The following is a 113818-nucleotide window of genomic DNA, read 5'->3' on the forward strand; positions in this document are numbered from 1 at the left end:
GTCGAGGCTGGCCTTTTGGGCCGGCTCGACGCCGAGCGCGAGGCCGGCGTTGTTGACGAGGACGTCGAGTGCCGCGAATTCGGCGGGAAGGGCGGCCGGCACGGCCTCGACGGCCGCGCGATCGCGTACGTCGAGCTCGAGCGGCAGCAGGGAATCGCCGAGTTCGGCGGCGAGCGCATCGAGGCGATCCTTGCGGCGCGCGGTCGCGACGACGCGGTGGCCTCCCTTGACGAAGGCACGGGCGATGGCGGCGCCGAAGCCGGCGGACGCGCCTGTGACGAACACGATCATTGCTGCTCCTGGTCGATGACAAAATAGCGGGTGGACTCCCGCAAGCCTACTGAGATTGCCGCACCGCGGCAAGGCGGCAAAGCGTTCCGGCACGGGCGCGTAGAGTCTGGCCCCAATTGCTTCCGGCGCACCGCCGTGCGGTTGCCTATTCATGACGCATCCAATACACTAACGCGCTCATCACCCCCGCGTGACTGGCGATAGAACCCTTCGGGTTCAAGGTGGAGCATCCCACCGTGAAGCGCGGGGCGCCGTTTTTGCCGTTCGCCTGGGCAGCCGTTGTGCGCCGTCGCGTGCATCGCCGGTGGCTGTCCTGCCTCGCGTCATACGGATTCTTCCGCCACGTCGAGCTGGTCCCGCCAGCAGCACACCGTACTCGGCCGCTCCGGTCCACCTGTACACACTTAACGGAAACCGTATGTTTGACAGAGCCCAAAGCACCATCGCGAACGTCGATCCCGAAATCTTTGCCGCGATCGAGCAGGAAAACCGTCGCCAGGAAGATCACATCGAGCTGATCGCGTCGGAAAACTACACGAGCCCGGCCGTGATGGCTGCGCAGGGCTCGCAACTCACGAACAAGTACGCGGAAGGTTATCCGGGCAAGCGCTACTACGGCGGCTGCGAATACGTCGACGTCGTCGAGCAACTGGCGATCGACCGCGTGAAGCAGCTGTTCGGCGCGGAAGCGGCGAACGTGCAGCCGAACTCGGGTTCGCAGGCGAACCAGGGCGTGTTCTTCGCGATGCTCAAGCCGGGCGACACGATCATGGGCATGAGCCTCGCGCACGGTGGCCACCTGACGCACGGTTCGCCCGTGAACATGTCGGGCAAGTGGTTCAACGTGGTGAGCTACGGCCTGAACGAAAACGAAGACATCGACTACGAAGCAGCCGAGAAGCTCGCGCAGGAACACAAGCCGAAGCTGATCGTCGCGGGCGCATCGGCGTTCTCGCTGAAGATCGATTTCGAGCGTCTGGCGAAGATCGCGAAGTCGGTCGGCGCATACCTGATGGTCGACATGGCCCACTATGCGGGCCTGATCGCAGCAGGCGTGTACCCGAACCCGGTGCCGCACGCGGACTTCGTGACGACGACGACGCACAAGAGCCTGCGCGGCCCGCGCGGCGGCGTGATCCTGATGAAGGCCGAGTACGAGAAGCCGATCAACTCGGCAATCTTCCCGGGCATCCAGGGCGGCCCGCTGATGCACGTGATCGCGGGCAAGGCGGTGGCGTTCAAGGAAGCGCTGTCGCCGGAGTTCAAGGCGTACCAGGAGAAGGTGGTCGAGAACGCACGCGTGCTGGCTGAAACGCTGGTGAAGCGTGGCCTGCGGATCGTGTCGGGCCGCACGGAAAGCCATGTGATGCTGGTGGACCTGCGCGCGAAGAACATCACCGGCAAGGCGGCGGAAGCAGCGCTGGGCGCGGCGCACATCACGGTGAACAAGAACGCGATCCCGAACGATCCGGAAAAGCCGTTCGTGACGAGCGGCGTGCGCCTGGGTTCGCCGGCGATGACGACGCGCGGCTTTGGTCCGGCGGAAGCGGAACAGGTAGGTAACCTGATCGCGGACGTGCTGGACAACCCGGAAGATGCAGCGACGATCGAGCGCGTGCGCGCGCAGGTCGCCGAGCTGACCAAGCGTTTCCCGGTCTATCGCTGATCGACGATGCGCTGCCCGTTCTGCCGGCATGACGACACGCAGGTCGTGGATTCCCGCGTGTCCGAAGATGGCGCCGCGATCCGGCGGCGCCGTCGCTGCTCGGCTTGCGACAAGCGCTTCACGACGTACGAGCGGGTCGAGCTGTCCCTGCCGTTCGTCGTGAAGAAGGACGGCAGCCGCACGGAATTCGACCGTCGCAAGATCGTCGCCAGCATGCAACTCGCGCTGCGCAAGCGGCCGGTTGCTGCCGACGCGATCGACGCGGCGGTTGCCCGCATCGAATATCAACTGCTCGCGACAGGCGAGCGCGAAGTGCGTAGCGAGAAGCTCGGCGAACTCGTGATGAACGAGTTGCGCGGCCTCGATACGATCGCTTATGTCCGCTTCGCATCGGTGTATCGCCGGTTCGAGGACGTTTCCGAATTTGCCGACGTGATCGAAGAGTTCCGTCGCGCCTCTCCCACCAAGACTCCGCGTAAGCGCTGACGCGCTGCGTCCGTTCATCGTCTTCTCCGTTGGGTCAGTTCGCACCGATTGTGTCGGTCGCGATCGCATGCAACCAGTCGGCCATTCGGCAAATGGTGCGCGTCCGCACACGTCGCTACAGTCGTCGCATCACCTTGGCAAAGGACGACTGCGATGGCACTGCACGCTCAACCCCTGAAATATGTGATGCGACGCTCGGGCGGGTTCACGCTCGTCGAGCTGATGGTCGCCATCTCGCTGGCGGCCGGGCTCGCGCTCTATGCGGCGCCCGCATTCGACCAGTGGCGCATGCGCGAACGCGTGGATGCACGCTCGCGCGCGTTGCTCGGCGCGCTGTCGTTTGCGCGCACCGAGGCGACGCGTCTCGGCGTGCGCGTCACGCTGTGCCGGGCCGCGAGCGGCGGCACCTGCCTGCGTGCCGGTGAGCGGTGCGCTCCGGCGGAATGGTCGTGCGACTGGATCGTCAGCGGGCAGGTCGACGGGCAGTCGCGCGTGCTGCGGCGCTATCCGCACGATGCCGAAGTGGCCGTCGCGGGTGCCGCGCACGATCTCGCGTTCGCACCGCCGGTCGGTCAGGCAATCGGTGGCATCCGGCGTTTCGAATTGCGTCCGCGACGCGACGAGCCGGGGGCGGGCGACGCGCGTGTATCGCGTTGCGTGCGGATCGCGGCAGGCGGTCGGGCCCGGGTTGTCGCCGGCCGCTGCGACGCGGCGTGAGCACCATGCGCAACGCCATGCGCGGCACATCGCTGATCGAAGCGATACTGGCCATCGCGCTGCTCGCGACCGTGATGCTGGCTGTAGCGGGCAGCCAGCTTGCGATGGCGCGTGCGCAGCGCGCGACGATCTGGCGCGAACGCGCGCTGTGGCTGGCCGATGCGCGTATCGAGCGCTTGCACGTCGCCGCCGGGGCCGACGATGGCCTCGCGGCGCGGGCTGCGGCGTCGCTGCCCGGCGGCGCGATGACGCGCGGTGACGGGCCGGATGGTGTCCGCTACGCGGTTGTCGGCTGGCGCGGCGGCAATGCGGCTACCGGGTCGCGATGCGAAGCGGCGGGCAGGTCGGTGCAGCCGCCGTCATGCGTCCGGATTCCGTATCGGGAGACCGACGCCGATGAACGCTGATCGCCGCATGCGCGCGCATACGCTGCTCGAAGTGTTGATTGCGATGACCGTCGGTCTGCTCGTGCTCGTGGCGGCCGGCGCGTTGTACCACGCGCAGCGCGTCGCACAGCGCCGCGCGGACGACGGGTTCCGGATGCGCGATGCAGCCGCCACGGCACTGATGCTGATCGGCCAGCAGATCCAGATGGCCGGTTTCCGGCCGCTCGATGCGAAAAGGGTGTCGTCGTTGCCGCCCGTGTTCGGCTGTTCGATGGCGCGCGTGAGGGGCGATGGCGCACAGGTACGGTGCGAGCCGGTGCGCGCTGCGTCGGACGCGCTGCTGATCCGGTATGTCGGCGATGCCGTGTCGACGTGGTCCACCGTAAGCGGCCAGGTGTCGGATTGCCTCGGGCAGGGTGTCGGCGTGTCCGGCGAACGTGCGCCGGTGGAGAACCGCTTCGACGTCCATGTCAGTCCGTCGACGGGCGAGCCCGAACTGTATTGCGAAGGAAACGGTCGTCCGGGTACGCCGCAGCCGGTTGTGTCGGGAATCGATCAGTTGCGGGTGCGTTATCTACGTCGCGGCGGCACGCAGTTCGTCGATGCCGGTGCAATGCGGGGCGACGATTGGCCCGATGTCGTGGCCGTGCACGTCTGCGTGCGTGCGCGTGGCGAACCGGCGGGCGAGCCGGCGCGACACGTCGATTGCGACGGCCGCACTGTCGTTGCGCAAGACGGCCGTGCGCGTCTGACGCTCGATCGCATCGTCGCGTTGAGGAATGCAGAATACGCATTCGGCGAAACGTTGCGCAATGCAACGCATGAACGCGAGGTGCCGGGATGAACGGAGCGGGACAGTACGCGGCGAAGAGATCGCGATGCGTCGCGGCAGGCGACCCGCATGAGTCTGTCGCGACGCATGGCGACGAGCCGCTGCGGGCTGCAGTTGCGGAAGCCCCGACAACGAGCCGGCGAGCGCCGCACCTACGCTTGCGGTCAGCCCGCCAGGATTGGCATCGCGACGCGGGCCTTGCCTTGCCCGCGGTGATCGCGGTTGGCGCGGCGGTCGCGGCGCTGACAGGCACGTGGTTCGAAGCCGCACTGACGGAATCGCGCCGCACGCGTGCGTTGTCCGATCGGCTGATTGCATTCCACGCGGCCGATGCCGCGCTTGCTGCGTGCACCGCACGATTGCGCCGGGGCTCGGCGCCCTACGTGAGCGAACGCGAGTCGCACGCGGAACCGGACGCGTGGCGGCGCATGCCGGCGCTGGCGGCCGCCGAAGCGTTTGCGCCGTTCGCCGGCTGGCCGATGGCTGCGCAACCGCCGCGATGCCTGATCGAAGCATGGCGCGGGGTAGGGCCGGCAGGCGGCCGCGCTTATGTCGTCACCGCGCGTGGCGTCGGTGCGCACGCATCGAGCGCCGTCTGGCTGCAGCGCCAGGTCGCGATACGCGACGGACACATCGTCGCCTTGCACTGGCGGCGCGTCGCGACGGTGCTTCGATGAACGGCCGCACGTCCGCGTACCGTTCGGCGGGATTCACGCTGATCGAGTTGATGATCGTGCTTGCGATCGTCGCGGTGCTGGCCGGATGGGGCATCCCGGCGTATCGCGAGCATGTCGTGCGCGTTCATCGCGCGTCGGCGGTCGCCGCGTTGTACCGGGCGGCCCAATATCTCGAAACTCGGGACGGTGCGCCGCCTTCGGCATTGCCGGACACGCTCGCGCAGGCGCCGCCGGACGGGCGCGCGGTCTATCGATTGGCGCTCAGGCGGCCGGACCGCGACGATTCGCCGGTGAGCTATGAGCTGGAAGCCATCCCGCTCGACGCGGGCCCGATGCACGACGACGTGTGCGGTGCATTCACGCTGCGCTCGGACGGGACGAAAGGCAATGTGCGAAGTGATACCGCCGATGGGCAGATCGCGGCGTGCTGGGGTGTGCGTTGAGTCCGGAGGGAAGGCGCGCCACGGCGTATGGCCGTGCGCGCAGGATGCCGATAGTCAGTCGTCGCGCGTGTCGAGCCCGCGCTCGTTGCGGGACTGCTTCCAGATCCGGTAGACCTCCCATGCAGCGAAACCGAGGGTGCCCCACTTCAGCGCGGGCCCCGCGCTCGCGCGCAGCAGCGAGCGAACGGGTTTTGCGAGCACGAGCGATGCGAGCGAACTCAGCATCGGATACTGGTTGACGAGCTGGCCGAGGCTCGCGTTCAGGTTCTTGGCGGACTGGCTGAACTTGTTGCTGGACAGGCCGGGGATGAACACCTTGAGCCAGCTGAAGCGCGTGACGGCCTGGCGCATTTCGCCGGCGGCTTCCGCGAGTTCGAGCCGCTCGACTTCGGATCGCAGGATCAGCAGTTCCTTGCGGAGCGCGCGATGCTGCGACGCACTCCAGTTCGATCGCGACGAATGGGAGCGGGGTGAATTGCCCGTGACGTTCTGGCTCATGGCGCGTCGGCGAAGTAGGTGGAAGGGGTGAGCGCGATTGCGTTCACGGCTTGCCGCGGAACAGTTCGCGGTCTTTCTCGATCTCGGCGAGCGTCGCCTCGAATACGGTCGGCGCATCGCGCAGGCCCGAGCGGGCTTTCAGTGCGCAGACGATGCCGCCTGCGGCATACAGCGCGGTGATCGCCGCGAGCGACTGCCAGCGGTAGGTATCCCAGAACGCGATCGCGACAAGCACGGTGAGGCTGATCAATGCCATCGTCGCGAGCATCATCGCGGCGAGCCCGAGGAACAGCACGCCCAGCAGGCGCTCCTTTTCCTCGGCAAGCTCGATGCTCACCAGTTCGAGGCGCGTTTGCAGAAGTCCGATCGCGGAGCCGACGAGGCGGCGCAGCGGTCCTTGGCCGGACGGCTGCGAGGTGGTGTCTGTCGTCATGGGTGAGGTGCGTGCGCGTGCAGTGTGCAGCTAGGACAAAGCCGGCCGGCGGAAACCGCCGGCTGGCTTCGACGCCCGCAGGCCGCGCGACGCGGCCAACGGGACGAAACGGCGCAGAGCGCGTTACTTGCGGTTGATCAGCAGGCCGATCAGTACGCCGACGCCTGCGGCGACGCCGATCGACGTCCACGGATGCTCGTGCACGTAATCGTCGGTCGCGCGTGCGGCCTTCTTGCCTTTCTCGACCACCACGACCTGAACGTCGGCTGCCTTTTCCTTGGCCTGCTTCAGGCGCGACATGGCTTTCTCGCGCAGCTCGGCCGCACGGTCGCCCGTGCTGCTCGCAGCTTGCTTGAGCAGGTCTTCGGCGTCCGAGAGAACGGTTTTGATATCCGACATCAGTTTCTCCTTGTTGATTTCCGACATTGCAACTCCCATCGTGCTGTCATGCTGCAGGTTCACATCGTAGCGAAACGCCTGCCTGCTGGCGAGCCGGGAAGACACACGACGGCCGTGCAAGACCGCATGGTAAACGACTTGTAATCATTCACAGAGCGCCAAACGGGGTGAAAAGTTTCCCGCGTGGCCGCCTGTCCTGCGTCGGCACCAGGCAAAAATGACAAAAAAGTATGAATATCAAACGGAATAATCGTTCGCACGACCCATTGCTTCCCGTAAGCTGACAGACTTTCCCGCGCCGACCCGGGCGCGGTTTCAACCAGCATCGTTCGAGGAGGGAACATCATGAGTCTGCGTCTTGGCGACATCGCACCGGATTTCGAGCAGGAATCGAGCCTGGGCACGATCAAGTTTCACGAGTGGCTGGGTGACAGCTGGGGTGTCCTGTTCTCGCATCCGGCCGATTACACGCCGGTGTGCACGACCGAACTCGGGCTGACCTCGAAGCTGAAGGGCGAATTCGAGAAGCGCAATGTGAAGGTGATCGCGCTGTCGGTCGACGGTGTCGAATCGCACAAGGGCTGGATCAACGACATCAACGACACGCAGTCGACGGTCGTCGGTTTCCCGATCATCGCCGATGCGGATCGCAAGGTTTCGCAGCTGTACGACATGATCCACCCGAACGCGAACGAAACGCTGACGGTGCGTTCGCTGTTCGTGATCGACCCGAACAAGAAGGTGCGGCTCACCATCACGTACCCGGCCAGCACGGGGCGCAACTTCGACGAAGTGCTGCGCGTGATCGACTCGCTGCAGCTGACCGACAACTACAAGGTCGCGACGCCCGGCAACTGGAAGGATGGCGACGACGTCGTGATCGTGCCGTCGCTGCAGGATCCGGAAGAGCTGAAGAAGCGCTTCCCGAAGGGCTTCAACGCAGTGCGTCCGTATCTGCGCCTCACGCCGCAGCCGAACAAGTAAGCATCGGCTGAGCATGAACGCGGTACCGGGCCAGCGGCCCGGTGCGCGGATCAGATGAAAAACGGCCCGCCCGGCAGTCATGCCGGGCGGGCCGTGTCATTTTGCGTGTGCTCGTGCGCAGCATGGCTGCCGCGCACGCCGCATCTGGACGATCAGAAGAACGCCTGGATGCCTGTTTGCGCGCGGCCGAGGATCAGCGCGTGGATGTCGTGCGTGCCTTCGTACGTGTTGACCACTTCGAGGTTCACGAGGTGGCGTGCGACGCCGAATTCGTCGGAGATGCCGTTGCCGCCGAGCATGTCGCGCGCGAGCCGGGCGATGTCGAGCGACTTGCCGCACGAATTGCGCTTCATGATCGACGTGATCTCGACGGCCGCAGTGCCTTCGTCCTTCATCCGGCCAAGGCGCAACACGCCTTGCAGGCCGAGCGTGATTTCAGTCTGCATGTCCGCCAGCTTCTTCTGGATCAGCTGGTTCGCGGCGAGCGGCCGGCCGAACTGATGACGGTCGAGCACATACTGGCGCGCGGTGTGCCAGCAGGACTCGGCGGCGCCGAGCGCGCCCCATGCGATCCCGTAGCGGGCCGAGTTCAGGCATGTGAACGGGCCGCGCAGGCCGCTCACGTTCGGCATCAGGTTCTCTTCCGGCACGAACACCTCGTCGAGGACGATCTCGCCGGTGATCGATGCGCGCAACCCGACCTTGCCGTGGATCGCGGGTGCCGACAGGCCTTTCCAGCCTTTCTCGAGGATGAAGCCGCGGATTGCGTCCTTGCCGTTCTCTTCCAGCTTCGCCCACACGACGAACACGTCGGCGATCGGCGAGTTCGTGATCCACATCTTCGCGCCGGACAGCGAGTAGCCGCCGGGCACTTTCTTGGCGCGGGTGACCATGCTGCCCGGATCGGAGCCGTGGTTCGGCTCGGTCAGCCCGAAGCAGCCGATCCATTCGCCGGTCGCGAGCTTCGGCAGGTATTTCTGCTTCTGCGCGTCGGAGCCGAATTCGTGAATCGGCACCATCACGAGCGACGACTGCACGGACATCATCGACCGGTAGCCGGAATCGACGCGTTCGACTTCGCGGGCGATCAGCCCGTAGCTCACGTAATTGAGGCCGGGGCCGCCGTATTCCTCGGGAATCGTCGGGCCGAGCAGGCCGACTTCGCCCATCTCGCGGAAGATTTCGGCGTCGGTACGCTCGTGGCGGAACGCTTCGGTGACGCGCGGCGCGAGCTTGTCCTGCGCGTACGCCTGCGCGGCATCGCGCACCATCCGCTCTTCGTCGGTCAGTTGCTGGTTGAGCAGCAGCGGATCGTCCCAATGAAAAGTTGCAGCACTCATCGTCTCATCTCCTGTCGACCCGAGTTAGCGCTTTAGCGCTTACTCGGGTCCCATGCTTTGCGGTCGACCCGAGTTAGCGCTTTAGCGCTTACTCGGGTCCCATGCTTTGCGGTCGGCCCGAGTTGGCGCTTCAGCGCTTGCTCGGGTCCCATGCTTTGCGGTCGGTCCAAGCTGGCGTTTCAGCGCTTGCTCGGGCCCCATGCTTTGCAGTCGGCCCAAGCTGGCGTTTCAGTGCTCACTCGAGCCCTTGCTTTGCGGTCGGTCCCTGATTCAGCCGGGTTCCATGCCTGAGAGTTTGCTTGACGGAAGTTCCGCTGTGCGGAACAATGTTTTGCAAATCGAACCCAGTGTAGCACCAGATGACACTTTCAACCATCGACGAAACCACGATCGACGAACGCAAGTTCGTCGTCGCGCTCGCGCGCGGGCTCGACCTGCTGCGCGCATTCCGGCCGGGCGAGACGATGCTCGGCAACCGCGACTTCGCGGAGCGCACGGGGCTCCCAAAGGCGACCGTGAACCGGCTCGCTTACACGCTGACCGTGCTCGGCTACCTGCGCTACGACGAGACGCTCGGAAAGTATGCGCTCGACGCCGGCGTGCTGTCGCTCGGCTACGCGCTGCTGTCGGGTTCGGGGACGATCGACCTCGCGCGGCCGCACATGCAGGCGCTTGCGCGCGACATCGGCGCGGCCGTGTCGCTCGGCTGCCGCGACGGGCTCGACATGATCTATCTGGAGACGATCCGCAGCGAGACCGCGCTGACACTCGGGCTCGCGCCTGGTTCGCGGCTGTCGATGCTGACGAGCTCGATGGGGCGCGCATACCTGGCCGTGCAGACGGAGGACGTGCGCCGCGCGCTCTATGCGGAGCTGCACCGCGCGGCGGGCGGCGCGGCCGACGCCGATGCGCTCGTCGCGGCCGCGCAGCAGGCAGTGGCCGAGTTCTCGGCGGGCGGCTGTTGCTATTCGTTCCGGGCGTGGCACATGGACGTCAACGCGGCGGCCGTACCGTTTCGCGAGCCGCGCGAGGGGCGCTGGCTGATCCTGAGCTGCAGCGGCCCCGCGTCGTCGATGGGCGAGGACGTGTTCCGGACGCAGATCGGGCCGAAGCTGAGGGCACTTGCGCAACGGCTCGGGCAGACGGCCTGAGCACGGCGGCGCGCGGTACGGGTGCCGTCGTCGGTCCAGGCGGTCACGGGCGAGGGCGGCATCACCGCCGGCGGTTGTGCCGCAGGCGAACCGCGCGCATGATCGTTCGCCAGCTCACCGACGAAGAGGTTGTGGCCATGTCTCACGCAGAACCGATGGAAGGCGGATGCGCATGTGGCGCGATCCGGTACCGGATCGCCCATGTTCCGGCCGACGCCGGTTTCTGCCACTGCCGGCTCTGCCAGCGCACGACCGGCGCGGCGGTCGTCGCGTCGGCATCGGTGCCGATCGACGCGTTCGCTTACCTGCAAGGTGAGCCGACGGTCTACGCGTCGAGCGCGTGGGGCGAGCGACGCTTCTGCGGCCGCTGCGGCGCGCAGCTCGAATACCGGGTCAGCGATGCGCCCAAAACGGTCGAGATCAATTGCGCGACGCTCGACGAGCCGTCGCGGCTGCGCCCGGCCTGGCATGTCTGGTATGGGGATCGCTTTCCGGGCATCGAGATCGACGACGATCTGCCCAAGTATGACGATGGCGGAAGGGCGTAAGCGGTAACCGCCGGCACCGACTGTGCCGGAAACGAAGGGCGCTTGCGAAGCCGGTTTTTCCGCGAGGCCGGCAACAACCCCGCCGGACATCGGGCGACGGGGCAAGCCAGGCGGCCTGATCCCCCGTCACATCACCTGTATTCCACCTTCGACACGCGACGCCCCGCGTGTGCGGATCACCTTGTCCACTCAGGCTCAGGCCGTCACGACCTTCGCAAACACGGGCCCCTGCATGAACCGCACGTCGTGCTGGCGCAGCAGCTCGCACTGCGTTTCGTCGACCACGCCGTCGAAGATCAGCGGAATCCGCACGCGCTGCGCATACGCGACGAGCGCCTTGACCATCCCGTCGCGCAACGCGATGCCCGCATCCATCTTGATGTAGTCGGGGCGCGCCATCTCCGATTCGACCGCGAGGATGCGGCCCGGGTCGGGCAGCTTGTCCGCGACCTTGAAGCCGTGATGCTGGTAGCTGCGCGTCAGGTAGCCGAGGAAGGTCTTGTGCGCGACCGCGACCGCCGGCAACTCGATCACGATCCGCTCGGTCGGCAGCCCGAAGCGCTGCAGCACCGACGAGAAATGCTTGCCGTGGTCGTACTTCACGCTCTTCAGCAGCCGTTCGTGCACGCGCAGGAACAGCAGCCCGTGGCGTTGTGCACCGAAGAAGTTGATCGCGTGCAGCGAGCGCGACAGGCGGTCGATCGCGACGAGCGTCTGGTCGTCGACGGCCGAGTCGACCGGATCGTGCGGCGTACCCGTCACCAGCGTGACGGCCTGGAAGCCGAGCTCGTCGCCATAGCGCTCAATCGTGTCGGCGAACGACGTCGATTGCGGCGCACCGGGCATCGTCACGTCGTAGATCGGTTCGTAGGCGCTGCCGAGCGTGCGCTCGGGCAGGTTCGCGCTTGCGGTGCCGCCATCGGCGAGCGCGAGGTGATCCCGCAGATACGGCAGTTGCCCGGCACGGGCGACCAGCTCGGGAATGGTGGGCGGAATCATCGGCGTAAGAAGGAAAAACGGCGGCCGAACGGGCCGCCTCGTAGCTTGATATTAGCAGCGCCGGCCAAGCTCGGCTTGGCGTTTCGTTCATATGGTTATCCCGTCCTTGACGCTTCGCCTAGGGTTTACGTTGATTTTACTATTCGTAATTGGTTTTACTATTCGTAAATCCAAGATTTGTCGCCGATCAAGAAATGCGGCATGCGGGCGCCGCGAAACGGCGCCGTTCACGAATCAACAGGAAGCAAGGAGCGAGACGTGGCGGTTGACAGGAATTGCACGCGGGACGGCGGCGCGGCGCGCCGGCAGGCGACAGGCGGGATGACGGGCGTGCCGGCGCGCGCCCGGCAGGGTTGAGGAGCGGATGGCGACCATGAGCATCGATTACCAGACGCTGAAGTTCGAATACCGCGCGCGTGCGCAGGACACCGCCGTTCACCCGGTGATCGTCGTCGGCGCGGGCCCGGTGGGGCTCGCGGCCGCGATCGACCTCGCGCAGCAGGGCGTACCCGTCGTGCTGCTCGACGACGACGATACGCTGTCGACCGGCTCGCGCGCGATCTGCTTCGCGAAGCGCACGCTCGAGATCTTCGACCGGCTCGGTTGCGGCGAACGTTTCGTCGACAAGGGCGTGAGCTGGCACGTCGGCAAGGTGTTCCTGCAGGACGAGCAGCTCTACGCGTTCGACCTGCTGCCCGAGGAAGGGCATGCGCGCCCCGCGTTCATCAACCTGCAGCAGTACTACGTCGAAGGCTACCTGGCCGACCGCGCGTTCGAGTTGCCGAACATCGACATTCGCTGGAAACACAAGGTGACGGGCGTCGAGCAATCGGCCGAGCACGCGGTGGTGACGATCGAGACGCCGGAAGGCATCGCGACGCTGCGCGCGCAGTACGTGATCGCGGCCGACGGCTCGCGCAGCCCGATGCGCACGATGATGGGCCTCGAAAGCCACGGCCGCACGTTCAAGGACCGCTTCCTGATCGCCGACGTGAAGATGAAGGCGGAGTTTCCGACCGAGCGCTGGTTCTGGTTCGATCCGCCGTTCCACCCCAATCAGTCGGTGCTGCTGCATCGCCAGCCCGACAACGTGTGGCGTATCGACTTCCAGCTCGGCTGGGATGCCGACCCCGTCGCGGAGAAGCAGCCGGAACGCGTGATCCCGCGCGTACGCGCGCTGCTCGGGCCGGACGTCGAGTTCGAACTCGAATGGGTGAGCGTCTATACGTTCCGCTGCCAGCGGATGGAGTCGTTCCGGCATGGCCGCGTGCTGTTCGCGGGCGATTCCGCGCACGGCGTGTCGCCGTTCGGCGCGCGCGGCGCGAACAGCGGCGTGCAGGATGCCGACAACCTCGCCTGGAAGCTGAAGCTCGTGCTCGATGGCCGTTCGGCCGACAGCCTGCTCGATACCTATGCGAGCGAGCGCGAGTTCGCGGCCGACGAGAACATCCGCAACTCGACGCGCTCGACCGACTTCATCACGCCGAAGAGCCCGGTGTCGCGCGTGTTCCGCGACGCGACGCTGAAGCTCGCGCGCGACTGCGAATTCGCGCGCAAGCTCGTGAACAGTGGCCGCCTGTCGGTGCCGGCGGTGCTGGCCGATTCGCCGCTGAACACGCCGGACCGCAACGGCGACGCATTTGCTTGCGCGATGCGCCCGGGCGCGGCGGCGGCCGATGCCCCGGTGCGTGTGCAGGGCGCGTCGGGCTGGCTGCTGCAGCATCTGGGCAGCGGCTTCACCGGCGTGCTGTTCGGCTTGCCGGGCGATGCGGCCGCGCTTGCGCAGGCGCTCGATGGCCTCGCGCTGCCGGTGCGCCCGGTGCTCGTCGTGCCGGCCGGGCACGCGCAGCCGGTCGCGGGTGTCGACGTCGTGGAGGACGTCGACGGCTTCGCCGCGCAACGCTACGACGCGCAGCCCGGCACGTTCTACCTGTTGCGCCCCGACCAGCATGTCTGCGCCCGCACGCGCGCGCTCGACCGTCAGGCGCTTGCCGACGCACTGGCGCGCGCGACCTGCGCACGCTGAATACGATAAAGACACCGGAGACACCGTCATGCCCTCACTCGACACCCGCCCGCGCCTGGCTGACCCGGACGCGTTCTACGAAGCGCTGATCGACATGCATCGCGACCTGTCCGACGCCGACAGCCAGCTCGTCAACGCGAAGCTGATCCTGCTGCTCGCGAACCAGATCGGCGACGCCGACGTGCTGCGCGAAGCGATGACGCTCGCGCGCCAGGGCGTGACGCCGCCCGTGCATCCGGCCGCCGAGGTCGCGCAATGAGTGCGGCGCCGGCCGACCCGCGCGTGCTCGAAGTCGAGTACGTGATCGACGAGACCCATCGCCCGGGCTTTCACTGGATGTTGCTCGTGTTGTGCGGGCTGTGCCTCGTGATCGACGGTTTCGATGCGCAGGCGATGGGCTACGTCGCGCCGAGCGTGATCGCCGAATGGGGCGTGCCGAAGCAGGCGCTCGGGCCCGTGTTCAGTGCGAGCCTGTTCGGGATGCTGCTCGGCGCGCTCGGGCTGTCGGTGCTGGCCGACCGGATCGGGCGGCGCCCGGTGCTGATCGGCTCGACGCTGTTCTTCGCGGTGACGATGCTCGCGACGCCGTTCGCGGGCTCGATCCCGGTGCTGATGGCGCTGCGCTTCGTCACGGGCCTCGGCCTCGGCTGCATCATGCCGAATGCGATGGCGCTGGTCGGCGAGTTCAGCCCGGCTGCGCATCGCGTGAAGCGGATGATGATCGTGTCGTGCGGTTTCACGCTCGGCGCGGCGCTCGGCGGCTTCATCAGCGCCGCGCTGATTCCGGCGCTCGGCTGGCGGTCGGTGTTCTTCGTCGGCGGCGCGGTGCCGCTCGTGCTGACGATCGCGATGGCCGCGCGGCTGCCCGAGTCGCTGCAGTTCCTGGTGCTGAAAGGGCGTGTCTCGCAGGCGCGCGACTGGCTCGCGCGTTTCGCGCCGCAGGCCGGCATCGATGCGAATACGCGGCTCGTCGTGCGCGAGCGCGCCGCGACTGGCGCGCCGGTCGCCGAGCTGTTCAGCCACGGCCGCCTGCCGGTCACGCTGCTGCTGTGGGCGATCAGCTTCATGAACCTGATCGATCTGTATTTCCTGTCGAACTGGCTGCCGACCGTGATGCGCGATGCGGGCTATTCGCCCGGCACGGCGGTAATCGTCGGCACGGTGCTGCAGACGGGCGGCGTGATCGGCACGCTGTCGCTCGGCTGGTTCATCGAACGCCACGGCTTCGTGCGCGTGCTGTTCGCATGCTTCGCGTGCGCGGCCGTGTCGGTGGGGTTGATCGGCTCGGTCGCGCATGCGCTGCCGTGGCTGCTGGTGGTGGTGTTCGCGGGCGGGTTCTGCGTGGTCGGCGGGCAGCCGGCCGTCAACGCGCTCGCGGGCCAGTATTACCCGACGTCGCTGCGCTCGACGGGCATCGGCTGGAGTCTCGGCATCGGCCGGATCGGCTCGGTGCTCGGGCCGCTCGTCGGCGGACAACTGATTGCGCTCAACTGGTCGAACGGTGCGCTGTTCCACGCGGCCGCGGTGCCCGTGCTGTGCTCGGCGCTGTTCGTCCTCGGGCTTGCCGGTGTGACGCGGCGCAACGGCGCGCAGGCGCCGAACGCCGCGATGAATTGAGGGAGAAAGGAAACGATGACGCTTGACCTGTCGAAACCGGCGACCGCCGGCTACCTGAGCGGTTTCGCGAACGAATTCGCGACCGAGGCACTGCCCGGCGCGTTGCCGCACGGCCGCAACTCGCCGCAGCGCGCGCCGTACGGGCTGTACGCGGAGCAGCTGTCGGGCACCGCGTTTACCGCACCGCGCGGCCACAACCGCCGCTCGTGGCTGTACCGCATCCGCCCGGCGGCCGTGCACCGGCCGTTCGAGCCGTACGCGGGCCCGCAGCGGCTCGTGTCGGAATTCGGCGATTCGGTCGACGTGCCGCCGACGTCGCCGAACCAGCTGCGCTGGGATCCGCTGCCGATGCCGGTCGATCCGACCGATTTCGTCGACGGGCTGGTGACGATGGCCGGTAACGGCTCGGCCGCCGCGATGAACGGCTGCGCGATTCACCTGTATGCCGCGAACCGCTCGATGCAGGACCGCTTCTTCTACAGCGCGGACGGCGAACTGCTGATCGTGCCGCAGCAGGGGCGACTCTTCATCGCGACCGAATTCGGCCGGCTCGACGTCGAGCCGTTCGAGATCGCGGTGATCCCGCGCGGCGTGCGTTTTTCCGTCGCGCTGCCCGACGGCGACGCGCGCGGCTACATCTGCGAAAACTTCGGTGCGCAACTGCGTCTGCCGGATCTCGGCCCGATCGGCTCGAACGGTCTCGCGAACCCGCGCGACTTCCTGACGCCGCAAGCCGCGTACGAAGACCGCGAAGGTGCGTTCGAGCTGATCGCGAAGCTGAACGGCCGCCTGTGGCGTGCGGACATCGGCCATTCGCCGCTCGACGTCGTCGCGTGGCACGGCAACTACGCGCCTTGCAAGTACGACCTGCGCCTGTTCAACACGATCGGCTCGATCAGCTATGACCATCCCGATCCGTCGATCTTCCTGGTGCTGCAGTCGCAGAGCGATACGCCGGGTGTCGACACGATCGACTTCGTGATCTTCCCGCCGCGCTGGCTCGCGGCCGAGGATACGTTCCGCCCGCCCTGGTTCCACCGCAACGTCGCGAGCGAATTCATGGGGCTCGTGCACGGCGCATACGACGCGAAGGCCGAAGGCTTCGTGCCGGGCGGCGCGAGCCTGCACAACTGCATGTCGGGCCACGGGCCCGACGCGGACACGTTCGAGAAGGCGTCCGCGAGCGACACGACGAAGCCGCACAAGGTCGACGCGACGATGGCGTTCATGTTCGAAACCCGCACGCTGATCCGGCCGACGCGCTATGCGCTCGACACCGCGCAGCTGCAGGCCGACTACTTCGAATGCTGGCAAGGCATCAAGAAACATTTCAATCCGGAGCAACGATGAGCGATACCCAAGACTGGCGCGCGACGCTCGACCCGGCCCGCAAGAGCTGGGTCGAGACGGCGAACGATCCCGCCTGCGATTTCCCGATCCAGAACCTGCCGTTCGGGATCTTCAGCGATGCGAAGCAAGCGTCGCGCCGTGCGGGCGTGGCGCTCGGCGACCAGATCGTCGATCTCGCGGCGCTCGCGCGCGCGGGCCTCGTGACGCTGCCGGCCGGCACCGATGCGTTCGCCGCGCCGACGCTCAACGCGTTCATCGCGCTGGGCCGCGACGCATGGCGCAGCGTGCGCGTGCAGCTGTCTGATTTGTTATCGCGCGACAACGCGCGGTTGCGCGACGATACGGCGCTGCGCGCACAGGTGCTCGTCGCGCAGCGCGACGCGACGCTGCATCTGCCGGTCGACATTCCCGGCTATACCGATTTCTATTCGTCGAAGGAGCACGCGACCAACGTCGGCTCGATGTTCCGTGATCCGAAGAATGCACTGCTGCCGAACTGGTCGGAGATGCCGATCGGCTACAACGGCCGCGCATCGTCGGTGGTCGTGAGCGGCACGCCGGTGCGGCGCCCGAACGGGCAACTGAAGCTGCCCGACCAGGAGCGCCCGGTGTTCGGCGCATGCCGCAAGCTCGATATCGAACTGGAGACGGGCTTCGTCGTCGGTCAGGGCAACGCGCTCGGCGAACCGATCGCGTGCGAGGACGCGGAAGCGCATATCTTCGGGATGGTGCTGCTGAACGACTGGAGCGCGCGCGACATCCAGCAGTGGGAATACGTGCCGCTCGGCCCGTTCAACGCGAAGACGTTCGCGACGACGATCTCGCCGTGGATCGTCACGCTCGACGCGCTCGAACCGTTCCGCGTCGCGCAGCCCGAACAGTCGCCGCAGCCGCTCGCGTATCTGCAGCACGCAGGCAAGCATGCGTTCGACATCGCGCTGGAAGTGACACTGCGCGAGGAAGGGGCGGCCGAAGCAACGTCGATCAGCCGCACGAACTTCAAGCACATGTACTGGACGATGGCGCAGCAGCTCGCGCATCACACGGTCGCCGGCTGCAACACGCGGGTGGGCGACCTGATGGGTTCGGGCACGATCAGCGGGCCGACGAAGGATTCGTTCGGCAGCCTGCTCGAACTGACGTGGAACGGCAAGGAGCCGGTTGCGCTGAATGGTGGCGGCAGCCGCGCGTTCATCGAGGATGGCGACGAGCTCACGCTCGCCGGCTGGTGCCAGGGCGACGGCTATCGCGTCGGCTTCGGCGCGTGTGTCGGGAAGATCCTGCCGGCGTTGAAGGCGTAACGCGCAACGTAGTGCGACCATGAATACGACGGCCCGCATTGTGCGGGCCGTCGTCGCTTATGCTGTGTGATCGGCGTATCCGTGGCCGGGCAGCGCGTGTTCGCGCCGTCGTCATTGGGGTGGCGCGCTGCGGTGTGCTCGCGCGCCGGCATCAGACCGCGCGCTGCAACGCGGCGCGGCGCTCCCACAGCGCGGCCGCGACGAATGCCGCGACGCAGACGACCAGCACGCCGACCAGCGCGTTGCTGCCCAGTTGTTCCATCAGTGCGCCTGCGACCAGCGGGCCGCCGAAGCTCGCGGCGCTCCACGACGCCGACACGAGCGAGCTCGCGGTGACGAGCGCCGCACCGCGGAAGCGTTGGCCGCACGCGACGAGCGACAGCGTGTAGATGCTGCCGGCCGCCGCGCCGAGCACGAACAGCAGCGGCCAGCACAGCCACGGATTCGCGATGACGAACGGCAGCAGCGGCAGGCCGGCGAGCACGATCCAGCCCGCGCCGAGGTGCACGCGCTCGCGGCCGAGCTTGTCCGCGAGCCAGCCGATGGGGAACTGCATCGCGGTATCGCCGAACAGCATGATCGACGCGAGCAGCACGGCCGTCGCACTCGCGACGCCGTGATCCATCGCGTAGAGCGGCAGCAGCGACAGCGCAAGCGTGTCGAACAGCGCGAAGAAGCCGGTGCCGATGATCAGCGCGGGCATGCGCGGCAGCACGGCGAGCCAGTGATCGTGCTGCGCGTGATGCGCGTCGTCGCCGGCGAGCGGCGCGCGCCGGATCGTCGCGAGCGTCGGCAGCGCGAGCAGGAACAGCGCGCCGCACAGCGCGAAGCGGATGCTCGTCGCGCCCGCGATCTGGCTCACGAGCACGGGGCCTGCCATCTGGAACAGCGTGAAGTTGGTCGCGTAGATCGCGACGACGCGGCCGCGCGTCGAATCGTCGGCGAGCTGGTTGACCCACGCTTCACCGATCGTAAACAGCAGCATCAGCGCGGCGCCGCACAGCACGCGCAGCACGCCCCACAGGATCAGATTCGACGTGAACTGCATCAATGCGGTAGCCGCCGCGAGCAGCACGACCGACACGACGATCGCGCGGCGCGAGCCGATATGCCGCGCGAGCGCGGTGACGAACGGGACGATCGCGAGGCCGCCGAGCGCCTGCGCGGCCGTCAGCATGCCGACGACGTTGGTGCCGTGTCCGGCTTCGGTCAGCGCGAGCGCGGTGAGCGGCAGCGTGGCGCCGGTGCCGAGACCGACGACCGCGACGCTCAGAATGAGTGCGAGGAAATCGCGATTAAGAATGGCTTTCATCGGGCGCGATGCTACACCTCGGACCTTGAAAGGTCCATGAAGGCCATCAGCTTCGAGTGGAGTTGTGCACGCAACGATCTCAACCGGGTTGCGTTACACGTATTCGGTCGGCACGGTCACCGGGCGGCGTTCGAGCGATGCCGACCACAGCGTGAGCGCGAGTGCGGCGACAGCCATCGCGACGCCGACCCACGGCAGGTTCACGAGCGACACGCCGGAGCCGATCGCCATCCCGCCGAGCCACGCGCCGGTCGCGTTGCCGAGGTTGAACGCGCCCTGGTTCAGCGTCGACGCGAGGTTCGGCGCGTCGCTGGCGCGGTCGACGATCAGGATCTGCAGCGGCGGCACGATCGCGAACGCGAGGATGCCCCACACGAAGATCGTCGCGAGCGCGGCGAACGGCAGGTGCATCGTGCCCGCGAACACCGCGAGGATCACGCCGATCAATGCGAGCGTCGCGATCAGCGACGGCATCCGGCGCCAGTCGGCGAGCTTGCCGCCGAGCGTGCCGCCGACCGTCAGCCCGAGGCCGAACAGCAGCAGCACGTAGGTGACCTGGCGTGGCGAGAAGCCCGTCACGTCCTCGAGGATCGGCGTGATGTACGTAAACACGCTGAACAGGCTGGCCGATGCAAGCACGCTGATGCCGAGCACCATCAGCACCTGCGGATGTTTCAGCACGCTGAATTCGCGCGTGATGCTGGTGTCGGGCATCGCGAGGTTCTTCGGCAGGCAGACGGCGAGCGCGGCGGCCGCGGCGATGCCGATGCCGGTGACGGCCCAGAACGTCGCGCGCCAGCCGTATGCCTGGCCGAGCGCGGTGCCGAGCGGCACGCCGAGCACGTTCGCGAGCGTGAGGCCGGTGAACATCAGCGCGATCGCCTGCGCGCGACGGTTCGGCGCGACGAGGTTGCTCGCGACCACCGAGCCGATCCCGAAGAACGCGCCGTGGCAGAACGCGGTGACGACCCGCGCGGCCATCAGCACCGCATAGCCCGGCGCGATCGCGCAGAACAGGTTGCCCGCGATGAACAGCCCGATCAGGCCCATCAGCGCACGCTTGCGCGGCATCTTCGCGGTGACGATCGCGAGGATCGGCGCACCGATCGTCACGCCGAGCGCATAGCCGGACACGAGCATGCCGGCGGCCGGGATCGACACGCCGAGGTCGCGCGCGACATTGGGCAGCAGCCCCATGATCACGAACTCGGTGGTACCGATTCCAAATGCGGCGACGGCGAGGGCGAAAAGAGGTAAGGGCATCGCGGTAGGCTCGGGAAAAGCCGCCGCTCGGGCGGGCGCAGGATGCGCGGGACGGGCGGACGGTAAGGCGAACGACAGCCGCGATTCTACTTCAGTGAAAACCCCTATGCTTGGGGCCAAAATGGTTGTTGCCGGCGTGCGACGGGGCGGTGCGCGTGAAGCTCACAGTGTGGGATTCGACGAGTTTTGCGGCGGCGAATGTGCCGCGGGCGGAGCGATGGCGGCGGCAGCGGCAGGGTGCTCGTCAGGCGATGTGTTCGGGGGAGCCGTCGGCAAGGGTGGGCAATGCGCTTGCCGCGTCGATGCCGGTGTCTGTTGCCGAGTCCGCGTCCACGGACGACGACGGCGAGCCGGCGGCATCGATCGCGGCCGGATCGTCCCAGCCATTTTCGAACAGGCACGCTTCGATCGGCATCCGCGCAGCCCAACGCTCCTGCTCGAGCATCGGCTTCGCATAGAACGCGTCGACGTGCCCGACGCACAGCACGGCGATCGGCTTCGCACCGTCGGGCATCCGCAGCAGCGTGCGCAGCGCGTCGACGTCGAACAGCGATACCCAGCCCATCCCGAGCCCTTCGGCGCGGGCCGCGAGCCACATGTTCTGGATCGCGCACGCGGCGGACGCGAGATCCATCTCCGGCAGCGTGCGGCGGCCGAACACGTGGCGTTCGCGGCCGTCGGCGAGCGCGACGACCAGCAGCTCACCGCATTCGCGCACGCCTTCGACCTTCAGCCGCATGAATTCGTCCTGGCGCTCGCCGAGCGCGTCGGCGGTCGCGCGGCGCTCGGCCTCGACCAGCGCGTGGATCGCGGTGCGCAGCGCGGGATCGGTGATGCGGATGAAACGCCACGGCTGCATGAAGCCGACGCTCGGCGCGTGATGCGCCGCGCGCAGCAACCGTGCGAGCACGGCCGGATCGACGGGCGCCGGCGTGAAGTGACGCATGTCGCGCCGTTCGAAAATGGCGCGGTAGACGGCGGCGATGTCGGAGTCGTCGAAACGCATGGGCGGCACAAGCAGGGGATGACGTCGGCGCAACGATAGCAGACCGCGCGCGAGCCGCGTTACATCATTCGAAACAAAGTGCGGAATTGTTGATGTAAAAGGTCGCATTTTCAGCGACGAACAAAAGCAAACGATTGCGAAGTCGCCGCTAGCCGTGAAATGGGCCGGTTTCGTCGATTTGTCAGCGATTCGCCGTCACGACGTTCTGCGGTGTGCCCGCATGCCACGCCTCGATGTTCAGCAGTGTGGTGTGCGCGATCTCGGCGAGCGCCTCGCGCGTGAAGAACGCCTGGTGCGACGTGACGATCACGTTCGGGAACGTCAGCAGGCGCGCGAGCACGTCGTCCTGCAGCGGCAGGTCGGAGTGATCCTCGAAGAAGAGTCCGCTTTCCTCTTCGTACACGTCGAGCCCGAGATGGCCGAGCTGGCCGCTCTTGAGCGCATCGACCAGCGCCTGCGCATCGACGAGGCCGCCGCGCCCGGTGTTGATCAGCATCGCGCCGTGCTTCATCCGTGCGAGCGTCCGCTCGTTGATCAGATGGTGCGTCGACGGCAGCAGCGGGCAGTGCAGGCTGACGATGTCGGCGTGGTGCAGCAGCTCGTCGAGCTCCACATAATGCGCGCCGTACGCGATCAGCTCGTCGTTGTAAGGCGGCACCGAGTGCGCGAGCACATGCATCCCGAAGCCCATCATGATCTTCGCGAACACGCTGCCGATGATGCCGGTGCCGATCACGCCGACGGTCTTGCCATGCAGGTCGAAGCCGAGCAGGCCGTTCAGCGAGAAGTCGCCTTCGCGGGTGCGCGCGACGGCGCGCGGCAGGCGGCGGTTGAGTGCGAGGATCAGCGCGACCGCGTGCTCGGCCACCGCGTGCGGCGAGTATGCGGGCACGCGCACGACCGTGATGCCGAGCCGCTCGGCGGCGGCCAGGTCGACATGGTTGAAGCCCGCCGAGCGCAGCGCGATCAGGCGCGTGCCGCCGTCCGCCAGCCGTTCGAGCACCGCCGCGTCGACGGTGTCGTTGACGAACGGACAGACGACGTCATAGCCGTGCGCAAGGATCGCGGTTTCCGCGTCGAGGTGCGACGGCTGGAAGTGCAGCCGATAGCCGAACCGCCGGTTGGCGGCAGCAAACGAATCGTCGTCGTACTGCCGGCTGCTGAACAGGATCACGCGCACGCTGCACCTCCGAAAGCTGACGCGCGCAGTTTACTGCAGCCCCGTGACGATGTCGGAGCGGTCGGGCCCGCGCGACGGCCGCAGGAAGCCGTAGTCGGTGCGTTCGCGGGCCGGTTGCGCACTGAAGTGATCGAGCGCGTGCTCGACGAAGCTGCGCGTGCGGGCCGGTACGTACTGGCGGTTCGGGTAGACGAGCGACAGCTGCGTGTCGGGATCGTCGATCCGGTAGCCGGCCATCAGCCGCACGAGCGTGCCGCTGGCGAGCGCGTTGGCGACGCACGGCTCGGGCAGCACCGCGATGCCGGCACCGGCCACGGCCGCCGCGTGGACGAGCGCGAGCTGGTTGACCGTGCAGGCAGGGCGCACCGTGACGGAATGCGCGACGCCGTCGTGGCCGACCAGTTGCCACGCGGGCGCATGCTGGTGCGGCGCGAGCGTGACCCAGTCGTGGCCCGGCAGGTCGTCGGGCAGGCGCGGCTCGCCGCGTCGCTCGAGATAGGCCGGCGCCGCGACCGCGACGAACGGGTTCGGGGCGAGTGCATGGCCGATCAGCGTCGGGTTGCCGTCGAGCCGGTTGCCCGTGACGATGCCGACGTCGTAACCCGAATCGAGCACGTCGAGCGGCCCTTCGGCGACGGTCAGCTGCACGCGCAACTCGGGGTAGCGGTGCCGGAAGCTGCTGACGAGCGGCGTCAGCGCAAGCGGCGACAGCAGGCCCGACGCGACGACGCGCAGCGTGCCGGCCGGTTCGCGCACGGCATGCGCGACGGACGATTCGAGGTGGTCGAATTCCTCGAGCAGCGCGCGGCACCCGTCGAGGTAGCGCACGCCGGCCTCGGTGAGCGACAGGTTGCGCGTGGTGCGGTGGATCAGCCGTGTGTTCAGGTGGCCCTCGAGCATCGCGATCGAACGCGTGACGAGTGCATTGGACACGCCGAGATGGTGCGCCGCGCGCCGGAAGCTCTGCTGCTCGGCGACGCAGACGAATACACGCATGGTCTGAATCTGGTTCATGGCTTGCGTATTTCTGGCCCGGTTGATTGATTATGGTTGTGGTTTTTCGTCGCGCAACCCAGAAAGCGCATCGCGCGACACCCAGTTCTCCCTCGTATCGAAAAATCGCTTTTTTCGATTCCGCAGACGATTGTTCAATACGGAAGCGATATCCGTCAACCTGAGAAAAGGGGCGGGTTGCGGAAAATCGAAATCGGGGGTAACGCGTTAAACCCGGCGCTGTCTCGCATGCCTGCCGTTCAAAGACGGCAGGGTATTCGAATAAGCATGGGGTCTGCGAATATTTCCCATGTTAATCAATAGGTTGCAATAAATTCTGGTGGGCTTGTTCCGGTATTGACGGGAAGCAGGCCCCAATACATGCCAGAATAATAGATGTTTTTCGTCCGTGCCCGGATTTTTCGTATCGGATTCCGTGCCACGATTTTTAGCATGGATTCGGTCTATTTCGCTCGATACAAAGTTGCGCTGAACCGGCGGTCTCGGCGAATCGCGGTGTTATTGACGAAGTAAATCGTGTGCTTGCCGCACGAATGGAACCGTTTCACAACCTGGCCGGCAATCCTTTTTCAATCCGGATGGCTGGCCGTGCGATCCGCGCACGGCCGGCTGGCCCGGTTCGGCGACCGGGCCAGCGTCGTGCTGTCCGGTCGCGCGTGCCTCTTGCGCGAGGCGGCGGAACGCGGAATGATCGATCAGTTCGCCATGTCGTGCGGCGGGCGCCCGTGCACTTCCTTTCCTCACTTTTTACCAGCCATGTCCATCGATTACTCGCCGATTCCCTGTCCCGTCGTCGTGCCGCTCGACGCGATCCTGCCCGAAGAACCGCTGCTGATGATGGGGGCCGGCCCGGTTCCGATCCCGGCCGCTGTCGCGAAGGCGAACACGATCGTGATCAACCACCTCGGCGCGACGATGGCGAAGATCATCGAGCAAGTGAAGGAGATGGCGCGCTACGTGTTCCAGACCCGCACGAAGTGGGTGCTCGGCGTCGCGGGCCCCGGTTCGGCCGCCATGGAAATGGCGATCTCGAACCTCGCTTGGCGCGGGACGCGCGTGCTGTCGATCCGCAACGGCTTCTTCAGCGCGCGGATGGCCGAGATGGCCACGCGCGTCGGCGCCGACGTTTCGACGCTCGAAGTGGCCGACCGCGCGGTCGCGAGTCTCGACGAGATCGCCGACGCAATCGCCCGCGAGCGGCCCGAGATCGTCACGATCGTGCAGGGCGAGACGTCGAACACAGTGTGGAACCGCGACCTGCGCGACATCGCGGCGCTCGCGAAGGCGGCCGGTGCGCTGGTGGTCGTCGATGCGGTGTGCACGCTGTCGACGATGCCGCTCGAAATGGACGCGTGGGGCATCGACGCGGTGATCACCGGCGGGCAGAAGGGGCTGTCGTCGATCCCGGGCGTGTCGCTGATCGCGTTCTCCGACGCCGCCTGGAACCGGATGAAGCAGCGCCCCGAGCCGAATGCGCACTGGTGCCTCGACATGGCGCTCGCGGAAAACTTCTGGCACAACGCGGGCTATCACTACACGGCGCCGGTGTCGGGCGTGCTCGCGCTGCACGAGGCGCTGCGGCTCGTCTGCGCGGAAACGCTCGAAAGCCGCTTCGCGCGCCACCTGCGCTGCTCGCTCGCGCTGCAGGCGGGTGTCGAGGCGATGGGGCTCAAGCTTTACGCGCCGAAAGACTGCCGGCTCAATTCGGTGGTCGGGATCGAGACGCCTGAGGGGCTTACGCCCGGGATGGTCTGCGGCCATATCTCGAAGCAGTACCAGGTCGAGATTTCGGGCTCGTTCGGGTTGCCGATCGTGCGGATCGGCCAGATGGGCGAGCAGTGCCGCGAACACAACCTGTTCCGCACGCTGCACGCGTTCGGCCGCACGATGGTCGACCTGAAGGTGCCGGTCGATCTGCCGGCCGGTGTCGCGGCGCTCGAACAGGAACTGTCGCGGCGCGGCGCGTAAGCCGCGAAACGACGAGAGGGGCCGCGCTCAGCGGCCCTGCATCGCGCGCCGGTACGTATTCGGCGTCGTGCCGTGCGCGTCGCGAAAGCGATGGCTGAAGTGGCCGGCGTTCGCATAGCCGCAGTCGGCGGCGATCTGCGCGAGCGGCAGCGCCGTCATGCGCAGCAACTCGCGCGCTCGCGCCAGGCGTTGCTCGGCCACCCACGCGTGCGGCGCGCGGCCGAACGACAGCCGGAACATCCGCGAGAAGTGGTATTCGGACAGCGCGGCGACGTCGGCGAGTTCGCCGAGCGTCAGCGGCTGCGTCAGGTAGGTGTCGATGTAGTCGCGCACGCGGCGGCGCACGGCCGGCGCGAGCCCGCCGCGGAACGACGTGTCGGTGCGCGTCGTGCTCTGTCCGCGCAGCAGCAGGCTCAGCACCTCGTGCGCGGTCTCGTTCACGCGCAGCCGTTCGTCGGCATCGTCCCAGCCGTCGAGTGCCAGCGAACGCAGCAGCGTGGCGACGCGCGCATCCTCGAAGTAAGTGCGGTCGGCGAGCTTCAGCTCGCGCGGCTCGCGGTCGAGTTCGCGGATCGCGCGCTGCGTGAAGTGTTCGGGCAGGAAATACAGGTGGATGAAGTGCATCTCGCCGCGCACCCACCAGCGCGATTCATGGTCGCCCGGCAGCGCGCACAGCAGGCTCGGCGCGCCGTAGCGCGGCACGCGCTGGCGTTCCGTCCGGTAGCCGCCGTCGAGGTAGCACGACAGCGTATGGTGGCCGGGCTGTTCGTAGACCGTCTCGCTTTCGTCGGTGATCCGCGTCCATTCGGCGATCGCGAGATGGTCGCCGAGCCACGCGAAGCGCTCGAGCGTCGCGTTCGCGTCGGCGAGCGTGCGGCAGACCGACTGCAGGCCGAACGGCACATCGCCGCCAGCCAGGGCGGCGGGGTGATCGACGGGCGGGGCGGAAAGGGAGAGGCTCATGATGGGCCGAGTATAAGCGGGTGCGCGGCGCCACGTGCGGCCGTCCGAAAAAGACAGCAATTCCGGACAATCGGCGCGCGCTGCGTGGCGGCATAGTCGGGATCCGTTTCACCTGTTTTTTGGATCGTTGCCGCCATGAACCTGTCGCTTTATTTCGTCACCGTGCTGATCTGGGGCACCACCTGGATCGCGATCAAGTGGCAACTCGGCTCCGTGCCGCCGCCCGTGTCGATCGCATGGCGCTTCTGGCTGGCAGCCGCCGTGCTGTTCGCGCTGCTGCGCGTGATGCGCCGGCCGGTGCGCCCGCCGCGCGAAGCGTGGCGCTTTCTCCTGGCGCAGGGCTTCGCGCTGTTCTGCCTGAACTTCCTGTGCTTCTACTACTCGGAGCAGGTCGTGCCGAGCGGCCTCGTCGCGGTGATTTTCTCGACCGCGCCGCTGTTGAACTCGATCAACGGCCGGCTGTTCATGGGCCGTCCGCTGCGGCCGTCGGCGATCGCCGGTGCGCTGCTCGGGCTCGCCGGCATCGCGTGCCTGTTCTGGCAGCAGATGGCCGGCCATCTCGACGACCACGCGACCTGGACCGGGCTTGCGATCGCGTTCGCGGGCACGATGTGCTTCTCGGCCGGCAACCTGCTGTCGAGCCGGATGCAGTCGATGGGGCTGCACCCGCTCGTGACCAACGGCTGGGCGATGCTGATCGGCGCAACGATCCTGACCGTCGGCAGCGCGGTGGCCGGGTTGCCGTTCACGCTCGACACGAGCCCGCGCTATCTCGGCGCGCTCGTCTACCTGGCCGTGCCGGGCTCGGTGATCGGCTTTACCGCGTACCTGACCCTCGTCGGCCGGATCGGGCCGGAGCGTGCCGCGTACTGCACGGTGCTGTTCCCGATCGTCGCGCTGGGCGTGTCGACCGTGTTCGAGGGCTATCAGTGGTCGCCGCTCGCGGTGGTCGGGCTACTGCTGGTGGTGGCCGGCAATCTGGTCGCATTCGACCTGACGCGGCGGTTGTTTCTGCGCACGGCCTGACCGGGAGGCGGCTGTCTGCAGTGTCCCGATGCATCGGTCATCCGCCCGATGCGGGCAACCTTGGGTACGCCGAAAAGTTGACGCGGTTGACTTGGTTGCGAGGCTGACCTATCCTTCATCCTGATCGTGAATGGAGGCGATGATGGGTCGGCATGTGCAAGCGCTCGAGGGCGCCGATGTCATCCTCGATGTGGATACCGAAGTGGCGCTGCGCTGCGCCGTCGGCGCAGCGACCATGCTCGGGCCGGACAAGGCACGAGCATTGCTCGAGCTGTCCGACGCGCAACTGGGTCATCTGTTCAAGGTCGGCATCGCTCAGGTCATCGATCTTGCCGGTGTCGTCACTTTCGGGATCGCCGCCGCGGCGACCCGCGACAGGAAAGCGCCCGGCCGCGCGAAGCCGAATCCGAAGCCGGCCGCGTACGAGGGCGCCGTGCTTTCCGAGGTCGAGCGGATTGCGTTGTCCGAGCGGCAGGCGCTGGTTGCCGCCGGCAGATTGTTGCCGGCCGCCGAACTCTGGGCGGGGCTGGGCATTACCCGGCAGGCGCTCAACAAGGCGCTCGTATCGGGGCGCATCTTCACGGTGGACGTCGGGGCCGCGCAATACTATCCGGCCTTCTATCTGGCAGGCGACATCGATCGCAAGACGCTGGGCAAGGTGACGCAGCAACTGGGCAGTCTGCCGGGCTGGAGCAAATGGCAGTTCTTTACGACCCCGAAGGCATCGCTCGGTAACGTCACGCCACTGAAAGCCCTGTCGCAAGGGCAGGTCGAGCGGGTGGAGCGCGCGGCGGCAGCCTTCGCGGAACGCTAGGAGCGTACGGTTGACGCTGGGGGCGCCGGGCAGGCATTTCGCGCATGCAACGCTGACGACGAAAGAAGTCGCGCCTGCCACGCTGCTCCGTATTTCACGCTACGACACCGGCGAGCCCTACTTCGGCAGGTCGGGCGGCAACCGGTTCGACGATCCGCGCAAGCGGGGCAGGTTCGGTACCTGTTATTTCGGCTTCGACCTGCATTGCGCGTTTGCCGAGACGGTGCTGCACGACGAAGTTGCGGATCTCGAACTCGGCGGATTCCCGCTCGTGACGGCGGAACTGGAGCGCTACGTGCTGTCCTTTACGGGTTCGCCACTGAACGTGGCCGTCCTGCACGGTCTGCCGCTGAAGAATCTGGGCGGCGACGGGGCGCTGTCGACGGTCGTGCCCTACGACATCCCGCAACAATGGTCCGCCGCCGTGCACCGGCACGACCAGCGGGTCGACGGTTTCCTGTACATGTCGAGGCACCTCAACACGTCGGAAGCGCTCGTCCTGTTCGATCGCGCCGCGTCCAGGCTTGAACGCGCGGCTGCAGTGCCGTTCCGCCATCATCCGGAAGCCGCCCGCGTGCTGCGGGAATTCAACATTCTGCCGCGCTAGTCTGCGCCGCACCGCCGGCGGATGGACGATGTACCCGCCCGTTCCGTCCGGCGTCCGCCTGACCTTGCTGCGTTATGCCGCCGCGCCGCTCCCCTCGACCCGCGCCTGACGCTGGTACAGCACCATCGACAGTGCGACACCCGCCGCGGCGGCGGCTGCCGCGAACAGGAACACCTGCGGATAGCCGAACGCGCCCGCGACATAGCCGGCGAGCGGGCCCGTGATGCCGAGCGACAGGTCGAGGAACACCGAGTACGCGGACAGCGCTGCGCCGCGGCTCGCGGGCGGCACGAGCGCGACGGCCTCGACGCCAAGCGCGGGGAAGATCAGCGCGAAGCCGAAGCCCGTCAGCGCGGCGCCGACGAGCGCGACGTGCGGCACGGGCGCGAGCCACAGCAGCACGAGGCCCGAGCATTCGAACGCGAACGACACGATCGCGACGCGGAAGCCGCCGTAGGTCTTGATCGTGTTCGCGAACAGCAGGCGCGCACCGATGAACAGCGTACCGAACACGGTCAGCGACAGCGCGGCGTTCGGCCAGTGGCGCGCTGCGTAGTACAGCGTGACGAAGGTCGCGATCGAGCCGAAGCCGGCCGAGCCGAGCGCGAGGCCGAGGCCGTGCGGCAGCACGCGCGTGAACACGCTCGCGTACGACATCCGCTCGCCGTGCACGAGCGGCACGGAAGCGATCAGGCGTGCGAGGTAGAAGCCGGTCGCGGCCAGTGCGATCACGATCACGCCGATCAGCGCCGGATTCAGCGTATGCGCGATCGCGACGCCGACCGGTGCGCCGAGCGCGAGCGCGCCGTAGGTCGCGATGCCGTTCCACGAGATCACCTTCGCGTTGTGCGTGACGCCGACCCGGCCGATGCCCCACAGGATCGCGCCGGTGCCACACAGGCTCTCACCGACGCCGAGCACGAGCCGGCTCGCGACCAGCAGCACGAGGCTCGCGACCGGCCAGTGCGCGAGCAGCAGCGCGACGAGCAGCAGCACACCCGACACGCCGCAACCGACCAGCCCGCGCAGCACCGTCTGCTTCGGGCCGAGCGTATCGGCCAGGCGCCCGGCGAGCGGCCGCGACGCGAGCGTCGCGAAATACTGGACGCTGATCGCGCCGCCCGCGACGATCGCGGAAAAGCCGAGGTCGTCATGGACAAAGCCCGGCAGCACCGCGAGCGGCAGGCCGATGGTCAGGTAGCAGATGAACGTGAAGCAGACGACGGACACGATTTGCAGCGTGACCGCGAACCCGCTGCGCGGCGGTGTGGCGGAATCGGTTGACATGGGGTCGGAACGAATGAACGAAACGGACGGGGGACGGCGAAAAAGGGAATCGGGATTTTCCCATGGAACCGGTTTTCACGCAGGTACCATTTAGTTAATTGCGACCCGATTTCGTCGCCCGCGGATCGGCGGGGGCATTGCGAAATGGTGGGCGGAGCACCGTGCGGAAAGGGCGCCAGGCCGCGCCGACGCTCATATCGCGGCAGTTATATGGGCCCCATGCGTGATGGGCTATGGGTTGCGGAATTTGATGGTGATAGCGTGCAAACTGTCAGAAAAACGTCGGTCGAGCGCACTGCGCAGGCCGCCTTGCCCCCCATTTGAAGAACCATCGAGACATGAGTGAGCCGATCCGCTTCTACCATCGTCACGCGATCCGCGAAGTCAGCGGCGCGGACGTTACCCGCACCGTGCTGCAATACCTGCGCGAGGACGCGCATTGCACCGGCACCAAGGAAGGCTGCGCGGAAGGCGACTGCGGCGCGTGCACGGTCGTCGTCGGCGAGCTGACCGACGCCGGCGCGGTCGAGTTCAAGGCTGTCAACGCATGCATCCAGTTCCTGCCGACGCTCGACGGCAAGGCGCTGCTGACGGTCGAGGACCTGCGCCAGCCGGACGGCGCGCTGCATCCGGTGCAGCAGGCGATGGTCGACTGTCATGGTTCGCAATGCGGGTTCTGCACCCCCGGTTTCGTGATGTCGATGTGGGCGCTGTACGAGAAGCATGGCCACGAAGGCTGCGGTAGGGCCGGCACGTGCGCGAAGGCGAAGGACGTGCCGACGCGTACCGAGATCGCCGATGCGCTGACCGGCAACCTGTGCCGCTGCACCGGCTATCGCCCGATCGTCGATGCGGCCGTGCAGATGTTCGACGCTCCGTCGCCGTCGGCGCCGGTCGACACGGCCGCGCTGGCCCGCACGCTCGCGTCGCTCAAGCGCGACGACACGTTCGATTACACGACGATCAACGGCGCGCGCTTCGCGGCGCCGCGCACGCTCGACGCGCTGGCCGCGCTGAAGGTCGAGCGGCCCGACGCGCGCATTCTCGCGGGCAGCACCGACATCGGCCTGTGGGTGACCAAGCAGATGCGCCGGCTCGACGACCTGATCTACGTCGGCCAGATCGCCGAACTGCAGCGCCTCGTGGAGCGCGACGACTGGATCGAGATCGGCGCGGGCGTGACGGTCGAGAACGCGTATGCGGCGCTGGCCGGCCAGTATCCGGAACTGACCGAGATGTGGAAGCGCTTCGCGTCGCTGCCGATCCGCAACGCGGGCACGATGGGCGGCAACGTCGCGAACGGCTCGCCGATCGGCGATTCGATGCCGGGCCTGATCGCGCTCGGCGCGCGCGTCGTGCTGCGCGGTGGCGACACGGTGCGCGAACTGCCGCTCGAGGCGCTCTATACGGGCTACCAGCAGAAGGACATGGCGCCGCACGAATTCGTCGTCGGCCTGAAGGTGCCGACCCGCACCGGCGCGCGCGAGAAGCTGCAGTTCCGCACGTACAAGCTGTCGAAGCGGTTCGACTCCGACATCTCGGCCGTGTGCGCCGCGTTCGCGTTCATCGCGGACGGCGACATGATCCGCGAGCCGCGCATCGCGTTCGGCGGGATGGCCGCGACGCCGAAGCGTGCGACTCACACGGAAGCCGTGCTCGACGGCGCGCAGTGGCACGAAGCCACCGCGCAGGCCGCGATGCAGGCGCTCGAGCGCGACTACCAGCCGCTGTCCGACATGCGCGCGACGAACACGTATCGCCTCGATACCGCGAAAAACCTGATGTATCGATTCTGGCTGGAGACGCGCCCGCACGACCCGCTGCCGCCGCAAGCCCTGAATGTGCGTGAAGTGGCCGCCGAACTCGGCACCGACGCGGCGCGCGTCTGAAGACGGAGAACACCGAACATGAACCAGCAAGCAGAACCGTTCCTGAGCACCCTCGACCCGCAAGCCGACGCCGCGCAGGTGCACGTATCGCGCGCGCACGAATCCGCGCACCTGCACGTCAGCGGACGTGCCACCTACACCGACGACATACCGGTCGTCGCGGGCACGCTGCACGCGGCGCTCGGCCTGTCGGCGAAGCCGCACGCGCGGATCGTGTCGATGAACTTCGATGCGGTGCGCGCAACGCCGGGCGTGGTCGCCGTGTTCACGGCCGACGACATCCCGGGTGTCAACGATTGCGGCCCGATCATCCACGACGATCCGGTGCTCGCGAAGGGCATCGTGCAGTTCGTCGGCCAGCCGATGTTCATCGTCGTCGCGACGTCGCACGAAATCGCGCGGCTCGCCGCGCGCCGTGCAAAGGTCGACTATGAGGAGCTGCCCGCGATCCTCACCGCGCAGGAAGCGCGCGCGGCCGAAACCTACGTGATCCCGCCGCTGAAGCTTGCGCGCGGCGATGCGGCTGCGCGGCTTGCCGTCGCGCCGCACCGCGAGTCGGGCGAAATGCTGCTCGGCGGCCAGGAGCAGTTCTACCTCGAAGGGCAGATCGCGTACGCAGTGCCGAAGGACGACGACGGGATGCACGTGTACTGCTCGACGCAGCACCCGAGCGAGATGCAGCACCTCGTCGCGCACGTGCTCGGCGTCGCGTCGCACAACGTGCTCGTCGAATGCCGCCGGATGGGCGGCGGGTTCGGCGGCAAGGAATCGCAGTCGGGGCTGTTCGCGTGCTGCGCGGCGCTCGCCGCGTGGAAGCTGCTGTGCCCGGTGAAACTGCGTCCGGACCGCGACGACGACATGATGATCACCGGCAAGCGGCACGACTTCCATTACCGCTTCGACGTCGGCTACGACGACGACGGCCGCATCGACGGCGTGGCGCTCGACATGACGTCGCGCTGCGGTTTCTCGGCCGACCTGTCGGGCCCGGTGATGACGCGCGCGGTGTGCCACTTCGACAACGCGTACTGGCTGGGCGACGTGAACATCGCCGGCTACTGCGGCAAGACCAACACGCAGTCGAACACCGCGTTCCGCGGGTTCGGCGGCCCGCAGGGCGCGTTCGCGATCGAGTACATCCTCGACGATGTCGCGCGTTCGCTCGATCGCGATCCGCTCGACGTCCGCTATGCGAACCTGTACGGCAAGACCGAACGCAACGTCACGCCGTACGGGCAGACGGTCGAGGACAACGTGCTGCAGGAACTGCTCGGCGAACTCGAAGCGACGAGCGACTACCGCGCGCGGCGCGCGGGCGTGCGCGCATTCAATGCGCGCAACACGGTGCTGAAGAAGGGCATCGCGATTACGCCGGTGAAGTTCGGCATTGCGTTCAACGTCACGCACTTCAACCAGGCCGGCGCGCTGGTGCACATCTACACCGACGGCTCGGTGCTCGTGAACCACGGCGGCACGGAGATGGGGCAGGGGCTCAACACGAAGGTCGCGCAGGTCGTCGCGCACGAGCTCGGCATCCGCTTCGGCCGGATCCGCGTGACGGCGACCGACACCAGCAAGGTCGCGAACACGTCCGCGACGGCCGCGTCGACGGGCTCGGACCTGAACGGCAAGGCCGCGCAGGATGCGGCGCGCCAGTTGCGGGAGCGGCTCGCGGTGTTCGCGGCGAAGCAGTTCGGCGACGGCAAGGTCGATGCGGCCGACGTGAAGTTCGGCAACGACTTCGTGTGGGTGGGCGGCAACGGCGTGCCGTTCGGCGAAGTGGTCGCGAAGGCGTACCTCGCGCGCGTGCAGCTGTGGTCCGACGGTTTCTACGCGACGCCGAAGCTGTACTGGGATCAGTCGAAGCTGCAGGGCCGGCCGTTCTACTACTACTCGTACGGCGCGGCCGTGTCGGAAGTGGTGATCGACACGCTGACGGGCGAGATGCGCACGCTGCGCGTCGATGCGCTGCACGACGTGGGCGCATCGCTGAACCCGGCGCTCGACATCGGCCAGGTCGAAGGCGCGTTCATCCAGGGGATGGGCTGGCTCACGACCGAGGAGCTGTGGTGGAACAAGGGCGGCAAGCTGATGACGCATGCGCCGTCCACGTACAAGATCCCGACGGTGAACGACACGCCGCCCGAATTCAACGTGCAGCTGTTCAAGAATCGCAACGTCGAGGACAGCATCCACCGTTCGAAGGCTGTCGGCGAGCCGCCGCTGCTGCTGCCGTTCTCGGTGTTCTTCGCGGTGCGCGATGCGGTGGCCGCGGTCGGCGACTACAAGGTGAACCCGCCGCTCGACGCGCCGGCTACCGGCGAGTCGATCCTGCGTGCGGTCAGTGCGGTGCGTGCGGCAAGCGCCGGTCAGGCAGGCTGAGATGAAACGACCCGCACGCTCTGTTCGTTCGCTGTCGACCGGAGTTGACGCTTCAGCGCTTACTCCGGTCCCATGCACGGCTCCCCCCGTGGGGGCGGTCAGCCCCCTTGGGGCGGCCCGGCGGAGACTGACATGAACGGCCCCGCACGCTCGCTCCGCACCGCGTCGACCCCGGCGTTCGCGCCTGGCACCGGCCAGCGCAACCGTGCGACCGGCACGCCGGCGCCGATGCACATCGTGCTGTTTGGCGCCGGGCACGTCGGTCACGCGCTCGTCACGCTGCTCGGTGCGTTGCCGTGCGTCGTGCAGTGGGTCGACACGCGCGACGAGCTGTTCCCGGACGAATGTCCGCCGAACGTGCAGCCGGAGCCGACCGACACGCCGGAGGCCGTCGTCGACGCGGCGCCGCCCGGCGCGTACTTCCTCGTGATGACGCACAACCACGCGCTCGACTTTTCGCTCGCCGCGCAGATCATGCGGCGGCGCGACTACGCGTACTTCGGGATGATCGGCTCGCGCACCAAGCGCGTGAAGTTCGAGCGCCGGCTTGCCGCGCGCGGCGTCGATCCGGCGCGGCTCGTGGAGATGGTGTGCCCGATCGGCGTCGCGGGCATCGTCGACAAGGCGCCAGGCGCGATCGCGGTGGCCGTGTGCGCGGAGCTGCTGCAGGCGCGCTCGGGCATGCCGGTGGCCGACGCGAAGGCAGCTGCATCGGGGCGTGCGCGCGACGACGTGTCCTGCGCACGGTAGCGCCGCGCGGCCAGCGCATGGCCGCGCGTTTTTGCATACACTGCACGACGACGCGCGGCATCGGGCCGCGCCTAACCGTGTACGTACCATGTCCGATCATCAGGTTTATCTCGACACGCTCGATGCGAGCCTCTTTGCCATCGAGCGCTGGCTGTCCGGCGTCGATACCGCGCCCGAGGCATTCGATGCGCTGCTCGCGCCGTTCTCCGCCAATTTCACGATGATCCTGACCGACGGACGCGAGGTCGATCGCGACGGTACGCGCGCGCTGTTCGCGAAGCTCGGCGGCGCGAAGCCGGGGCTGCGCATCACGCTGTCGGAAACCCGCGTGCTCGCGGCCGACGCGTCACATGTGACCGTCACCTATCTCGAAGCGCAGCACGCGGCTTCGGGCGAGCTGCCCGCGCGCCGCGCGACTGCCGTGTTCGAACGCGACGCGGCGGGCGTCGTGCGCTGGACCCATCTGCAGGAAACCTTCTGCACAGCCTGAGCGGCCGCGCCCCGTTTCGTGCCGCGGCTCAGCGCTTGCGGCTACGGGGAACCGTCAGCTCGTCGGACACGCTCTGCATCAGCGCGCACAGCCACGCGATGTCGGTCGGGCGGTCGGGCTGCGGATGCGTGAGCAGGTAGCTCTTGATGCGCGGGAACGGCACGGGCGGCGTGACGACGACGAGCGGCAGCAACTGCGCATAGTGCGTCGCGAAGCGGCGCGTCGTCGTGAAGATCAGGTCCGACTGCAGCAGCACCTGCGGCACGATCCCGAAGTAGGGCAGCGTCGTCACGATGCGCCGCGTGAGGCGCGCGCGTGCAAGGCCGATCTCGATCGCATTGCGCTTGTCGCCGGTGTATGGCGTCGGCGCGACGTGCGCGGCCGACGCGTACGCTTCGCGCGTGAGCGGCACGCGTGCGAGCGGGTGCGCATCGCGCATCAGGCACACGATCGTGTCGGAGAACAGGTCCTGGCGCGCGAACTGCGGGTCGGGCTTCGGCCAGTTGCCGATCACGAGATCGAGCGCACCCGATTCGAGTGCCCCCGCATGATCGAGCGCGGGATTCAGCGAATCGATTTCCAGGTGTGCATGCGGCGCCGCGTCGCGAAAGCGCTCGATCAGCGTCGGCATGAAGAAATCGTTCAGGTAGTCGGGTGCGGCGACGCGGAACGTGCGCCGTGCGGACGACGGATCGAAGTCGCCGTGCGGCGTCGCGATGAAGTCGACCTCGCGCAGCGCGCGCTGCGCGGCCTCGAGCAGCGACGCACCGTATTCGGTCGGCACCATCCCGGATTTGCCGCGCACGAGGATCGGGTCGTTCAGCGTCTCGCGCAGCTTGCGCAGCGCGGTGCTGATCGCGGGCTGGGTCTGGTTCAGCCGCAGCGCGGCCTGCGTGACGCTGCGCTCGAGCAGCAGCGTACGCAACACGCGCACGAGCCAGATATCGAGCGAGGCGGTACGGTCGTCGTCTTCCATCGATTGGGGGTGATTCGGGTGAAGCGTAACCTTACCGCAGCCGCGCGTTGGCGTGCGTGATACCGGCCATCACGCACGGCCCTTCGGCAGCGTGCTGATCCGCTTGACCTCGCGCGATTCGAGCCAGTTCGGTGTGCGCGCGCAGTACAGCACCATCGGCAGCGCGTCTTCGCCCCAGAACAACTGCTGGTTCATCCAGAACGTCGGCACGCCGAACACACCGAGCGCGATCGCGTCGGCGTTGTTGCGGGCCAGTTGCGCGGTGGTCTCCTCGAATTCGATCAATTCATCGCCGTGGCCGACGCCGACACGCTCGCACAGTGCCGCGAAGCCTTCCGGCGTCGACGGATCGTTGCCGTCGCGCCAGATGAAGCGGAACATCTCCAGCACGGTCGCGATATCGGCGCGCAGCGCGATCGCGAGGCGCAGCACCTTGTCCGACTCGAACGGGTGCGCGGGCGGCATCTTGAAGCGGATGCCGAGCTGCTCCGCGCGAAACAGCGCGTGACGATACGTGAACACGCGCTTGGCCGGCACGTCGGCGCCGGGGCGCTGCCCCCAGTGACGCTGCAGGTCGAGCAGCGACACGGCGACGGGTTCGAACGGCACGTCGGGCCACTTGTCATGCTGTTCGAGCAGCAGGTAGGAGAACGGCGACACGAAGTCGAAGAACCAGGCGGGCTGGGCGGTATCGAGGCCGGTTGTCATGTCGATCTCCAGTGGGTGGGGCGTGCGGCGCCTGGTGGCGGCCTCCATGTTACGCGGCGGCGCGCGCATGCGGCAATGATCGCGGATCGCCCGCTTACGCGGAACCGGGAGTCGCCCGGGGGGGATCGCCAGCCTGCGGCGGCGCGGTGTCGGCACGTGCGTGCGGCTGTCCACCGGCACCGGGCGGGCTGGCCGTCGGGTCCTGGTCGTGCGCGGTGAGCCGTTCGCGCACGAAGCCGATGTGCTCGCGCAGCACGTAGAACTGCCCGGCATAGGCGAGCGGCATCTTCATCCGGTTCACGGCTTCCTCGATATCGTCGAGTTCGTCGAGCAACTGCACGCGCTCCTCGGCCGTGTGCTCGCCGAGCGCGCTGCGCTCGAGCGCGATCAGCGCGCCGTACCAGCGGTAGATGCGCGAGCGCACGCGCCAGCCGTACAGCGACGGCACGAGCCGCAGCCCCGGGATCAGCACGACGATCAGAGGCACGACCACGACGAGCAGCCGGTCGACGAGGCTCGCGACCCAGAACGGCAGCCGCCGGTACAGGAAGGTCTTGCCTGATTTGTAGTAGCGCGCGGCGTCGTCGGAGAGCTGGAAGCCGCGCGTGACGGGCGACGGGAATTCACCCGCGTGCTGCAGGATCGTCGCGTGGCCGTGCACCTCGCGCGCGGCCTCGATCAGCAGGTCGGACAGCGCGGGGTGCAGCGAGTCGCGCGCGACGAGCTCGATGGTTGGCGCGACCGTGTGGATGTCGGCGGGCGGCAGGTTCTGGCCGAGATCGTAGACACCCATCGGCAGCGTGATCGCGGTCAGGTACGGAAAGCGCCGCGCGTACGCCTCGGCCTGCGTGAACGAATACACGTGCACGCCCGGCGCGCGGAACAGCTTCGCCATCACCGGGATCTGCGTCGAGTCGCCGGACAGGAACGCCGCGTCGATCTTGCCGTCGAGCAGCGCGGTGGCCGCGTCCTCGCCGGCGGTCGGCAGCAGCTCGGTCGAGCCGCCCGGCACGATGCCGTTCATCTTCAGCAACGCGAGGCTCAGCTCGCGCGCGCCGCTGCCTTCCGCGCCGAGCGCGAGCCGCTTGCCCTTGAAGTCGGACAGGCGCGCGACGACCGGGCCGCGGTACATGATCGCGAGCGGCACATAGCCGATGCTGCCGAGCGACACGAGGTGTTCGTCGCGCTCCTTCGGGCCGATGCCGCTCTGCACGAAGCCGACGTCGACCGGCGCGTTCGGGTTCGACAGCCGCGCGAGGTTCTGGGCAGACCCTTCGGATGACTGGACGTCGAGCGTGACGCCGTTCTTCGCGAGGATCGTCTTGTATTTCTGCGCGGCGTTCCAGTACGTGCTGCCGGGCGGCCCGGACGAGATCACGAGCGTGGACGGCGGTGCCGGCTGGATCAGCTTGACCGCGAGCCACACGGCCGCGACGGCGAGCAGCACGGTGGGGCCGATCGACAGCGCGAGGTCGCGCCACGACACCGCGACGAAGCGGGCGAGGATGCGGCGAGGCGGACGAGGGCGGGCTGGCTTCATGGGGGCGGCGGATGACGCTGGCGTGACGGATCGGTGACGGTCGGACGGTTGTCATGAACGATGCCGATTCTCGCGGCGATGGTAACCGGTTTCACGGTGCGTGCGCGAGTGGGGCGGCCTGGCGCGGCACCGCGGCGACAGTGGCGGGCGGCCCCGCGTCAAAAGCTTTGCGCTTCCGCGGGCGCTGGATTACATTGTGCGACGCAGCCGCGCCCGATTCGCGCGCGACCCGGCACGCAATCAGACCGGGCGCGTCCGGCCGGCGGCTGTCCGGCCCGGCCGGCCCGCTTTCGCGTGCGCCGACCGCCAGCCCGTCTCGCCTCTCTCGTATCGCCGTGGAAAACACCGGCTGTCCCGCCCGTTCGCGCGTGGGCCGGCTGTTTTTGGGGGTATCCGGCCGTACTGTGCACGGCCGTTCCGGAGTGATAAGGAGATAGCATGAAGTCGATCGTGTTGAGAGCGTTGGGCGTCGCCGCCGTGGCGGCCTGTCTGTCGGGCAGCGTGTATGCGCAGTCGAGCGATGCAGCGGCAACGGAAGCGCCCGCGGCCGCGACCAGCGCGCCGAAGGCCGCCGCGAAAACCGCGAAGAAGGCGAACCGCAAGCTCGGCTACGCGGTGCGCAAGGCGATTTCGAAGGAATCCGGCGTGAACGTGTCGAACCTCGTCGTGCGTTCGAAGGGTGGCGCGATCACGCTGGAAGGCACGATGCCGGCCCAGGACCAGATCGACAAGGCCGAAGCTGCAGCCAAGGGCGTGAAGGGCGTGACGTCGGTCGCGAACAAGCTGACGGTTCAGCAGCAGTGATGCCGGGCGGCGGCGCGCAAGCGCCGCGTGAGCCCGTTTTCAGGCGGGCCCCGGCGTGCCGGGGCCCGTTTGCGCTTGAGAGGCCGCAAGCCGCATGAAGCGGCGGCGGACCGATAACGATATCGAGAGGGCGGCGATGACGAGACTCGGGTGGGGCAGGCGGATGGTTTTCGGCGCGGCGCTGGCCGCGGTCACGATACTCGGCGCCTGCAACGGCGACGAGTCGGCCGAGCGCAACCGGTTGCCCGGTTTCGTGTCGGGCAGCGTGCGCACGACAGCCTATGACGGCGCGAGCGACGACCTGCTGACGGCCGGCCTCGGCAAGACCGGCCTCGGCTCGGCGAGCGCCCCCGCGTTCGCGAATGCCGCCCGGCCGACGAGCGCCGAGCTGCGCCGCCTCGCGATCTGGTCGAACTACCGCGCACTCGTCGACATGAGCGCGAACGGCGGCTACGGCCGCTTCTGGGGGCCGAACGTCGACCTCGACGGCAATGACACGCTCGGCCAAGGCAAGATTCCCGGCACCGAATATCTCGCGTACTCCGACGACGGCAGCGGCAGCAAGAACGTCACGCTGCTGGTGCAGGTGCCCGCCAGCTTCAATCCCGCGCAGCCGTGCATCGTCACCGCGACGTCGTCGGGCTCGCGCGGCGTGTACGGCGCGATTTCCGCGGCCGGCGAATGGGCGCTCAAGCGCGGCTGCGCGGTTGCCTACAACGACAAGGGCGGCGGCAACGGCGCGCACGAGCTGATGTCGGATACCGTCACGCTGATCGACGGTACGCTCGCCAACGCGGTGCTGGCCGGCACCGCGAGCCTGTTCACCGCGAACGTCACCAGCGGCGATCTCGCCACGTTCAATTCCCGTTTCCCGAACCGCTATGCGTTCAAGCACGCGCATTCGCAGCAGAACCCCGAGCAGGACTGGGGGCGCGTGACGCTGCAGTCGGTCGAGTTCGCGTACTGGGCGCTCAACGAGCAGTTCGGACCGCTGATCGACGACTCGCATCACGGCGTGCGCTATCGCGCGGGCGACATCACGACGATCGCCGCGTCGGTCAGCAACGGCGGCGGCGCATCGCTCGCGGCGGCCGAGCAGGACAACCGCGGCTGGATTACCGCGGTCGTGGTCGGCGAGCCGCAGATCAACGTGCGGATGGCGCCGAATGCGGTGGTGCGCTCGGGCGGCCAGCCCGTGCCGTCGTTCGGCCGGCCGCTGGCCGATTACGCGACGCTCGCGAACCTGCTGGAGCCGTGCGCGGCCGCATCGGCGTCGCTCGCCGGCGCGCCGTACCTGAGCGCGCTGCCGGCGGCGACCACGCAGTCGATCCGCACGCAGCGCTGCGCGACGCTCGCCGCGGCCGGGCTCGTGTCGGGCGCCGATACGCCAAGCCAGGCCGCCGACGCGCTCGCGCAGCTCCACGCGGCCGGCTACCTCGCCGATTCCGACCTGCTCCAAGCGCCGATGTGGGATTCGCAGGCGATTCCGGCGATCGCGGTCACCTATGCGAACGCGTACACGCGCTCGCGCGTCACCGACAACCTGTGCAATTTCAGCTTCGCGACGACGAACCCGGCGACGGGCGCGGTTGCCGCGCCAGCCACGTCGCCGATGCCGGCCGTGTTCGGCGTCGGCAACGGCGTGCCGCCGACGGCCGGCATCGACCTCGTGTTCAACACGGGCGCGGGCGTCGACCACCGGCTCGCGACGCCCGATGCGAGCTTCGCGGGCGCGCTGTGCCTGCGCCAGCTGTGGACGAACGGGATGCTCGGGATGCCCGCGAACGTCGATGCGGTGCGCGTGAACGCGAACCTGCAGGGCAAGCCGGCGATCATCGTGCAGGGTCGCAGCGACGCGCTCGTGCCCGTGAACCACGCATCGCGCGCGTACGTCGCGCAGAACGGCATCAGCGAAGGCGGGCGCAGCCAGCTCGTGTTCTACGAGGTGACGAACGGCCAGCATTTCGACGCGTTCCTGCCGGTGCCGGGCTTCGACACGCGCTTCGTGCCGGTTCACTACTACAACCTGCAGGCGCTGAACCTGATGTGGCGGCACCTGAAGAACGGCGCGCCGCTGCCACCGTCGCAGGTGATCCGCACGGTGCCGCGCGGCGGCACGCCGGGCGCCGCGCCCGCGCTGACGAGCGCGAACCTGCCGCCGATCTCGGCGGCGCCGGGTGCGAATGCGATCACGGTCGGCGCCGGCGCGATCGACGTGCCGCTCTGACGGCGTCCGTCGCGCCGCCCTCACGAAGCCGGACAGTCGTCCGGCTTTTTCTTTTGGATTGTCTGGAATCGGTCCCGAACTGCCTTTTATCGGAATGGCGAGCGCCGTAACAAATTATTACTTTACGGCGGTAAATCGGGACCCTAATATGCGCCGGTATTTTCACTTAATTTAATAAATTCCAGATACGAGATATTCCTTTCTATTTAGTTAATCGATCCTTTCGATTTTATTAAATCGGCTCGAGCCGCGATTGGTCGCTGCTTTGCGATTAATCGGCATCTCGCCGAGGGGGATTGTTCGTCTGTTCGAAGCGCGGCGCCCTTGTTGGGCGGGCCTTGCGGGGCATGTTTTTGCTGTCGATTTTGTGCATGTGCAAAATCGTTGAATGAATTTGCATTGCTGCGGATTATTGAATTGTCGTTTGCAGTGGAGTCGATTCCATTGTGCGGTTGCAAAAAATATGGGTGGGGTAAATCGTGCCGATCGGTATTTTCCGATCCGGTAAAAAACTCGGAGTGCGTCGCATAACGAATGCATTCCTGGTGCGGAGCGCCGGCGCAAATGATCCTTTGCGACCGGCGGTATTTATCGTTCTGTTCGAGAGGCAATAATGACGACACGGAAGTCCTTGAAAGACGGTTTCGCGCTATTCGGAACGACACTGAGCGTGCCGCTCGCTGCAGCCGCGGCCGCAGCGCTGCTCGTCACGGGGTGCGGCGGCGACGACGGGGCGAGCCCGGCCGCGGCCGCCAACGCGGCGGCGACGACGTCCAACGGCAGCACGTCGGCCAGCACCAACGCAACGAATGCCACGCCGGCCGACCAGCCGTACGTCGACAACGACGTGTACGGCACCGGGCCGAACGACGCGGTCACGGATTCCACGGAAGGGGCGGCCGTCGTGCACCGCACGGTCACGGTCGGCGGCAAGACGATCAACTACACGGCCACCACCGGCCACCTGACGACGATCGATCCGACCACGTCGGCGCCGAACGCGAAGATGTTCTACGTCGCGTACACGCAGGACAATCCGGACCCGTCGAAGCCGCGCCCGGTTACGTTCTTCTACAACGGCGGCCCCGGCTCGTCGTCGGTCTACCTGCTGCTCGGCTCGTACGGGCCGAAGCGCCTGCAGTCGTCGTTCCCGAACTTCACGCCGCCCGCGCCGTACAAGCTGCTCGACAACCCGGACAGCCTGCTCGACCGCACCGACGTCGTGTTCATCAACCCGGTCGGCACCGGCTATTCGACGGCGATCGCGCCGGCGAAGAACAAGGACTTCTGGGGCACCGACCAGGACGCGCGCTCGATCGACCGCTTCATCCAGCGCTACCTGACCAAGTACTCGCGTTGGAACTCGCCGAAGTTCCTGTACGGCGAGTCGTACGGCACCGCGCGCAGCGCGGTCGTGTCGTGGGTGCTGCATGAGGACGGCATCGACCTGAACGGGATCACGCTGCAATCGTCGATCCTCGACTACGCGAACGCGATCTCCGCGCCGGGCACGTTCCCGACGCTCGCGGCCGATGCGTTCTACTGGAAGAAGACGACGCTCAACCCGACGCCGACCGATCTCGACGCGTACATGGTCCAGGCCCGCAACTACGCGGACAACACGCTTGCGCCGCTCGCGCAGAAGCCGAACCCGCAGGACGGCGGCTTCGTGAACGTGCGCCTGAACCTGAACCTGCAGACCGCGCAGCAGATGGGTTCGTACATCGGCACGGATCCGACCTCGCTGATCCAGACGTTCGGCAACCCGGCCGCGCTCGGCAACGTGCCGTCGTCGGACGACAACCCGCCGTACACGTTCTTCCTGACGCTCGTGCCGGGTACGCAGATCGGCCAGTACGACGGTCGCGCGAACTTCACCGGCAAGGGCATCGCGCCGTACATCCTGCCGAACTCGGGCAGCAACGATCCGTCGATCACGAACGTCGGCGGCGCGTACACGGTGCTGTGGAACAGCTACATCAACACCGACCTCAAGTACACGTCGACGTCGTCGTTCGTGGACCTGAACGACCAGGTCTTCAACAACTGGGACTTCAGCCACACCGACCCGACCGGCGCGAACAAGGGCGGCGGCAATACGCTGTACACGGCGGGCGACCTCGCGTCGACGATGAGCGTGAACCCGGACCTGAAGGTGCTGTCGGCAAACGGCTATTTCGATGCGGTCACGCCGTTCCACCAGACGGAGCTGACGCTTGCGCAGATGCCGCTCGACCCGACGCTCAAGGCGCAGAACCTGACGATCAAGAACTACCCGTCGGGCCACATGATCTACCTGAACGACGCGTCGCGGACCGCGCTGAAGGGCGATCTCGCCAACTTCTACGATGGCATCCTGGCCAACCGCACCGCGCTGCAGCGTGTGCTGAAGCTGCAGATGCGCACGCAGCAGCTCAAGCAGCAGAAGCTGCAGCAACAGGGGCAGTAAGCGCGGCGGGCGGCTTGCGCCGCCTGATCTGACGTAAAGGTGCCGCCTGGTCACGTACGCCCGCTCTTCGCGTGACGTGTGTCGATGGCGGTGCGGTCGTCCTCAACGGTGCCCCGGGAGTCATGGACTTCCGGGGCATTGTCTTGTGCGGAGCTAGACGAGTCGCCCCGGAAACCGCCCATGACGGTGTTGCCGAATCCTCAAAAGAGGGATGAGTGACCCTCGTTTGAGGATTTGCCGGAACATCCCCATAAAGCGACGGCGGGGTGACGTGACGGGGTCTTTCTTCCGAAGATTCCGGCGAGAGAAAGGATGTCGACGCGCGACGTTGCAACCGCCCCGCTTACGCGAGCACGAGCCGGATGCCGACCGCGACGAGCGTCGCGGCGAGCAGGTTGCGCAGCAGCCGCTCGGGCGCGCGCGCCGACAGCAGGCTGCCGAGCACGATGCCGGGCAGCGAACCGAGCAGCAGCGACAGCAGCATCGACCAGTCGACCGAGCCGAGCAGCCAGTGGCCCATGCCCGCGACGAGCGTGAGCGGCACCGCGTGCGCGATGTCGGAGCCGACGATGCGGGTCGTCGCGAGCGCCGGATACAACAGCAGGAGCACGGTCACGCCGATCGCGCCGGCGCCGACCGACGTCATCGACACGAGCACGCCGAGCACGGCGCCCGTCAGCACGGTCGACCACAGCGTGCGCGCGGGGCTCGGCGCGAGCGGGTTGCGCGCGGCGAACGCGGTGAGCTGCGGCCGGAAGATCAGCGCGAGCGACGTGAGCAGCAGCGCGACGCCGAGCACGAGCTGGATCATCCGCGCGGTGCCCGGTGCGTTCATCCCGTGCGTATGCAGCCACCACAGCGTGATGGCCGCGGCCGGGACGCTGCCCGCCGCGAGCCGGCCCGTGATGCGCCAGTCGATCGACCCCTTCAGCCCGTGGACGAGCGTGCCGGTGCCCTTGGTCGCGGCCGCGTACAGCAGGTCGGTACCGACCGCCGTCGCGGGGTGGACGCCGAACAGCAGCACGAGGATCGGCGTCATCAACGAACCACCGCCGACGCCCGTCAGGCCGACGAGGATGCCGACGAACAGGCCGGACAGCGAGTACAGCAGATCGATATGGGGAAGCGACATCGGAAGCAGGCGGTTATGCGGCGTTCGGCGGCGGCGCGTGGGTCAAAGTCCGCCATTGTCGCAAAAGTGGCGCGTCGATGTACGACTACGTTAAAAATCGGCCGGGAAAGCCCGTGGGGCGGGCATCCGGACCGGGGTGAAACAGGCGTTTGAACAGGGGCGGGGCGTGGTGGCCGGCGCCATCGCGCCGATCGGCCCGAAAGACCTGGCGACGCGGGGGGCGGGTGCCAGAGCCCGGCACGCGTAAAAAAGGGCGCGACGGTGCGCGCCCGGGTTCGGTGGCGGCGCTGGACGCCCCAGGCCACCGGTCAGTGCATCGCGGGGCCGACGCCTTCGACCGCGCCCTGCCGCCGGATGCGCAGCGTGAGGCCGATCAGCGCGGCGGCGGCAGCGAACGCCGCGCCGAATGCGAAGGCCGCATGGTAGCCGCCGTTCAGCGCGACGAGCGGCGCGTGCGTTGCCGCAAGCACGTCGGTGCGGGCGGCCGCGAGGCTCGCGAGCACGGCGAGGCCGAGCGCGCCGCCCATCATGAACGCGGTGTTGACGATCCCCGACGCGAGCCCGGAATCGGCCGGATCGACGTCGTTCATCGCGGCGAGCAGCATCGGGTTGAACGCGACGCCCGCGCCGATGCCGAGCAGCGTCATGCCGGGCAGCACGTGCCAGACGAAGCCGCCGTCGACCGGCGCGCGCGAGAACAGTGCGAGGCCGCAGGCCGCGATCAGCAGGCCGGCCGCGATCGGGCCACGGATGCCGAAGCGCATCACGATCCGCGCGGACAGCCCGAGCGAGAACGCGGCCATGATCAGGTTCGCCGGCAGGAACGCGAGCCCGACCTGCAGCGGCCCGTAGCCGAGCACACGCTGCATGTACAGCGCGGACAGGAAGAACCACGCGAACATCGCGGCCGCCCACAGCACGCCGATCACGTTCGCCAGCGCGACGTTGCGCGCGGCGAACAGCGTGAGCGGCATCAGCGGATGCGCGGCGCGCGCCTCGATCGCGATGAACAGCGCGAGCAGCGCGACGGCCGCGCCGATCAGTGCGACGGTCTGCATCGACAGCCAGCCGGCTTCGTTGCCGCCGACGATCCCGTAAACGGCCAGCATCAGCGACGCAGTCACGGTGATCGCGCCCGCGACGTCGAGCCGAGCGGTACCAGCCGGCGCGCGCAGGCGCGGCAGCAGCGCGACGCACATCGCATAGACCGCGATGCCGATCGGCAGGTTGACGAGGAAGATCCAGTGCCACGACAGCGAGCTCGTCAGCAGCCCGCCGAGCAGCACGCCGATGCTGCCGCCGCCCGCGCAGACGAAGCCGTACACGCCCATCGCGCGGGCGCGTTCGCCGGGCTCGGTGAAGAGGTTCATGATCAGCGACAGCGCGACGGCCGATACGACCGCGCCGCCGAGCCCCTGCACCGCGCGCGCGGCGATCAGCATCGTCTGCGATTGCGCGAGGCCGCACGCGAGCGACGCAAGCGTGAACACGACGAGGCCGGCGAGGAACATGCGCCGCTGGCCGTACAGGTCGCCGAGCCGGCCGCCGAGCAGCAGGCAGCCGCCGAACGTCAGCAGGTACGCGTTGACGACCCACACGAGGGCCGTCTCGGTGAAATGGAGGTCGGTGCTGATCGACGGCAGCGCAACGTTCACGATCGTGCTGTCGAGCACGATCATCAGCACGCCGAGGCAGAGGACGATCAGCGCATACCAGCGCTTCTCGCCGTGAATCCCGTGGGTCATGGGCTTGCAGCCTTCTGATAGTTATTTGAAAGGATGCATTCTAGACCCCATCGGCGCGGGCTTCCTGCCGGTTTGTGGCAGCAGCGATGCGTAGTCGCGCGTCCGGGCGGGACGCGCGCGATGTTGGATGCGGCGGGCGTTACGGGCGCGCGGGCAGTTCGCAGCCGTCGGGGCCGCAGGCGGCCGCGTCGCTGGCGTCGAGTTCGACGATGCCGTCGCGCCATGCCTGGTCGAGCGCCTGCGCGAACGCGTCGGCCGGCTGCGCGCCCGACACCGCGTAGCGGCCGCCGAACACGAACAGCGGCACGCCGCGTCCGCCGATCTGCGCGGCGCGCGCGACGTCGGCTTCGACTTCGTCGCGGTATGCGTCGCTGCGCAGCACGTCTTCGACGGCCGAGCGCTCGAGTCCTGCTTCGATGGCGAATTCGGTCAACTCGGCGTGATCGAACAGCGAGCCGTGCTCGCAGAAATACGCGCGGTACAGCCGCTCGGTCAGCGCGTGCGCGCGGCCCGTCGCTTCCGCGAGCTTCACGAGCCGGTGGCCGTCGAGCGTGTCGCCGACGAGCGTGCCGGGCAGGTCGCAGCGCAGCCCGACGCTCGCGGCCGCGTCGGTCACCTGGCGCAGCATCTGGTCGACCTGCGTCGGCGACATCCGGTACTTGCCGGCGAGCATCGCCTCGACCGGCTCGACGGGCTGGCCGGGCATCAGCCGGTACGCGCGCAGCGCGACGTCCACGCGGTCGGCGTGCGCGAACGCGGCGAGCGCCTCGTCGAAGCGGCGCTTGCCGATCCAGCACCACGGGCAGATCAGGTCGGACCAGATTTCGACGGTCAGGGTCGGGCGGGCAGTCGGGGCGGGAGTGGTCGTCATGGGCGGTTCCGGGCAGCAAAAAAGTGTAACCGGGACTATATCACTTTGTGCTTCGACGCTTTGGCTTGGCCGGGCGGCCGTGTGAAACGGGCGCCCGGCGTATCACGAAGCATAGACACGGAAGCGGCGTCCCGATAGCGATTGCCGATACCGGCCGCCGCGGGGCCCGGCATCCCGGCGTCCCGGCGTCCCGGCGTCCCGGCGAAACGGCGAAACGGCGAAACGGCGAAACGGCGAAACGGCGAAACGGCGAAACGGCGAAACGGCGAAACGGCGAAACGGCGAACCGGCCCTTGGCGCGTTTCGCTTACGCGTCGCCTAGCGTTTCCTTCAGGTGCTTGAGGTGCTTGTAGACCGTCGCGCGGCCCATCCCGAGCACGTTCGCGACGTAGTTCGCCGCGCTCTTGCCGCGAAACGCGCCCTCCGCGTAAAGCGCTTCGACGAGTTCGCGCCGGTGCTCGCGCGTAAGCCCGTTCAGTCCGACCTGCCGCTCGCGCAGCCAGCCGTGCAGGAACGTGTTGATGCGCTCCTGCCAGTCGTCGCGGAACAGCTCGTCCGGCTGCGCGACGACGCCCGCGCCCTTGATGAACAGGTCGAGCGTCGCGCGCACCTCGTCGAACACCGCGATGTTGAAGTTGATGCACATCATCCCGGCCGGGTGGCCTTCGTCGTCGAACAGCACGTTGCTCACGCAGCGCATCCGCCGGCCGTCCCAGTTCAGCTTCTCGTACGGGCCGATCACGCGCTCGCGCGCGGAATGATCGATTTCGTCGAGCGCGGAATCGTCGCCGACCTCGCGCTTCGACAGGTTGTTCGCGAGATACAGCACGGTCTGGTCGTGCAGGTCGTGGATCACGACTTCCGCGTACGGGAAGAACAGCGCGGCGATACCGTCGGCGATCGGCGCATAGCGGGTGAGCAGCAGGTCTTTGACGGGGGATTTCTTCTTGCGCATCGGGTTCGCCATCTCGGGTGGGCGGGGGCCGGGCAGCGCATCGGGCCGGCGTGCCGGCGCACCGTTGGCCGGCATGCCCGTGCGCCCGCGCGCGGCCGCCGCGGCGGTTGCGCCATTGTATCGGCCCCGAGTGCGCGTGCCGCTCATGCGCGCGTCAGGTGCGTGTACAGCGCGTGGGCGATCGCGATGTCCTCGAGTCCGAGGCCGATCGAGCGGAAGAAGGCATGACGGGCGTACGACGGTGTCGGGCAGGTGCCGGCGACGAGCGCGGGCAGGTCGCCGACGATCCGCGTGGCGTCCCAGGCGTGCTCGGCCGCCGCGATCTGCATCTCGCCGGCGCTCGCGGGCGTCGTGTGCCGGTAGTCGCAGTACACGTCCATGTCGGGCAGCCACGCGGGCGGGATCTCGTGGGCGCGCGCGACGTTCGTGCTGATCGACGTGACGAGCGCGGGGCGCGTGAGCATCCCGTCGCCGAGCACGGGCGTGCCCGACGACGTGCAAAGCATCACGACGTCCGCGTCGCGCACGCAGGCTTCGACGCTCGCGGCGGCGCGGGCGCGCGGATCGAGCTGTGCGAGCGTCGCCTGCTGCGCGGCGTCGCCGGCGAGCGCGGGCGAGTACACGCGGATCGTTTCCCAGTCGCGCAATCCCGCCGTGTGCCGCAGGTGCGCGAGGCCGACCGCGCCCGCGCCGATGATCGCGAGATGGCGTGCGTTGCGCGGCGCGAGGCAGTCGACCGCGAGCGCGGTCGTGCCGGCCGTGCGCTCGACGGTCAGCAGGCCCGCGTCGCACCACATCAGCGGCTGGCCCGTGCGCATCGACATCAGCGCGGTCCACGCAGTGACGATGGGTTTGCCGCCCGTCACGACATACGGCGACAGCTTCGCGCCGAACACCTGCGCGTCGGCGAGCGCGCCGAGATACGTGATGAAGTCGCCGGCCTGGTCGGGAAACAGCGTGAGCGTTTGCGGCGGCTGCACCGCGCGCGCCGCGGCGAGCGACGCGAACATGCTGCGCAGCGTGCCGAGCACGTCGAGCGACGGCAGGGCCGCGCGCACCGCGGCTTCGTCGACGGTCAGCGGCAGGGTCGGGGCGGTTTGCGTCATGGGGACATCTCCGGTCGGGGCCGGACAGGACGGTCTCGATCGACGGTGTCCGGCAGTGTTCGTGATGGACGAAAAGTCTAATATAGACAAACGAAGTCGGGAGAATTTTTCTTTTCGAGACGGCATTTCGCCGCGTGTCGCTGAAAAAACATATAAAAATCAAATGCTTTCCGGCTGGCTTGCGACATTTCGAGGCCACCTATCGGGGCACGATTCTCGTATCCCCTATAGTCTATAGTAGACTTTGAGTCTATATTTCGCGGGCAGGATACGACGCGCCACCGCGTGGTGGCCGCCTGCTTCGAATGCCGATCCGGCGCCCGGCCGAGGCCGTCGTGCGACCGATCCTCATCGCCTCAATCCAGAACGGAAGGACCGTCATGAACTGGAAGCTCTCCCTCTGCGCCGCTGCGGCGCTCGCCTGCGCGGCCGTCACGGCCCACGCGGATCAGTCCACGTTGCGCTTCGGGATCGAAGCCGCCTATCCGCCGTTCGAGAGCAAGACGCCGGCCGGTCAGCTGCAGGGTTTCGACGTCGACATCGGCAACGCGGTGTGCGCGAAGCTGAACATGAAATGCGTATGGGTCGAGAATTCGTTCGATGGCCTGATCCCGGCACTGCAGGCGCGCAAGTTCGACGCGATCAACTCGGCGATGAACATCACGTCGAAGCGCCGGCAGAGCATCGACTTCACGCCGGCGATCTACGTGGTGCCGATCGTGATGATCGCCAAGCACGGCTCGCCGCTGCGGCCTGACGTCGCGAGCCTGCGCGGCAAGCACGTCGGCGTGCTGCAGGGCTCGTCGCAGGAGGATTTCCTGAAGGCGCACTGGGCCAATGCAGGGGTGGCCGTCGTGTCGTACCAGGATCAGGACCAGATCTATGCCGATCTCGTCGCGGGTCGTCTCGACGCGGCCGTGCAGGAAGCCCAGACAGCGCAGGACGGTTTCCTCGACAAGCCGGCCGGCCGCGACTACCAGATCGTCGGCGAGCCGCTGAAGGATCCGGCGACGCTCGGCGAAGGCACGGGCTTCGGGATGCGCAAGAACGACAAGGCGCTGCAGGCGAAGATCGTCGGCGCGCTCGACGCGCTGAAGAAGGACGGCACGCTCAGCGCGCTGTCGCAGAAGTACTTCAAGCGCGACATCGTCGCGAAGTAACCACCGCCGCGCGCCGGCCGCCGCGCCGGCGCGCATCGCTTCGAATCTCGACGCAGTACGGGGAACCATGGATTTCGACGTCATCGTTCTGGGGGCCGGCATCGTCGGCGTGTCGTCGGCGCTGCATCTGCAGGATCGCGGGCTGCGCGTCGCGCTCGTCGACCGGCGCGCGCCCGGCGAGGAAACGAGCCACGGCAATGCGGGGCTGATCGAGCGCTCGTCGGTCGTGCCGTACGCGTTTCCGCGCCGGCTCGGCACGCTGTTGCGCTATGCGCGCAACCGCTCGGTCGATCTCTACTGGGACTACCGTGCGCTGCCCGCCTATGCGGGCTGGCTCGCGCGCTTCTGGCGCGAATCGTCGCCGCAACGGCTTGCCGCCGCCGCGCGCGACCTGCTGCCGCTCGTCGCGGCAAGCGTCGTCGAGCACGACGCGCTGCTCGCGCGCACCGACGCGCAGCCGCTCGTGCACGACGGCGGGTGGATCGAGGCGTTCCGTTCGCCCGCGCTGTTCGATGCGGAAACGCGCGCGCAGCAGCGCGTGGCCGACGCGCACGGGCTGCGGATGACCGTGCTCGATGCACGTGCGCTGCGTGCGAGCGAGCCCGGTATCAGCGACGCGTTCTGCGGCGCATTCCACTGGCAGGACCCGAAGACCGTGTCGAGCCCGGGCGGGTTGACCAAGGCCTACGCGCGGCTGTTCGAGCGCGATGGCGGCACGTTCGCGCGCGGCGATGCAAAGACGCTTGCGCAGGTGAATGACGGCTGGCAGGTCGGTACCGAACACGGGCCGATTTCGGCGCGCTCGGCGGTAGTCGCGCTCGGGCCGTGGTCCGATCACGTCTTTGAGCCGCTCGGCTACCGGATTCCGCTGCGCGCGAAGCGCGGCTACCACATGCACTACCGGCCGACGCGCGCGCCGTTGAACGTGCCCGTGTGCGATACCGAGGAAGGTTTCGTCGTCGCGCCGATGGAAGGCGGCCGCCTGCGGCTCACGACCGGCGTCGAGATCGCGCTGCGCGGCGCGCCGCCGACCGGTGTGCAGCTCGCGCGCGCCGAGCCGCTGGCGCGCGACGCGTTCGGTATCGGCGAGCGGCTCGATCCCGAACCGTGGCTCGGGATGCGGCCGTGCACGCCCGACATGCGCCCGGTGATCGGGCCCGCCCCGCGCCATCGCCACCTGTGGTTCGCGTTCGGCCATTGTCACCACGGGCTCACGCTCGGCCCCGCGACCGGGCGCCTGCTCGCCGAAATGATGACCGGCGCGCCGACCTATATCGATCCCCGTCCATACCGGCCCGCGCGCTTCGGCTGAACCCGCGAGGCGCGGCGATGCCGTTCCGGCCATCGCCGCGCGCCGCATCGCGCTCCGGTTGCGATACGGCTGTCACAGTTTTTCATTCTGCCATCCGGATTATCGATGGCGACGCAATCGGAAATAATCTGCGTAATCGTCAAGAAAGAAATCGCGAGATAAATAAAATCAGCTAATTCGCGATTAGGCAATGCATTTTCATTTAACTGAAATACGCGATGGGCAGCCGGCCTGACGAGGTGCGGCACCGTCGGTAACAGCCGTTCCCGTGTCGTGCGGAATGTACCGGAACACGTTACTACGGGGCTCGCAAACGTTACGTTACATCCGCGTTCCGTCGACCTTTTTCGTCCGATGATTCGGGCTCCGCGCCCCATGTTTTTCGTCGGAAATCCATTAAAAAAACGTTATTGCCACGCAATAGGCAGACGAATGAATCCATTTTTCTGAATTGGCACGCTTCGTGCAATCCGTCCCCATGCTTTATCAACGTAGTGCCAACCGAGATGGGGAAAATAAAGATGGGACACAATCTGAAATTGACGGGTGTGGCGCTGTCGGTCGCGACGGTGTTCGGGGTACTGGCTTCGGGTTCCGCGATGGCGGGGACGCTCGATTCGATGCCGATTCCACAAGTGATCGTCACCCCGCCGACGAACGGCATGTCGGTCGGGCTGGTCGCGACGGGTACGTCGCCGCTGGGCTCGGTCACCGTGGCGGCAGGTGGGGCGGGCGCGATCCAGACGTCGTTTGGCGATCCCGGCCAGGCACTCTCGGGCGCCGTGGGGGCGGTGACGGGGGCGCTCGGCGGTGGCGGCGGCACGGTGCAGCCGCTGGCGCCGGTTCAGGGTGTGGTGAATCAGGTGACGGGTGCGCTCGGTGGCGGCAACCCGGCAGGCGCGTTGACGGGGGCACTGGGCACGGTGACCGGTGCGCTGGGTAATGTCGGCGGCGGTTCGAACCCGCTGGCGCCGGTGCAAGGCGTCGTCAATCAAGTAACGGGCGCGCTTGGTGGCGGCAATCCGGCTGGTGCGTTGACGGGTGCACTCGGCACGGTGACCGGTGCGCTGGGTAATGTTGGCGGTGGTGCGAACCCGCTGGCGCCGGTTCAGGGTGTGGTGAATCAGGTAACGGGCGCACTCGGTGGCGGCAATCCGGCTGGTGCGTTGACGGGGGCACTGGGCACGGTGACCGGTGCGCTGGGTAATGTTGGCGGCGGTTCGAACCCGCTGGCGCCGGTTCAAGGTGTCGTCAATCAAGTGACGGGCGCACTCGGTGGCGGCAACCCGGCGGGCGCGTTGACGGGTGCACTCGGCACGGTGACCGGTGCGCTGGGTAATGTCGGTGGCGGTTCGAACCCGCTGGCGCCGGTGCAAGGTGTCGTCAATCAAGTAACGGGCGCACTCGGTGGCGGCAATCCGGCTGGTGCGTTGACGGGTGCACTGGGCACGGTGACCGGCGCGCTGGGTAATGTTGGCGGCGGTGCGAACCCGCTGGCGCCGGTGCAAGGTGTCGTCAATCAAGTAACGGGCGCACTCGGTGGCGGCAACCCGGCTGGTGCGTTGACGGGTGCACTCGGCACGGTGACCGGTGCGCTGGGTAATGTCGGTGGCAGTTCGTATCCGCTGGGGGCGGTTCAAGGCGTCGTCAACCAAGTAACGACGGCGCTCAATAGCGGCAACCCGGCTAGCGCGTTGACGGGTGCACTCGGTGCGGTGGCGGGTGAGCTCGGTGCCGGCAATCCGGCAGGCACGGTGACCGGTGCGATCGGTAACGTGACGGGAGCACTGGGCGCATTGGGCGCTATCGGCGGCGGCGCGGATCCGCTGGCGCCGGTCCAGGGTGTCGTCAACCAGGTGACGGGCGCCCTGAGCGGCGGCAACCCCGCGGGTGCGCTGACGGGTGCACTGAACACGGCGACCGGGACGTTGAGCAACGCACTCGGTAACGCAACCGGCGCACTGGGCGGCATCGGCGGCGGCTCGAACCCGCTAGCGCCGGTACAAGGCGTGGTGAACCAGGTCACGGGCGCGCTCGGCAGCGGCAACCCGGCAGGCGCACTGACCGGCGCACTTGGCACGGTGACGGGCGCACTGGGCGGCATCGGCGGCGGCTCGAACCCGCTGGCGCCGGTACAAGGCGTGGTGAACCAGGTGACGGGCGCGCTCGGCAGCGGCAACCCGGCAGGCGCACTGACCGGTGCACTCGGCACGGTGACGGGCGCACTGGGCGGCATCGGCGGCGGCTCGAGCCCGCTGGCGCCGATCCAGAGCGTCGTCGACCAGGTCACGGGTACGCTCGGCAGTGGCAACCCGGCCGGCTCGCTGAGCAACGCGGTCAACACGATCACGGGCACGCTCGGCAACGTCGGCGGCGCGGGGAGCCCGCTGGCGCCGGTGCAGGGCGTCGTCACGCAACTCGCGGGCACGCTCGGCGGGTCGAGCCCGCTGGCGCCGGTGCAAGGCGTCGTCAACCAGGTCGTCGGCACGCTGTCCGGCGCTGGCGGCGGCAGCCCGATCACGCCGATCACGAACCTCGTCAACGGCCTGCAGAACGCGCTGCCGACGGGCGGCAACCCGGCCGGTGCGCTGACCGGCGCACTCGGCTCGGTGACGGGCGCGCTCGGCAACCTCGGCGGGTCGAACCCGCTGGCGCCGGTGCAGGGCGTCGTGAACCAGGTCGTCGGCACGCTCGGCAACAGCAATGCGGTCGGCACGGCCACGAATGCACTGGGTAACGCGGTCGGCTCCGTCGTGGGCGCGCTCGGCAACGTCGGCGGGTCGAATCCGCTGGCGCCGGTGCAGGGCGTCGTCAACCAGGTCGTCGGCACGCTCGGCAACCTCGGCGGCACGAACCCGCTGGCGCCGGTGCAGGGTGTCGTCAACCAGGTTGTCGGCACGCTCGGCAACCTCGGCGGATCGAACCCGCTGGCGCCGGTACAAGGCGTCGTGAACCAGGTCGTCGGCACGCTGTCGGGCGCGGCGGGCAACAACCCGATCGCACCGATCACGAACCTCGTGAACGGCCTGACGGGCGGCAGCAACCCGGCCGGCGCACTGACCGGCGCGCTCGGTTCGGTGACGGGCGCACTCGCGAACGGTCCGGTGGCCCTCGGGCAGGCGGCAGGCGCGCTGTCGGGCGCGGCCGGTTCGACGGCAGCGGCAGGCGGCAGCCTGCTCGGCTCGGGCGCGAACGCGGCTGGCGGCACGGCGGGCGCGGCCGGCTCGCTGCTGTCGACGGGCGCCAACGCGACCGCGACGGTCGCCAACGCAGTCGGCACGACGGTGGGCACGGCGCTCGGCTCCGCGCCGGGCCTGTCGGTCACGCCGCATTCGGGCAGCAGCGCGCCGGGCAACCCGCTCGCACCGGTGTCGTCGCTGCTCCAGTCGCTGACGGGCGCACTGCCGAAGTAACCGGCCGGACACGCACGGCGGTGCCGGATCGGCCGCCGTGTGCAACGGGTCGCGCCACGCGGCATGACAGCGATGTCATGCCGCGTTGTCTTTGGGTGTCCTGCTTTCTTTCGTCGCATGAATGGCCGCAGTCGATGCTCGCCGGCCGGCGTGGAATAACCGGTCGCCTCCATCCGTTTACATACCGAATCCCGGCAGCGCCGGCCGGCAGGATAATGGTCGTGACGAAGCCGGTCGTCCCGGCCGGTGCCGCCGTGTCGCGAAGCCGTGCCAAGGAGAACGGGCATGAAACGGATACTCGCCGCCGCCGCGCTGATGGCGGCAATCGTGCAGCCGGCCGCCGCGGAACCACCGCGGGCCGGCGACGGGAAACTGGTCGACGAAGATCACATGACGCTGTACGTGTTCGATCGCGATGCGCCCGGCAAGAGCGCATGCGACCGCGCGTGCGCGGCCAACTGGCCGCCCGCGCTTGCCGACGCGTACGACAAGGCAACAGGCGTGCTGAGTCTCGTCGCGCGCGACGACGGCAAGAAGCAATGGGCGTACCGCGGGCGCCCGCTGTATCGCTGGAAGCAGGATCGCAAGCCCGGCGACGCGGGGGGTGACGGGATCGGCGGCATGTGGCACGTCGCACGTCCGTGACTGCGCGGCAGTGCGCGAGGCATCCTGATGAGCTACGAATCGGACCTGCTGGTGTGGTTGCCGCATCTCACGCGCTATGCGCGCGCGCTGACGGGCGACCGGGCCTGGGCGGACGATCTCGTGCAGGACACGCTCGAGCGCGCGCTGAACCGCCCGCCGCGTGATGGCGGCAACCTGCGCGCGTGGCTGCTGACGCTGCTGCGGCACCGTTTCATCGACCAGTTGCGCGCGCGGCACGAGATCGCCGTCGACGACGCGACGGCACCGTGGCAGACGATGGCCGCGCCGGCCGGAGAAATCGGCGGGCTGGTGCTGCGCGACGTGCAGCGCGCGCTGTACCGGCTGCCGGTCGAGCAGCGCGAGGTGCTGCTGCTGGTCGCCCTTGAGGAATTGAGCTATCGCGATGCCGCGGAGGTGCTCGGCGTACCGGTGGGAACGGTGATGTCGCGGCTCGCACGGGCGCGCGGGCAGATGCGCGCGTTGCTGTCGGACGAGCCGTCGGCGCACGGCACGGCCGCGTTACGGGTGATCGGGAAGACATGATGGACGAACCGCGCAAACCTTCGAACGAGCGGGACGACGATGCGTCGGCGCAACTGCTGTCCGCGTTGCTGGACGGCGAGCTGTCCGGGCACGAGCGGCGCGAGGTGCTCGAGCGCGTGCTGGCCGATCCGGAGGAAGCCGAACGATTCGCGCATTACCGTGCGCAACGCGACGCGCTGCAGGCGCTGTTCCCGCTGCCGGGCACTGCGCCCGCGCTGTTCGTGCAGCGCCGCGCGCCGCGCCGGCGCGGGATCGCCTACGCGTTCGCGGGGCTTGCGGCCGGGCTGCTGATCGGCGTCACGCTGCATGCGGGCTGGATGGCGTTCGGCAGCGACCCGGCGTTCGCCGCGCACGCGGATGTCGCGTACGCGACGTACGTGGCCGACCGCGAACATCCGGTCGAGGTGGGTGCAGGCGACCCCAAACGTCTCGTCGCGTGGCTGTCCACGCGTCTCGGGCGGCCGGTGCGTGCGCCGTCACTCGACGAATACGGCTACGAGCTGCTCGGCGGCCGGTTGTTGCCCGGCGAAGCGGGGCCGGCCGCGCAACTCATGTACCAGCGCGCGGATGGCGAGCGTGTAACGCTGTACATGACGGCCTACGACGCACGGCGCCTCGCGCCACGGGCGATGTCGGCAGGCGACCGCTACACGTATTTCTGGTCGGATCGCGGGATGGGCTACGCGTTGTCCGGCCAGGGCGACGAACGACGCCTGCGCGAACTCGCGATCGACGCGTGCGGCGAACTCGGCGGCCCGACCGACGCGTGGAAGGGGTGATGCGCGCGGCGCCGGTACGGAGCAGGCGATGAAGACGACGATGACGAAGGGGCTCGTGCTGATGCTGGTGCCGGCGGTGCTTGCCGCGGGCGCCGCGCTTGCGCGGGCGGACGGCGACGCGCCGGTGCGCGTGCCTGTCGACGCCGACGGTGTGCAGCGGGTGGCGATCGTCGGCGGCAGCTATTTCTTCCGACCGAACCACGTGATCGTGCGGGCGCACCTGCCGGTCGAGCTGACCGTGTCGATCGAACCCGGCCTGGTGCCGCACAGCTTCGAAATCGACGCGCCGCAGGCCGGTATCGCAGTGCACACCGAGCTCGGCACGACGCCGAAGACGTTTCGCTTCACGCCCACGCAGCCGGGCCGGTTCGCCTACTATTGCACGCATCGGCTGCTGTTTTTCAGGAGCCATCGCGAGCGCGGGATGGAAGGCGTGCTCGATGTCGAGGCGGCGCCGTGATCGCCGCGTTGCTGGCCGCGAGCCTGATAGGAGCGAGCATGACCGCCGATCCCGTGACCGTCGCGCAGGCGCATTTCGACCACGTCCACTCGTACCGCGCGACGATCCGCTCGTCGGCGCGCAGCGGCGAACGGACGGAATTCCGCTACGCGTACCTGAAGCCGGGCTTCGTCCGGATGGATTTCGTGTCGCCGCATCACGGCGCGGTGCTCGCGTACGATCCCGGCGACGGCAAGGTGCGGCTGCGCCCGTTCGGCGCGCATGCGCCGCCCGCGTTGACGCTGTCGCCGTCCAATCCGCTCGTGCGCGACCGCAGCGGCCACCGGGTCGACCGGTCGGACGTCGGCGAACTGCTGCGCAACGTCCATGCGCTGCAGGAAGGCGGCGCGACGGTGACCGAAGGCGAGGAGGCCGTCGGCGGCCGGACCGCACTGCGCGTGTCGGTCACGGGCGCGCCCGCGCACGCGGTCGATGGCGTGCATCGCTACCGGCTGTGGCTGGACACCGAGGACGGCTTTCCGCTGAAGGTCGTCAGCTTCTCGGACGATGACGACGTGCCGCTCGAAACCGTGACGCTCGACGACGTCGAGATCGACGTCGCGTTTCCCGAACGCTTCTTCGCGCCCTGAGCGGTGCGCTGACTCACGCCCCTGACGGGCAGGCCGGAGGCTGCATGGCGGAATACCGGTTCTCGACGACCTGGCGCGTGGACGCGCCGCTCGCGGTGGTGTGGGACGCGATCTACCAGGTCGACCGCTGGCCCGGCTGGTGGAAGGGCGCCGTGAGCACCGTCGAGATCGAGCCGGGCGACGCGCGCGGTGTCGGCGCGCTGCACCGGTACACGTGGAAGGGGGCGCTGCCGTACCGGCTGGCCTTCGACATGCGCGTGCGACGCGTCGAGCCGCCGCATGTGCTCGAAGGCCGCGCGAGCGGCGCGATCGAAGGCGACGGGTGCTGGTCGTTCATCGCCGACGGCGCACGCACGATCGTGCGCTACGACTGGCACATCCGCACGCACGTGCGCTGGATGAACCGGCTGGAGCCGCTCGCCCGCCCGCTGTTCCGGTGGAATCACGACGTCGTGATGCGCGAAGGCGCGAAGGGGCTCGCACGGCTGCTGGGTGCGGCGGTCGAAACGGAGGGCCGGACCTTCCGGCCGTTGCCGGATGCGGACTGCGCGGATGCCTGATGGCCTGTGAATGCGTGCGAAAGCGTTGAGCGGTGGGCCGCGCCGCTCAGCGCGCGTATGCCATCACCGCGCCATCCACCACCAGCGCGACACGTTCACCGACGGCCGGACACCGGTGTCCCGGCACGCGTACGCGCACGAGCACGTCGAGATCGGCCTCGAGGCGCACGAGCACGTCGGCGTCCTGGCCCGCGAATTGCGCGGCCTCGACGCGTGCCAGATGGCCGCGCACCGCATCGGCCTGCGCGATCGGCACGATGCCGATCTGCTCGGGGCGCAGCATCGCATCGGCCGGCCCGTCGGGCAGCGACGCGACGAGCGGCAGTTCGCCGAGCGCGCACGCGATGTGCCCGTTGCGTACGCGGCCGGCGAGCAGCACGGCCTGCCCGACGAACGACGCGACGTCGCGCGTGACGGGCTGCCGGTACAGCGTCTGCGGCGCGGCCGTCTGTACGAGCCGGCCGTGCCACATCACCGCCACTTCGTCGCCGAGCGTCATCGCCTCGGGCTGGTCGTGCGTGACGAGTACCGATGTCGCGCCTGCCGCGGCGAGCGCATCGGCGACCGCGCTGCGCGTTTCGTGGCGCAGCGACGTATCGAGCGCCGAGAACGGTTCATCGAGGATCACGAGCGACGGTTCGGGCGCGAGCGCGCGGGCGAGCGCGACGCGCTGCTGCTGCCCGCCGGACAGCTGCTGCGGCGCGCGGCTCGCATACGACGCGGGCAGCCCGACCATCTCGAGCAGTTCGTCGACGCGATGATGGCGGCGACGTGCCGCGCGCGGCAGCCCGAACGCGATGTTGTCGGCCACCGACAGATGCGGAAACAGCGCGCCTTCCTGCGGCACGTAGCCGATCCGGCGCTGTTCGGGCGGCAGGTGCACGTCGGGCGCGGCCACGCGGCGCCCGTCGATTTCGACGGTGCCGCGCTCGGCGCGTTCGAAGCCGCACAGCACGCGCAGCAGGGTGGTCTTGCCGCTGCCGGACGGGCCGAGCAGCGCGAGGCGCGAGCCGCGCCGCACCGTGAGATCGATGTCGTGCAGAACGGTATGCGATCCGAACGATTTGGACAGGCCGTGAATGCGTAGTTCGCTCATGGGCGGTTCCGGGGAAAAAGGGCGGCGCTCAGTCGCGCACCGACGCGCGGCCGAGCAGCAGGAACAGCAGTCCCGATGCGCCGAGCGACAGTGCGACGAGCAGCGCCGCATAGGGCGCCGCGGCGGCGAACGCGAGCGTCGCCGTATCGCTCCACACCTGCGTCGCGAGCGTGCGGGTGCCGATCGGCGACAGCAGCAGCGTCGCGTTGAGTTCCGTCACGACCGAGATGAACACCATCGTCGCGGCCGCGCCGAGGCCGGGTGCCGCGAGCGGCAGCACCACGCGCGTGAGCGTCGCGCGCCAGCCGAGACCGAGCGAGCGCGCGGTTTCCTCGAGCCGCACCTGCACATGCGACAGCGCGGCACGCACGCTGACGACCGCGAGTGGCAGGAACAGGATCGCGTACGCGCCGACGAGCGCCGGTGCGCTCTGGTAGAGCGGCTGCAGCAGCCGCACCGTGATCGACACGATCGCCAGCGCGACGACGATGCCCGGCACACCCTGCACGGTCATCGCGGTGCGTTCGAGGAGCGTCGCGACGCGGCCCGGATAACGGACCAGCAGGAATGCGAGCGGCAGCGCGAGCAGCGTCGTGACGGCTGCCGCCATCAGGCCATAGCCGGACGACGTGAGCGTGGCCTGCCACAGCAGCTCGGGCGATACGTCGGCCGGCGTGACGGCGGCCGCACCCTGTTGCGTGAGCCAGTAGCCGATCATCGCGAGCGGCACGCCGAGCGTCGCGGCCGAGAGTGCGGCGAACGCGACGGCGACGGGGCCGCGCAGATGGCCGAGCGGATAGCGCATCGCGACGCGGCGTGCGGCGCGGTGCGTATGGCCGTAGCGCGCATGGCCGCGCGCGCGTGCCTCGATCGCGAGGCACAGCAGGCACAGCGCGATCAGCACGCAGCCGAGCAGCGATGCGCCGCCGCCGTCGAACGCGGTGCGGTATTCCGCATAGATTTCGGTCGTGAACGTGCGAAAGCGCAGCAGCTGGAATGCGCCGAACTCGGACAGCACGCCGAGCGCGACGAGCAGCATCCCGCCGCACAGCGCGGGGCGCAGCTGCGGCAGCACGACGCGGAAGAAGGTATGCCACGGCGAGCAGCCGAGCGTGCGCGCGCTTTCCTCCAGCGCGGGATCGAGCTCGCGCAGCGCCGCGGCCACCGGCAGGTAGACGAGCGGGAAATACGCGGAGGTCAGCACGATCAGCGCGCCCAAGAAATCCTGCAGGTCGAGGCTCAGCGACACCCACGCGTAGCTCGTGATGAACGGGGGCACCGCGAGCGGCGCGGCCGCGAGCGCGGTCCACAGCGGCCGGGCCGGCAGGTCGGTGCGCTCGATGAACCACGCGACCGCCGTGCCGAGCAGCGTGCACGCGAGCGTCGCGGCGAGCGTGATCGACAGCGTGTTGACCAGCAGTTCGCCGACGAGCGGGCGCCATATCAGCTCGATTGCATCGTCGACGCCGAAGGTGGCCGCGCGGTACAGCGTGAAGCCGAGCGGCAGCAGGATCGCGAGCGGCCCGCACGCGGCCGCGGCGACGAGCGCGCGCGACGGGCGGCGCCGCGTCGCGGTACGCTCGCCGTCGCGCGCGGTGCGCGCCGTGCGGGACACGGCGTCGCTCATGGTCAGAGCAGACCGGCCTGGCGCAGCAGCTTGCCGGCCTGGCTGTCGTCGCCGAGCTGTTCGAACGTCAGTGCCGGCGGGCTCAGTTCGTTGAACGGCTTCAGGATCGGATCGGGGGCGACGCCCGGGTGCAGCGGATACTCGAAGCTGATGTGGCCGCCCGCCATCAGTTTCTGCGCACGCTCGCTGACGAGATACGCGACGAACTTCTGCGCTTCCGGCTGGTGCTTCGATGCCTTCAGCACCGCGGCGCCGGACACGTTGACGGCACCGCCGACGTCGCCTTTGCCGAAGTGGTAGATCGCGCTGCGGGTCGACTTGTCGCCGAGCTGGGCGTGCAGGCGGTCCCAGTAGTAGTTGTTGATGATGCCGGTCAGCACGCCGCCGCGGTTGACGGCCGCCGTCACGCCTTCGTCGTCGTCGAAGATCTGCGCGTTGGCCTTCAGGCCCTTCAGCCATTGCAGCGTCGCGGCTTCGCCGTGCAGTGCGAGCACCGCGCTCACGAGCGGCAGGAAGTCCGCGTCGCTCGGCGCGACGCCGACCTTGCCCTTCCACTCGGGCTTCGCGAGATCGAGCAGCGATGCGGGCAACTGCTGCGGCTGGATTTTCGCGGTGTTGTAAACGAGCACGTTCTCGCGCGCGAGCACGCCGACCCAGTTGCCGTCGGCCGGATTGAAGCGCGCGGGCACCGACTGCAGCGCGGCGCCGTCGGTCTTCGCGAGCAGGCCCTTGCGGTCGAGCAGCACGAGCTCCGGCGAATTCTCGGTGAAGTACACGTCGGCCGGCGTGCGGTCGCCTTCCGTGGCGAGCTGCGCGGCGAGTGCCGGGCCTTCGCCCGAGCGCACCTTCACGGTGATGCCGCTCTGTGCTTCGAAGTCCTTGACGAGCTGGTTGACGACCTGCTCGTGCTGCGCGTTGTACAGCGTGAGCGTCGCGGCATGCGCGCGCGCGGCGTGCAGCGCGCCGGTCAGCATCAGCGCGGCTGCGGCCGCGGAAATCAGGTGCCGCAGCGGGCGGCTAACGGGTGAAGTGTTCATGTCTTGTTTAGCAGGTTGCACCCGGCCGGGCCGGGAAGGAGTGCCTTGACTTGCGTTGCGTGTCGTCATGCGTCGAACAGCGCGGCGCCGATGTACGAACCAGGTTGCGCGCCCGGCGGGCACGCGAAGATCGCGCTGCCGACGTGCGTGGTGAACTGGTTCATGATGTCCAGCTTCGCGAGCTTCTCGTTGATCGGAATGAAGCCCTTGCGCGGGTCGCGCTGGTGCGCGACGAACATCAGCCCCGCGTCGTACTCGGTCTGCTGGCGCCACGGCGGCCAGCGCTCGATGTAGAAGCTCGTGCTGTCGTTGTACGAGTACGCGCGGCGCAGGATCTGCGCGCCGTTGTTCAACTGCGGCGATGCGAGGCGCGCGTGCGCGTTGTCGGGGATCACCGGGTTGCCGTCCTTGTCGGCCGCGTCGAGATCGAGTGCCTCGAACTCGTGCTTCTGGCCGAGCGGCGCGCCGCTGTACTTGTGACGGCCGACCACCTGCTCCTGGAAGCCGAGCTCCGTGTTGTCCCAGTGCTCGAGCGTGATGCGGATCCGGCGCACGACCGTGTAGGTGCCGCCGTTCATCCATGCCGGGCCTTCGCTGCCGGCCCACACGAATTCATCCATCGCGGCCGGATCGGACATCGGCGGATTCATCGTGCCGTCCTTGAAGCCCATCAGGTTGCGCGGCGTCTCGCCGGGCTTGCCCGACGTGAAGCCGGCCTGGCCCCAGCGCATCTGCGTCGCCTTCGCGCCGAGGCGCACGAGCTGGCGTACCGCGTGGAACGCGACCTGCGCGTCGTCGGCGCACGCCTGGATGAACAGGTCGCCGCCGGTCTTCTCGGGCAGCAACTGATCGCCATTGAAGCGCGGCAGGTCGACGAGCGCGGCCGGGCGATGCTTCGCGAGGCCGAAGCGGTCCTTGCCGGCGAGCGCGAACATGCCGGGGCCGAAGCCGAACGTGATCGTCAGGCGTGCAGGGCCAAGGCCGAGCGCGTCGCCCCCGTCGGCCGGCGCGACGTCGTCGCTGCCCGTCGCGGCGAGCGGCTGCGCGGTGTCGCCGCGCGTCATGCGCGCGGCGGCGTCGGTCCAGGTCTTCAGCAACGCGATGACATCCGCGCGCTGAGCCGTCGTCAGGTCGAGCGCCGCGAAATACGCGTGGCGCTGCTGCGGCGTCGCGATGCCGCTCTGGTGCTTGCCATAGAACGGCTCGACACCGTCATGCGCGGAAGCGGGTGCAGGTGCGGCGGCAGGTGCATCCGCGGCCTTCGCGGCCGGGATCGACGCCGCCGCGAGGCCGGCGGCCACCGCGGCGCCGCCCGCCTTCAGGAAGCCACGCCGCGCGGGGCGCGGTGGCTGGTTGGAATCGTCTGCCATGGTTGGCTCCATTACTTCGCGAGCAACAGCGTGTTGACGTCGTCCGCGACGTAGTAGAAGCCGTCGCCTTCAGGCGTCATCGCGATGCCGAACAGGTTGCCGTTGCCGGGGGGCGTCTGCGCCTTGTCGGTATTGATCCAGCGCGCGTAGATCTGCTTGCCGGCGACCGGGTCGATCTCGACGACCTGGCCGTTCTGCGCGTTGGTCGCGAGCAGGTGGCCGTTCGGTGCGGTGGCGAGCGCGAGCGGGCGGCGCAGGAAGCCGTCGGCGGTGATCTGGCGGCCGACGCCCGCGCTGGTGTCGCGCGTGAGCGGGTCGTCGATCTCGACGATGCGGTTGCCGATCGCGTCCGATACGTACAGCTTCTTCTGGTCGCCGGACAGCGCGAGGCCGGTCGGGCCGACCAGGAACACGCCCTTGTCGGCCTGCGCGCCGAGGCCGCTCGCGACCACCGTTTCCTGCTTGATGACGGGCGGCTTGCCGGCCGGCACGTCGAGGTCGAGACGCAGCACGGTCGCCTGCTTGTAGACGGGCGGATTGCCGTCCGCGCCGCCGACGCCGAAGCCGGCCATGCTGACGAACAGCGTCGCGCTGTCGCCGCGGTCGACCACGGCCATGTTGCCCCACGGGTCGTTGATGTTCGGGGTCGACCACGTCGACGCGATCTTGCCTTGCGGATCGAGCACGATCAGGCAGCCGGCGCCCTTGGTGTTGGTCGTGCCGTCGTTGCTCGGCGTGCTGCCGACGATCACCCAGCCGGATTTCAGCATCGTCATCGCCGTCGACAGGCCGACGCCGCCCGGGCACGCCTTCAGGTCGCGCGGGATCGATGCGAACAGGCTCAGCTGCTTCGTCGACGGGCGGTAGTTGACGATCGTGCTGCCGGTACCTTGCAGGTTCGCCGCGTTGTTGAAGTTGTCGACGAGCACGTCGCCCGCCTGGATCGTGCCGGCCGACACCGGCGCGACCGCGATCGCGTACGGGTTCTGGTCGCCGTTGTCCGGCACGGTGTTGACGAGCGTGGTGTGGCGATGCACGGTCTCGAGGAAACCTTGCGGCTCGGCGAGTGCGCCGGCGGCTGCCGTCAGCGCGGCGGCGGCCAGTACGCCCGTCGCGAGGCGGCGAAGCGGGGCGGATGGATTCATGTGAGTCTCCTGGAGAGCGCGCCGTCCGGGCGGCGCGCGAAAATGGGCAGCGTGGGTGCGTCGCTCAGAACGTGATCGTCGTACGCGCGCCGATCACGAACGTGTTGCGCAGCGGCTGGGTCGCGTCGCTCGGGTTCTGGCCGGCGCCGGCATTGAACGTGTACTGCGCGTCGGCCTGGACGATCCACCACGGGTTGACCTGATACTGGTAGGTCGCTTCGAGCGTCGTCTCGCGGGTGCGCACGCCGTACGGGCTGGCCGCGAACGACTGCGCGGTCTGGTCGAGGTCGGTCACGTGGTTGCCGACCTGGATGTACGTGACGCCGAGGCCGACGCTGTCGTTGTCGCGGCCTTCGAACGGCGCCTTCAGCACGATCCCCGCGTTGGCCGACAGGCTCACCAGGTTGCGGTCGCCCGGCGCGCCCATCACGCGTGCGAACACGCCGAGGCTGCGCGGGCCGGTCGGGTCGGGGCGCCAGATCATCTGGTCGGCCACCGCGTAGAAGCTGTAGTTGCCGTGACGCTGCTGCGCGTTGCCGTTCGACGCGGGATCCGCGAGCGACAGCCCGTCGGTGCCCACGTTCTGGTCCGCGAAGCGGCCGTTGTGATACCAGACGCCGATCTTGTAGGTGCCCGGCAGCCCGTTCGAGTGGCCGGTGTCCATTTCGCCGTCGGACGGCTGGTTCAGCGCGTACTGCAGTTCGCCGATATAGAGCGCGCCGTTGTGCAGGTTGAAGTTGGTGCCGCTCAGGTTGCTCGGGTTGTTGCCGAGCGGATCGCCGTCGAACACGCCCGCGAGCGCGGTGAGCGTCGGCGTGATCTGCGCACGCACGCGCACGCCGAGGCCCGCGAGCGGATACGCGGGGCCGCCGTTCGGCAGGTCGTACGACGGCAGCGCGGGCCAGCCGAACATCGTGTTGACGAACGTGTTCGCATACGTGCTGACCATGAATTCCTGGTCCAGGCTCTGCTGGCCGATCTTCACGTCGACGCGCTTGTCGAGGAACGACTGCTGGTACCAGAGCTCCCACAGGCGCGTCGTGCCCTGCGCCTCGATGCCGCTCGCGGTGTTGAGCGTGCCGAGGTTTCTCGTGCTGAGGTTGGTGCCGTGGATCTGCAGCGCGCTGACGTTGAACGTGCCGCCGGGCAGGCCGATCGCCTTCTGCGTGTCGACCGTCAAGGTCGCGGTCGTCAGCCCGTCGTACGCACCGCCGCGGTTCAGGCCGCCGCGCACGTTCGCGAGGTATTCGCTGGTTTCGGTGATCTGCAGCGTCGCACCGTACTTGCCGAGCCACGGACGGATGCCGCCCATGTCGCCGAGCAGGTTCTGGCGCGTCCAGATGCCGGTCAACGCGTTGGTCGGCTTCGCCTGGATCGCGAGGTCGGCCTCGGGCGCTTCGGGCTGCGCGTCGACGGGCGTGTCGGCGAAAGCCGCACCGCTCGCGAACGATGCGCACGCGAGGATGGCCGCGCAAGCGGCGGGGCGCATCCGGACCCGGATGTTGTCTCCCTGGAACGACGCAAACTTCATATCAAATCCCTGGTTCTATTTAGTGTGGAGTCCTGCTTTTAAGGCGCTGTCCGCTGGGGCGGCGCCGATCGGCCAGGGCACGCAGATGACTGCAATCCGGCGCATCGTAGGAGTGTCAAATGGGAAAGTCAATGTAAACGAGAATGATTCGCATCTGAATTACTGAATGTAATCCGAACCCTTACGGATGAGGGCTGACACGTGTTTTTCGTCGAGGTAAACCGTAAATATCTGTGTAATGACAATGTATGGTTAGATGCGGATCGATGGATCCGCGGAAGGGGCCCGAAGGTCGTCCGGCGGAGGTGGCCGGGCGTGTCGCGGCGGACGGAATCGACGCCCGCACAGGTCTTTTGATGCGATGCCGCCGATCGCAGGAACTCCGTGCTTACCCGGTGTCCAAACGGGGCTGGATGAGATTCGCGGGCCGCTCGGGCCCGCCGGCCAGGCCGGGTTGAGTTCGTCAGGGTATTGTTTCGAAAGGGTTTTTGGTTGTTTTCGCGTGCTTTACCCGCCGCGTCGCCGCCCTGAAAATTCGTCCGGTTCCCCTTCTTGAATTTGTCAAAACCCGTCCATATAATTAGCACTCGCTGCACGAGAGTGCTAACAATTCTCTGCCGGGCGATAAGCCGGGCAGATTCCCTAAGCGTTCTTCAATCTCAGTCAAGAGAGGAGTGAATATGAACCTTCGTCCTTTGCACGATCGCGTGATCGTCAAGCGCCTGGATCAGGAAACCAAGACCGCCTCGGGCATCGTGATCCCCGACGCCGCTGCTGAAAAGCCGGATCAGGGCGAAGTCCTGGCCGTCGGCCCGGGCAAGCGCGATGACAAGGGCGCCCCGATCGCGCTCGACGTGAAGGTCGGCGATCGCGTCCTGTTCGGCAAGTACGCAGGCCAGACCGTGAAGGTCGACGGCAACGAACTGCTGGTCATGCGCGAAGAAGACATCATGGCCGTGGTCAACGCGAAGTAAGCGTCCACCGACGGTACATATTCCCAAGAATTCAAGGAGTTAGAAGATGGCAGCTAAAGACGTCGTATTCGGCGATTCCGCCCGTTCGAAGATGGTCGAAGGCGTGAACATTCTCGCCAACGCAGTCAAGGTCACGCTGGGTCCGAAGGGCCGCAACGTCGTGCTCGAGCGCAGCTTCGGCGGCCCGACGGTCACCAAGGACGGTGTGTCGGTCGCGAAGGAAATCGAGCTGAAGGACAAGCTCCAGAACATGGGCGCGCAAATGGTCAAGGAAGTGGCTTCCAAGACCAGCGACAACGCAGGCGACGGCACGACGACGGCAACCGTCCTCGCGCAATCGATCGTTCGCGAAGGCATGAAGTACGTCGCATCGGGCATGAACCCGATGGACCTGAAGCGCGGCATCGACAAGGCAGTCGCAGCGGCTGTCGAAGAGCTGAAGAAGATCAGCAAGCCGTGCACGACGAACAAGGAAATCGCACAGGTCGGCTCGATCTCGGCGAACAGCGACACGTCGATCGGCGATCGCATCGCTGAAGCGATGGACAAGGTCGGCAAGGAAGGCGTGATCACCGTCGAAGACGGCAAGTCGCTGGCTGACGAACTCGACGTCGTCGAAGGCATGCAGTTCGACCGCGGCTACCTGTCGCCGTACTTCATCAACAACCCGGAAAAGCAAGTCGCCGTCCTCGACAACCCGTTCGTGCTGCTGCACGACAAGAAGGTGTCGAACATCCGCGATCTGCTGCCGGTACTCGAGCAAGTCGCGAAGGCTGGCCGTCCGCTGCTGATCATCGCTGAAGACATCGAAGGCGAAGCGCTCGCAACGCTGGTCGTCAACAACATCCGCGGCATCCTGAAGACCGTTGCGGTCAAGGCGCCTGGCTTCGGCGATCGTCGCAAGGCGATGCTGGAAGACATCGCGATCCTGACCGGCGGCCAGGTGATCGCGGAAGAAACCGGCCTGACGCTCGAGAAGGCAACGCTGGCAGAACTGGGCCAGGCGAAGCGCATCGAAGTGGGCAAGGAAAACACGACGATCATCGACGGCGCAGGCGAAGCCGCGAACATCGAAGCACGCGTGAAGCAAGTGCGCGCGCAAATCGAAGAAGCGACGTCGGACTACGACCGTGAAAAGCTGCAAGAGCGCGTGGCGAAGCTGGCCGGCGGTGTTGCAGTGATCAAGGTCGGTGCTGCGACCGAAGTCGAAATGAAGGAAAAGAAGGCACGTGTCGAAGACGCACTGCACGCAACGCGCGCAGCTGTGGAAGAAGGCATCGTGGCAGGTGGCGGCGTTGCGCTGATCCGCGCTCGCACCGCGATCGCAGGCCTGACCGGCTTGAACGCCGACCAGAACGCCGGCATCAAGATCGTGCTGCGCGCAATGGAAGAGCCGCTGCGCCAGATCGTCACGAACGGCGGCGAAGAAGCCAGCGTCGTGGTGGCGGCAGTTGCTGCAGGTACGGGCAACTACGGCTACAACGCAGCGACGGGCGAGTACGTCGACATGGTCGAAGCCGGCGTGGTCGACCCGACCAAGGTCACGCGCACCGCACTGCAGAACGCAGCTTCGGTTGCAGGCCTGCTGCTGACGACGGACGCAGCTGTCGCAGAACTGCCGAAGGAAGATGCACCGATGGCGGGCGGCATGCCGGGCGGCATGGGCGGCATGGGCATGGACATGTAATCGACTTCGGTCGATGGTGTCCGGAGCGCGCAGCGATGCGCGTTCCAGCCAAAAGAAAAGACCCGCAGCGATGCGGGTCTTTTTTTATGGATTGCCGGGCGATCGTAATCAGAAGCCCGGCAGGTAGCATGAAGTATCGTCGTCTTCATCGTGAAGGCCGTAGCTGCACGCGAACGGATCGTGCCAGCCGTTGTTGCGCCCATTGTAGAGATAGACCGTGTTGTCGTTCGATGCCCACGTCAGCGACGCAGTGCCGCTGGAGTAAACGCGCCACCTCCCCGAGCTGCCGTCCGGGAACGAAATGGTGCCGTCCGAGTGGCAGGGCGAGTAGTAATCGTGGGCGACAAACTTGCCGTCAATCGGCGCGGCTCTCGAGAAGAACCGCTTCAGTTGCGCGACGGTCGGTGTGAAATCCTTGCATGCACCCTTGGTCAGCGGGTCGTCCGGGGTCGATGACTGGCCGGATTGCTCGACTGTCACGGCGCGTACCTCTCTGGCGTGGCAGATAGCGATCGGAACGCAAAGCAGAACCGCCGCGACACATTTGGCTAGAACCATGGCGTCATTCCCACTGTGCCGTGCTTGCCTCGGTGGCATTCTTGCGCCCGACTTCCGGGTGCCGATATACCTCACTCATCTCGACGTTCAGCGTTTCGGATAATTCTCGAACTAGCCATTTGAGCGATGAATTCTGTTCGGCCGTGACGCTTTCATAAACCGGTTCCGCTGTTTTCTCGTCGGGGTAGTACATGCCAACGAGTTCGATTCCGATTGCGTCGGAGTTGGATGGATAGCGGTCTGGAAACGCTTTCCGGGATTCGTGACGATAGGACGCGGCGGGGCCGGTCTGATACGCACGCCTTGCCGCCCGGAGGTCAACGGTCGAGCACTTGAGTGTGCTGATGCAGCGTGACTGTAATTTGCCGACGTGATTGGTGATTCTGTTCAGGGATGCGGTCTGATAGATCGTCCCATTTTTGTCGATCAGGAAATGGGCGCCGTTCGGTACGTGCGCGGAGTTGCTGTAACTATTGAAGGTGCTTGAGACGGTGGCGCCTCCAGTTTGATGGACGACGATTCCGTTCACGTGTTCCATCGGCCCACGTTCGATGGATGAATATATTTTGAGGATCACGCGCTCGGCATCGACATGGCCCTGCTTTGAAATGAAAAGCATGATTGCCTCCGATCCTCAGGTCGTTTTGCCGGTTTTGATGTCGTATCCTGCTGCGACCGTTCCGCCGCTCCCGCCTCGGGCGTTCTGAACGACATATTCCTGTCGGATGCTGGTGAATGAAAGTTGGACCTCCTCTCGCGGCCTGACCATGTTCAAATTGGCGGCCGACCTGATTCGCGTGATCAATACCTTATCCATCGTGATCTTGAGGTATTCGAGCGGTATGCCGCCGGCGTTGCGCATAACCAGAACGGCGTTCGCGATGTGATTGCCTTTCAGGCAATGCAGCATGAGGATCGGCGACGCACGATCAACATAATGTTCAATGGTCAGGTCATTGGCCGTGCATTTGCCGCCGGTGCGTGTGGTCGATGACTGGTCTGCGGACCAATCCCACGCCAATATGTCGATCTCGTCCAGATGAAAGGCATCTCGAGACTCGCCGCTGATGCCGGTCAGTTTCAGGAAAATGTCCTGCGCCATCGCACACTCCTTTGCATGGGTCACATTGAATGGCATGAACCGTAGCAGTGGAGATCGCGGCGAATCTATGGGATCGATTCGATTTTCGGCGAGCTTGGGGGGTGAAATGTACGAAGTCCGTTCATCGCTCGAGCGAGAATGGATGCAAATCGAGTCGGGGCGGCGAGAGCGCAGATTTGACCGCAATGACCGCAGCCGTGTCGGACTGTATGGGCGGGATCGCGCGGCCGACGGTTCGGATATCGGGCTGTGCGGGGTGGGAAGCCGAAGGTTTAGAGGGCGTTGCGCGGAGCCGACGGTCGTTGGCGATACATCGTGTGCATCAGCATTGAGTTCTCGATGCCGAATGCTGGTGTGATTGATGGATGCTTGCGGTAAAGGGGGAGAGAAGGGCGTAGCGGCGTTTGATTGTTCAAACGCCTGCGTGACCCCACGCGCCTCAATGCCGGTGCGATGTCCTCGGCACCGGGTCGGCCTTCGCGGCTGGCGGCGTGTCAGAGTCCTCGTTGCTGCGCGCCCAGAAGAACCGGTCGGGCAGGTACGCGCCCATGCCGGGCCGGAACGCGTCGCGGACGGCCTGGTACAGGTATTCCTGCGCCTCACGCACGGCTTCGGGCGGCTCCTGGCCGTTCGCGAGCAGCGCCGCGATCGCTGCGCCCAGCGTGTCGGTGATGCCCATCAGCCGGTGCGGCGAACGATCCCACATGTCCTCGCGCAGTTGCCCTTCCTCGCCGTACAGCGTGTTGACGAGCCGGTGCGAGCCCGTCTCGGACGACAGGATGTACTCGCACCCTTGCGACAGCAGGTGCGACAGGGCCGCATCGAGATTCGGCGCCTCGGCATCGCCGTCCGGCTGCGCGAGCGCGATCAGCGTCGCGTAGTCGGCGACCAGCAGCGTGGTTTGCGGCGCGAGCAGGTCGGCGATCGATTCGCGCAGGTCGTCGGCGGCGAGCACGTGCTCGTCGTCGAGCGTGAAGTCCGGCGCGAGCACGAGCGGCACGCCGTCGTAGTCCGCGACCACTTCGGCGATCGCGCTGACGACTTCCGCACGCGTGGTTGCGCCGATCTTGAACGCGGCGACCGGCATGTCCTCGAGCAGCATGCGCGCCTGGGCGGCGACGACGTCGGGATCGAGCCCCGTCACTTCGTCGCAGGCGGCCGAGTCGCGCACGGTGTAGCCCGTCAGGACAGACACGCCGTGACAGCCCATGCTCGCCAGGGTCAACAGATCGGCTTGAATGCCAGAGCCGCCGGTGGGGTCGGACAGGCCGAAGGTGAGGACGATCGGAGGGGCGTTGCTGGACATGTAGAAATGGGGCAAGAGAAAAACGGACAAGCGACGGACATGCGGACGGCGAGGCGAATTGGGCGTTTTTGGCCCTGTGTTGCCCGGCAGGCCGCACTTTTCAGTCATTATGCGGCGGAATCCGGCCCGCACGACGGATTTTTTAGCGCAGCGCAACGTAGTCGCGTTACTCCAGCGCGATTGCTAGGCAGTCCGGCCCCGACACGGTACCATCATGGCTCCCGAATTTACCGACTTTCCCGACGCGGCTTAAGATGGAATACAAGAGCTGGATGTGCCTGATTTGTGGCTGGATTTACGACGAAGAAGCCGGGCTGCCGGAAGAGGGCATTGCCCCGGGCACGCGCTGGGAAGACGTCCCGATCAACTGGACGTGTCCTGAATGCGGCGCCCGCAAGGAAGACTTCGAGATGGTCCAGATCTGACCGGATCCCCGGCCCACGGACACCCCGCTCAGGCCTCGCATCGGCCCGGCGCTCGCGCGCCGAGGTTCGCGCGAGCGACTTGACGATGACAGGCGCGCGTGTCCATGAGGCCAGAACCGGCGAACGTTCCCCACCCTGACGCACTGCCCAACCCGCGCGGCGGGGCTGTGCGCGCGGCCGACGCATGGCTTGCGGCGGCCGACGAGGCCTTCGAGCATCGCGACGACGCGGCCGTGCCGCTGTCCGCGGCGGCGGCCGTACTGGCGGAAGCCGGCTGGCTGCCGGCCGCGCGTTTCGCAGGGCAGTTGTCGGCTGCCGTGCCGCTCGTTGCCGTCGAACCGACTTCGGCCGGCTGGCGTGCCGCGCTGCGCGATTTCCGCGCGGCCGTCGCACGCCACAACCTGCGCGAGCTCGCCTGCTCGCCCGTTCTCTTCGAGCATTTCCGTGCGTTGCGTGCGCAAAGCGCCGCCGACCTGCGCGCGAACGCGCCGCTCGACGCGCTCGCGCTCGTCGGCCGCGCGGTGCCGCCGGCCACGCTGCGCGTGCTGCCCGATGCGTTCGCGACCCGGATTCGTGCCCGCTACGAACAGGCGCTGCTCGGCGTGCTGCGTGCGGAACGTGGCGCGCCCGACGCGGCACTCGACGAACTCGATGCGATGCTGGCCGCACTCGCCGGCGACGATCCCTACGATTTCTGGCGGCTCGCGGCCGCATGCGTGCGCGCGCTGCGTGCGAGCGGTGCGCCCGAGCTGAAGCGCTTTCTCGCGCGGACGAACCTGCTGCTCGGCGAGCACGCGCAGGGCCGGCGCAGTGCGCCGCCCGAACTCGTGCGCGAGACGGTGGCGCTGCTATGGCGCGATTTCGCGCTGTTCGGCGCCGCGGCCGAGGATGTCGCGCTCGTCGACGTATTGCACGACTACGGGCTGACGGTCGACTGGCACGTGGCCGGCACGCCCGCGTCCGAAGCGCTGTGGGAGGCCGATGCCGCGCGGGCCGAGCACGATGCGGTCGCCGCCGCGCCGACCCGCGCGCTCGGCGTCGTGACGGTCAATGCGCATGCCTATGAGGATTTCCTGCAGACGGCCGATGCGTCGATGGCCGACCTCGCGGCCGATCCGGCCGCGGCCGACGCGAGTGCCGCCTGGCATGCGTCCGGTGCCGCCTACCGGGTCGGCACGGCCGCGTGCGCGCTCGGGCTCGGCCACGCGGCGCTCCTGGCCGACACGCTTGGCCTGGCGTGGCGGCGGGCGGCGCATGGCGTGCCGCTCGCCGACGGCGGCCTCGACGCGCACGGCCATGCGTCCGACATGCTGCGCGCGGCGCTGCTGAAGATCGCGGCCGGCGTCGCGCCGCCGGATCTCACCGCGGCGTCCGGCGCACTCGGCGCGGCGCTCGGCCGGGCCTGACGAACAAGGGGACGAACACGCGCCGGCGGCCCTTGCCGCGCGGGCCCGCAACACGCTGCCGACAGCGCCCGCGCGCGTGTTAGAGTGCCATGTGATCCGTGCGCGCCGTTGCCAGCGCGGTGCGGCGTTGCTTGTTGATCGCGGCTCGGTCAGGCCGCGGCGTCTTTGCTAAAATTCAAACCATGTCAAAGCCTTCCGATCGCATCAATCTCACCAACCAGTTCCTGATCGCCATGCCGAACATGGCCGATCCGACGTTCTCGGGAACGGTGGTCTATCTTTGCGATCACAGCGAGCGCGGTGCGCTCGGCCTCGTCATCAATCGTCCTACCGACATCGACCTCGAATCGCTGTTCAACCGCATCGACCTGAAGCTCGACATCGAGCCGCTGCTGCACATCCCGGTGTACTTCGGCGGCCCGGTCCAGACCGAGCGCGGTTTCGTGCTGCATGAGCCGGTGGAGGGCGCGAGCTACAACTCGTCGATGTCCGTCGAGGGCGGGCTGGAGATGACCACGTCGAAGGACGTGCTCGAGGCGGTCGCGACGGGCACCGGCCCGAAGCGCTTCCTGTTGACGCTCGGCCATGCGGGCTGGGGGGCAGGGCAGCTCGAGGAAGAAATTTCCCGCAACGGCTGGCTGACCGTGGCCGCCGATCCGCGCATCGTGTTCGACACGCCGGCCGAAGAGCGTTTCGAAGCCGCACTCGGCCTGCTCGGCGTCAGCTCGTCGATGCTGTCCGGCGAAGCAGGGCACGCATGAGTGGCGCGAGCGCGCGCGATGCGACGCTCCTCGCGTTCGACTACGGCGAAAAGCGTATCGGCGTCGCGATCGGCAATGCGCTGACGCGCTCGGCCCGTGCGCTCGTCGTGATCCAGAACCTGAACCGCGAACACCGCTTCAAGGCGGTCGGCGACCTGCTGGCCGAATGGCGGCCGGACGCGCTCGTCGTCGGCCTGCCGATGCATCCGGACGGCACGCCGCACGACATGACGCAGCAGGCGAAGCGCTTCGGCAACCAGCTGAACGGCCGCTTCGGGCTGCCCGTCACGTGGGTCGACGAGCGCTATTCGTCGGTCGAGGCCGAGGCCGGGCTGCGCGAGCGCAACGTGCGCGGCCGCGCACGCGCCGAGATGCTCGATGCCGAGGCCGCGCGCGTCATCCTTCAACAGTATCTCGATCAATTGTCCGACCATGAGCACCATTGATGCCGAGGCGCTTTACCGCGTCCTGCTCGACCAGATCCGCGCCGCGTACGGCACGGCGTTCGCCGAACCGGGCGGCCCGCGGCTCGCCGGCATTCACAGCGGCGGCGCATGGCTGGCCGAGCGCCTCGCACACGATCTCGGCGCGCCGGCGTTCGGCGTCGTGAACGTCGCGCTGCACCGCGACGACTACGCGAAGAAGGGGCTGCACAGCCAGGCCAGCCCGACGTCGCTGCCGTTCGAGGTCGACGGCGCGCGCATCGTGCTCGTCGACGACGTGCTGTATACCGGGCGCACCGTGCGCGCGGCGCTCAACGAGCTGTTCGACTACGGCCGTCCGGCCGCGGTCGAACTCGCGGTGCTCGCCGATCGCGGCGGCCGCGAGCTGCCGGTTGCCGCGCGCTTCGCGGGCGGCGCGCTCGACGTGCCGGCCGATGCGACGCTCGTGCTCGCGCGCGACGACGCGCAGTTCACGCTGCGCGTCGAGGCGCACGGCGCCTGAACGACACGCGAACCGTATCCCGGGCCGCCGGTTTGCACCGCGGCCCGTTTGCATAGTTGGAATCACGCACACCATGACCACCGACACCACTGGCCGCACCGGCAATCCCGCTGCGGCCGCGAGCCCCGACCGGTTCCGCTACGGCTTCCTGAAGGGCAACCCGCAGCTCACGAAAAACGGCGAGCTGAAGCACCTGCTGTCGATCGAGGGCCTGCCGCGCTCGATCGTCAACCACATCCTCGATACGGCCGAGCAGTTCGTCAGCGTGACGGACCGCGAAGTGAAGAAGGTGCCGCTGCTGCGCGGCAAGTCCGTGTTCAACCTGTTCTTCGAGAACTCGACGCGCACGCGCACGACCTTCGAGATCGCCGCGACGCGCCTGTCGGCCGACGTGCTGAACCTGAACATCAATGCATCGTCGACGAGCAAGGGCGAATCGCTGCTCGACACGATCAACAACCTGTCGGCGATGCATGCCGACCTGTTCGTCGTGCGTCACGCATCGAGCGGCGCACCGTACCTGATCGCCGAGCACTGCGCACCGCACGTGCACGTGATCAACGCCGGCGACGGCCGCCATGCGCACCCGACGCAGGGCCTGCTCGACATGTACACGATCCGTCACTACAAGCGCGACTTCACGAAGCTGCGCGTGGCGATCGTCGGCGACATCCTGCATTCGCGCGTCGCACGCTCCGACATCCACGCGCTCACCACGCTCGGCGTGCCGGAAGTGCGCGCGATCGGCCCGCGCACGCTGTTGCCGGGCGGGCTCGAGCAGATGGGCGTGAAGGTGTTCCACAACCTCGACGAAGGGCTGAAGGGCGTCGACGTGATCATCATGCTGCGCCTGCAGAACGAGCGGATGAGCGGCGCGCTGCTGCCTTCCGCGCAGGAATACTTCAAGACCTGGGGCCTGACGCCCGAGCGCCTCGCGCTCGCCGCGCCCGACGCGATCGTGATGCACCCGGGCCCGATGAACCGCGGCGTCGAGATCGATTCGCAGGTCGCCGATGGCCCGCAGTCGGTGATCCTCAACCAGGTCACGTTCGGCATCGCCGTGCGGATGGCGGTGATGGGCATCGTCGCCGGCAACAGCGACTGAGCCTGCTTTCGCGCATCCCTATTCACGCAATCAACGCATTCACAGACAGCGCATGAAGATTCATATCAAAGGCGGCACGCTGATCGACCCGGTCGCCGGCACCGAGCGGCAGGCTGACGTATTCGTCGCGGAAGGCAAGATCGCCGCGCTCGGCACGGCGCCGGCCGGCTTCAACGCGGACCGGACGATCGACGCGTCGGGCCTGATCGTCGCACCCGGCCTCGTCGACCTGTGCGCGCGGCTGCGCGAGCCCGGCTACGAGCACAAGGCGACGCTCGCGTCCGAGATGGCCGCGGCCGTCGCGGGCGGCGTCACGACCCTCGTGTGCCCGCCGGATACCGACCCCGTGCTCGACGAGCCGGGCCTCGTCGAGATGCTCAAGTTCCGCGCGCGCAACCTGCACCAGGCGAACGTGCATCCGCTCGGCGCGCTCACCGTCGGCCTCAAGGGTGAAGTGATCACCGAGATGGTCGCGCTGACCGAGTCCGGCTGTGTCGGCTTCACGCAGGCCAACGTGCCGGTGCGCGACACGCAGGTGCTGCTGCGGGCGCTGCAGTACGCGAGCACCTACGGCTACACCACGTGGCTGCGCCCGCAAGACGCCTTCATCGGCCGCGGCGGTGTCGCCGCGAGCGGCGCGCTGGCGTCACGGCTCGGGCTGTCCGGCGTGCCGGTCGCGGCCGAGACGATCGCGCTGCACACGATTTTCGAACTGATGCGCGTGACGGGCGCACGCGTGCACCTCGCGCGGCTGTCGTCGGCGGCAGGCCTCGCGCTCGTGCGCGAGGCGAAGGCCGAGGGGCTGCCCGTGACCTGCGACGTCGGCGTGAATCACCTGCACCTGATCGACGTCGACATCGGCTACTTCGATTCGCAGTTCCGGCTCGATCCGCCGCTGCGCAGCGAGCGCGATCGCGAAGCGATTCGCGTGGCGCTCGCCGACGGCACGATCGACGCGATCTGCTCCGACCACACACCGGTCGACGACGACGAGAAGCTGCTGCCGTTCGGCGAAGCGACGCCGGGCGCGACGGGACTCGAACTGCTGCTGTCGCTGACGCTGAAGTGGGCGGACGAGACGCGCACGCCGCTCGCGCAGGCGCTGCGCCGCATCACGTCCGCACCGGCCGACGTGCTGCAGCTGCCGGCCGGCCGCCTGGTCGAAGGCAGCGCGGCCGACCTGTGCGTGTTCGACCCGCGCGCGCACTGGCGCGTCGAGCCGCGTGCGCTGAAGAGCCAGGGCCACAACTCGCCGTTCCTCGGCTACGAACTGCCCGCCTGCGTGCGCACGACGCTCGTCGCCGGGCAGATCGCGTTCGAGCGCCCCTGAACCACGCCGGACCTTCGCCATGATTGCCCTTCGCAAGCTGCGTCTCGTTTTCCACCTGTTGCGCGGCATGGCGATCGTCGCGCTGCGTTTTTCGCACGTCACGCCCGCGCGGCGCGCCGAGATGACGCGCCGCTGGACGCTCAAGATGCTGCGGATCTGCGGGATGCGCCTCGTCGTCCATAACGACGGCGCGCGGCTCGACGCGAGCGCGCTCGTGGTCGGCAATCACGTGTCGTGGCTCGACATCTACACGGTCAACGCGTGGCGGCCGACGCCGTTCGTGTCGAAGGCCGAGGTGCGGCAGTGGCCGGTCGTCGGCTGGCTCGCCGAGAAGCTCGACACCGTGTTCCTGCAGCGCGAGAAGCGCACCGAGGCGATGCGGGTCATGCACGAGATGGCCGAGCGCCTGCGCAACGGCGGGCTGATGTGCGTGTTTCCGGAAGGAACGACGACCGACGGGCAGGAACTGCTGCCGTTCCATGCGAACCTGTTCCAGTCCGCGGTATCGGCCGGCTGCGCGGTGCAGCCGATCTGCCTGATGTACGAGGACGCGCAGCGGCGGCAGTCGGTCGCACCGGCCTACACGGGCGAACTGGCGCTCGGCAAGTCGCTCGACATGGTGTTGCGCGGTGGTCCGATCATTGCGCACCTTTACGTGTGTGAACCGATCGCGCCGGGCGGTGACCGGCGGGCAACGTCCGCGGCGGCGCGCGACGCGATCGCGGCCGCGCTCGCGACGCTGCAGGCGAAGGTCGACAAGCCGACGGCCGAGTCGCTCGCGGAGCTGGCCAGACATGCCTATCCGGCGACCGAGGTTGGCGTCGGCGCGGCAGGCGGCGAGGCGGCCGACGCGCCCGTGCCGGGGCGCGAGGGTTGACGCGCTGCCCGGCGTCGCGAATCAGTCTTTGATCATTCTCCGCCCGGCGCGCGGCACGCTTCGCACTGCACCTGCGTGACCGTGCGCTGCGCCGGATCGGCCGTCAGCCGCACGGCCGACAGCTGGTTACCCCACACACACCCCGAATCGAGCGCGACGACGTTCTCGCGCAGCATCAGGCCGAGCGCGGCCCAGTGCCCGAACACGACCGTCACGTTCTCCGTGCGGCGCCCCGGTACGTCGAACCACGGCAGGTAGCCGGGCGGCGCGTTGTCGGGGCCGCCGTTCGCCTTGAATTCCATCGTCCCGTCGGGGGTGCAGAAGCGCAGGCGCGTGAATGCGTTGAACGCGACGCGCATCCGGTCGCGTTTCTTCAGATCCGGGCTCCATTGATACGGCTCGTTGCCGTACAGCTTTTGCAGCGTGTCACGCCAGTCGGGCGCGCGCAACGCGCGCTGGAGTTCGTCGGCGAGTTCCAGCACGAGCGTGGCATCCCACTGCGGCAGCATGCCCGCATGCACGAGCAGCATCCCGTTCTCCGCATGTACGAACGGGCGGTGGCGGACCCAGTCGAGCAGCGCGTCGGCGTCGGGCGCGTCGAGGATCTCGCCGATGGTGTCGCCCGGGCGTTCGGTGCGCAGGCCCGCGGAGACCGCGAGCAGGTGGAGGTCGTGATTGCCGAGCACGACGGTCGCGCGCGGGCCGAGGTCGACGAGCGCACGCAGCGAGGCGAGGGAGTCCGGGCCGCGGTTGACGACGTCGCCGGCGATCCACAGCGGCGTGTCGGCGGGGGCTGAAAGCTTGTCGAGCAAAGACTGGAAAGCGGCGTGACAGCCCTGGATGTCGCCGATGGCGATGGGGGGTGGAAGCATGAGGGTCGGATCGTGGCGAGTCTGGGTGAGCTGAGAAAGCATCATTCAAATACGAGCGTGACGCAAAGGACGTTCCACATCGGGCTGTTTGCGTGGCACAGGATTTTTGTGGCGCAAAGGGCCGGGGCGCTGTATCAAGTTGTTAGCAGCATGGAGTTGGCGCCGGCTGGATTCCTATAATTGACATTTTCGCTCCGAAAATAACATCTCGTGACTTGGCCGGTCATGGCGACCGGTTAAAATGCCGGGCCTGATCGGCCGAGACTTGGCCACTGTGACATGACAAGAAGTGCGAAGTGCGCCTGTCAGGCGCGCCGCACACGATTATTACTAGAGGACGTTTCATGATCCTGGTTACCGGCGGCGCGGGTTTTATCGGTGCCAATTTCGTACTCGACTGGATCGCAGTTTCCGGCGAGGCCGTGCTCAATGTCGACAAGCTGACCTATGCGGGTAACCTGCGTACGCTGGCACCGCTGAATGAGAATCCGGATCATGTGTTTGCCCGTGTCGACATCTGCGATCGCGCGGCACTCGATGCGCTGTTTGCCGAGCACAAGCCGCGTGCCGTGATCCACTTTGCCGCCGAAAGCCACGTCGACCGCTCGATCCACGGGCCGGCCGATTTCGTGCAGACCAATGTCGTCGGCACGTTCACGCTGCTCGAAGCGGCACGCATGCACTGGAACGGCCTGGACGATACCGACAAGGCGGCGTTCCGCTTCCTGCACGTGTCGACCGACGAGGTGTTCGGGTCGCTGTCCGCGACTGATCCGCAGTTCTCGGAAACGACGCCTTATGCGCCGAACAGCCCCTATTCGGCGACGAAGGCCGGCTCCGACCACCTCGTGCGTGCGTATCACCACACGTACGGCCTGCCGACGCTCACGACGAACTGCTCGAACAACTACGGTCCGTACCAGTTCCCGGAGAAGCTGATTCCGCTGATGATCGCGAACGCGCTCGCGGGCAAGCCGTTGCCGGTCTACGGCGATGGCCAGAACGTGCGCGACTGGCTGTACGTCGGCGACCACTGCAGCGCGATCCGCGAAGTGCTCGCGCGCGGCGTGCCGGGCGAGACGTACAACATCGGCGGCTGGAACGAGAAGAAGAACCTCGACGTCGTGCACACGCTCTGCGACCTGCTCGACGCCGCGCGGCCGAAGGCGGCCGGTTCGTACCGCGACCAGATCACCTATGTGAAGGACCGTCCGGGCCACGACCGCCGCTATGCGATCGATGCGCGCAAGCTCGAGCGCGAACTCGGCTGGAAGCCTGCCGAGACGTTCGAGACGGGGCTCGCGAAGACCGTCCGCTGGTATCTCGACAACCAGGCGTGGGTGGACGAGGTCGCGTCCGGCGATTACCGCAAGTGGGTGGAAACCAATTACGCGCAACGTACGTGAGGGTCTGATCGATGGCACGTAAGGGCATAATTCTCGCCGGCGGCTCGGGCACGCGGCTGTATCCGATTACGCACGTCGTATCGAAGCAACTGCTGCCGGTGTACGACAAGCCGATGATTTACTACCCGCTGTCGACGCTGATGATCGCGGGCATTCGCGACGTGCTGATCATCTCGACGCCGCAGGACACCCCGCGCTTCGAGGCGATGCTCGGCGACGGCAGCCAGTGGGGGATGAACATCCAGTATGCGGTGCAGCCGTCGCCCGACGGGCTCGCCCAGGCGTTCATCATCGGCAGGGACTTCGTCGGCAACGATCCGTCCGCGCTGATTCTCGGCGACAACATCTTCTACGGGCACGACCTCGCGAAGCAGCTCGAGCGGGCCAGTTCGAAGGCGGCCGGTGCGACCGTGTTTGCCTATCACGTGCAGGATCCGGAGCGCTACGGCGTGGTCGAATTCGACCGCGCGTTCCGTGCGGTATCGATCGAAGAGAAGCCGGCCGTGCCGCGCTCGAGCTACGCGGTGACGGGGCTCTATTTCTACGACCGGCAGGTGTGCGATATTGCCGCCGACATCAAGCCGTCGGCGCGCGGCGAACTCGAGATCACGGACGTCAATTCGCGTTATCTGGCGGCCGGTGAGCTCGACGTCGAGATCATGGGGCGCGGCTACGCGTGGCTCGACACGGGCACGCACGATTCGCTGATCGAGGCGGCGACCTTCATCGCGACGCTGCAAAAGCGGCAAGGGCTTGTCGTGGCATGCCCGGAGGAAATCGCGTATCGCATGCGCTGGATCGACGCGGAGCAAGTGCTGGCGCTGGCACGACCGCTGGCGAAGAACGCTTACGGTAAATACCTGCAACACATTCTCGACGACCAATTGGCATGGCCATCCAAGTAACCGACACGGCATTGCCGGAAATCAAGATCATCGAGCCGAAGGTGTTCGGCGATGCGCGCGGGTTCTTTTACGAGAGCTTCAATGCGCGCGAGTTTGCCGAACAGATCGCGCCGGACGTGACGTTCGTGCAGGACAATCATTCGCGATCGGCGAAGGGGGTTCTGCGCGGGCTGCATTATCAGATCCAGCATGCGCAGGGGAAGCTCGTACGGGTCGTGGAGGGCGAAGTGCTCGACGTCGCGGTCGATATCCGGCGCAGCTCGCCGAATTTCGGCAAGTGGGTCGGCGTGCTGCTGTCGGAAGCCAATCATCGGCAGCTGTGGGTGCCGCCCGGCTTTGCGCACGGTTTCGTGGTGTTGTCCGACTCCGCGCAGTTCCTGTACAAGACGACCGACTACTGGTATCCCGAACACGAGCGCAGCCTGCTGTGGAACGATCCCGCGCTGGGTATCGACTGGCAGCTCGATGGCGAACCGGTGCTGGCGGCGAAGGATGCCGCCGGCAAGCCGCTCGCGGAGGCCGACGTATATGAGTGACGCACGACGGATTCTCGTGACGGGGGTGGGCGGGCAGGTCGGGTTCGCGCTCGCCCGTTCGCTGCAGGGGCTTGGCCGTGTCGTCGCGGTAGACCGTGCCGCACTCGACCTGGCCGATCCGGACCGGATTCGGGCGGTGGTGCGCGACGTGCGGCCCACGCTGATCGTCAATCCCGCGGCCTATACGGCAGTCGACCAGGCGGAGCGCGACGAGGACGCGGCAATGCGTATCAACGCGATCGCGCCGGGCGTGCTGGCCGAGGAGGCGAAGGCGCTGGGCGCTGCGTTGATCCACTACTCGACCGACTATGTGTTCGACGGTGCGAAGGCCTCGCCGTATGTCGAGACCGATACGCCCGCGCCGCAGAATGTGTACGGAAGCTCGAAGCTTGCCGGCGAGCGTGCGATCGAGGCCATCGGCGCGGCCGCGATCGTCTTTCGCACCAGCTGGGTGTATGGCGCACGTGGACGCAACTTCCTGCTGACGATGCTGCGGCTGGCGGCCGAACGCCGGGAATTGAAGATCGTTGCCGATCAGATCGGTGCGCCGACCTGGGCGAACACGATCGCCACGATGACCGCGCACGTCGTCGCGCAGGCGCTTGCCGCCAACGATGCGCCCGCGTGGTGGGCGTCCCGTTCGGGCGTCTATCATCTGACGGCCGGTGGCGAAACCTCGTGGCATGGTTTTGCGAGCGCGATCGTCGAGCTCGCCGCGCTTGAGTCGCGTCCGTTGGTCGTGCCGATTCCGTCGTCGGAATATCCGACACCCGCCGTGCGGCCGCCAAACTCGCGCTTGTCGAACGAAAAGCTGTTGCGGACGTTCGGGCTTGCCGCACCGGACTGGCGCGATGCACTGGCGCTTTGCCTCGCCGAAATCCGGCGGGACTGAGCGCTTGCCGGACCGCCCCGTGCCGGACCGCGCGTCGTCGCGGGTCCGCTCACGGGCATTCCGGGTCTGTCAGGCCGTGCCGTCGGCCTGGAGGGGGTGATCCTCGTGCTTCCCGACGATGGGGAAAATCTGCTCCGGCATGTGCGGGAGCAGCCCTTCGCTCGCATTGCTCTGTCCCAGGGAGCCCATCTCCTTCACGCGGATGATGTGGACGGTATCCGGCACGATCCGGTGTGCGACGTCGGACCACAGCGTTTCGATGTTCCAGGTCCAGTCCTCGATCCCGAGCCCCATCGACTTCACGACAGGCTTGTACGGGAACCGCTGGTAAATGCTGCGGTGCGCGAAAATGTTGGCAGACCAGATGTTGTTCAGGAACAGCGAATTGCGATCGAAGCCTTCCTCGTCGCTTGCCCGGTGGACGAAGTGGAACGATTGCGCCAACGGGTGCGGCAGATGGTTCATCGAGTGCCGGTCGTAGTCGCTCTCGTGGAAATAGAACAGGCTTTCGGGGTGCCAGATGGAGCGGGTGTCGGCCGGTTCGTCGCGCGAGCACGCAAATGCGCGCGTCAGCCATTGGCTGCCCCACAGGTCGTCGCCATCGAGAAAGGCGAGATACTCGCCGCTTGCCACGTCGACGCCCGTGTTTCTCGTCAGGCCCAGGTCGCCGCACGAGACGACGTCGAGTGCGTCCAGCCACGCACCGCGCTGTTTCACGATGTCGAGCGTCTGCGGGTCGGGGTTGTCGAGCAGCGCTCGTGCTTCGATACGCAAGCCCGATTCGCGCGCGACGCTCACCAGTCGGTGCATGCTCGCCAGAGCCGGAATCGCAAATGCCGCCTCTTTGTGGAAAACGATGAAGACGGAAATGTCAGTCACTTTCTAGTCCGAAGATGGTCTTGACGTTCTGCGAGTAGGCGGCAGGGGAGTGGCGGGCGACCACCTGCTGGTACGCGGTACCGATCATGCGCTCGATGTCCGCGCCGGTCGATCCGCACACCGCGTCCATCGCCGTGCTGAATGCCGCGGCGGTTTCGGCGGCGTGGTGCTGGTGGCCGACGAACTTGACGGCCGAGTCGTCGAACGTACCGCGCAGTCCGCCAACGTCCGCGAGGATCAACGGCAGCGCATGCTGGCTCATTTCCAGCACGATATTGGGCATGCCTTCGAACAGGCTGGTGAAGATGAAACCGTCGTAGTCGACGAAATCCGCGGCCGGCACGTTTTCGAGCACGCCCTTGTGATGAATGTTCGGCGCGGCGAGGCCCAGTTGCGCAAAGCTGCCGTGAACGGGGCCGTAGACGTCGAATTCGTCCGAGCGGCGCAGTTGCGCGAGCGCGGCCAGGATCTCGGTGCCCTTGAACGGTTCGACGCGGGAAACCCACAGCCAGCGCCGATGCCGGTCGGGGTTGGCCCAGCGCGGCGCGCGGCGCGCCAGGCGCGCGGCGAATGTCGTCTCGTCGACCAGCATGGCCTTGGCCGGCAACTCCACGACGCCGGGGCCGCGAATGCCGCCCCACATGCGCTCGAGCGTATCGGCCATGCGTGCGTTGTCGGTCAGTGCCGCGGCATAGGACAGCGTGCGGCGCGGGAAGCGTGCGCCGTAAGGGGCACCGATGCCGTTGACGCCGAGGCTGAAGAACGTGCAGAAGATCTTCGCGTACTGGGACAGGCCGCGGCCGAACTGGGCAACCGCGTCAAGACCGACCCGGCTGTTGTTGATAATGATCGTATTGGGCCGAAGGGCGTTGAGAAAACGGGCGAATACGGCCGCACTGGCGTGGCCCGGGCCGCATGCGTCACGCCAGAACAGCACCTCGTGCCGCTTGAGGGGCGCGAGGATGTTCAGCGCTTCCCAGCCTGCGGATTCCTTTTCGGTTGCCTCGGTCACCACCACGAGAATCGGTTCGGCGACCGAATCGCCGAGCGTCTGCACGAGGTCGGCCACGTATTTTTCGGCACCGCCGGTACACAGGAACGGCGTCGCGACGACCGTACGCGGCACCACCGACAGCGATTCGAAGATTCTCGACACGTGAACGCCGTCGCGAGCCAGCAGGTCGGTCGCGTCGAATTCGCGAAGATTGCCGATCGCTTTCGCGCCGGCCGCCACGATCCCGAGATCGAATTCGGCCTGTTCGGCGATCTGATCGAGGATGCGTCCGATGGGGCGACGCACCCGGACCGCGACGGGGCGCCCCTTCCAGTGGAAGTACTGCCACGACGCGCCTTCGATATGATCCATGTCGCCGATCACGACGTCCGTGCGCGGTGCGATCGAGCGACCTTCATCGATGCCCCACTTCAGCCAGTGTTCGACGGGGTCGACGCCGGCGGCCTTCACGTCAGGATTGTTGAACAGATAGGCGTCGCGATCGAGCTTGTCTTCGATGAACGCTCGAAATCGTGCGTCGCTTCCCGGGTCGCGGTCGACTTGCGACGGAGCCGTGCCGTTGGGGCTGGCGGCCGTGTTGCCACGGAGTGCGGGCACACGGCCCGCCGTCATGCGATGTCGTAGCCGCGACAGAACACGCTTGGAGAGGCGGGCAGTACCTTGAATCGTCAGTTTCATGTGATGAATGCGCAGCCTCGAACGAGAACACGTTAACACACCGGATACACGGAATGTCGGCCTCGATCGGCAGAGGCGGCAAGTGACAACGGCCGAGATTGTACATGACCGCTGATGCGCCTTTTCCGCGAATGCACCCGTCCGGTGCGTGCGGTCAGGGGGGCGGCTGGCCTGGGCGGGCCGCGGCAGCCACGGACGTCGCGGGAACGCCGCCAGGACGCAACTCGACAGGCCGTGAAACACCTTTTAACATTATCCGCTGAGTCATTCATGCGACAATGCCGCCTTTGTCAGGCCTACCGTCAGGTGGTCGAACCGGTTCAGATAGTCCAAATGGTTCAACGGGCCGGGTGTCGGCGGTAACGGCCTGATCGCAATGCGTTTGCGTCTCTCCTCGACTCGAGAGTCGTCCATTCGCACGGGTGTCTCGTGGTGTACGAGTGGCATCCGTGGCGGGAGCGGGAGCACCCTGTCGTCCGGGGGCTGCCCATGTCGTTTCCAGTGCCGGCTCCAGCGCCGGCCAGGCAGCTGCAACGCGAGCGGCTGTCCCGGGACGCCGCCGCTTTGTATCCCGTCCCTCGTTCAGGCGAGCAGACATGACAGAATCCCTCTTTCCCCCCGGTCACCCTTTGGAATCAATGTCCAGTCTGAGCACAACCGACCTACCTTGTATCGATATTTCCATCGTTACATACAATTCCGAGCGCTGGCTTGCAGGTTTCTGGGAGAGTCTCGTCGCGCAGCAGTATCCGCTCGACAAGATCACGGTGTTGATCCGCGACAATGGTTCGAAGGATCGCACCGTCGAGGCGCTGCGCGACCTGATCGCGCGATTCGGCGAGCGGTTCCGGTCGGTGTCGCTGGACACGGGGGCAAACGTCGGCTTCGGCGCAGGGCACAACGCCAACCTTGCGGCGGGCCAGTCGGAATTCTTTCTGGTCACCAACGTCGACCTGACGTACGAGGCGAATGCCATCGAGCGCGCCGTGCGCCGCGCCGTCGCCGACGACGCGCGGGTCGCGGGCTGGGAGTTCAGGCAAAAGCCGTACGAGCATCCGAAGTACTACGACCCTGTCACGCTCGAGGTGAGCTGGGCGTCAAGCGCGTGCATGCTGTTCCGGCGCAGCGCGCTGGAACAGGTCGGTGGTTACGAGTCGCGATTGTTCATGTACGGCGAAGACGTCGAGCTTTCGTATCGCCTTCGCGATCGAGGCCATGTCATCAAGTACTGCGTCGACGCCGTGTGCTGGCACTACACCTATGAAACCGCGAACGAGCTGAAGCCGGTGCAGTTTTTCGGCAGCACGCGGGCGAACGTCCTGTTGCGCATGCGGTACGGCACGCTGCGCCAGATCGTCGGCGGACTCGCGATGTATCTCGGGTTGTTCATGATCCCGCTGCCGATCCAGGGGCGCGTCAAGGGCCTGTTCGCGAACCTGATGACGATCCTGCGCGACAGTTTCTATTTCCTGCGAACGCGCAAGCAGTCGGACATCGCATTCCCGTTCCGCGGGTGGGATTACGAGCAATCTCGCGAAGGGGCGTTTCAAACGTTCGAGCAACTGCCGGCGGACCCTCCGCTCGTGAGCATCGTGGTGCGCACGTGTGCGGGGCGTCTGGGCAAGCTGAAAGAGGCCGTGCAATCGGTCGTGCATCAGACCTACCCGAACGTCGAACTCGTGGTGGTGGAGGACGGCTCGGAGACGGCGCAGTCGTTCGTCGAGTCCGTTCGGGCATCGGGCGCACTTGCGCGAGTGCAGTACCACCCGATTCCGAAAGCAGGGCGCTGCGTCGCCGGCAATGTCGGGCTCGAGGCGGCGACCGGCAAGTACGCGTGTTTTCTCGATGACGACGACCTGCTGTTTGCCGACCACGTCGAAGTGCTCGCGCGCAAGCTCGACAGCCGTCCGGATCTGGCCGGCGCGTATGCGCTCGCGTTCCAGGTGGACACGGAAATCGTCAGCCATGATCCGTGGGTGTACCGGGTCGCCAGCCGCTACGTGGCGTACCGCGAGGGTTTCTCGAGGGCGGCGATCTGGCATCACAACTTCATTCCGATTCAGGCGATCCTGTTCCGGCGCGCGCTGTTCGAGCAGTACGGCGGGTTCAACGTGCAACTGGATCGCCTCGAGGATTGGGACTTGTGGGTGCGTTATTGCCAGCGCAACGATTTCGAGCTCGTCGAGAAGGTGACATCCGAGTATCGGGTGCCCGCTCAAGACTCGGTTGCATCGGTCCGTCAGCAGGAGCTGGACGACTACTATCAGAAAGCGGTGCAGGCCCGGGACGGCATGGTGCTGCAGATGACGCCGAACGAGGTGATGAAGTACGCCGAAGAGCTGGCGAAGATCATGTATCCGATCGCGGTGTCGAGGAGCCGGCTTCGCGCGATCGCGCTGCGGATTCCCGGAATCTGGGTATTGCGCCGCTTCTATCTGATTTCTCGTGGCGTAATGGGGCGGATCAAGCGGAAGTTCGCGTCGGCGGCGAAGCGGCAAGGGTAATCCTGCGTCGGATCGGTCGCTGATCGTGCAACCGGTGCGCTATAATTTGCGCCCCCTCCGATCCGGGCCGGAGTCCGACGCGAAACGTGGAGAGCCGTTCGCCGTATCGGATCCGTGGCCGCCGAGCGGTCGCCGGGGCTGGTTTGCATGCCGATTTTGCCAAATTGCCGGTTTCAACTGAACTCGATAATGTTTACCAAAGAGCTGTTTGCCTATCGGCACGTGCTGTACCAACTGGTGACGCAGCAACTGCTGGCCCGTTACCGCCGGACCATCTTCGGCTATTTGTGGACGATTCTCAATCCGCTGATGATGATGACGGTGTCGGCCGTCGTGTTCTCGCATATCTTCCGCCTCGGCCTGCGTGACTACGCAATTTTCCTGTTCGCCGCCACGGTGCCGTGGAACTTCTTCAGCGGATGCGTGGTGCAGGCGGGCAGCTCGATCGTCTCGAACGAAGGGCTGATCAAGAAAGTCTATGTCCCGAAGCTGATCTTCCCGATCTCGACCGCGATCGGGTGCCTGCTGGATTCGCTGTTCGGCCTGGTTGCGCTGTTCGTCATCGCGTTTGTCGTGGGCGCGCGCATCAGTCCGGCCTTGTTCTTTCTCCCGATTTCTTTCGCGATCCTGTATTTCTTCGCGCTCGGTCTCGCGCTGATGCTGTCGGTTGCGATGGTGTATTTCCGGGATCTGCAGCATCTGATCGGCGTGCTGATGCAGGCGTTGTACTTCCTGACGCCGATCATGTACCAGCCGAGCGCCATTTCGCCGTCGCTGCAAAACATCCTGCGCTTCAATCCGCTGCTCTATTTCGTGGATCTGTTCCGCGCACCGATTTATCGCTCGGAATTGCCGTCGTTGACGGTGATCGGCATCGCGTTGGTCGCTGCGATCGCAAGCTTCTCGATCGGACTCAAGCTTTTTCGGTCCTACGAGAACAAACTCATCTTTAGGCTTTGATTATGTCTTCGATTGAAGTGGTAAATGTGTCGCTCAAATTTCGACTTTACCATGACAAGACGCCGAGTCTGAAAGACTACCTTGCGCAGTTTTTCCGTTCGAAATCCCATTCGAAATTCACGGATTTCTGGGCGTTGAAGAATGTCAGTCTGACGATTCGGCGCGGCGATCGCGTGGGTATCGTCGGGCACAATGGCGCGGGTAAGAGCACGCTGCTGAAGACCATTTGCCGCATTTATTCCGCGCAGTCCGGCGACGTCAAGATCACCGGGCGCGTCGCGCCGCTCATCGAGATCGGCGCCGGCTTCAATCCCGAATTCAGCGGGCGCGACAATATTTATTTCAGCGGCAGCATTCTCGGCTATTCGAAAGACGAGTTGCGCCGCCTGGAAGGCGAAATCATTGAATTCACGGAGCTGGAAGAATTCATCGATACGCCGGTGAAATACTATTCGACCGGCATGTACATGAAGCTGGCGTTTGCAATTGCCACGGCCGTTCATCCGGAAATCCTGATTCTCGACGAAGTGTTTGCCGGCGGCGACGCGTCTTTCATCGCCAAGGCGAAGCAGCGGATGACGGAGTTCATCGACAAGGCCAGCATCATGGTCTGCGTGTCGCACGACATGGACCTGTTGAGGACGCTGTGCAATCGCGTCGTGTGGCTCGATCACGGGCAGGTAAAGGCAGACGGAAATCCCGATGAAATCATCACGCAGTACCTGGCGGCGCGTTGACGAACGCGTAGCGGTCGGCCTGTCCGGCATGACCCCGGTGCGCGTTCGACGTGGCATCGCAGCGGCAGGGTGCGCCTGCATGCGTGGTGCAGACCAGCGTGGGCGGCCGGCGTGACGGGCGGTTCAGATAGCCGGTTGTCGGTATCCGTCGTCGTCTATCGGCCCGACGCGACGGTGCTTGCGCGCACGCTCGAGCGCTTGTGTGTCGCCGTCGACGCGACGCGCAAGTCCCGCCCCGGATTTACCGTCGACCTGTACATGATCGACAACGGCGGCCTTACCGACGCCGGATGGAACCCGGCCGTGCTCGATGCCGCCGGGATCCGCCATGTGACCGTAAGCGGCCAGGGTAACGTCGGATACGGGCGAGGGCACAATCTCGCGATCGAGCGCGCGGACGGCGGCTACCATCTGGTGCTGAATCCGGACATTGACGTCGAGCCCGATGCGCTCACGCACGCGCTGAAGTTTTTCGATGCCCATCCGGAGGTCGGCCTGCTGACGCCGAGGATCGATGACGGCGACGGCCATCTTCAGTATCTGTGCCGCCGCTATCCGACGGTGCTGGACCTGGCCGTGCGGGGCTTCCTGCCGGCGCGGTTCAGGCGGTTTTTCTCGTCGCGGCTGTCCCGATATGAAATGCGGGACGTGATCAACGATCGCGACATCGTGTGGGATCCGCCGATCGTCAGCGGCTGCTTCATGCTGTTCCGGACCGACCTCCTCAAGAAGCTCGGCGGCTTCGATCCCCGCTATTTCCTGTATTTCGAAGACTACGACCTGAGCTTGCGCACGCTCGATGTTGCGCGGGTGGCGTACGTGCCGACCGTGCGGGTGTCGCACTATGGCGGCGGCGCTTCGCGCAAGGGCTTCGCGCACATCCGGATGTTCTCGGCGTCGGCATTCAAGTTCTTCAACCGCTTCGGCTGGAAATGTCTATGAGCGATGTGCTCGTGACCGGGGCGAACGGGTTCGTCGGCCGTGCGCTTTGCCTGGCGCTGCAGCGTCGCGGGCATACCGCGAGCGGGCTCGTGCGCCGCTCGGGCGCGTGTGTTGCCGGTGTTCGCGAGTGGGTTCATCCCGCCGACGACTTCGCGGGCCTCGCCGACGCGTGGCCGGCTGCGTTCGAGCCGGATTGCGTGGTGCACCTCGCGGCGCGCGTCCACGTGATGCGTGACGACGCCGACGATCCGGCTGCCGCATTTCGCGCGGCAAACGTCGAAGGCGCGTTGCGGGTTGCGCAAGCCGCGCATCGCCGCAACGTCCGGCGCATGGTGTTCGTCAGCAGCGTGAAGGCGGTGGCGGAGTCCGACGGCGGCGTGCCGCTGGACGAGCGTGCGCCGCCGCATCCGGAAGATGCTTACGGGCGGTCGAAACTCGAGGCCGAGCAGGCGCTGGTCGAGTTTGCGTCGCAAACCGGCCTCGACGTCGTGATCGTTCGTCCGCCGCTCGTCTACGGCCCCGGTGTGCGCGCCAACTTCCTGCGGATGATGGATGCGATCGCGCGCGGCGTGCCGCTGCCGCTCGGCGCGATCGCGGCGCGCCGCAGTCTGGTCTACGTCGACAATCTCGCGGATGCGTTGCTGCACTGCGCGACCGACCCGCGTGCGGCGCAGGGCTGCTTTCACGTTGCCGACGACGACGCACCGTCCGTGACCGAACTGCTGCAGATGGTCGGCGATGCGCTCGGCAAGCCGGCGCGGTTGTTTCCGGTTCCGGTCGGGGTGTTGCGCGCGGTGGGCAAGTTGACCGGCCGGACTGCCGCGATCGACCGCCTGACGGGCGGCCTGCAGCTCGATACCGGCTGCATCGCGCGGGTGCTCGACTGGCGCCCCCCGCATTCGACCCGGCAGGGGCTCGAAGCGACGGCGGCATGGTATCGTTCGCGCGATACGGAACAATAACCGACATGCATTTCGCGATTTCCACGTGGCCGACTGCCGCCGCGATGGCGCTGGCCTGCGCCGTCGCGACCACAGCGATCCTGCGCACGCTGCTCGCCACCGGGCTGGCGTGGCGGCTTGCCACCGACATTCCAAACGATCGTTCGTTACACGTGCGTCCGACGCCGCGCGTCGGCGGCTGGGGCATCGTGCCGGTCTCCGTGCTTGCGATGCTGGGGTTCGCGCCGCGGATCTGGCTGATCGCCGTCGCGGCGGCGGCGCTGGCAGCCCTGTCGCAATTCGACGACCGGCACGGGTTGCCGGCCCGTGTCAGGTTCGCCGCGCATCTGGCCGCGGTCGTCGCGCTGATCGCCAGCTATCCGGCCGCGGCCCCATGGTGGCTGCTTGCGGGTGTCGGTTTCGCCATGGTCTGGCTGACCAACCTCTACAACTTCATGGACGGTGCGGACGGCCTGGCAGGCGGGATGGCGCTGTTCGGTTTCGGGGCCTATGCGGTGGCGGCGCTGGCCGGCGCGCATCCGTCCCCGGATCTTGTCGCCGGTGCCGCCGCAATCGCCGGTGCCGCGCTGGGCTTCCTGTTGCTGAATTTCCATCCGGCGAAGCTGTTCCTCGGCGATGCGGGCTCCATTCCGCTCGGGTTTATGGCGGGCGCGCTCGGCTACTGGGGCTGGCGACACGGGGTCTGGCCGATCTGGTTCCCGGCGATGGTGTTCGCGCCCTTTATTGCCGATGCATCTGTAACACTCGTGAGACGTTTGTTACGCGGTGAAAAGTTCTGGCAGGCGCACCGGGAGCATTATTATCAAAGGATGGTGCGATCCGGCATCGGTCATGGACGCACCGCCGTATATTGGTACCTCATCATGCTCGCGGGCATAATCGTTGCCCTGTGGGCATTGGGTCGCCCGGAGCCGCAGCAGTGGTTGCTGTTTGCCGCCTGGTACGGCGTTCTCGTATGTCTCGGGCTTGTCATCGACATGCGCTGGCGCCGGATTCGGACGGCCGCCGAAAACAAATCATGAGGTTTCCCGCCGATGTTGCGATCCAAAGCATCGTGGCTGTCGTTGAGTGCTTTCCTGTTCGACCTGACGGCGGTGCTTGCCGCGTGGTTGTTCGCTTATCTCGTTCGTTTCAACGGTAGCGTCCCGCATGAGTTCCTGCGCGGCGCGCTGATGGCGCTGACATGGGTGCTGCCCGTGTACGCGCTGATGTTCCACGGGTTCGGCCTGTATCGCGGGCTCTGGGTATTCGCGAGCCTGCCCGACCTGATGCGCATCTCGAAGGCGGTGGCCGGCGGCGGCGTGATCGTGATGATCGGCGCCGTGATGTTCCAGCCGACGCCGATCATTCCCCGCTCGGTACTGCTCGTGTCGCCGCTGATGCTGTTCCTGGTGATGGGCGGCGCCCGCGCGCTGTATCGCGCGACCAAGGAGTACTACCTGTACGGCGGGCTCGTCGGGAAGGGCAAGCCGGTGCTGGTGCTCGGCGCCGGCACGGCCGGTGCGAGCCTCGCGCGCGAGCTGTCGCGCTCCGGCGAATGGCGCCTCGTCGGCCTGCTCGACGATGACGTCACCAAGCAGGGCCGCGAGATATACGGTCACAAGGTGCTCGGCTCGTTCAACGACCTCAAGCACTGGACCGACGCGATGAAGGTCGAATACGCGATCATCGCGATTCCGTCGGCGTCGGTCGAGGTGCAGCGCCGCGTCGCGACGTTGTGCGTGCGGGCCGGCGTGAAGGCGATGGTGCTGCCTTCGCTGACCGCGCTGATGCCGGGGCAGGGCTTCCTGTCGCAAGTGCGGAACATCGATCTCGAGGATTTGCTCGGTCGCGAGGCCGTGACGATCGATACGCCGCACGTCGAGGCGTTGCTGCGCGGTCGCGTCGTAATGGTGACGGGCGCGGGCGGTTCGATCGGATCCGAGCTGTGCCGGCAGATCCTGCGCTTTGCGCCGGCGCAGCTCGTCGCGTTCGACCTGTCCGAGTACGCGATGTACCGGCTGACCGAGGAACTTCGCGAGCGCTTCCCCGATTTGCCGGTCCTGCCGATCATCGGCGACGCGAAGGATTCGCTGCTGCTCGACCAGGTGATGTCGCGTCACGCGCCGCACATCGTGTTCCATGCGGCCGCCTACAAGCATGTGCCGCTGATGGAGGAGCACAACGCGTGGCAGGCCTTGCGCAACAACGTGCTCGGCACCTATCGCGTGGCCCGCGCGGCGATCCGCCACGATGTCCGTCATTTCGTGCTGATCTCGACCGACAAGGCGGTCAATCCGACCAACGTGATGGGCGCGAGCAAGCGTCTGGCCGAAATGGCCTGCCAGGCGTTGCAGCAGACGAGCGAGCGCACGCAGTTCGAGACCGTGCGCTTCGGCAACGTGCTGGGCAGCGCGGGCAGCGTGATCCCGAAATTCCAGCAGCAGATCGCGAAGGGCGGCCCGGTGACGGTCACGCATCCGGAGATCACGCGTTTCTTCATGACGATCCCGGAAGCGTCGCAGCTCGTGCTGCAGGCGTCGAGCATGGGGCATGGCGGCGAGATCTTCATCCTCGACATGGGCGAACCGGTGAGGATCGTCGATCTCGCATGCGACCTGATCCGCCTGTACGGTTTCGCGGAAGAGCAGATCCGCATCGAGTTCACCGGGCTGCGGCCCGGCGAGAAGCTCTACGAGGAGCTGCTCGCGGACGACGAGGCGACGACGCGCACACCGCACCCGAAGCTGCGGATCGCACGCGCACGGGAAGTGCCGGACAATTTCCTCGACGAGCTGCTGCCGTGGCTGATGCAGCATCGTGTACTGCCCGACGACGAAGTGCGGCGCGACCTGCGGCGCTGGGTGCCGGAATATCAGACGGCCATTGCCCCCGTGTTGCAGAGCGTCCCGTCGGTGCGCGCCGCATCGAACGGGTGATGCGGCCCCGGGCCGTGAACCGAACGGCAAGACAAAAAAAGCGCCCCGCAGGGCGCTTTTTTTGTCTGGAAGTCGGCATGCGGCTCAGTGGCTGCGTCGATGCTTTCTCACCACCATCCACCGCGGCGCCCTGAACCGCACGATGCTGAGGTACAGCCACACGTAGGTCAGCGCAAACAGCACGACGAACACGAACAGATGCACCGTGTGCCGCCAGAACAGCGTCGCGGGTATCACCGCGACGAGGCACAGCAGCCACAGGTACGGCGACGTCAGCGAATTGCGGCGCGTCAGGTCGTGCGCGTGCTTCGTGCCGACGGCCCAGCGCATCAGCCGCTTGTACACGAGCATGTGCAGGTGCACGCCGTCCGGAATGCCGGGCGACATCCCGCGGATGAATTTCTTCCGGTAGATCGAGAAGCAGGTCTCGAAGATCGGGTACATGAACAGCAGCACCGGGTACCACGCGGATACCTCGCGGTTGCGCATCACGAGCATGATCGCGAGCTCCGCGAGCATGAAGCCGATGAAATACGCGCCGCCGTCGCCGAGGAAGATCAGGCCGGCCGGGAAATTCCACAGGAAGAAGCCGAGTACGGCGCCCATCATGATGATCGACGCGGACATGACGACCGGGTCGCCGACCTGGAACGCCACGTACGCGAGCGACGCGAACATCATGAAGCTGACCATCGACGCGAGCCCGTTGAAGCCGTCGATGATGTTGACCGCATTCGCGAGCGCCGCGACCGCAAGCACGGTGACGAACGCCGAAATGGCGGCATAGCCGAGCAGGAAATCGAGCGGCGGCACGCTGATGCGCGTGACCGCGATGTTCATCAGCCAGAACGCGAGCGCGGCCGCGCCCATCGTGCAGAGCAGCCGCGCGCGCGGCGACACGCGCTTGGTCAGGTCCTCGACCAGGCCGGACAGGAACGCCGGCATGCCGCAGGCAACGATGCCGAGAATGCTGCCGGCGATCGTCGGGTAGCGCTGCATGAGCAGCAGCGCCGCGACGACGACGCCCGCGAGGATCCCGATGCCCCCGACCCGCGGCACGGGCCGCACGTGGAATTTCTGCACGCCGGCCAGGTCGCTGTCGATCGAGAATTTCTCGTGAAGGTGCGCGTAGCGCACGATGAACAGCGTGACGAGCAGGGAGACAATGAAGCCGGACGCGAAGCTGAGCATGGGACCGCTCGAAAAATGGACAGCGGATTATACAAAACCGCGGGGGTTCCCCTCCTGCCATCGCCAGTGGTCGGCACACATTTCTTCGATGCCGAGCGTCGCGCGCCAGCCGATGATGTCGGCCGCGGCCTGCGGATTCGCGTAGCACTCGGCGATGTCGCCCGGGCGGCGCGTGACGAGCTCGTACGGCACCGGCCGGCCCGACGCCTTTTCAAACGCCCGCACGACTTCCAGCACGCTGTAGCCCTGGCCCGTGCCGAGGTTCACGACGAAGCTTGCGTCGCGCTTCGCGAGCGCGTCGAGCGCGGCGATGTGGCCCTTCGCGAGATCGACGACGTGGATGTAGTCGCGCACGCCCGTGCCGTCCGGCGTCGGGTAGTCGGAGCCGAACACGCGCAGCTTTTCGAGCTTGCCGACCGCGACCTGGGCGACATACGGCATCAGGTTGTTCGGGATACCGGCCGGATCCTCGCCGATCAGCCCGCTCGCGTGCGCGCCGACCGGGTTGAAGTAGCGCAGCGTCGCGATCCGCCACGACGGGTCGGAGACCTCGAGGTCGCGCAGGATCTGCTCGGCGATCAGCTTCGACTGGCCGTACGGGTTCGTCGCGGACAGCGGGAACGATTCGTCGATCGGCGAGCGCTCGGGCACGCCGTACACGGTCGCGGACGAGCTGAACACGAACTGCTTGACGTTGCGCTCGCGCATCACCTTGAGCACGGCGAGCAGGCCGCCGAGGTTGTTCTGGTAGTACTCGAGCGGCTTCGCGACCGATTCGCCGACGGCCTTGAGCGCCGCGAAGTGGATGGTGCCGGTGATCGGGTGCGCGTCGAACACCTTGGCGAGCGCGGCTTCGTCGCACACGTCGACCTGATGGAACGCGGGCGTCTTGCCCGTGATCCGCTCGATGCGGCGCACGGATTCGGCCTTGCTGTTGACGAGGTTGTCGACGATCACGACGTCGTAGCCGTTGTCGAGCAGCTCGACGGCCGTGTGCGAGCCGATGTAGCCCGCACCGCCGGTAACGAGGATGGTGCCTTTAGCGGTCATTGCAGAGGTGCTCCTTCAGAGGGTAATGCCTGTCAATGAATGAATGGTCTGCCGGTAGCGCTCGACGACCTGCTGCTCGTCGAATTCCACCGCGACCTTGTGCCGGCCGCGCGCACCCATCGCGTCGCGTCCGGCCGTGCCGAGTTCGATCATGCGGAGCAACTGCTCCGCGAGGCTCGCGCTGTCGCGCACGCGGCACAGGAAGCCCGTTTCGCCGTCGGCGACGACGTCGCGGCAGCCCGGCACATCGGTCGCGACGATCGGGCGGCCCATCGCCGACGCTTCCATCAGCGTGCGCGGCACGCCTTCGCGGTACGACGGTAGCACGACGCAGTCGGCCGCCGCGATATGGGGGCGCACGTCGTGCGCTTCGCCGAGATACTCGACGACGCCTTCGGCGGTCCATGCGTCGACATCGGCGCGGCCGATCGCGCTCGGATTGTCGACGCCGAGCGGCCCGAGCAGCTGGAAGCGTGCGTTCGGGAAGCGCGCACGCACGATGCGCGCGGCCTCCACGTATTCGCGCACGCCCTTGTCCCACAGCAGCCGGCCGATCAGGATGAAGACGGGGGCCTCGCCGGCGGGCAGCGGCACCGGCGCAAACTGTTCGAGATCGACGCCTTCGCCGTGCAGCAGCCGCGCGCGATCGGGATGCGCGAGCAACCGCTCGTCGGTGAAGGTCGCGAGATCGTCGCGGTTCAGGAACCACACTTCACGCGGGAAGCGGAACGCGAACCGGTACAGGCGCTTCGCGACGCTTGCCGCGCGGCTTTTCTGGATGAAGACGTAGCCGAGCCCGGTCGTCACCGCGATCGACGGCACGCGCGCGAGCCACGCGGCGACCGAGCCGTAGATGTTCGGCTTGATCGTGTAATGGAACACGAGATCGGGCCGCAGTGCGCGGTAGTGACGCGTCAGCGCGGCGAGCGTGCCGAGATCCTCGCGCGGGCTCGTGCCTTTCGACGCGACCGCGAGCGCCACGTAGCGGCAGCCCATCTGCTCGAGCAGCGGCACCGTGCGGTCGTGCGGCGCGATCACGATGACCTCGGCGCCGCGCGCGACGAGCGCACGGATCAGCCCGTGGCGATACGTGTAGATCGCCCAGGCCGTGTTGCAGACGAGCGCGATGCGCAGCGGGGAGGTGGCGGACATGAAAAAAAGAAAAAATAAAGCGTCGAAATGACCGAAAGCGCCGGATCCGCGTCACGCGGACGGCCGCGCGGCGAACAGCGTCTGCTTGATCCGCTGCAGCGTGCGGTACGGCGTCACGAAATGCAGCAGGTTCTTGGCGAGGCCGGCCCAGTCGTACGGGTTCAGCGCGTTGAAGTGGCTCAGCAGCAGCGTGAGCGTCGACACCAGCTGGCGCCGGCGCTTGGTCGCGCTGATCCCGCCCTCGTTGAGCTCGTAATAGAGGCCGAGCTCGGGCAGGTTCGCGCAATCGTAGCGTTGCATTAACCGTAAAAAAAGATCGAGATCCTCGGCTGCGCGGTATTTCACGCGATAGTTGCCCACTTCGCGCACGGCGTCGATGCGCAGCATGACCGACGGGTGCACGAGCGGCGAGCGCAGGAAGCGCGTGCGGCGCAGCGTGCGCGGATCGGTGGCCGGCGTCAGCATGAAGCGCGGCTCGCCGGCGCGCGACACGACCTGCGTCCACATGCCGACGCAGGCCACCCGCGGGTGGGCGCCGAGGTACGCGCGCTCCTTCGCGAGGCGCTGCGGCGCGGCGAGATCGCCCGCGTCGATGCGCGCCGCATAGCGGAAGCCGCGGGCCGCGAGCGCGTCGATGCCGGCCGCGAGCGCGCGCTCGATGCCGCCGTTCTGCGGCATGCGCAGTACCTCGATCGCGAGGCCGGGCAGATCGGGCGCGACGATCGGCGGCGTGCTGCCGTCGTCGACGATCAGCACGTGCACGGGCGTGTCCTCGCGAAACGATGCGAGGGTCCGGACGACGTCGTCGTGCCCGTTGTAGGCCGGCATCAGCACGGCCACATCGTCGAGCGGGGGCGGGCAATCAGGGGACGTCATGGGCGCAGCTTGAAACGGATGTAATAAAAATTGACGGCGGCGGCGGCCAGGTAGCCGGCCGCCAGCCCGACGAGCGCGCCGTACAGGCCGAGCCGCGGGATCGCGAACACGTTGACGAGCGCGGCGATCGCGAGCGCAAGCAGCCATTTCGACAGCAACACGAATTTTGCTTGATATTTGAGAACGATAAGATTGCCTATCGCCTCGATGCCGGCCGGCACCGACAGCCAGACCGCCCAGCGGAAGATGTCGACCGACGCCTCGTAGCCGTGGCCGAACACCTTGCCGACGATCAGCGGGGCCGCGGCGTCGAGTACGAGCGCGCCGGCCGTCATCAGGCCGGCCGTCATCGCGATCAGCCGGACGATGTTGCGGCGCAGCCGTGCGACGTCCTGCACACGGTAGACGAATGCGGGCGCGATCGTCTGCGCGAGCATCAGCGCGAGCGTGATCCAGTTCTCGTTGAGCTGCTGCGCGGCCGAGTAACGGCCGAGATCGGCGAACGATACGTGACGCTCGAGCATCAGGCGGTCGAGCTTCAGGAACAGGTACATGCAGATGAGGCCGAGCCAGAACACCGTGCCGGCGGTCGCAAAGTGCCGGAACAGCGGCTTGTCGAAAGTCCAGCCGAGCGCGCCGCCGTTGCGATGCCGGTAGTACAGCAGCAGCGCGAAGCCGATGGCGGCGGCCTCGAGCGCCCACAGCCACGCGAAGCGGGCGGGGCCCGCGGCCGCACGGACCAGCAGCCAGACGAGCAGCGCCTTCGCCAGCGCGGTGACCATGCTGGTGACGAGCTGCGGCTTGCTGTAGGTCATGCTCTGCAGCCACGCGTTGACGACGCCGACGAACGGCTCGCGGAACACCATCGTGACCGCGAGGCTCGCGAGCATCGCGCCGACCAGCGGATCGAAGGCGCCCGCGGCGATCGCGATCCAGGTCGCGGCGAGCGCGGCGACCGACACGGCGATGCGCAGCACGAACGCGCTGCCGAGCACCGCGCCGAGCTGGGCGGGCGGGCGCTGGACGATGGTCGGGACGAGAATTTCCGCGCCGCACACCCAGGTGAGCGGTGCCAGTACCAGGAGGAGCGTATTCGCATACTGCCATTTGCCGAACACATCTGGCCCGAAATAACGGGCCAGCAGGCCGCTGATCGCGATCGCGACGCCGATCTGCGTGAGCCGTTCGAGCCCCAGCCAGACGAGATTCGCGACGGCCTTCGCGACATCCGGGTTGCCGAAGCGCTTCAGCATGCGCGGTGGCGGCGCGCGCGCAAGGCGGCCGGCAGGGCGCCCGGGGGCTGCAGATTGGCGGCGGCGGGACGGCTAGGCATTAAAATGGGCGGTATGCGCGTCATCAAAACCCGCGATTATAAGTGGGATCGGGGGCGCTCCCGCCGTTCCGCGCCAGCGGTTTCACGCCATGCCGGGCCAGCATGTATCATGCGCGGCACCGGCGAGCGGCAGCCAGGCAAGCCAGACTAATTTCCATGCACGCAACTGAGAGAAGAGAATCGATGATCTCCCAATCCATCTTCAAGGCATATGACATTCGTGGCGTGGTCGGCAAGACGCTCGACACCGACACGGCGCGCGGGATCGGCCGGGCATTCGGCAGCGAAGTGCGCGCGCAGGGCGGCGATGCGGTCGTCGTCGCGCGCGACGGCCGCCTGTCCGGGCCGGACCTCGTCGGCGCGCTGGCCGACGGCCTGCGTGCGGCGGGCGTCGACGTCGTCGACGTCGGCATGGTGCCCACGCCGGTCGGCTATTTCGCGGCAAACGTCCCGCTCGCGCTGAAGGGCGGCGAGCGCCGCGTCGATTCGTGCATCGTCGTCACGGGCAGCCACAACCCGCCCGACTACAACGGCTTCAAGATGGTGCTGCGCGGCGCCGCGATCTACGGCGAGCAGATCCAGGCGCTGTACCGCCGCATCGTCGACGAGCGCTTCGAGACGGGCAGCGGCTCGTACGAGCAGTTCGACGTGGCCGATCAATACATCGCGCGCATCGTCGGCGACATCAAGCCGGCCCGCCCGATGAAGCTCGTCGTCGACGCCGGCAACGGCGTGGCCGGCCCGCTCGCGACGCGCCTGTTCAAGGCGCTCGGCTGCGAGCTCGTCGAGCGCTTCACCGACATCGACGGCACGTTCCCGAACCACCACCCCGATCCCGCCCACCCGGAAAACCTGCAGGACGTGATCCAGGCGCTGAAGGACACTGACGCCGAGATCGGCTTCGCGTTCGACGGCGACGGCGACCGCCTCGGCGTCGTCACGAAGGACGGCCAGATCATCTATCCGGACCGCCAGCTGATGCTGTTCGCGGAAGAAGTGCTGTCGCGCAACCCGGGCGCGCAGATCATCTATGACGTGAAGTGCACGCGCCACCTCGCGCAATGGGTGAAGTCGAAGGGCGGCGAGCCGCTGATGTGGAAGACGGGCCACTCGCTCGTGAAGGCGAAGCTGCGCGAGACGGGTGCGCCGCTCGCCGGCGAAATGAGCGGCCACGTGTTCTTCAAGGATCGCTGGTACGGCTTCGACGACGGTCTCTACACGGGCGCGCGCCTGCTCGAGATCCTCACGAAGACGGCCGATCCGAGCGCGCTGCTGAACGGGCTGCCGGACGCGATGAGCACGCCTGAACTGCAGCTGTGGCTCGACGAAGGCGAGAACTTCCGCCTGATCGACAAGCTGCAGAAAGAGGCGAAGTTCGACGGCGCCGAGGAAGTCGTGACGATCGACGGCCTGCGTGTCGAGTACCCGGACGGCTTCGGCCTTGCGCGTTCGTCGAACACGACGCCGGTCGTCGTGATGCGTTTCGAGTCCGAGACGCAGGAAGGGCTCAAGCGCATCCAGGAGGACTTCCGCCGCGTGCTGACGGCCGCGAAGCCGGACGTCAAGCTGCCGTTCTGAGCGTCGGCGGCCTGCGGGCCGCCGACGGCGCGACGGTGAGTCCAATCGTCGCGCCATCCCCGAAAAGCGGCGCACGCTACAGGCGTGCGGCCGCTTTTTGCCTGTGCGACGCCACGAGCGCGATAAAATCGCTCCTTTCTGCTTGTCGCCGGCTGCCTGCCGGCGTTTTTTCAGCGTGCAAAAGATCCTGATCGTGCGCGTGTCGTCGCTGGGCGACGTCGTGCACAACATGCCGGTGATCGCCGATATCCGGCGCCGCCACCCCGATGCGCAGATCGACTGGCTCGTCGAGGAAAGCTTCGTCGACCTGGTCAAGCTCGTCGACGGCGTGCGCAACGTGCTGCCGTTCTCGCTGCGCCGCTGGCGCAAGAAGCCGTTCTCGGGCGCCACGTGGCGCGAGATCCGGGCCTTCCGCCAGCGCCTCGCGGCCGAGCAGTACGACCTCGTGATCGACTGCCAGGGCCTCATCAAGACGGCCTGGGTCGCAAGCTGGGCGCGCGGCCCGCTCGTCGGGCTCGGCAACCGCACCGATGGCGCCGGCTACGAGTGGCCCGTGCGCTTCTTCTACCGCAAGCGCGTGCCGATCGCGCCGCGCACGCACGTCGTCGAGCGCTCGCGGCAACTCGTCGCGGCCGCGCTGGGCGACCCGGCGCCGACGCCGGCCGATCCGGTCGACTTCGGCGTCGATACGCGCGCGGCGGCGCTCGCGGTGGCGGCGCTCGGCCTGAACCTGCCGGTGCCGTACGTGGTGTTCGTCCATGCGACGTCGCGTGCCGACAAGCAGTGGCCGGACGCCGCGTGGATCGAGCTCGGCCAGGCGCTGGTGCGGCGCGGCGCGTCGCTCGTGCTGCCGTGGGGCAACGACGCGGAGCGCGCGACCAGCGAGCGGCTGGCGAAGGAATTCGGCGCGGCGGCGATCGTGCCGCCGCGGCTGTCGCTGCCGGCCGTGGTCGGGCTGATCGACGGCGCGGCCGCCACCGTCGGGGTTGATACAGGTCTGGTTCACATCGCGGCCGCGCTGAAGCGTCCGACGGTCGAACTGTACAATTTCGCGACGGCCTGGCGGACCGGCGGCTACTGGTCGCCGAACGTCGTCAATCTCGGCACGGCGGGGCAACCCCCGTCGATCGCGCAGGTGAAGTCGGCGCTCGCGGGCTTCGGTCTCCTGTAACGCTGTCACACGCGCGAACCCACGCGAACCGAACATGAGCGAATCCCAGATCATCGAAGTCCCGTCCGCCGACTGGAGCGGACACAACCTGTCGGCGCCGCGCGAGCAGCTGCTGGCCGCCGTCGAGGAAGGCAAGGTGCTGTATTTCCCGCACCTGCGCTTCGCGATCGAAGGCGGCGAGGAAGCGCTGCTCGATCCGGCGCTCGCCGACCCGAAACGCAAGAACATCAGCCTCGCGCCGAACGGCGGCGCGCTCGCCGGCGTGCTCGGCGACAGCGTCACGCAGTCGGCGGTGCGCGCGCTCGTCGCGCGCTTCCAGCAGCAGGCCGGCACGCTCGTCGACGGCCTCTTTCCCGAATACCGCGGCAAGCTGCGCGTCGCGCCGACCAGCCTGCGGCTGATGCAGGTCGAGACGCGCCAGACGTCGTGGCGCAAGGACGACAGCCGGCTGCACGTCGACGCGTTCCCGTCGCGGCCCAACTACGGCGAGCGCATCCTGCGCGTGTTCACGAACGTGAACCCGGCCGGCGTGCCGCGCGTGTGGCGCGTCGGCGAGCCGTTCGAGGACGTCGCGAAGCGCTTCCTGCCGCACATCAAGCCGCAGTTGCCGGGCGCCGCGTGGCTGCTGAACCTGCTGCACGTGACGAAGTCGCCGCGCAGCGCGTACGACCACCTGATGCTGAACCTGCACGACAGCATGAAGGCCGATCTCGACTACCAGAAGACGAGCCCGCAGGAGACGATGCCGTTTCCGCCGGGCTGCGTGTGGATATGTTTCTCGGATCAGACTTCGCACGCTGTGATGTCCGGCCAGTTCATGCTCGAGCAGACCTTCTTCCTGCCGGTCGACGCGATGGTCCGCCGCGAATGCGCGCCGCTCGGCATTCTCGAACGCCTGAAGGGCAGGGCGCTGGTTTGAGCGCGCATCTTCTCCGAGGCAACACGAGGGCCGCTGCATGCTGAGGGTGATCTATCGCGCGCTGTGGTGGCTCGTCGCCCCGATCGCCGTCATCCGGCTTTACGTGCGCTCGCGCAAGGAGCGCGGCTATCGCGAGCACATCGGCGAACGCTTCGGCCACGTGGCAGGCCGTTCACGCGACGACCGCGCGCCGCTGATCTGGGTGCATGCGGTATCGGTCGGCGAGACGCGCGCGGCGCAGCCGCTGATCGACGCGCTGATGCACGCGCGCCCCGATGCGCGCATCCTGCTCACGCACATGACGCCGAGCGGCCGTGCGACCGGTGAACAGATCTTCGGCGATCGCGTGCTGCGCTGCTACCTGCCGTACGACATGCCCGGCGCGGTGCGGCGCTTCCTGCGCGCGTGGCGGCCGACGCTCGGCCTCGTGATGGAAACCGAGGTGTGGCCCACGCTGATCGACGAGTGCCGTCGTGCGGACGTGCCGCTGGTGCTGACCAATGCGCGCATGTCCGCGCGTTCGTTCCGGCGTGCATCGAAGTTCGGCGCGGCGACGCACGACGTGTTCGGCGGCTTCTCGCGCGTGCTCGCGCAGAGCCCGGCCGATGCGGAGCGGTTGACGTCGCTCGGCGCGCGCAACGTGACCGTACTCGGCAACCTGAAGTTCGACATGACGACGCCGCCGGAGCTCGCGGCACGCGGCCATGCGTGGCGCGACGCGATCGGCGCGCGGCCCGTGTGGGTGGCCGCGAGTACGCGCGAGAACGAGGAGGCGCTGGTGCTCGACGCATTCGCGGCGATGCGCACGCCCGGCGCGCTGCTGGTGCTCGTGCCGCGTCATCCGCAGCGTTTCGCCGAGGTCGAGGCGCTCGTCGAGCGCAGCGGGCTCAAGTGCGTGCGACGCTCGGTGTGGGCGGCCGACAAGGCCGCGCTCGCGGCCGGCCGGCCAGCTGCCGAGCCGCTACCGGACGACGTGTCGGTGCTGCTCGGCGATTCGATGGGTGAACTCGGCGCGTATTACGCGGCCGCCGACATCGCGTTCATCGGCGGCAGCCTGTTGCCGCTCGGCGGGCAGAACCTGATCGAAGCGTGCGCGGTCGGCGTGCCGGTGCTGATCGGGAAGCACGTATTCAACTTCACGCAGGCGACCGCCGACGCGGTCGCGGCCGGCGCGGCGCTGCAGGTCGAGGATCCGCTCGATCTCGCGCACGTGCTCGACGCGCTGTTCGCCGACAAGGCGCGGCGCATCGCGATGGGTGCGGCCGGCGCCGCATTCGCGTCGCGCCACCGCGGCGCGACCGCACGCACGGTCGACGTGCTCGCGGCGCTGCTGCCGCCCGCCGAGCGTGGTGCGCGCGCGTTGCAGGACGCGCAGGACACGTCCGACGAATAGACAAAGGCGGCGCAATGCCGCCGGGAGCACGCGTGGCGGCACCGTATGGCGCCGCCACGCCGCTCAGACCGTCAGCAAACCCTTCTTTTCGATGAACGCGATCACGTCCGCGACGCCTTCGAGCGCCTTCAGGTTCGTCATCACGTAAGGCCGTTCGCCGCGCATCTTCTTCGTGTCGGACGCCATCACGTCGAGGTTCGCGCCGACCAGCGGCGCGAGATCCGTCTTGTTGATCACGAGCAGGTCGGATTTCGTGATGCCGGGGCCGCCCTTGCGCGGAATCTTCTCGCCGCCCGCGACGTCGATCACGTAGATCGTCAGGTCCGACAGCTCGGGGCTGAAGGTTGCCGCGAGATTGTCGCCGCCCGATTCGATGAACACGATGTCGGCGTCGGGGAAGCGCGACAGCATCCGGTCGACCGCTTCGAGGTTGATCGACGCATCCTCGCGGATCGCCGTGTGCGGGCAGCCGCCCGTCTCGACGCCCATGATGCGTTCCTCGGGCAGCGCGCCCGCGACCGTCAGCAGCCGTTGGTCTTCCTTCGTATAGATGTCGTTGGTGATCGCGACAAGGTCGTACCGGTCGCGCATCGCCTTGCACAGCATCTCGAGCAGCGTGGTCTTGCCGGAGCCGACAGGGCCGCCGATGCCGACGCGCAGCGGCGGCAGTTTCTTCGTGCGGCGGGCGGAGGAAGGGGCAGGTGCGTTCATGGCGGAGGGTGTCGGGTTCAGGAGCGGAACAACCGCGAATACTGGGTCTCGTGCCGCGCGGACAGGATGCCGAGCTGCGGCGCGAACGTGTTGACGGCGTCGGGTGGTGTCGCGAGCGCACGGCGCACGGCCGCGTCAATCGCGCCGCGTAGCGCGACGATGATGCGTTGCCCGGCGAGCTGGCCGAGCGGTACGGCCTTCAGCGCGGCGGACGTCTGGTTCTCGACCCAGCCGAATGCGTATGCGGCGAGCACCGCGTCGGCGCTTGCGTCGTGCGCGGCGGCCGCGTATGCGAATGCGGTGGGTAGCGCGATCGGCTTGATCGTTGCGAGTGTCGCGCGGCGCGCGGCATCGCCCCATTCGAGCGATGCGCACAGCTGCGCGAGCGACCAGCCCATCTGTTCGGTCTCGCGGCGCAGTTCCGCCGATTCGCGGCTGGCGACGTACCACGCGTTTTCGGTGGCGAGCGCCGACGCGTCGTGCGCGTGCCAGCGCGCGAGCTGGTGCGCGAGGAACGGCAACTCGCCGTGCGCGAACACGTCGGTCAGGCCGCTGGCAATCCAGTCGCGCGCGGTGTCGGCGTCGCGGATCAGGTTTGCGTCGAGCGCCGCTTCAAGCCCCTGCGAATAGCTGAACGCGCCGATCGGCAGCGCCGGCGACGCGAGGTGCAGCAGCGCGACGAGTTCAGTGGTGGTCATGGCCGTGGCCGTGCGAGCAACCAGGACCATGCTGATGGTCGTGATCGTGATCGTGATCGTGATCGTGATCGTGATCGTGGTCGTGATCGTGGTCGTGCGAATGTGAATGCGAGTGGCCGTGATGCTCGCCGAACACCTGCTGCGCGAGCGCGTAATCCTCGGCGAACGTCGCGTCGTGCCCGTGCTTGTGGCCGCCGCCGTACGCGCCGGCTTCCGGCTGGAACGGTGCAAGGGTCTCCTCGACCTGCGTGCCGAGCCGGCGCAGCATGTCCGCGAGCACGGGATCGGCTTCGAGCTTCAGGTAGCCGTCGCCGATCTCGACCGGCGTGTGGCGGTTGCCGAGATGGTACGCGGCGCGCATCAGCGTGAGCGGGTCGGCCGCGCGCACGCGCAGCACGGTCTCGGGCGCGGCGGCAATGCGCACGAGTGCGCCGTCGTCGGCGACCAGCACGTCGCCGTCGCGCAGGATCGTGCCGCGCGGCAGCAGGACCGCGACGTCCTCACCGGTGTCGAGCGTCGCCGCGAGGCGGCTCTTGCAGCGGGCGTCGTAGGCGAGCGTGAGCGTCGGCGCGCGCGCGACGAGCGACGCGGCGAGTTTCACGTTCGGAGCAATGCGTTTGTCGAGGGTGCGCATGAATCGAAGACCGGCAATCGGATCAGAACAGGAAATAGCGCTGCGCCATCGGCAGCACCGTGGCCGGCTCGCAGGTGAGCAACTGGCCGTCGGCGATCACGTCGTAGGTTTCGGGGTCGACGCTGATCGACGGGCGCCACGCGTTGTGGATCATGTCGGCCTTCGTCACGTTGCGGCAGTTGCGCACGGGCACGATCCGCTTCGCGAGGCCATAGCGTTCCGCGATGCCCGCATCGGCGGCCATCTGCGACACGAAGGTCAGCGACGTGCGTGCGAGCGCACCGCCGCGGGTGGCGAACATCTCGCGATAGTGGACCGGCTGCGGCGTGGGGATCGATGCGTTCGGGTCGCCCATCTGCGCCATCGCGATCATCCCGCCCTTCAGGATCATGGTCGGCTTGATCCCGAAGAATGCAGGCTCCCACAGCACGAGGTCGGCCCACTTGCCAGGTTCGATCGAGCCGACTTCGTGCGCAATGCCGTGCGTGAGCGCCGGGTTGATCGTGTACTTTGCGACATAGCGCTTCGCGCGGAAGTTGTCGTTGCGCGTACCGTCTTCCGGCAACGCGCCGCGCTGCACCTTCATCTTGTGCGCGGTCTGCCAGGTGCGGATGATCACCTCGCCGACGCGGCCCATTGCCTGCGAATCGGACGACAGCATCGACAGCGCGCCGAGATCGTGCAGGATGTCCTCGGCCGCGATCGTCTCACGGCGGATCCGCGATTCGGCGAACGCGAGATCCTCGGCGATCGACGGATCGAGGTGATGGCACACCATCAGCATGTCGAGATGTTCGTCGAGCGTGTTGATCGTATACGGGCGCGTCGGGTTGGTCGACGACGGCAGCACGTTCGCCTCGCCGCACACCTTCAGGATGTCGGGCGCATGGCCGCCGCCCGCGCCTTCGGTGTGGTACGTGTGGATCGTGCGGCCCTTGAATGCGGCGACCGTCGATTCGACGAAGCCGCCTTCGTTCAGCGTGTCGGTGTGGATCGCGACCTGCGTGTCGGTGTCGTCGGCGACGGAAAGACAGTTGTCGATCGCCGCGGGCGTGGTGCCCCAGTCCTCGTGCAGCTTCAGCCCGATCGCACCGGCCGCGATCTGCTCGACGAGCGGCTGCGGCAGGCTCGCATTGCCCTTGCCGAGAAAGCCGAGGTTGATCGGCCAGCCGTCGGCGGCCTGCAGCATCCGCTCCATGTGCCACGGGCCCGGCGTGCAGGTCGTCGCGTTGGTGCCGGTGGCCGGCCCGGTGCCGCCGCCGAGCATCGTCGTGACGCCCGATGCGAGCGCCTCGTCGATCTGCTGCGGGCTGATGAAGTGGATGTGCGTGTCGATGCCGCCCGCCGTCACGATCAGCCCTTCGCCTGCGATCACTTCGGTCGCGGCGCCGATCGCGATCGTCACGGCCGGCTGGATGTCAGGGTTGCCGGCCTTGCCGATCGCGGCGATGCGGCCGTGCTTGATCGCGATGTCGGCCTTCACGATGCCCCAGTGATCGAGGATTACCGCGTTCGTGATGATCGTGTCGGGCACGTCGGCGGCCACGCGCTGCGACTGGCCCATGCCGTCGCGGATCACTTTCCCGCCGCCGAATTTCACTTCCTCACCGTAGGTCGTGAAGTCGCGTTCGATCTCGATCAGCAGTTCGGTATCGGCGAGCCGGACGCGGTCGCCCGTCGTCGGCCCGAACATTTCCGCGTACGCGCGGCGGCTCAAGCGTAGTGTCATGGTGCTGTTCCTGAAGAGCGGGGCGCGGCTTACAGCGGCCCCATCACCTTGCCCTGAAAACCGTAGACGGCGCGATCGCCCGCGAGCGCGACCAGCTCGACGGTGCGCGTCTGGCCCGGCTCGAAGCGCACGGCGGTGCCGGCCGCGATGTTCAGGCGAAAGCCGCGCGCGGCCGCGCGATCGAACGACAGTGCGTCGTTGACTTCGAAGAAGTGGTAGTGCGAGCCAACCTGCACCGGGCGGTCGCCGGTGTTCGCGACGACGAGCGTCAGCGTGGCTCGGCCCGCGTTCAGTTCGTGTTCGCCGTCGTCAGCGAGGATTTCGCCGGGGATCATGCGGGGCCTCACGGAATCGGGTGATGGACGGTCACGAGCTTCGTGCCGTCGGGGAAGGTCGCCTCGACCTGGATGTCGGGAATCATCTCCGGCACGCCGTCCATCACGTCGTCGCGCGTGAGCAGCGTCGTGCCGTAATGCATCACTTCGGCGACCGTCTTGCCGTCGCGCGCGGCTTCCATCAGCGCAGCGGTGATGAAGGCGACCGCCTCCGGATAGTTGAGCTTCAGGCCGCGTGCGCGACGGCGCTCGGCCAGCAGCGCCGCCGTAAAGATCAGCAGCTTGTCCTTCTCGCGGGGAGTCAGTTTCATGAAGGAAAACGTTCAGGAAAACGTAATTTTTATCGGTGCGCGTACAACCGTGCGAACGCGCGGGTCATCGTAGCACCGCGCTGTTTTGCGTGCGTCGTGTATCGGTTATGTAAGGAGCAAGGCGCGTGCCATGTGCATGGAACGCCGTGTGATGCGCGCTCGTGGTGCGCGATGCATGGGCAGCGTGCAGCGCGCGCCGTGGCGCTGCGCCGAAACGGTGCGTGGCGCGACCGCGCTCAGGTCTGCCAGAGTCGCAGCGGCCGTGCGTCGACGCCGTGCACGATCGGCCGCAGATGCAGCCAGCAGTCGGTGAAGTGGCGTTGCAGCGCTTCCATCGACGCCGACAGCGCGCGGACCAGCACGACGCCCGGCGTCACGCAGGTCGCGCCCGCGCGCAGCGTGGCATCGAACGGCATCCGCGCGGCGAGCGATTCGGCGAGCGCGGCGTCGCACGCGGCGCCGGCGGCCCACAGCGTGCCGTACGCGGGAAAGCCGGCGAGACCCTGCAGCGCACCGCGCAGCGGGTCGTGCGCATCGAGCAGCGCGCGTTCGGTCCACAGCGGCCGGCCGTCGGCATCGACGAGTGCCGAGGTCGACGCGATGCGGCCCGCCGACCAGGTTTCGCCGGCCGCCTGCCGGCCGAGCTGCGACGCGTCCCAGCCGATCGCACGGGCGCCTGCGCCGAGCTTGACCGTGAAGTCGAGCGACGCGTGCGCCGCGTCGAAGAACAGGTTGTTCTGCGGCAGCCAGTCGAGCTTCGCGTGTTCGCCGACCGTGATGCCGATGCGCTGCGTCGCGTCCAGCCCGTTCGACTTGTACCACTTGGTCGCGCCGGGCGTCGTCAGCACCGCGTGCGTGCCGTCGCCGAGCGCGATGTCGATGTCGAGCCGGTCGCCGCCCGCGACGCCGCCCGGCGGATGGACGATCACCGCGTGGCAGATCGCGTCGCCTTCCGGATACAACGGCCGCTGCACGCGCAGCGGGCCGTCGTGCAGCCGGTGCGCGAGCGTCGTGCGCGCGCCGTGCCGCTCGAAGCCGAGTTCGAGACGGCCGCGCCACGACTTGGCGACGGCGGGGCGGGACAGCGGGGCGTGGGAATCGGGGGCGGACATCGGCGGGAAGCAGGGGACGGGCGCGGGGAACGAGGATGCTACCGCAACAATATACGCTTCGGTGCCCGCGTTGCAGGACGCGGCAACGCCGGTCTCGCGCCGTGCCGCACATCGCCGGCGCGTGCCCGACATGCGCCGTTCGGCGAGGCACCGGATCGATGCGTCGGGTCGATCTGCGGACGCGACGCCGCTCCGAGCCTCGTTGCCCGCTATACCGCGATCAGCTCGCGCACGCCGTTCGCTTCCATCTCGTGCCCGTCGCCGCCCGCGACAATCTCGCCGCGGCTCATCACCCAGTATCTGTCGGCGATCGATTGGGCGAAGTCGTAATACTGCTCGACGAGCAGCACGGTCATCCTCGATTCGTCGACCAACTGGCGCAGCGTGCGGCCGATGTCCTGGATGATCGACGGCTGGATGCCTTCGGTCGGCTCGTCGAGGATCAGCAGCTGCGGCTCGCTCATCAGCGCGCGGCCGATCGCGAGCTGCTGCTGCTGGCCGCCCGACAGGTCACCCCCGCGCCGCGCGCGCATGTCCTTCAACACGGGGAACAGATCGTAGATCCGGTCGGGCACCCTGGACGGCGCTTTCCGGCTCGCCGCGCCGACGAGCAGGTTCTCCTCGACGGTCAGCCGCGGAAAGATGTCGCGGCCCTGCGGCACGTACGCGAGCCCGGCCGCGACGCGCGCATACGGCGGCATCGCGCCGAGTGCCGTGCCGCGCCACGACACGCTGCCGCTCTTCGCGGCGACGACGCCCATCAGGCAGCGCAGCAGCGTGCTCTTGCCGACGCCGTTGCGGCCCAGCAGCACGGTGAGCTTGCCGTCGTCGGCGGCGAGGCTCACGTTGCGCAGGATATGGCTGCCGCCGTAATACTGGTTCAGTGCATCGATCTTCAGCATCGCATCATCGTCCAAGGTAAGACTCGATCACCGCGTCGTCGCGCTTGACCTGGTCGAGCGTGCCTTGCGCGAGCACCGCGCCTTCGGCCATCACCGTCACGCGTCCCGTGTCGCCCGCGAGCGCCG

General features: G+C 67.4%; 108 protein-coding genes and 1 riboswitch (2 of these 109 only partly in view). Of the genes, 60 read left to right on the top strand and 48 right to left on the bottom strand.

The genetic code is table 11. The features are described from left to right. Positions 1-291 carry the beginning of an SDR family NAD(P)-dependent oxidoreductase gene (locus tag LGN19_RS21835; protein WP_226217249.1) on the bottom strand. The gene continues 456 nt to the left of window position 1, outside the view, so only the first 291 of its 747 coding nucleotides appear in the window; the start codon lies at positions 289-291; its stop codon lies beyond the left edge, outside the window. A 180-nt stretch (positions 292-471) separates the two neighbouring features. Then, a riboswitch (ZMP/ZTP riboswitch) is annotated at positions 472-572 on the top strand. 137 nt (positions 573-709) lie between these two features. On the opposite strand from LGN19_RS21835, the gene glyA reads away from it, so the two are divergent. From glyA to LGN19_RS21870, 7 genes are all read left to right on the top strand, one after another. Then, the gene (gene glyA, locus LGN19_RS21840) at positions 710-1957 is read left to right on the top strand and encodes a serine hydroxymethyltransferase (protein ID WP_021157166.1); all 1248 of its coding nucleotides are present in this window, start codon (positions 710-712) and stop codon (positions 1955-1957) included. Positions 1958-1963: 6 nt separating this feature from the next. Beyond that, the gene (gene nrdR, locus LGN19_RS21845) at positions 1964-2443 is read left to right on the top strand and encodes a transcriptional regulator NrdR (RefSeq protein ID WP_176049474.1); all 480 of its coding nucleotides are present in this window, start codon (positions 1964-1966) and stop codon (positions 2441-2443) included. 153 nt (positions 2444-2596) lie between these two features. Continuing rightward, on the top strand, positions 2597-3160 hold the full coding sequence (locus LGN19_RS21850) for a GspH/FimT family pseudopilin (RefSeq protein ID WP_122944582.1): 564 nt from the start codon (positions 2597-2599) through the stop codon (positions 3158-3160). A 5-nt stretch (positions 3161-3165) separates the two neighbouring features. Next, positions 3166-3567 (top strand): hypothetical protein, encoded by a 402-nt coding sequence (locus LGN19_RS21855; RefSeq protein WP_122944583.1) that lies wholly within the window; start codon positions 3166-3168, stop codon positions 3565-3567. Beyond that, positions 3557-4390, top strand: a complete 834-nt coding sequence (locus tag LGN19_RS21860) for a PilW family protein (RefSeq protein WP_226217065.1) — start codon at positions 3557-3559, stop codon at positions 4388-4390. The genes LGN19_RS21855 and LGN19_RS21860 overlap by 11 nt, the downstream gene beginning before the upstream one ends. Before the next feature lie 203 nt (positions 4391-4593). Beyond that, complete coding sequence (locus LGN19_RS21865; RefSeq protein ID WP_226217251.1) at positions 4594-5055, top strand: pilus assembly protein; 462 nt, start codon at positions 4594-4596, stop codon at positions 5053-5055. Then, positions 5052-5498: a type IV pilin protein gene (locus LGN19_RS21870; RefSeq protein ID WP_122944585.1), complete on the top strand. Its 447-nt coding sequence runs from the start codon at positions 5052-5054 to the stop codon at positions 5496-5498. The genes LGN19_RS21865 and LGN19_RS21870 overlap by 4 nt, the downstream gene beginning before the upstream one ends. Positions 5499-5552: 54 nt before the next feature. Here LGN19_RS21870 and LGN19_RS21875 read toward each other — a convergent pair whose 3' ends face one another. The 3 genes from LGN19_RS21875 to LGN19_RS21885 all read right to left on the bottom strand — a co-directional run bounded on the left by LGN19_RS21875 (position 5553) and on the right by LGN19_RS21885 (position 6855). After that, the gene (locus tag LGN19_RS21875) at positions 5553-5996 is read right to left on the bottom strand and encodes a DUF3318 domain-containing protein (protein ID WP_122944586.1); all 444 of its coding nucleotides are present in this window, start codon (positions 5994-5996) and stop codon (positions 5553-5555) included. Positions 5997-6039: 43 nt separating this feature from the next. Next, entirely contained in the window at positions 6040-6429 is a 390-nt protein-coding gene (locus LGN19_RS21880; RefSeq protein ID WP_122944587.1) for a phage holin family protein, read from the bottom strand. Positions 6430-6552: 123 nt separating this feature from the next. Continuing rightward, entirely contained in the window at positions 6553-6855 is a 303-nt protein-coding gene (locus LGN19_RS21885) for a DUF883 family protein (RefSeq protein WP_006494044.1), read from the bottom strand. 318 nt (positions 6856-7173) lie between these two features. On the opposite strand from LGN19_RS21885, the gene LGN19_RS21890 reads away from it, so the two are divergent. Then, positions 7174-7812 (top strand): peroxiredoxin, encoded by a 639-nt coding sequence (locus tag LGN19_RS21890; protein ID WP_122944588.1) that lies wholly within the window; start codon positions 7174-7176, stop codon positions 7810-7812. A gap of 152 nt (positions 7813-7964) precedes the next feature. On the opposite strand, the gene LGN19_RS21895 is transcribed toward LGN19_RS21890, so the two are convergent. Further along, a complete protein-coding gene (locus LGN19_RS21895) occupies positions 7965-9152 on the bottom strand; it encodes an acyl-CoA dehydrogenase (RefSeq protein ID WP_122944589.1) in 1188 nt (395 codons plus the stop codon). 359 nt (positions 9153-9511) lie between these two features. On the opposite strand from LGN19_RS21895, the gene LGN19_RS21900 reads away from it, so the two are divergent. Both LGN19_RS21900 and LGN19_RS21905 read left to right on the top strand, forming a co-directional pair. Next, a complete protein-coding gene (locus LGN19_RS21900; protein ID WP_226217067.1) occupies positions 9512-10303 on the top strand; it encodes an IclR family transcriptional regulator in 792 nt (263 codons plus the stop codon). 137 nt (positions 10304-10440) lie between these two features. After that, positions 10441-10851, top strand: a complete 411-nt coding sequence (locus LGN19_RS21905) for a GFA family protein (protein ID WP_122946606.1) — start codon at positions 10441-10443, stop codon at positions 10849-10851. Between the two features lie 195 nt (positions 10852-11046). Here LGN19_RS21905 and LGN19_RS21910 read toward each other — a convergent pair whose 3' ends face one another. Further along, a complete protein-coding gene (locus tag LGN19_RS21910; protein ID WP_226217068.1) occupies positions 11047-11850 on the bottom strand; it encodes an EAL domain-containing protein in 804 nt (267 codons plus the stop codon). 364 nt (positions 11851-12214) lie between these two features. On the opposite strand from LGN19_RS21910, the gene LGN19_RS21915 reads away from it, so the two are divergent. The 5 genes from LGN19_RS21915 to fahA are packed head-to-tail and all read left to right on the top strand — an operon-like array spanning position 12215 to position 18144. Further along, positions 12215-13876 (top strand): FAD-dependent oxidoreductase, encoded by a 1662-nt coding sequence (locus LGN19_RS21915; RefSeq protein WP_174976829.1) that lies wholly within the window; start codon positions 12215-12217, stop codon positions 13874-13876. 28 nt (positions 13877-13904) lie between these two features. Beyond that, a complete protein-coding gene (locus tag LGN19_RS21920) occupies positions 13905-14135 on the top strand; it encodes a DUF2783 domain-containing protein (RefSeq protein ID WP_043189394.1) in 231 nt (76 codons plus the stop codon). Next, the gene (locus LGN19_RS21925; RefSeq protein WP_226217070.1) at positions 14132-15493 is read left to right on the top strand and encodes an MFS transporter; all 1362 of its coding nucleotides are present in this window, start codon (positions 14132-14134) and stop codon (positions 15491-15493) included. Before LGN19_RS21920 ends, LGN19_RS21925 begins: the two co-directional genes overlap by 4 nt. Positions 15494-15508: 15 nt before the next feature. Then, complete coding sequence (hmgA, locus tag LGN19_RS21930; RefSeq protein WP_122944594.1) at positions 15509-16843, top strand: homogentisate 1,2-dioxygenase; 1335 nt, start codon at positions 15509-15511, stop codon at positions 16841-16843. After that, complete coding sequence (gene fahA / locus LGN19_RS21935) at positions 16840-18144, top strand: fumarylacetoacetase (RefSeq protein WP_226217072.1); 1305 nt, start codon at positions 16840-16842, stop codon at positions 18142-18144. Before hmgA ends, fahA begins: the two co-directional genes overlap by 4 nt. A 151-nt stretch (positions 18145-18295) precedes the next feature. Here the strand turns inward: fahA and LGN19_RS21940 are convergent, their stop codons facing one another. From LGN19_RS21940 to LGN19_RS21960, 5 genes are all read right to left on the bottom strand, one after another. Continuing rightward, a complete protein-coding gene (locus tag LGN19_RS21940; RefSeq protein WP_122944596.1) occupies positions 18296-19456 on the bottom strand; it encodes an MFS transporter in 1161 nt (386 codons plus the stop codon). 93 nt (positions 19457-19549) lie between these two features. Continuing rightward, positions 19550-20719 carry an MFS transporter gene (locus LGN19_RS21945; RefSeq protein WP_226217073.1) on the bottom strand — a complete coding sequence of 390 codons (1170 nt, stop codon included), beginning with the start codon at positions 20717-20719 and terminating at the stop codon, positions 19550-19552. 244 nt (positions 20720-20963) lie between these two features. Beyond that, positions 20964-21725: a 5,6-dimethylbenzimidazole synthase gene (gene bluB, locus LGN19_RS21950; RefSeq protein ID WP_226217075.1), complete on the bottom strand. Its 762-nt coding sequence runs from the start codon at positions 21723-21725 to the stop codon at positions 20964-20966. Between the two features lie 181 nt (positions 21726-21906). Further along, on the bottom strand, positions 21907-22905 hold the full coding sequence (locus tag LGN19_RS21955) for a 2-hydroxyacid dehydrogenase (RefSeq protein WP_226217077.1): 999 nt from the start codon (positions 22903-22905) through the stop codon (positions 21907-21909). Positions 22906-22935: 30 nt separating this feature from the next. Then, complete coding sequence (locus LGN19_RS21960) at positions 22936-23919, bottom strand: LysR family transcriptional regulator (protein ID WP_122944600.1); 984 nt, start codon at positions 23917-23919, stop codon at positions 22936-22938. Positions 23920-24675: 756 nt separating this feature from the next. Between LGN19_RS21960 and LGN19_RS21965 the strand changes: the two genes are divergently transcribed. Beyond that, complete coding sequence (locus LGN19_RS21965; protein WP_122944602.1) at positions 24676-25887, top strand: pyridoxal-phosphate-dependent aminotransferase family protein; 1212 nt, start codon at positions 24676-24678, stop codon at positions 25885-25887. 27 nt (positions 25888-25914) lie between these two features. On the opposite strand, the gene LGN19_RS21970 is transcribed toward LGN19_RS21965, so the two are convergent. After that, positions 25915-26850: an AraC family transcriptional regulator gene (locus tag LGN19_RS21970; RefSeq protein ID WP_226217078.1), complete on the bottom strand. Its 936-nt coding sequence runs from the start codon at positions 26848-26850 to the stop codon at positions 25915-25917. Between the two features lie 135 nt (positions 26851-26985). On the opposite strand from LGN19_RS21970, the gene LGN19_RS21975 reads away from it, so the two are divergent. The 3 genes from LGN19_RS21975 (at position 26986) to LGN19_RS21985 (ending at position 29297) form a co-directional block, all read left to right on the top strand. Next, positions 26986-27876 carry a DMT family transporter gene (locus LGN19_RS21975; RefSeq protein ID WP_226217079.1) on the top strand — a complete coding sequence of 297 codons (891 nt, stop codon included), beginning with the start codon at positions 26986-26988 and terminating at the stop codon, positions 27874-27876. 139 nt (positions 27877-28015) lie between these two features. Next, the gene (locus tag LGN19_RS21980; RefSeq protein WP_413227237.1) at positions 28016-28690 is read left to right on the top strand and encodes a hypothetical protein; all 675 of its coding nucleotides are present in this window, start codon (positions 28016-28018) and stop codon (positions 28688-28690) included. Between the two features lie 10 nt (positions 28691-28700). Beyond that, entirely contained in the window at positions 28701-29297 is a 597-nt protein-coding gene (locus LGN19_RS21985) for an RES family NAD+ phosphorylase (protein WP_226217081.1), read from the top strand. A gap of 72 nt (positions 29298-29369) precedes the next feature. On the opposite strand, the gene LGN19_RS21990 is transcribed toward LGN19_RS21985, so the two are convergent. Beyond that, positions 29370-30584, bottom strand: a complete 1215-nt coding sequence (locus LGN19_RS21990; RefSeq protein ID WP_122944606.1) for an MFS transporter — start codon at positions 30582-30584, stop codon at positions 29370-29372. A 338-nt stretch (positions 30585-30922) separates the two neighbouring features. Between LGN19_RS21990 and xdhA the strand changes: the two genes are divergently transcribed. The 4 genes from xdhA to LGN19_RS22010 all read left to right on the top strand — a co-directional run bounded on the left by xdhA (position 30923) and on the right by LGN19_RS22010 (position 36095). Further along, the gene (gene xdhA / locus LGN19_RS21995) at positions 30923-32473 is read left to right on the top strand and encodes a xanthine dehydrogenase small subunit (protein ID WP_226217083.1); all 1551 of its coding nucleotides are present in this window, start codon (positions 30923-30925) and stop codon (positions 32471-32473) included. 18 nt (positions 32474-32491) lie between these two features. Next, positions 32492-34855, top strand: a complete 2364-nt coding sequence (gene xdhB / locus LGN19_RS22000; RefSeq protein ID WP_226217084.1) for a xanthine dehydrogenase molybdopterin binding subunit — start codon at positions 32492-32494, stop codon at positions 34853-34855. A 132-nt stretch (positions 34856-34987) separates the two neighbouring features. After that, entirely contained in the window at positions 34988-35605 is a 618-nt protein-coding gene (gene xdhC / locus LGN19_RS22005; RefSeq protein ID WP_089472240.1) for a xanthine dehydrogenase accessory protein XdhC, read from the top strand. A gap of 88 nt (positions 35606-35693) precedes the next feature. Further along, positions 35694-36095, top strand: a complete 402-nt coding sequence (locus LGN19_RS22010) for a polyketide cyclase (protein WP_226217086.1) — start codon at positions 35694-35696, stop codon at positions 36093-36095. A gap of 28 nt (positions 36096-36123) precedes the next feature. On the opposite strand, the gene LGN19_RS22015 is transcribed toward LGN19_RS22010, so the two are convergent. The 3 genes from LGN19_RS22015 to LGN19_RS22025 form a co-directional block, all read right to left on the bottom strand. Continuing rightward, positions 36124-37071, bottom strand: a complete 948-nt coding sequence (locus tag LGN19_RS22015) for a LysR family transcriptional regulator (RefSeq protein ID WP_043189348.1) — start codon at positions 37069-37071, stop codon at positions 36124-36126. 69 nt (positions 37072-37140) lie between these two features. After that, on the bottom strand, positions 37141-37779 hold the full coding sequence (locus LGN19_RS22020; protein ID WP_226217088.1) for a DsbA family protein: 639 nt from the start codon (positions 37777-37779) through the stop codon (positions 37141-37143). 94 nt (positions 37780-37873) lie between these two features. Beyond that, the gene (locus LGN19_RS22025; protein WP_122944611.1) at positions 37874-39319 is read right to left on the bottom strand and encodes a TAXI family TRAP transporter solute-binding subunit; all 1446 of its coding nucleotides are present in this window, start codon (positions 39317-39319) and stop codon (positions 37874-37876) included. A 438-nt stretch (positions 39320-39757) separates the two neighbouring features. On the opposite strand from LGN19_RS22025, the gene LGN19_RS22030 reads away from it, so the two are divergent. The 3 genes from LGN19_RS22030 to LGN19_RS22040 all read left to right on the top strand — a co-directional run bounded on the left by LGN19_RS22030 (position 39758) and on the right by LGN19_RS22040 (position 44799). Beyond that, positions 39758-40123 (top strand): BON domain-containing protein, encoded by a 366-nt coding sequence (locus LGN19_RS22030; RefSeq protein ID WP_122944612.1) that lies wholly within the window; start codon positions 39758-39760, stop codon positions 40121-40123. Between the two features lie 136 nt (positions 40124-40259). Beyond that, positions 40260-42350 (top strand): D-(-)-3-hydroxybutyrate oligomer hydrolase, encoded by a 2091-nt coding sequence (locus tag LGN19_RS22035; protein WP_226217090.1) that lies wholly within the window; start codon positions 40260-40262, stop codon positions 42348-42350. Positions 42351-42963: 613 nt separating this feature from the next. Continuing rightward, on the top strand, positions 42964-44799 hold the full coding sequence (locus LGN19_RS22040) for a S10 family peptidase (protein WP_122944614.1): 1836 nt from the start codon (positions 42964-42966) through the stop codon (positions 44797-44799). Positions 44800-45142: 343 nt separating this feature from the next. Here LGN19_RS22040 and LGN19_RS22045 read toward each other — a convergent pair whose 3' ends face one another. The 5 genes from LGN19_RS22045 to LGN19_RS22065 form a co-directional block, all read right to left on the bottom strand. After that, the gene (locus tag LGN19_RS22045) at positions 45143-45931 is read right to left on the bottom strand and encodes a sulfite exporter TauE/SafE family protein (RefSeq protein ID WP_226217092.1); all 789 of its coding nucleotides are present in this window, start codon (positions 45929-45931) and stop codon (positions 45143-45145) included. Positions 45932-46239: 308 nt separating this feature from the next. Then, positions 46240-47676 (bottom strand): DHA2 family efflux MFS transporter permease subunit, encoded by a 1437-nt coding sequence (locus tag LGN19_RS22050; protein ID WP_174957041.1) that lies wholly within the window; start codon positions 47674-47676, stop codon positions 46240-46242. A 139-nt stretch (positions 47677-47815) separates the two neighbouring features. Beyond that, positions 47816-48547, bottom strand: coding sequence for a DsbA family oxidoreductase (locus LGN19_RS22055; RefSeq protein WP_226217094.1), 732 nt, complete (start codon positions 48545-48547; stop codon positions 47816-47818). A gap of 307 nt (positions 48548-48854) precedes the next feature. Continuing rightward, on the bottom strand, positions 48855-49649 hold the full coding sequence (locus LGN19_RS22060) for a transcriptional regulator (protein WP_319000657.1): 795 nt from the start codon (positions 49647-49649) through the stop codon (positions 48855-48857). Beyond that, positions 49646-50608 (bottom strand): ornithine cyclodeaminase family protein, encoded by a 963-nt coding sequence (locus LGN19_RS22065; protein ID WP_226217097.1) that lies wholly within the window; start codon positions 50606-50608, stop codon positions 49646-49648. Before LGN19_RS22065 ends, LGN19_RS22060 begins: the two co-directional genes overlap by 4 nt. A 380-nt stretch (positions 50609-50988) precedes the next feature. On the opposite strand from LGN19_RS22065, the gene LGN19_RS22070 reads away from it, so the two are divergent. The 9 genes from LGN19_RS22070 to LGN19_RS22110 all read left to right on the top strand — a co-directional run bounded on the left by LGN19_RS22070 (position 50989) and on the right by LGN19_RS22110 (position 60109). Beyond that, positions 50989-51768 carry an ABC transporter substrate-binding protein gene (locus LGN19_RS22070; RefSeq protein WP_122946610.1) on the top strand — a complete coding sequence of 260 codons (780 nt, stop codon included), beginning with the start codon at positions 50989-50991 and terminating at the stop codon, positions 51766-51768. 67 nt (positions 51769-51835) lie between these two features. Next, complete coding sequence (locus LGN19_RS22075; RefSeq protein ID WP_122944620.1) at positions 51836-53080, top strand: NAD(P)/FAD-dependent oxidoreductase; 1245 nt, start codon at positions 51836-51838, stop codon at positions 53078-53080. A gap of 521 nt (positions 53081-53601) precedes the next feature. Beyond that, entirely contained in the window at positions 53602-56493 is a 2892-nt protein-coding gene (locus LGN19_RS22080) for a beta strand repeat-containing protein (RefSeq protein WP_226217099.1), read from the top strand. Between the two features lie 285 nt (positions 56494-56778). Then, entirely contained in the window at positions 56779-57138 is a 360-nt protein-coding gene (locus LGN19_RS22085; RefSeq protein WP_226217101.1) for a hypothetical protein, read from the top strand. A gap of 27 nt (positions 57139-57165) precedes the next feature. Continuing rightward, positions 57166-57681 carry a sigma-70 family RNA polymerase sigma factor gene (locus LGN19_RS22090; RefSeq protein ID WP_089450011.1) on the top strand — a complete coding sequence of 172 codons (516 nt, stop codon included), beginning with the start codon at positions 57166-57168 and terminating at the stop codon, positions 57679-57681. Then, the gene (locus LGN19_RS22095) at positions 57678-58460 is read left to right on the top strand and encodes an anti-sigma factor family protein (protein WP_226217103.1); all 783 of its coding nucleotides are present in this window, start codon (positions 57678-57680) and stop codon (positions 58458-58460) included. Before LGN19_RS22090 ends, LGN19_RS22095 begins: the two co-directional genes overlap by 4 nt. Before the next feature lie 28 nt (positions 58461-58488). Continuing rightward, complete coding sequence (locus LGN19_RS22100) at positions 58489-58920, top strand: quinol oxidase (RefSeq protein WP_122944624.1); 432 nt, start codon at positions 58489-58491, stop codon at positions 58918-58920. Continuing rightward, positions 58917-59549 (top strand): LolA family protein, encoded by a 633-nt coding sequence (locus tag LGN19_RS22105; RefSeq protein ID WP_122944625.1) that lies wholly within the window; start codon positions 58917-58919, stop codon positions 59547-59549. The genes LGN19_RS22100 and LGN19_RS22105 overlap by 4 nt, the downstream gene beginning before the upstream one ends. Positions 59550-59593: 44 nt before the next feature. Beyond that, positions 59594-60109 (top strand): SRPBCC family protein, encoded by a 516-nt coding sequence (locus LGN19_RS22110; protein ID WP_226217105.1) that lies wholly within the window; start codon positions 59594-59596, stop codon positions 60107-60109. A 46-nt stretch (positions 60110-60155) separates the two neighbouring features. Here LGN19_RS22110 and LGN19_RS22115 read toward each other — a convergent pair whose 3' ends face one another. From LGN19_RS22115 to LGN19_RS22140, 6 genes are all read right to left on the bottom strand, one after another. After that, a complete protein-coding gene (locus tag LGN19_RS22115; protein WP_226217107.1) occupies positions 60156-61205 on the bottom strand; it encodes an ABC transporter ATP-binding protein in 1050 nt (349 codons plus the stop codon). A gap of 28 nt (positions 61206-61233) precedes the next feature. After that, the gene (locus tag LGN19_RS22120; protein ID WP_226217109.1) at positions 61234-62832 is read right to left on the bottom strand and encodes an ABC transporter permease; all 1599 of its coding nucleotides are present in this window, start codon (positions 62830-62832) and stop codon (positions 61234-61236) included. Positions 62833-62834: 2 nt separating this feature from the next. Beyond that, on the bottom strand, positions 62835-63869 hold the full coding sequence (locus LGN19_RS22125) for an iron ABC transporter substrate-binding protein (RefSeq protein WP_174976962.1): 1035 nt from the start codon (positions 63867-63869) through the stop codon (positions 62835-62837). Positions 63870-63934: 65 nt separating this feature from the next. Next, entirely contained in the window at positions 63935-65239 is a 1305-nt protein-coding gene (gene efeB, locus LGN19_RS22130; RefSeq protein ID WP_122944630.1) for an iron uptake transporter deferrochelatase/peroxidase subunit, read from the bottom strand. Positions 65240-65250: 11 nt separating this feature from the next. Beyond that, positions 65251-66384 carry a hypothetical protein gene (locus tag LGN19_RS22135; protein WP_122944631.1) on the bottom strand — a complete coding sequence of 378 codons (1134 nt, stop codon included), beginning with the start codon at positions 66382-66384 and terminating at the stop codon, positions 65251-65253. A gap of 64 nt (positions 66385-66448) precedes the next feature. Continuing rightward, a complete protein-coding gene (locus tag LGN19_RS22140) occupies positions 66449-67915 on the bottom strand; it encodes a carbohydrate porin (RefSeq protein WP_226217111.1) in 1467 nt (488 codons plus the stop codon). A 680-nt stretch (positions 67916-68595) separates the two neighbouring features. Between LGN19_RS22140 and groES the strand changes: the two genes are divergently transcribed. Together groES and groL are read left to right on the top strand one after the other, a co-directional pair. Beyond that, positions 68596-68889, top strand: coding sequence for a co-chaperone GroES (gene groES, locus LGN19_RS22145; RefSeq protein ID WP_011351136.1), 294 nt, complete (start codon positions 68596-68598; stop codon positions 68887-68889). 46 nt (positions 68890-68935) lie between these two features. Next, a complete protein-coding gene (groL, locus tag LGN19_RS22150; protein ID WP_226217114.1) occupies positions 68936-70576 on the top strand; it encodes a chaperonin GroEL in 1641 nt (546 codons plus the stop codon). 108 nt (positions 70577-70684) lie between these two features. On the opposite strand, the gene LGN19_RS22155 is transcribed toward groL, so the two are convergent. From LGN19_RS22155 to LGN19_RS22170, 4 genes are all read right to left on the bottom strand, one after another. Further along, on the bottom strand, positions 70685-71134 hold the full coding sequence (locus tag LGN19_RS22155; RefSeq protein ID WP_226217116.1) for a hypothetical protein: 450 nt from the start codon (positions 71132-71134) through the stop codon (positions 70685-70687). 4 nt (positions 71135-71138) lie between these two features. Continuing rightward, entirely contained in the window at positions 71139-71753 is a 615-nt protein-coding gene (locus LGN19_RS22160; protein WP_226217118.1) for an N-acetylmuramoyl-L-alanine amidase, read from the bottom strand. 15 nt (positions 71754-71768) lie between these two features. Further along, complete coding sequence (locus LGN19_RS22165) at positions 71769-72236, bottom strand: Hcp family type VI secretion system effector (RefSeq protein WP_226217120.1); 468 nt, start codon at positions 72234-72236, stop codon at positions 71769-71771. Positions 72237-72675: 439 nt separating this feature from the next. Beyond that, a complete protein-coding gene (locus LGN19_RS22170; RefSeq protein WP_043181580.1) occupies positions 72676-73542 on the bottom strand; it encodes a hydroxymethylpyrimidine/phosphomethylpyrimidine kinase in 867 nt (288 codons plus the stop codon). A gap of 254 nt (positions 73543-73796) precedes the next feature. Here LGN19_RS22170 and LGN19_RS22175 point away from each other — a divergent pair, with 254 nt between their 5' ends. The 8 genes from LGN19_RS22175 to LGN19_RS22210 all read left to right on the top strand — a co-directional run bounded on the left by LGN19_RS22175 (position 73797) and on the right by LGN19_RS22210 (position 80391). Continuing rightward, positions 73797-73967 (top strand): rubredoxin, encoded by a 171-nt coding sequence (locus LGN19_RS22175; protein ID WP_004186709.1) that lies wholly within the window; start codon positions 73797-73799, stop codon positions 73965-73967. Between the two features lie 104 nt (positions 73968-74071). After that, positions 74072-75373 carry a hypothetical protein gene (locus LGN19_RS22180; RefSeq protein WP_122944633.1) on the top strand — a complete coding sequence of 434 codons (1302 nt, stop codon included), beginning with the start codon at positions 74072-74074 and terminating at the stop codon, positions 75371-75373. Between the two features lie 182 nt (positions 75374-75555). After that, positions 75556-76134, top strand: coding sequence for a YqgE/AlgH family protein (locus LGN19_RS22185; protein ID WP_011351143.1), 579 nt, complete (start codon positions 75556-75558; stop codon positions 76132-76134). Further along, positions 76131-76580 (top strand): Holliday junction resolvase RuvX, encoded by a 450-nt coding sequence (gene ruvX, locus LGN19_RS22190; RefSeq protein WP_027788201.1) that lies wholly within the window; start codon positions 76131-76133, stop codon positions 76578-76580. The genes LGN19_RS22185 and ruvX overlap by 4 nt, the downstream gene beginning before the upstream one ends. Beyond that, positions 76567-77079 (top strand): bifunctional pyr operon transcriptional regulator/uracil phosphoribosyltransferase PyrR, encoded by a 513-nt coding sequence (pyrR, locus tag LGN19_RS22195; RefSeq protein WP_122944634.1) that lies wholly within the window; start codon positions 76567-76569, stop codon positions 77077-77079. The genes ruvX and pyrR overlap by 14 nt, the downstream gene beginning before the upstream one ends. Before the next feature lie 73 nt (positions 77080-77152). Then, complete coding sequence (locus LGN19_RS22200; protein ID WP_006476735.1) at positions 77153-78184, top strand: aspartate carbamoyltransferase catalytic subunit; 1032 nt, start codon at positions 77153-77155, stop codon at positions 78182-78184. Between the two features lie 52 nt (positions 78185-78236). After that, complete coding sequence (locus LGN19_RS22205; RefSeq protein ID WP_226217122.1) at positions 78237-79514, top strand: dihydroorotase; 1278 nt, start codon at positions 78237-78239, stop codon at positions 79512-79514. Positions 79515-79533: 19 nt separating this feature from the next. Continuing rightward, positions 79534-80391 (top strand): lysophospholipid acyltransferase family protein, encoded by an 858-nt coding sequence (locus LGN19_RS22210; RefSeq protein WP_174957054.1) that lies wholly within the window; start codon positions 79534-79536, stop codon positions 80389-80391. Between the two features lie 32 nt (positions 80392-80423). Here LGN19_RS22210 and LGN19_RS22215 read toward each other — a convergent pair whose 3' ends face one another. Next, positions 80424-81263, bottom strand: coding sequence for a symmetrical bis(5'-nucleosyl)-tetraphosphatase (locus LGN19_RS22215; protein ID WP_122944637.1), 840 nt, complete (start codon positions 81261-81263; stop codon positions 80424-80426). 344 nt (positions 81264-81607) lie between these two features. Between LGN19_RS22215 and rfbB the strand changes: the two genes are divergently transcribed. From rfbB to rfbD, 4 genes are read left to right on the top strand one after another with little or no spacing between them, the layout of a single operon-like run. Beyond that, a complete protein-coding gene (gene rfbB / locus LGN19_RS22220) occupies positions 81608-82669 on the top strand; it encodes a dTDP-glucose 4,6-dehydratase (RefSeq protein ID WP_226217124.1) in 1062 nt (353 codons plus the stop codon). A gap of 11 nt (positions 82670-82680) precedes the next feature. Further along, complete coding sequence (gene rfbA, locus LGN19_RS22225; RefSeq protein WP_122944639.1) at positions 82681-83574, top strand: glucose-1-phosphate thymidylyltransferase RfbA; 894 nt, start codon at positions 82681-82683, stop codon at positions 83572-83574. Then, the gene (gene rfbC / locus LGN19_RS22230; RefSeq protein WP_122944640.1) at positions 83559-84110 is read left to right on the top strand and encodes a dTDP-4-dehydrorhamnose 3,5-epimerase; all 552 of its coding nucleotides are present in this window, start codon (positions 83559-83561) and stop codon (positions 84108-84110) included. Before rfbA ends, rfbC begins: the two co-directional genes overlap by 16 nt. Then, positions 84103-85002 carry a dTDP-4-dehydrorhamnose reductase gene (gene rfbD / locus LGN19_RS22235; protein WP_226217126.1) on the top strand — a complete coding sequence of 300 codons (900 nt, stop codon included), beginning with the start codon at positions 84103-84105 and terminating at the stop codon, positions 85000-85002. The genes rfbC and rfbD overlap by 8 nt, the downstream gene beginning before the upstream one ends. 69 nt (positions 85003-85071) lie before the next feature. Here rfbD and LGN19_RS22240 read toward each other — a convergent pair whose 3' ends face one another. Continuing rightward, complete coding sequence (locus LGN19_RS22240) at positions 85072-85881, bottom strand: glycosyltransferase family 2 protein (protein ID WP_089450036.1); 810 nt, start codon at positions 85879-85881, stop codon at positions 85072-85074. Next, complete coding sequence (locus LGN19_RS22245; RefSeq protein WP_226217130.1) at positions 85874-87817, bottom strand: glycosyltransferase; 1944 nt, start codon at positions 87815-87817, stop codon at positions 85874-85876. The genes LGN19_RS22240 and LGN19_RS22245 overlap by 8 nt, the downstream gene beginning before the upstream one ends. A 197-nt stretch (positions 87818-88014) precedes the next feature. Between LGN19_RS22245 and LGN19_RS22250 the strand changes: the two genes are divergently transcribed. The 7 genes from LGN19_RS22250 to LGN19_RS22280 all read left to right on the top strand — a co-directional run bounded on the left by LGN19_RS22250 (position 88015) and on the right by LGN19_RS22280 (position 96597). Further along, positions 88015-90078, top strand: coding sequence for a glycosyltransferase family 2 protein (locus LGN19_RS22250; RefSeq protein WP_226217131.1), 2064 nt, complete (start codon positions 88015-88017; stop codon positions 90076-90078). 114 nt (positions 90079-90192) lie between these two features. After that, on the top strand, positions 90193-91038 hold the full coding sequence (locus LGN19_RS22255; protein WP_164462541.1) for an ABC transporter permease: 846 nt from the start codon (positions 90193-90195) through the stop codon (positions 91036-91038). 2 nt (positions 91039-91040) lie between these two features. Then, entirely contained in the window at positions 91041-91775 is a 735-nt protein-coding gene (locus tag LGN19_RS22260; protein WP_122944645.1) for an ABC transporter ATP-binding protein, read from the top strand. 135 nt (positions 91776-91910) lie between these two features. Beyond that, the gene (locus LGN19_RS22265) at positions 91911-92717 is read left to right on the top strand and encodes a glycosyltransferase family 2 protein (RefSeq protein WP_264173146.1); all 807 of its coding nucleotides are present in this window, start codon (positions 91911-91913) and stop codon (positions 92715-92717) included. After that, entirely contained in the window at positions 92714-93679 is a 966-nt protein-coding gene (locus LGN19_RS22270; RefSeq protein WP_122944646.1) for a UDP-glucose 4-epimerase family protein, read from the top strand. The genes LGN19_RS22265 and LGN19_RS22270 overlap by 4 nt, the downstream gene beginning before the upstream one ends. Positions 93680-93684: 5 nt before the next feature. Continuing rightward, positions 93685-94701 (top strand): MraY family glycosyltransferase, encoded by a 1017-nt coding sequence (locus LGN19_RS22275; protein ID WP_122944647.1) that lies wholly within the window; start codon positions 93685-93687, stop codon positions 94699-94701. 12 nt (positions 94702-94713) lie between these two features. Then, positions 94714-96597 carry a polysaccharide biosynthesis protein gene (locus LGN19_RS22280; RefSeq protein ID WP_122944648.1) on the top strand — a complete coding sequence of 628 codons (1884 nt, stop codon included), beginning with the start codon at positions 94714-94716 and terminating at the stop codon, positions 96595-96597. An 84-nt stretch (positions 96598-96681) separates the two neighbouring features. On the opposite strand, the gene LGN19_RS22285 is transcribed toward LGN19_RS22280, so the two are convergent. From LGN19_RS22285 to LGN19_RS22305, 5 genes are read right to left on the bottom strand one after another with little or no spacing between them, the layout of a single operon-like run. After that, positions 96682-97788, bottom strand: coding sequence for an MraY family glycosyltransferase (locus tag LGN19_RS22285; protein ID WP_226217135.1), 1107 nt, complete (start codon positions 97786-97788; stop codon positions 96682-96684). A gap of 27 nt (positions 97789-97815) precedes the next feature. Continuing rightward, positions 97816-98838, bottom strand: a complete 1023-nt coding sequence (gene galE / locus LGN19_RS22290; RefSeq protein ID WP_122944650.1) for a UDP-glucose 4-epimerase GalE — start codon at positions 98836-98838, stop codon at positions 97816-97818. Between the two features lie 15 nt (positions 98839-98853). After that, positions 98854-99990 (bottom strand): glycosyltransferase family 4 protein, encoded by a 1137-nt coding sequence (locus tag LGN19_RS22295; RefSeq protein WP_226217137.1) that lies wholly within the window; start codon positions 99988-99990, stop codon positions 98854-98856. 51 nt (positions 99991-100041) lie between these two features. Beyond that, complete coding sequence (locus LGN19_RS22300) at positions 100042-100866, bottom strand: glycosyltransferase (RefSeq protein WP_122944652.1); 825 nt, start codon at positions 100864-100866, stop codon at positions 100042-100044. Next, a complete protein-coding gene (locus LGN19_RS22305; protein WP_226217139.1) occupies positions 100863-102119 on the bottom strand; it encodes a lipopolysaccharide biosynthesis protein in 1257 nt (418 codons plus the stop codon). The genes LGN19_RS22300 and LGN19_RS22305 overlap by 4 nt, the downstream gene beginning before the upstream one ends. A 263-nt stretch (positions 102120-102382) precedes the next feature. On the opposite strand from LGN19_RS22305, the gene LGN19_RS22310 reads away from it, so the two are divergent. The 4 genes from LGN19_RS22310 (at position 102383) to waaA (ending at position 107260) form a co-directional block, all read left to right on the top strand. Then, complete coding sequence (locus LGN19_RS22310) at positions 102383-103777, top strand: phosphomannomutase/phosphoglucomutase (protein WP_174976975.1); 1395 nt, start codon at positions 102383-102385, stop codon at positions 103775-103777. A 175-nt stretch (positions 103778-103952) separates the two neighbouring features. Next, positions 103953-104948, top strand: a complete 996-nt coding sequence (gene waaC, locus LGN19_RS22315) for a lipopolysaccharide heptosyltransferase I (RefSeq protein WP_226217141.1) — start codon at positions 103953-103955, stop codon at positions 104946-104948. Between the two features lie 34 nt (positions 104949-104982). Further along, the gene (locus LGN19_RS22320; protein ID WP_085039638.1) at positions 104983-105867 is read left to right on the top strand and encodes a Kdo hydroxylase family protein; all 885 of its coding nucleotides are present in this window, start codon (positions 104983-104985) and stop codon (positions 105865-105867) included. 37 nt (positions 105868-105904) lie between these two features. After that, on the top strand, positions 105905-107260 hold the full coding sequence (gene waaA / locus LGN19_RS22325) for a lipid IV(A) 3-deoxy-D-manno-octulosonic acid transferase (RefSeq protein ID WP_226217143.1): 1356 nt from the start codon (positions 105905-105907) through the stop codon (positions 107258-107260). Between the two features lie 63 nt (positions 107261-107323). Here the strand turns inward: waaA and ureG are convergent, their stop codons facing one another. The 9 genes from ureG to urtD all read right to left on the bottom strand — a co-directional run. Next, the gene (gene ureG, locus LGN19_RS22330) at positions 107324-107971 is read right to left on the bottom strand and encodes an urease accessory protein UreG (protein WP_011351182.1); all 648 of its coding nucleotides are present in this window, start codon (positions 107969-107971) and stop codon (positions 107324-107326) included. Positions 107972-107988: 17 nt separating this feature from the next. Continuing rightward, positions 107989-108669, bottom strand: coding sequence for an urease accessory protein UreF (locus LGN19_RS22335; protein ID WP_226217145.1), 681 nt, complete (start codon positions 108667-108669; stop codon positions 107989-107991). Next, a complete protein-coding gene (ureE, locus tag LGN19_RS22340; protein ID WP_226217147.1) occupies positions 108656-109303 on the bottom strand; it encodes an urease accessory protein UreE in 648 nt (215 codons plus the stop codon). The genes LGN19_RS22335 and ureE overlap by 14 nt, the downstream gene beginning before the upstream one ends. Positions 109304-109325: 22 nt before the next feature. After that, on the bottom strand, positions 109326-111032 hold the full coding sequence (ureC, locus tag LGN19_RS22345; protein WP_226217149.1) for an urease subunit alpha: 1707 nt from the start codon (positions 111030-111032) through the stop codon (positions 109326-109328). A gap of 29 nt (positions 111033-111061) precedes the next feature. Then, on the bottom strand, positions 111062-111367 hold the full coding sequence (locus LGN19_RS22350; protein ID WP_226217151.1) for an urease subunit beta: 306 nt from the start codon (positions 111365-111367) through the stop codon (positions 111062-111064). Positions 111368-111375: 8 nt separating this feature from the next. Beyond that, a complete protein-coding gene (gene ureA / locus LGN19_RS22355; protein WP_006406310.1) occupies positions 111376-111678 on the bottom strand; it encodes an urease subunit gamma in 303 nt (100 codons plus the stop codon). 236 nt (positions 111679-111914) lie between these two features. Further along, the gene (locus LGN19_RS22360; protein WP_226217153.1) at positions 111915-112790 is read right to left on the bottom strand and encodes an urease accessory protein UreD; all 876 of its coding nucleotides are present in this window, start codon (positions 112788-112790) and stop codon (positions 111915-111917) included. Positions 112791-112999: 209 nt separating this feature from the next. Continuing rightward, positions 113000-113692 (bottom strand): urea ABC transporter ATP-binding subunit UrtE, encoded by a 693-nt coding sequence (urtE, locus tag LGN19_RS22365; RefSeq protein ID WP_226217155.1) that lies wholly within the window; start codon positions 113690-113692, stop codon positions 113000-113002. A 4-nt stretch (positions 113693-113696) separates the two neighbouring features. Next, positions 113697-113818, bottom strand: partial view of an urea ABC transporter ATP-binding protein UrtD gene (gene urtD / locus LGN19_RS22370; RefSeq protein WP_175222827.1) — the final stretch only. It continues 736 nt past the right edge of the window; only the last 122 of its 858 coding nucleotides appear in the window; the start codon falls outside the window, past its right edge; its stop codon occupies positions 113697-113699.

The organism is Burkholderia sp. AU30198 (genome assembly GCF_020419825.1).
Classification (GTDB): domain Bacteria; phylum Pseudomonadota; class Gammaproteobacteria; order Burkholderiales; family Burkholderiaceae; genus Burkholderia.

Coding starts and splice junctions, on each gene's coding strand:
- LGN19_RS22200 (WP_006476735.1), top strand. CDS start 77,153: ATGACCACCGACACCACTGGCCGCACCGGCAATCCCGCTGCGGCCGCG.
- LGN19_RS22175 (WP_004186709.1), top strand. CDS start 73,797: ATGGAATACAAGAGCTGGATGTGCCTGATTTGTGGCTGGATTTACGAC.
- LGN19_RS22260 (WP_122944645.1), top strand. CDS start 91,041: ATGTCTTCGATTGAAGTGGTAAATGTGTCGCTCAAATTTCGACTTTAC.
- LGN19_RS21965 (WP_122944602.1), top strand. CDS start 24,676: ATGTCCATCGATTACTCGCCGATTCCCTGTCCCGTCGTCGTGCCGCTC.
- glyA (WP_021157166.1), top strand. CDS start 710: ATGTTTGACAGAGCCCAAAGCACCATCGCGAACGTCGATCCCGAAATC.
- LGN19_RS21990 (WP_122944606.1), bottom strand. CDS start 30,584: ATGTCAACCGATTCCGCCACACCGCCGCGCAGCGGGTTCGCGGTCACG.
- LGN19_RS21920 (WP_043189394.1), top strand. CDS start 13,905: ATGCCCTCACTCGACACCCGCCCGCGCCTGGCTGACCCGGACGCGTTC.
- LGN19_RS22035 (WP_226217090.1), top strand. CDS start 40,260: ATGACGAGACTCGGGTGGGGCAGGCGGATGGTTTTCGGCGCGGCGCTG.
- fahA (WP_226217072.1), top strand. CDS start 16,840: ATGAGCGATACCCAAGACTGGCGCGCGACGCTCGACCCGGCCCGCAAG.
- waaA (WP_226217143.1), top strand. CDS start 105,905: ATGCTGAGGGTGATCTATCGCGCGCTGTGGTGGCTCGTCGCCCCGATC.
- LGN19_RS22115 (WP_226217107.1), bottom strand. CDS start 61,205: ATGAGCGAACTACGCATTCACGGCCTGTCCAAATCGTTCGGATCGCAT.
- LGN19_RS22075 (WP_122944620.1), top strand. CDS start 51,836: ATGGATTTCGACGTCATCGTTCTGGGGGCCGGCATCGTCGGCGTGTCG.
- LGN19_RS22165 (WP_226217120.1), bottom strand. CDS start 72,236: ATGGCGCAGGACATTTTCCTGAAACTGACCGGCATCAGCGGCGAGTCT.
- LGN19_RS22070 (WP_122946610.1), top strand. CDS start 50,989: ATGAACTGGAAGCTCTCCCTCTGCGCCGCTGCGGCGCTCGCCTGCGCG.
- pyrR (WP_122944634.1), top strand. CDS start 76,567: ATGAGCACCATTGATGCCGAGGCGCTTTACCGCGTCCTGCTCGACCAG.
- ureC (WP_226217149.1), bottom strand. CDS start 111,032: ATGACACTACGCTTGAGCCGCCGCGCGTACGCGGAAATGTTCGGGCCG.
- LGN19_RS22040 (WP_122944614.1), top strand. CDS start 42,964: ATGACGACACGGAAGTCCTTGAAAGACGGTTTCGCGCTATTCGGAACG.
- LGN19_RS22300 (WP_122944652.1), bottom strand. CDS start 100,866: ATGACGTCCCCTGATTGCCCGCCCCCGCTCGACGATGTGGCCGTGCTG.
- bluB (WP_226217075.1), bottom strand. CDS start 21,725: ATGCGTTTCGACGACTCCGACATCGCCGCCGTCTACCGCGCCATTTTC.
- LGN19_RS22110 (WP_226217105.1), top strand. CDS start 59,594: ATGGCGGAATACCGGTTCTCGACGACCTGGCGCGTGGACGCGCCGCTC.
- LGN19_RS22335 (WP_226217145.1), bottom strand. CDS start 108,669: ATGACCACCACTGAACTCGTCGCGCTGCTGCACCTCGCGTCGCCGGCG.
- LGN19_RS22320 (WP_085039638.1), top strand. CDS start 104,983: ATGAGCGAATCCCAGATCATCGAAGTCCCGTCCGCCGACTGGAGCGGA.
- LGN19_RS22085 (WP_226217101.1), top strand. CDS start 56,779: ATGAAACGGATACTCGCCGCCGCCGCGCTGATGGCGGCAATCGTGCAG.
- LGN19_RS21910 (WP_226217068.1), bottom strand. CDS start 11,850: ATGATTCCGCCCACCATTCCCGAGCTGGTCGCCCGTGCCGGGCAACTG.
- LGN19_RS21980 (WP_413227237.1), top strand. CDS start 28,016: ATGATGGGTCGGCATGTGCAAGCGCTCGAGGGCGCCGATGTCATCCTC.
- galE (WP_122944650.1), bottom strand. CDS start 98,838: ATGACCGCTAAAGGCACCATCCTCGTTACCGGCGGTGCGGGCTACATC.
- groL (WP_226217114.1), top strand. CDS start 68,936: ATGGCAGCTAAAGACGTCGTATTCGGCGATTCCGCCCGTTCGAAGATG.
- LGN19_RS22170 (WP_043181580.1), bottom strand. CDS start 73,542: ATGTCCAGCAACGCCCCTCCGATCGTCCTCACCTTCGGCCTGTCCGAC.
- LGN19_RS21945 (WP_226217073.1), bottom strand. CDS start 20,719: ATGCCCTTACCTCTTTTCGCCCTCGCCGTCGCCGCATTTGGAATCGGT.
- LGN19_RS22270 (WP_122944646.1), top strand. CDS start 92,714: ATGAGCGATGTGCTCGTGACCGGGGCGAACGGGTTCGTCGGCCGTGCG.
- LGN19_RS22160 (WP_226217118.1), bottom strand. CDS start 71,753: ATGCTTTTCATTTCAAAGCAGGGCCATGTCGATGCCGAGCGCGTGATC.
- LGN19_RS22305 (WP_226217139.1), bottom strand. CDS start 102,119: ATGCTGAAGCGCTTCGGCAACCCGGATGTCGCGAAGGCCGTCGCGAAT.
- LGN19_RS22100 (WP_122944624.1), top strand. CDS start 58,489: ATGAAGACGACGATGACGAAGGGGCTCGTGCTGATGCTGGTGCCGGCG.
- LGN19_RS21850 (WP_122944582.1), top strand. CDS start 2,597: ATGGCACTGCACGCTCAACCCCTGAAATATGTGATGCGACGCTCGGGC.
- LGN19_RS22065 (WP_226217097.1), bottom strand. CDS start 50,608: ATGACGCAAACCGCCCCGACCCTGCCGCTGACCGTCGACGAAGCCGCG.
- LGN19_RS21875 (WP_122944586.1), bottom strand. CDS start 5,996: ATGAGCCAGAACGTCACGGGCAATTCACCCCGCTCCCATTCGTCGCGA.
- LGN19_RS22125 (WP_174976962.1), bottom strand. CDS start 63,869: ATGAACACTTCACCCGTTAGCCGCCCGCTGCGGCACCTGATTTCCGCG.
- LGN19_RS22015 (WP_043189348.1), bottom strand. CDS start 37,071: ATGGAAGACGACGACCGTACCGCCTCGCTCGATATCTGGCTCGTGCGC.
- LGN19_RS21940 (WP_122944596.1), bottom strand. CDS start 19,456: ATGAAAGCCATTCTTAATCGCGATTTCCTCGCACTCATTCTGAGCGTC.
- xdhA (WP_226217083.1), top strand. CDS start 30,923: ATGAGTGAGCCGATCCGCTTCTACCATCGTCACGCGATCCGCGAAGTC.
- LGN19_RS22120 (WP_226217109.1), bottom strand. CDS start 62,832: ATGAGCGACGCCGTGTCCCGCACGGCGCGCACCGCGCGCGACGGCGAG.
- LGN19_RS22185 (WP_011351143.1), top strand. CDS start 75,556: ATGTCAAAGCCTTCCGATCGCATCAATCTCACCAACCAGTTCCTGATC.
- nrdR (WP_176049474.1), top strand. CDS start 1,964: ATGCGCTGCCCGTTCTGCCGGCATGACGACACGCAGGTCGTGGATTCC.
- LGN19_RS22310 (WP_174976975.1), top strand. CDS start 102,383: ATGATCTCCCAATCCATCTTCAAGGCATATGACATTCGTGGCGTGGTC.
- LGN19_RS21900 (WP_226217067.1), top strand. CDS start 9,512: ATGACACTTTCAACCATCGACGAAACCACGATCGACGAACGCAAGTTC.
- groES (WP_011351136.1), top strand. CDS start 68,596: ATGAACCTTCGTCCTTTGCACGATCGCGTGATCGTCAAGCGCCTGGAT.
- LGN19_RS22055 (WP_226217094.1), bottom strand. CDS start 48,547: ATGACGACCACTCCCGCCCCGACTGCCCGCCCGACCCTGACCGTCGAA.
- LGN19_RS22285 (WP_226217135.1), bottom strand. CDS start 97,788: ATGCTCAGCTTCGCGTCCGGCTTCATTGTCTCCCTGCTCGTCACGCTG.
- LGN19_RS21895 (WP_122944589.1), bottom strand. CDS start 9,152: ATGAGTGCTGCAACTTTTCATTGGGACGATCCGCTGCTGCTCAACCAG.
- LGN19_RS21975 (WP_226217079.1), top strand. CDS start 26,986: ATGAACCTGTCGCTTTATTTCGTCACCGTGCTGATCTGGGGCACCACC.
- hmgA (WP_122944594.1), top strand. CDS start 15,509: ATGACGCTTGACCTGTCGAAACCGGCGACCGCCGGCTACCTGAGCGGT.
- LGN19_RS22180 (WP_122944633.1), top strand. CDS start 74,072: ATGAGGCCAGAACCGGCGAACGTTCCCCACCCTGACGCACTGCCCAAC.
- LGN19_RS22090 (WP_089450011.1), top strand. CDS start 57,166: ATGAGCTACGAATCGGACCTGCTGGTGTGGTTGCCGCATCTCACGCGC.
- LGN19_RS22215 (WP_122944637.1), bottom strand. CDS start 81,263: ATGCTTCCACCCCCCATCGCCATCGGCGACATCCAGGGCTGTCACGCC.
- LGN19_RS21970 (WP_226217078.1), bottom strand. CDS start 26,850: ATGAGCCTCTCCCTTTCCGCCCCGCCCGTCGATCACCCCGCCGCCCTG.
- LGN19_RS22210 (WP_174957054.1), top strand. CDS start 79,534: ATGATTGCCCTTCGCAAGCTGCGTCTCGTTTTCCACCTGTTGCGCGGC.
- LGN19_RS21860 (WP_226217065.1), top strand. CDS start 3,557: ATGAACGCTGATCGCCGCATGCGCGCGCATACGCTGCTCGAAGTGTTG.
- LGN19_RS21870 (WP_122944585.1), top strand. CDS start 5,052: ATGAACGGCCGCACGTCCGCGTACCGTTCGGCGGGATTCACGCTGATC.
- efeB (WP_122944630.1), bottom strand. CDS start 65,239: ATGGCAGACGATTCCAACCAGCCACCGCGCCCCGCGCGGCGTGGCTTC.
- LGN19_RS21925 (WP_226217070.1), top strand. CDS start 14,132: ATGAGTGCGGCGCCGGCCGACCCGCGCGTGCTCGAAGTCGAGTACGTG.
- LGN19_RS22280 (WP_122944648.1), top strand. CDS start 94,714: ATGTTGCGATCCAAAGCATCGTGGCTGTCGTTGAGTGCTTTCCTGTTC.
- rfbC (WP_122944640.1), top strand. CDS start 83,559: ATGGCCATCCAAGTAACCGACACGGCATTGCCGGAAATCAAGATCATC.
- LGN19_RS21915 (WP_174976829.1), top strand. CDS start 12,215: ATGGCGACCATGAGCATCGATTACCAGACGCTGAAGTTCGAATACCGC.
- LGN19_RS22205 (WP_226217122.1), top strand. CDS start 78,237: ATGAAGATTCATATCAAAGGCGGCACGCTGATCGACCCGGTCGCCGGC.
- LGN19_RS21855 (WP_122944583.1), top strand. CDS start 3,166: ATGCGCAACGCCATGCGCGGCACATCGCTGATCGAAGCGATACTGGCC.
- LGN19_RS22295 (WP_226217137.1), bottom strand. CDS start 99,990: ATGTCCGCCACCTCCCCGCTGCGCATCGCGCTCGTCTGCAACACGGCC.
- LGN19_RS22010 (WP_226217086.1), top strand. CDS start 35,694: ATGTCCGATCATCAGGTTTATCTCGACACGCTCGATGCGAGCCTCTTT.
- LGN19_RS22360 (WP_226217153.1), bottom strand. CDS start 112,790: ATGTCCGCCCCCGATTCCCACGCCCCGCTGTCCCGCCCCGCCGTCGCC.
- xdhB (WP_226217084.1), top strand. CDS start 32,492: ATGAACCAGCAAGCAGAACCGTTCCTGAGCACCCTCGACCCGCAAGCC.
- LGN19_RS22140 (WP_226217111.1), bottom strand. CDS start 67,915: ATGAAGTTTGCGTCGTTCCAGGGAGACAACATCCGGGTCCGGATGCGC.
- LGN19_RS21885 (WP_006494044.1), bottom strand. CDS start 6,855: ATGTCGGAAATCAACAAGGAGAAACTGATGTCGGATATCAAAACCGTT.
- rfbD (WP_226217126.1), top strand. CDS start 84,103: ATGAGTGACGCACGACGGATTCTCGTGACGGGGGTGGGCGGGCAGGTC.
- LGN19_RS22060 (WP_319000657.1), bottom strand. CDS start 49,649: ATGAGCGGCACGCGCACTCGGGGCCGATACAATGGCGCAACCGCCGCG.
- urtE (WP_226217155.1), bottom strand. CDS start 113,692: ATGCTGAAGATCGATGCACTGAACCAGTATTACGGCGGCAGCCATATC.
- LGN19_RS22350 (WP_226217151.1), bottom strand. CDS start 111,367: ATGATCCCCGGCGAAATCCTCGCTGACGACGGCGAACACGAACTGAAC.
- ruvX (WP_027788201.1), top strand. CDS start 76,131: ATGAGTGGCGCGAGCGCGCGCGATGCGACGCTCCTCGCGTTCGACTAC.
- LGN19_RS21960 (WP_122944600.1), bottom strand. CDS start 23,919: ATGAACCAGATTCAGACCATGCGTGTATTCGTCTGCGTCGCCGAGCAG.
- LGN19_RS22095 (WP_226217103.1), top strand. CDS start 57,678: ATGATGGACGAACCGCGCAAACCTTCGAACGAGCGGGACGACGATGCG.
- LGN19_RS21880 (WP_122944587.1), bottom strand. CDS start 6,429: ATGACGACAGACACCACCTCGCAGCCGTCCGGCCAAGGACCGCTGCGC.
- ureA (WP_006406310.1), bottom strand. CDS start 111,678: ATGAAACTGACTCCCCGCGAGAAGGACAAGCTGCTGATCTTTACGGCG.
- LGN19_RS22030 (WP_122944612.1), top strand. CDS start 39,758: ATGAAGTCGATCGTGTTGAGAGCGTTGGGCGTCGCCGCCGTGGCGGCC.
- LGN19_RS21905 (WP_122946606.1), top strand. CDS start 10,441: ATGTCTCACGCAGAACCGATGGAAGGCGGATGCGCATGTGGCGCGATC.
- LGN19_RS22050 (WP_174957041.1), bottom strand. CDS start 47,676: ATGACCCACGGGATTCACGGCGAGAAGCGCTGGTATGCGCTGATCGTC.
- ureE (WP_226217147.1), bottom strand. CDS start 109,303: ATGCGCACCCTCGACAAACGCATTGCTCCGAACGTGAAACTCGCCGCG.
- rfbB (WP_226217124.1), top strand. CDS start 81,608: ATGATCCTGGTTACCGGCGGCGCGGGTTTTATCGGTGCCAATTTCGTA.
- rfbA (WP_122944639.1), top strand. CDS start 82,681: ATGGCACGTAAGGGCATAATTCTCGCCGGCGGCTCGGGCACGCGGCTG.
- ureG (WP_011351182.1), bottom strand. CDS start 107,971: ATGAACGCACCTGCCCCTTCCTCCGCCCGCCGCACGAAGAAACTGCCG.
- LGN19_RS22135 (WP_122944631.1), bottom strand. CDS start 66,384: ATGAATCCATCCGCCCCGCTTCGCCGCCTCGCGACGGGCGTACTGGCC.
- LGN19_RS22025 (WP_122944611.1), bottom strand. CDS start 39,319: ATGAAGCCAGCCCGCCCTCGTCCGCCTCGCCGCATCCTCGCCCGCTTC.
- LGN19_RS22020 (WP_226217088.1), bottom strand. CDS start 37,779: ATGACAACCGGCCTCGATACCGCCCAGCCCGCCTGGTTCTTCGACTTC.
- LGN19_RS22080 (WP_226217099.1), top strand. CDS start 53,602: ATGGGACACAATCTGAAATTGACGGGTGTGGCGCTGTCGGTCGCGACG.
- xdhC (WP_089472240.1), top strand. CDS start 34,988: ATGAACGGCCCCGCACGCTCGCTCCGCACCGCGTCGACCCCGGCGTTC.
- LGN19_RS22155 (WP_226217116.1), bottom strand. CDS start 71,134: ATGGTTCTAGCCAAATGTGTCGCGGCGGTTCTGCTTTGCGTTCCGATC.
- LGN19_RS21890 (WP_122944588.1), top strand. CDS start 7,174: ATGAGTCTGCGTCTTGGCGACATCGCACCGGATTTCGAGCAGGAATCG.
- LGN19_RS22045 (WP_226217092.1), bottom strand. CDS start 45,931: ATGTCGCTTCCCCATATCGATCTGCTGTACTCGCTGTCCGGCCTGTTC.
- LGN19_RS22275 (WP_122944647.1), top strand. CDS start 93,685: ATGCATTTCGCGATTTCCACGTGGCCGACTGCCGCCGCGATGGCGCTG.